The organism is Caulobacter sp. 602-1, from assembly GCF_003931565.1.
Lineage (GTDB): Bacteria > Pseudomonadota > Alphaproteobacteria > Caulobacterales > Caulobacteraceae > Caulobacter.
This window is the reverse complement of sequence record NZ_RRYI01000004.1, coordinates 56,863-168,875: the sequence shown is the minus strand read 5'-3', so window position 1 is coordinate 168,875 and position 112,013 is coordinate 56,863. Positions and strand designations below refer to the sequence as shown.

Below are 112,013 nucleotides of genomic sequence, written 5' to 3'. Positions count from 1 at the left end.
GGCGTCGGGATGGCGACGCCAGGTGCCAGCGCCGGTGCAGGGGGCGTCGACGAACACAACGTCGATCTTGCCTTCCAGGCCCTTCAGCGGCGTGGCTTCGATCGGCGAGCGGATCTGCAGGTTGCGGACCCCTGCCCTCTGGCCCCGCCGGATACAGTCGGCCAGACGGCGAGCGTCGCTGTCATGGGCGAAGATCTGGCCGGTGTTGCCCATGGCGGCGGCGAGCGCGAGCGTCTTGCCGCCCCCGCCAGCGCAAAAGTCCAGCACCTGCTTGCCCTTGACCTCGCCGGCCACGGCGGCGGCGATCTGGGAGCCCAGGTCCTGCACCTCGAACCAGCCCTTGGAGAAGGCCGGCACGGCTTCCACCGATGGCGTGCGGTCTGCGGCGGCCGGAGGCGGGATGCGGAAGGCGTTTGGCAGGATCCCCGCCGGCGTGGCGTGGATGGGGGCCAGAGCCTTGGCGGCGCGCTCGGCGTCGGTCTTCAGCGTGTTGACCCGCAAGTCGACCGGCGCGCGCTCGGACAGCGCCCGCATCTCGACGGCCTGGTCGGCGCCGAAAGCCCGGACCAGGCGCGGCTCCAGCCAGTCGGGATAGTCGCCAGCGACCGGCGCTGGTGCGCCGTCCAGCGAAACCGGGTTCGCGAGGCGTTCTCGCTCGGCGTCAGTCAACGCGCCGAAGCCGTGTTCTTCCGAGGCGGCCTCGGCGATCCGCTCTGGCGTCCAGTTCCAGACGAAGGCCAGCACGCCCAGCACGACGCCGCGTGCGCTCGCATCGGCCATCATCCAGCCCAGCGAGCGCTTGCGGCGCAGGGCGTCCAGCACCAGGCCCGAGACGAAGGCGCGGTCCTTCGAACCGGCGTACCGCGCCGTCTCGCCCCAGCGCTTCAAGGCCATTTTCGAGGGGAAATGCCGTGTCTCGATCTCGGTCAAAACCTCGATCGCCGCCGAAACCCGTCCGCCGTCGCGCATCAGACCACCAGGGCCGCGAGCAGCATCAAGATCCCGACCATCGAGGCGACCCAGGTCAAGCTGCGCACATAGGGCACGCCGAAGGCATAGAGCGGAATATAGACGGCCCGGGCCGCCACATAGATCAGCGCGCCCACCGAGGTGAGCTCGCCCAGGCGGCCGCCCAGATAGTCGACTAACACCAGGGCCGCGAAGAACGGAAACGTCTCGCGGAAATTGGCGAAGGCGCGTTCCAGACGCCCCGCGACGCCGGTCAGCACGACCGGCTCGTCACGGGGACCCGCGTTCCACTTCAAGCCGCGCTGGGGCTGGGCGGCCACGGCCGCCCACAAAAGGTGGACGATCCCGATCAGGACCGCCGCCGCCAGCATCTGCAGCTCGAAGGCCATCCGCATCGCCTAGACCGCGCTCGGATAGTTCGGGGCTTCGCGCGTGATCATCACGTCGTGAACGTGGCTTTCACGCAGGCCCGCGCCCGTGATGCGCACGAACTTGGCGCGCGCCTGCAGCTCGGGGATGGTCGGCGCGCCGACATAGCCCATGGCCGCGCGAAGGCCGCCGACCAGCTGGTGCAGAACCGGCGAGATCGGGCCCTTGAACGGGGTCTGCCCCTCGATGCCTTCCGGCACCAGCTTGAAGCTGTCCGTCACTTCCTTCTGGAAGTAGCGGTCGGCCGAGCCGCGAGCCATGGCGCCCACAGACCCCATGCCGCGATAGCTCTTGTACGAGCGGCCCTGGTACAGGAACACCTCGCCCGGCGCCTCTTCGGTGCCGGCGAACATGGAGCCCATCATGGCGGTCGAGGCCCCGGCCGCGATGGCCTTGGCCAGATCGCCCGAGTACTTGATGCCGCCGTCGGCGATGATCGGGGTGTTGCTCTCGCGACCGGCGCGCACGGCTTCCATGATGGCGGTCAGCTGCGGCACGCCCACGCCCGCGACGATGCGGGTGGTGCAGATCGAGCCGGGGCCGATACCGACCTTCACCGCGTCGGCGCCGGCGTCGATCAGGGCGCGGGCGGCGTCATAGGTAGCGATGTTGCCGGCGACGATCTGGACGCGGTTGGCTTCGCGCTTCAGGCGGCTGACAGCCTGGGCGACCTGGCTGGAATGGCCGTGGGCCGTGTCGATGACGACGACGTCGACGCCAGCGTCCACCAGACCCATCGAGCGCTCGAAACCGGCGTCGCCGACGGTCGAGGCCGCGCCGACCAGCAGGCGGCCCTTGTCGTCCTTCGCGGCCAGGGGGTGAGCCTGGGCCTTCTCGATGTCCTTCACCGTGATCAGGCCGACGGCGCGATAGGCCTCGTCGACGACGATCAGGCGTTCGATCTTGTGCTTGCGAAGCAACTCGCGCGCTTCGATCTGGTCGACGCCCTCGCCCACCGTGATCAGGCCCTCACGGGTCATGATCGCCGAGGCCGGGACATTGGCGTCGCCCTCGAAGCGCATATCGCGATTGGTGACGATGCCGACCAGCTTGCCCGTGCCGCGCTCCACCACGGGGAAACCCGAGATCTTGCGGCGGGCCGTGATCTCGCGGATCTCGGCCAGGGTGGTGTCGGGATGGATGGTCAGCGGATTGATGACCATGCCGCTTTCGTAGCGCTTGACCTCGCGCACCTGATCCGCCTGCTCCTCGTTGGTGAGGTTGCGGTGCAGGATGCCCAGACCGCCGGCCTGCGCCATGGCGATGGCGAGGCGGCTTTCGGTCACCGTGTCCATGGCCGCGGACACAAGCGGAATGTTCAGACTGATTTCACGCGTGAACCGGGTCTCGGTCGTCACCTGGGTGGGCATGACGTCGGACGGGCCGGGTTCGAGCAAAACGTCGTCGAAGGTAAGCCCTTCGCGAATCTCCATCGGAGTCTCCATTTTGCGGCGCGGATATAGCCGTGAGGCCGGGCGTTGTCGACCCGCCGCGAAGGCGAAATGGGGATCATTTTTTCCAAGGTCGGGCGAACCCTCGCGCCAGACCCGCCCAACGGGGCCTCTGGCGCCCCAGGACGTCGTCGATGTCAGGTTTCCATCGTCGGCAGTCCCAGCCGCCCCAGCTTCGAGACGACCGCCACGCCATCGCCAGCGTGAATCACCTCGTCGGGCTTTGGCCCATCGATGACCCGGCCATCGCTTCGATCGAGGCGGACGACGAGCAGGCCTCCCCCCCGTCGTTCGAAATCGCCGACCGTTACGCGGCGCGCCGCGAACGACGCCGGGGCGGTGACCACGCTGAGGTCCAGACCGAGCGCGGCGAGGTCCTCCTCGCGCGCGCGCGTGTCGGACCGTCCCTCGCGCAGGAAATTGGCCAGCCGGGGGTAGAGGATGATCTCGGCGATCCGCTCGGCGCCGATATGGGCCGGCATGACCACCTTGTCCGCGCCCGCCTGGATCAGCTTGCGCTCGGTGCTTGGCCGCTCGCCGCGGGCGATGATCTCCAGCTTGGGATTCAGACTGCGCGCCGACAGGGTGATGTAGACGTTGGCCGCGTCGTCGGGCAGCACGGTCGCCAGGACCTTGGCCCGCTCCACATGCATGGCCCGCAGCACGTCCTCGTCGGTGGCGTCGGCGTGGCGACAGAGGAAGTCCAACGCCCTCGCCTCACGGCAGCGCTCTTCGTCGCGCTCCACGATCACGAAAGTTTCGCCCGCGGCGCTCAGTTCGCTGGCCAGCATCAGCCCAATGCGACCGAAGCCGCAGATGACGATGTGACCCTCCAGCTTGTCGATGTCGCGTTCCACGCGCTTTCCAAAGAAATGTTCGAGTTGCGATTGGGTCAGGGCCTGAACCAGGGCGCCAGTGACGATGATGACTCCGGTGCACCCGAACACCATCGTGGCCATGGTGACGCCGTGCAAGTAATCAGTGTTGATCGGCCTGACCTCGCCATAACCCACCGTGAAGATGGTCAGGGTCACCATGTAGAGGGCTTCATCGAACGACCAGCCCGCTCGCATGTAGGCCATTATCGCGCACGCGGCGACGATCAGGACGAAAACTACCGCCAGACCCAGATTGCGGAAGGGCCGCGCGATCAGCTTCTCAATCACGCCGCTCTGGCCGTTCACCGTCCCTTGAACCCCGTCGCGACCAGGAAGACCTCCGAGCTGTCGGCGCGGCTGGCCTTGGGCTTGAAGTGCTGGACCTTGTCAAAGTGGCGCTTGAGGCGACCAATGACCTCGGCGGTCTCGCCGCCCTGGAAGGCCTTGGCGACGAAAGCGCCGCCCGGCTTCAGCACGTCGATGGCGAACTCCGCCGCGATCTCGATCAGGCCGACGATGCGCAGGTGATCGGTCTCGCGGTGGCCGACGGTGTTGGGCGCCATGTCGGACAGCACGATGTCCGGCGGGCCGTCCAGCAGCTCCAGAAGCTTGCCCGGCGCGTCGTCGGCGGTGAAGTCCATCTCCAGGATGTGGGCCGGCGCCACCGGGTCGACGGGCAGAAGATCGATCCCCGCCAGTTGAGTCACCCCGCGCTCGACGGCGATCTGCAGCCAGCCGCCCGGCGCGCAGCCCAGATCGATGACCTTCGCGCCCTTGTGGAAGAAGCGGAACTTGTCGTCGATCTCGCTGATCTTGAAGGCCGCGCGGCTGCGATAGCCCAAGGCGCGGGCCTTGGCCGAGAACGGATCGTTGATCTGGCGCTCCAGCCAGGCCTGCTGGCTGGGCGTGCGACCATAGGCGGTCTTCAGGCGCGCGGGCTTGGCGCGGCCGCCTTCGGTGCCTCCGGCCGGCGGCTTGACCATGCGCTTGCGGGGAGGCTCTTCATCGCTCATGCGGCTACCGGCTTCTTGGACGATCCGCCGCGACGACGCCGACGCGGGCGCTTCTGCTGGTCGGACATCAGGGACATCAGAAGCCCCTCTCTAAGCCCTCGGTCGGCGACACGCACGCGCGAACATGGCCACAGCTCCTGAACGGCCTGGAGAATGGCCGCGCCGGCGAGGACGAGATCGGCCCGATCCGCGCCGATGCACGGCTCCAGGGCCCGCTCGGCCGCCGTCAGCCCCTGCAGGCGTTCGGACGCCGCGTCGCAGTCGGCGCGATCCATCCAGAGGCCGTCGACGATGTTGCGGTCATAGCGCGGCAGGCCCAGATGCAGACCCGCCAGGCTGGTGATCGCCCCGGACGTGCCGATCAGGTGCGCCCTGCCCTCCGCGAAGATCTCGCGCATCGGCTCGGCGTGCGGGAAGGCCTCGATCCGGGCCTTGACGTCTTCGACCATGGCCCGAAACCAGCCTTCCTCGGCGCGCTCGCCCTCGGGGAAGCGCTCGGCCAGGGTGACGACGCCGACGGGGATCGACAGCCAGGCCTTGATCGGCAGCTTCCAGGCGGCGAACTGGCGCGGCTTGGCGTCGAGACCGCCGCCCTTCAGATCGACCCAGGACAGCTCCGTCGAGCCGCCGCCGACATCGACCACCAGGGCCGCGTCCTGTGCGCGGTCGAACAGGCTCATGCAGCCGGCGACCGAGAGCTGAGCCTCCTCGCGCGGGCTGATGATCTGCAGCTTGAGGCCGGTCTCTTCCTGCACGCGCCGGACGAAGTCGGGGCCATTGGTCGCACCCCGACAGGCCTGGGTGGCCACGGCCTTCACCCGGATCGCCTTGCGACGACGGATCTTCTCGGCGCAGACCTTCAGGGCCGCCAGCGAGCGCTCCATGGCCGCCTCGGACAGCTGGCCGGTCTGCGACAGCCCTTCGCCAAGACGCACGATGCGGGAATAGGCCTCGACGACGCGGAACCCGCGCGGCGTGGGCGTGGCCACCAGAAGGCGGCAGTTGTTGGTCCCCAGGTCGAGCGCCGCGTAGCAAGCGACGGACTCCTCCTGAGACCTCCGGCGCCGGCCGTGTGGCGCGCCGGGCGCGCGCGGCGCCTCCGACATGGTCTCTACTACCTGTCTCGCAGGCCTTCGCGAACGGTCGCGAAGCCTCACTTCGAGTCGACCATAGCACGGCGCTCGCCTCTCGAAAGGCGCCCGCTTGTGTTCCGCGTTCTGACCTCTACGTTCAGGATTCAGTCAGGTCCGCCCGGCTATCCTTAACGCCATGAACTCGAGACTCGCCAAATTCGCGATCGGACAGGTCGTCAGGCACCGCATCTTCCCGTTCCGGGGCGTGGTGTTCGACGTCGACCCTGTGTTCGCCAATACCGAGGAATGGTGGCAGTCCATCCCGGAAGACATCCGGCCGACCAAGGACCAGCCCTTCTATCACCTGCTGGCCGAGAACGAGGACAACAGCTACGTCGCCTATGTGTCCGAGCAGAACTTGCTGCCCGACGATAGCGGCGAGCCCGTGGGGCATCCCCAGACCGCGGTGATCTTCGAGTCCTTCGATCACGGGCTTTACAAGCTTCGTCCCCGGATCTCGCACTGAGAACAAGGTTTCTCCGCCGAACCCCGCTTTCGTCGCAAACTCCGAACAGCACTTGCGAAAATCCGGGCGTAGCGTCCCTCCATGAGCGGAAATGGCTTTAGCAACGGACCGCCCCCGGGCGCCCGCCCCGACTGGACGATCGATCAGGGCTGGGAAACCTATTCCCCGGCCGAGCACGACGTCTGGATCACCCTGTACGAGCGCCAGGCCGACATGTTGCACGGCCGCGCCTGCGACGCGTTCATGCGCGGTCTCGACGCGCTGGACCTGCACCGCACCGGCATTCCCGACTTCAATCGCATCAACGAGGAACTCCAACGCCTGACCGGTTGGAGCGTGGTCGCCGTGCCAGGCCTGGTGCCCGACGACGTGTTCTTCGATCACCTAGCCAATCGGCGCTTCCCGGCCGGCCAATTCATCCGCAAGCCCCACGAGTTGGACTATCTGCAGGAGCCGGACATCTTCCACGATGTCTTCGGCCACGTGCCGATGCTGACCGACCCGGTCTTCGCCGACTACATGCAGGCCTATGGCCAAGGCGGCCAGCGCGCGGTGGGACTGGGGCGCCTGACCAACCTCGCCCGCCTCTACTGGTACACGGTGGAGTTTGGCCTGATGAAGACACCCGCTGGGCTACGGATCTACGGGGCAGGAATCGTCTCGTCGCGCGCGGAGTCGATCTTCGCCCTGGATGACCCTTCGCCCAACCGCATCGGCTTCGACCTGGAACGTGTGATGCGCACCAACTACCGGATCGACGACTTCCAGCAGGCCTATTTCGTGATCGACTCGATCCAGACCCTGCAGGAGGTGACGCTGCGCGACTTCAGCGCCCTTTATGAGCGCCTGGCGGGCGCCAGCGAAATCGGTGTCGCCGAGATCCTTCCCGGCGACACCGTCATCACGCGCGGCACCCAGGCCTATGCGAAGGCCGGCGGGCGCTTGGCCTCTGCTCCAGCCGGCTGACCTTTCAGGCCGAACAGGATCCGCACGCCGGGGATGCGCCGGACGATCTCGTAGGTGGCGAAGCAGCCAGCGAAGGTCGCCACGACCAGGATCGCGCCCTCCAGCCCCTGAGGCAGGCCCAGCTTGGCCAGATGGTAGGCCATGACCACGATCAGGGTCTGGTGCACCAGGTAGAACGGGAAAACGCCCAGGGTCAGGTAGCGCAGCGCCGGTCCGCCCTTGTTGGTCAGGTGCTTGGCGCCGAAGCCCAGGATAGCGACGATGGCGCACCAGGTATCGGCGGCGAAGACGAAACGCATCAGCAGCTTCAGTTGCGGCGGCGGGACGGCCGTGTCGCTGCGATAGGTCCAGACATAGACGCTCCAGCCCGCCCAGGCGGCGACAGCCAGCGCCAGAGCCACCCAGCGCATGGCGGTCAGGCGATCGCGCAGAACCTCGGACTTGGCCAGGCCGAAGCCCAGCAGGAAGGCGCTGAACGAGACGGCGTGGACATAGTGGTCGCCGACCAGGGCGTGGGTCTCGCCATACTTGGCGTAGAGCGTGGCGCGCAGCATCCCCAGGAACAGGATCGGCCAGACGAACAGACCCACGCCCTTCAGCGTCCACTCGGCGGCCTTCTGGATGTGCTGGCCTGCCTTCTTCCAGACCAGCAGCATGACGGCCAGGACCAGGGTGTAGAAGAGCAGATAGGCCACGAACCACATGTGGTTCCAGGTCGGTGTGGTCAGGCACTCGCCGTCGGTCCCGCACCAGTGGCCCGAGGCCGTGGCGTAGCGGATCCAGAAGTTGTCGACCGTCAGACCGCTGTTCGGATGCAGGGCGATGTACTCGACCACCTGATAGTAGGACTGCGGCGGCACGATCACGAACATGGCGAACAGCAGCGGCGGCAGCAGCCGTGCGATCCGCGCCCAGGTCAGTTTCCCGACCGATGTCTTGTCGGCCATGAACCGCGTCGCCGCGCCCGAGACCAGGAACAGCAGGGTCAGCCGCCAGGGATTGGTCAGCAGCATGAAGGGCATCAGGCCCTCGACGATGTGCGGCGACTTCACATGCCATTCCCACGGCACGTAAAACATGCCGGTGTGGTAGAGGATCAGCAGGAAGAACGCGCCGACCCGAATCCAGTCGAGGTCGTAGCGCCGGTCGAGGGGTAGGACTGTCGTGGTCATGAAGAGGCGTCCGGCTTGAAAAGCGATGCCAAGGACCTGACGCAGCGCGCCCCGGCCAGCCAAGCGTCCGGGGATCAGCGGTCGCTGGCTGGGACGACCGGAAAGGCTTCAGGGACCAGCGGCGGGCTTTTCGGGATGATCGGCGAAGAACGCCTGTGGCTAACCCGCGCCTGGATTCTTGGAGCCTGTCTGATCGCGGCGATCACGGTGGTCAACGTCCTAACCATCCAGCACGACGCGCCTAGACTGGGCGTGATCCGGCCGGCGATCTGGGAGGTGAGCAGCGCGCTGGTCACCATGGTCATCTTCGGCATTCCGGCGGCCATGGCCCTCTGGATGGTGCGCAAGCAGCCGCGCTGGTGGCGAGCGGTCCCGGCCCACCTCGTCGCCGTGTTCGTCTATTCGGTCCTGCACGTCTCCAGTTTCGTGGCCCTGCGCAAGCTCGGTCACGCGGTGATCCTGCACGAGGGCTACGACTTCGGGCCGATCTCGACCGAGTTCCCGTACGAGTTCCGCAAGGACATGATGTCGTACGGTCTGGCGACGATCATCTACTGGCTGGCTCTGCGGCGCAGCGCCCAGAGGCCCCCGGAGGCTTATGTCCCCGCCCCGCCCGCCACGTTCGACATACAGGCGGGCGCGCGGCTGATCCGCGTTCCCGTCGCCGAGATCCTGGCCGTGCGTTCGGCGGGCAACTATGTTGAATTCGTCCTCGCCCACGACCGACGACCGCTGATGCGCTCGTCGCTGAGCGCCGTGCTGGAGGAACTGGCCCCGCGGGGCTTCGTGCGCACCCACAAGTCCTGGCTGGTCAACACGGCCCGCGTGACGGGTCTAAAGCCGGAAGGCTCTGGCGACTACGCCGTCGAGCTCGATGGCCTGGAGGCTCCGCTGTCGCGGCGCTTCCCCGAGGCCTTGGCGGCGCTACGGCGCTAAAGCAGCATCCCCATCAGGATGTCATCCTCGAAATGGCCGTCGGGGTAGAGACCGCGCTTGGCCTGACGCCCCTCCTGCTGAAAGCCCAGGCGCTCGTAGAGCCGGATGGCGTCCGGGTTTCCGGCCCCAGCCGCCAGCTCGATGCGCAGCACCGGAGGACTCATGGTGCGCGCCTCGGCGATCAGGGCCATGAAGAGCTTGGAGCCGATGCCCCGTCCTTGGTGATCCGGCTGGACCGCGACCGTCACCCCGCCCAGCACGTGGGCGAAGAGGGCGATATGCTCACGGCGCGCATGGATCTCGCCGCAGATGCTCCCCTCCTGATCGACCGCCACGAGACAAACGCCGCCTGGCGTCTCGATCACGCCGCGAACATAGGCCTCCGTGATTTCCTCGGGCGTGCGCGCCAGCCGCCCCGGCTGAACCGCCGCGGCCTTGTGCGTGGCCAAGATCCCGGAAAGGTCGTCGAGGCTCGCCTGCCGGATAGTGACGCTCATGACGCCCTCTGGAATGGATAGAAGTCTCCGCCAAGGTCCAGGATCTGGCTGAGTTCGTCCAGAGCCTCCCGGCTCTCGATCAGCAGGTCGGGATCGGCCAGGTCCGCCGGCGCCAGGCGGTCGCGATAGCGGCGCCGCACCCAGTCGGCCAAGACGGCGTGCAGACCCGGCGTGAACCGCTGAGCGGAATTCGTCGCCGCCAACTCGGCGTCGGTCAGGACCACCCGCAAACGCAGGCAGGCCGGTCCGCCGCCGTTGCGCATGCTCTGGCGCACATCGACATACTCCACACGCCCGATCGCACCGTTGGAAGAAGCCAGGCTCTCAGCCACCGCGAAAGCGCGCGGGTTGTCGCGCGTCTCGGCCGGGGCCAGCAGCACCAGACGGCCCTCGCCCGGAATCACCAGCAGCTGCGAATTGAACAGATAGCTGGCCACGAGATCGGCCATCGGCAGGTCAGCCTCCGAGACCTCGACGAAGGCCGGCTCGAACAGGCCCTCGGCGGCGGCGCGAACAGCTCGCTCCATCCCGGCGCGGTCCTCGAAGGCGCGTTCGTGGAAGAACAGGCACTCCCGCGTCCCGACGCAGACCACGTCGTTGTGGAACGCCCCGCCCTCGATCGCCGCGCGGCCCTGCCGCGGAAACACCGACCGCGCCGCGCCGTGACGACGCTGGATGGCCTCGAAGGCCTCGCGAGTCTGGCGGGCCGGGAACTTGCCGTCCCAATGGCCCCAGGCCTCGCGCCCCCAGACGAACAGGTTGACGCCCGGCGCGCCATGATCGGCGCAAAGCCGGACATGGTTTGCCGCGCCTTCGTCGGCGAAGTGCGGCTGGGCCGGCAGCGGGTCGTGGACGGCGAAGCGGGCTTCGTCGGGAAACAGCCGACGCAGGGCGCGCGTGGTCTGCGGACCTTCCAGGCTGCGATGCAGGTTGGTCAGCAGATTGGCCGGCGTGAAGTGGACTCGGCCGTCGGCCGTATCGGCGCTGGGGGTCACCGTAGCGGCGTTGGCGGCCCACATCGGCGAGGCCGAACAGGCGGCGGCGGCCAGCGCCGGCGCGTCCTTCCACGCCTGCTCAATCACCGCCGCTTCCGAACCGGAAAAGCCCAGCGACTTCAAGAGGCTTACAGCCGGTCGCTCATGCGGCGGCAACACAAACTGCGGGATGCCCAGATCCGCCAGGCGGCGCATCTTGCCAAGCCCTTCCAGCGCCGCGGCCTGAGGGTTCGATACCTCGCCGGCGTTCTTCTGGCTGGCCAGGTTCCCCGGCGAGAGACCGACGTAGGAGTGGGTCGGCCCGACCAGGCCGTCGCAATTGGCCTCGACCGCACTGCTCATCCGCGCAGCCCCTTGATGTCCTTCAAGGTGTCAGTGATGGACGGCGCCTCGAAACTGGCGACCGGATAGGCGCAGTAGTCGGCGGCGTAATAGGCGCTGGGCCGGTGGTTGCCGGAGGCGCCCAGGCCGCCGAACGGCATCGACCCCGCCGCGCCCGTCGTCGGCCGGTTCCAGTTCACCACCCCGGCGCGAATTCGGTTCAGGAACTGATCCCAACGCTTTGACTCGTTGGAGATAAGCCCCGCCGACAGACCATAGCGTGTGGCGTTGGCGGCTTTCAGCGCCTCGTCGTAGGTGGCCACGCGGCGCACCTGCAGCCACGGCGCGAATAGCTCCTCGTCGGGCGTGTCAACGCCGGTGACGTCGACGATCCCAGGCGTCACGAAGGCCTCGCTGAGCCCCTCGACTGACCTTAGAGAACGGATGCGCTCGCCGCCCATGGTGTCAGCGATGGCGCGAGCGGCCTCGGCGGCGCGAGCCGAGATCAGCGGCCCCATGAACGCTTCGCCTTCCCCGTTCCAGGGTCCGATCGAGAGCCGGTCGGCCAGGACCGCTGTCGCCTCGATCACCTTCCGGCCGAAGGCGTCGTCCGGCAAGATCAGACGCCGGGCGCACGAACAGCGCTGGCCCGTGGTGATGAAGGCCGACTGCACGACCAGCGCCGCGACGGCCTCCGGGTCATCCGCGTCCCAGACCACCAGCGGATTGTTGCCGCCAAGCTCAAGGGCCAGGATCACATCGGGTCGGTCGGCGAAGTGGCGGCGGAAGAAGGTTCCAGCGGCGGCCGAGCCCGTGAACAGCAGGCCATCGATCTCCTGGTTGATCAGCGCCTGGCCGGTCTCCCGCCCCCCTTGAACGAGATTGACGACGCCCGCCGGCGCGCCAGCCGCCTCGAAAGCCTCGACCATCAGCTGACCGGCCAGGGGGGTCTCTTCCGACGGCTTGAACACCACGGTGTCGCCCGCCAGCAGCGCCGGCACGATATGGCCGTTGGGCAGGTGGCCGGGAAAGTTGAACGGTCCCAACACCGCCATGACGCCATGGGCCCGATGGCGCAGCACGGCGCGGCCGAACGGCATGGCGTTCTCGGTGACGCCCGTGCGCTCGTCATAGGCCTTGATCGACAGGTCGACCTTGCCGGCCATCGAGCCCAGTTCGGCCTTGGTTTCCCAAAGAGCCTTGCCAGTCTCGCGGCTCAGGGCCTCGGCGAAGGCGGCGGCGCGCTCGACCAGGATCTCCTTGTAGCGGCGAAGGACAGCTATGCGCGCCTCGCGCGGCTGGTCGGCCCAGGCGGGGAAGGCCCGGTGCGCCGCGGCCACGGCCTCGGCGACGTCGGCCTCATTGGCGGCCGCCTCGCGCCACACCGCCTCGCCGGTCGCCGGGTTGGTCGAGACCAGCTCCGGACCACGTCCCGAACGCCACTTCCCGTCGATGAACAAGCCGCTCATGCCTTCACCCGCACCATGTCGCCTTCATGCACGCCCAAGGCTTGCGCCGTCTCCCGCCCCAGGATCGCGGTCTCGCCGTCGATCAGCGCAGGCGCTCGCACCGCCCGGAACCGGGCAAGCGCGCCGGTGGAGATCAGGGCCTCCTCGCCGAAGGCGTCCTCGCCGATCTTCACCCACAGGCTGCGCGCCTCGCGGACCGTCTTGATGTCGTCGCGCCGCGCGGCGACGGTTGGCCCGGCGTCGAAGATGTCGATCAGGCCCTGATAGCGAAAGCCCTCGGTCTCCAGCATGGCCCGCGCCGCCTCGCCTTCCCGGTGGACGCGGCCCAGCACCTCGCTGGCCTCCTTGGGCAGCAGCTCGGCGTAGATCGGATGACGCGGCGCCAGGTCGAGGATGAACTGGCCGTCGGTCGAGGCGCTCATCATGTCGGCCTCGTCGAACTCCAGGCGGAAGAACTTGCTGGCCACGTGCTCCCAGAACGGGCAACCGCCATCCTCGTCGAACCAGCCGCGCAGCTCGGCCAGCACCATCTCGGCGAAACGCTGGGGCTCCAGGCCGATCAGCATGTAGCGCGACTGGGCCAGCAGGCGCCCCGCCCCGCCCTTGCGGCGCTCGGGCCGCAGGAACAGCGAACCGACCTCCGACCATCCGGCGCATTCATTGACCAGCACCAGGGCCCGGTGATCGAAGCGCTTCTCCAGGGTCGGCGACGACTGGGCCAGGGTGACCACCCGGAACGAAAAGTGCGGCCGCTTCAGCCCCACCCCCGCCTTGACCCCGGCGACGCCGATCACGTCATTGGCCTCCAAGTCCTCCAGCATCAAGGTGTACCAGGCCTCGGGCGGCGCGACCCCGGACTGGAAGCTGGCCTCCGACAGCGCCAGGCGCGCACGCAGGGTCGGCTCATCCTCGGGCAGGCTGGTGAAGCCGCGACCGGACAAGACGGCCAGCTCCATCAGGGCGTCGAAGTCGGCGGGGCCGGCGGGACGGACGACAAGCATTCAGATACTCCCCATGGCCGCGTGGATCGCCCTGGCGTCGATCTCGCCGCTGGCCAATTTCATCAGGATCAGGGCCGAGAGCTGGGCGCGCTCGACGAAGCTCTCGGGAAAGGCATGCTCGGCCTCGCTATGAATGTCGCCGCCCCGCACACCCAGGGTGTCGACGTTCGGCAACCCCGAAGCGAACAGGTTGTTGCCCTCGCAGACGCCGCCGGATGGCTTCCAGACGATGTCCTGTCCGAGCAGCGCGCCGACGTCCTTCACCACCCCGAAGAGCTGCTGCTGGGCGGCGTTGAACGGCTTGGCGCCGCGGGTGATCATGCCATGCAGGTGCGCGTGCAGGTCGTCGCCAATCTCGCCGACGATGCGGGCCACCTCGCCCTCGAACCAGGCGGCGGCCTGCGCTTCAGGGAAGCGGACGTTGAAGCGGACCACCGCCACGTCCGGCACCATGTTCAGCGGCGCGCCACCATCGATGCGTGCGACATTGACCGTGACGCCGTCGCGATGGCCGTTCAGCCTGTGCAGCTTCTCGGCCACGCGCGCCGCGCCGATGATGGCGTTGCGGCCAGCGGCGAAGTCGCGGCCGGCATGGGCCGCGCGGCCGTGGATGACGATGTGGAAGTTGCCCGAGCCCTTGCGAGCCGAGGCCAGGGCCCCGTCGGCGAGAGCCGGCTCATAGGTCAGGCCGACATGACCGCGCCGCGCGAAATCCGCCAGCGCGGGCCCGGAGGCGATCGAGCCAATCTCTTCGTCCGGCGACAGCAGCACGCGGTAGCCGATATTGCGCGAGGCAGGGTGGGCTTCGAACCCTTCCAGCGCCGCCAGCATGACCGAGATGCCGCCCTTCATGTCGGCGATGCCCGGACCGTGCAGCGCGCCATCGGGACGCGTTCGCACGACCTGGAACGGACTCGTCTCGGGGTAGACGGTGTCGTAGTGACCGGTCAGCACGACCTGGACCGGGGCCTCGGGACGCACCACGACAGCCAGGGATGGCGGGTGGTGAAACTCGGTCTCGCGACCGTCGGCGGCGATCTCGCGCGAGGGCGATAGCGGTATCTCGATCGGCGCGGCGGGCAGGCGCGCGGCCGCATCGAGCAGGATTTGCCTCTGGCGCTCCAGCCCGGCCAGATGCCGGCTGCCGGAGTTGATGGCGCACCAGTCCACGGCGCGGTCGACGATCAGACCGCCATCGCGCGCGATGTGATCCAGAACCGCGCGATCTTCTGAATTGAGTCGCATGAAAAGACGGCCCTCCCTCAGTCACGATAACCAAGGGCCGCGGGTAAAACGTTGTCACCTCGACAGAGGAAACCGGTCACCCGCGCAACAGCCTTGCTTGCTTAGTAGTCCTTTCGCCAGCGAACGGAAAGCTTGGCGTCGTTTTGGCCGCCAATGCGCGAAACCAGCGACAGCGTCCGGCGGATACGCCATTCGACCTGAGCGGCGGGTCCCTCCCGGCCGCCGCCGATGATCTCGACATAGACATCGTCGGTCACGTACTTGCCGCCCGACACCGTCATGCCCGTGGCGCTCTCGGCGAACGCCAGTCGATCGAGGCGCGCGAAGCTGCGCAGGTTGCCGATCACGTCGAAGCCGCCGCCGCCCGCCAGCGAGGCGAGCGCGGACGCCAGCTGTGCGGCCTCGATCGGTGACAGCTGCGCGGCCGAGGCGCCGAACAGCACCTGGCTGAGCACCTCGTCGCTGGGGAGCTCGGGCTTGGAGGTCAGGGTGATCTCGGGCTTGGCCGCCGTGCCCTGAATGCGAACCACCGCCGTCAGGGACGTATCCTCGCGGGTCGCCGACAGGTCCAGGCGGATGCGGTCCAACTGGCTGGACAGATAGACCACGCCGTCGTCGTCGAATTCGAACCGCTTGCCGGCGAAGTCGTACTCGCCCCGCACCATGCGCGCCACGCCCGAGAGTTGCGGGGCCAGGGACGTGCCGCCGACGTGGGCGTCCAGCGACAACTCGACATCCAGGCCGCGACCGCGCACGAACACCCGGCGCGGCGCTTTCAGGTCCAGGTCCAGGATCATGCCGCCGGTGGTCGGGCGGCGCTGCAGGCCCTGGTCCAGGTCCTGCGGGCGGTTGCGCTCGATGACGTCCATGGCCACGACGCCGACCGGCGTCTTGCTCTGGGCCGAGACATCGGCGCGATCGAGGGTCACCGCGCCCGTCAGCTTGATCTTGCCGTCGGCCGAGCGGTTCACCGCGGCCTGCCCGCTGGCGACCGCCGAGGCCAGATCGTTGTCGATCAGGCGGAAGCTCTTCATGTCCAGCTTGAAGTTGCCGACGCCGTCGCGCGCCAGGCTGATCCGCCCCTGACCGGAGATCGTACCGCCCTGCCCGTCCTCGCCGATGGCCTGACTGACGTCGATGGCGTTGTCGGCCAGAGCCGTTCGAAGGACGACGTTGCGCAGGCGCAGGCCAGTCTGGCCGTCCTCGAAGCCGCCATTGTCCAGGGTCGCCGAGCCCAGCAGGCGCGGATCGGCGAGCGTGCCGCCGATGCTGCCCTGCAGATTGATGCGCCCCGACAGCGAGCGGTCGGCGCCCATCAGCAGGTTCCACAGCGGCTTGATCTCGCCCTTTGCCGAGAATTGCCCCTGCACGCCGCGCTTCTTGTCGATCACCAGACGCAGCGGCCGGGCCGAGGCCTCGACCGGCAGGACGAGGTTGGCGTCGGCCTTCAGGCCCTGGCTGTTGTCGCCGTCGGCGACAATGGTCAGGTGGCTGTCGGTCAGGTCGCCATGGACCTTGGCGTTGAGCGACTGTTCGATCTTCGCGCCGCGCTCGCGGGCGTTCGACAGCCGCATGGTGAAGTCGCCGCCCAGGGTCTCGCCCTGGCCGCGCAGATTGAAGGAGCCGTCGATGTCGCCGTCGAGATCGGGGTTGAAGGCGGTGATCGCCACGCCGGCCAGTTCCGCCTTCAGCATCGCCGTGGCGCCGCCCAGGTCGGCGTCGATATCGGCGCGTCCCTTGTCGATGGCCAAGCGCAAACGGGCCTGGGTCGGGCCGTCGCCGAAACGCACCTTGGCCGTCTCGCGGGTCTTGACCTCGGTGCGGCCCATGCGGCCGGCGGCGTCGAGGCTGAGGTCGTAGATCTTGCCGTTCTGCGCCAGGTCCCCCGTGCCGCCGATGCGCCAGCGGCCACCGGGAGCCTCGCCGCGCGCATCGATCGACAGCGGCAGGCGCGCCAGCGGGCCGTCTGCCTTGATGCGCGCCGAACGGACCTTCCAGGCTCCGGTCGCGACGTCCTCGGCGGTCAGGTCCAGGGTCGCGCTGGCGCCGCCGCCGCCGGGCGCGTCGACCAGCTTGGCCGCGCCCCTGACCTGGCCCTGAGGCAGGAAGGCGCCCGGGCCAATGGCGACGGTCAGGTCGGCCGTGGCCGGCAGGCCGTCACGCAGGCTCATCGCCCCCTTGGCCTTGGCGCCCCCGGCGTCGACGTCCAGTTCGCTGAGCTCGATGCCGCCCGGCGAGAAGCGGAAGGCCGTGCGGCCGCGAGCCGGACCATAGCCACTGTCGGCTTGCAGCGCCGCGACACCATCGGTGGCGTTGGGGCCACGCGCGAAGGTCAGGGTCAGATGCGCCTTGGTCAGGGGCAACATGGGCAGGTCAATGCGGTCGAAGTCGGCGTTCAGCTCGGCCTTCGGGGCGGCCAGTGTGCCGCCGACGTGGCCGTCCCCCGCCGCCTTGCCGGCGACCTCGACCGGACCGGCGCGGAACGGACCCGTCGCGGTCCAATCCAGCTTGAAGTCGAGTTCCAGGGCCTTGGCGACCGTCATCTTTCCGGAGGACTGCAAGCTGGCGTTGGTCCCCTCCAGCTTGGCGTCCGCGACGGCCAGGACGCCGTCGTTCCAGCTGGCCTTGCCGTTCAGGCGGGGCGTTGCGCCCAGCAGGCGGTCGATCTCGGGATAGCCAGTGGCGAAACCCGCCGCGCGACCGTCGACCGTGAAGCTCCAGGGCCGGTTGGCGAAGCTGTTGGCCGTCCATTTGGCGGTGACCGAACCCTTCGCGCCCGGCCGCACTGGGCCCATGCTGGCCACCTTCATGTCGCCATCAAACGACAGGCCGCCCAGCGGGCCGCGTTCGCCCTTGCCGGTGACGATGAGGTTCGGAGCATCGATGCGGGCCGATTTGATCAGGAAGCGGCCACCCTTGATCCGCGCGCCCTCGAACGTCGCCTTGGGGCTGGGGCCGAGCAGGGCCAGAATGCCCGCGCCGCCGCCGCCCGACGAGGTCGCCGCAGCCTTGATCTCCAGCTCGCCCTTGGCCCAGCGCACCTTGGCTGGCCCCTTGGCGCGCTTGAGATGGTAGCCCAGCAGTTCCAGGTCGGCGACGTCGACATCGCCCTCGACCGAGAAGCCGCCCTCCTCAAGCCGGAAGACGCCGTCGGCCAGACCGCGCCCCATCTGCGGGATGGTGACGATCCGCTTCAGGGCGCCGACCTGGGCACTGAAGGCGACGCCGTCCGGACCGGTCCGCTTCTTGGCGAGGTCCGCCAGGCCATGGCCACGCAGGGTCAGGTTTTGAGCGATGATCGCCAGGTTCAGGTCCGACAGGCCGTCCTGGGCCGTCTTCCTGCCATCGATCGTGAAGTTGGCTTCCGGCCCGAACATCTGGGCCAGACGTTTGGTCAGGGTCGAGGCCGTGAGATCGATGCGGCCTCCCGCCGAACCGCCCTGCTCTGTCCAGGCGCCCTTAGCCTCAAGCGGCGTCGTCTGGCCCGAACGCGCCGTGACGTTGAACGCCGCTCGGCTGGTCGTGCCATCGGCCTTGGCCTTGAGATCGAAGGTTCGATCCGCCGGCAGACCCAGCGCGCCGGCGATCGCGCCCCCATTGGCCTCGGTCGCGTCGGCGACCAGGCGCAGGCTCTTGGAGCGCCCCAGGTCGAAATCGAGGTTCAGGTGATCCCCGACGTGGAGGCGCGAGGCCACGCCCAGCTTGCCCTTCTGTCCCCCTTGTCGCGCCATTTCGTAGGCGCCCGCGACGTCGAAGTCGCCATCCTTGCCGCTGAAGGCCGGGCGGGTGATCAGCCGGAACCGGAAGGCGTCGAGATCGACCGACACCGGCGCGGCGCTGGACTTCGGCCCCTTGGGCTCCATCGTCGGACGACGCAGGACGATGACATCCCGCGCATCGATGCTCTCGGCGTGGAAACGGCGGCCGAAGAGCTCGGGGGGCCGCCAGGCCACGCGCAGGTCGTGCGCCTCCAGCCAGATCCCCTTCTCGTCGGAGATGGTCAGACGGCTGACGCCAAAGCTCTTCCAGATGTCGCCCGACAGGCCTTCGATATGCAGCCTGCCGATGCGGCCCAGCTTGAGTCCCGACGCGCGAGCCTCCAGGAACATCCGGCCCTGCGGCGTGATCGGGGCCAGGCGCAGGCCTCCAGCCATGACGATCAGGATGCCGGCCAGGATCGCCGCGGCGATCAGCACCGCGCCGCCCCAGCCGATCTTCTTAGAGACCTTCACGGCGGCCTCGCCGGTGGCCTCGGCGGCGTTGGCGACGGTCTCCGCCAGGTCAGGCTTGTCGCGCTCCGTGCTCAAAAGCTTTGACCGATGCTGAGATAGACTTGGAAGGCGGGATCGCCCTTGCGGCGCCCCATGGGCACGGCGACGTCGGCGCGAATAGGGCCAAAACCCAGGTCATAGCGGACGCCAAGACCAGCGCCAGCCCGGAAGTCCTCGCGTTGCGGCGTATTGTGCGTGCCGATGGCGCCGGTGTCGATAAAGACCACGCCGCTCCATTTCGAGGTGATCTTCTGGCGCAGCTCGACAGAGGTCTCGACCAGCGAGATGCCGCCCTGCGGGGTGTTGTCGGTCAGGCGTGGCCCGATGGCCTGGTAGGAATAGCCTCGCACCGAGCCGCCGCCGCCGGCATAGAAACGCCGCGAAGCCGGAACGTCCTGGACGCCGCCACCGACAATGGCGCCCAGCTTCACACGGCCGGCGATCACGGTGCTGGCCTGCCGACCGAACGGGATATAGGCCGAGCCCTGGGTGGCCAGCTTCAGGTAGGGAACGGTCGTGTCGCCGACCACGTAGGTCGGCTCGCCCCGGGCCTCCAGACGCCAGCCGCGCTTGGGATCCAGAATGTTGTCCGAGAAGTCCCAGGCATAGGCCGCCAAGCCAGCGAAGGTCGCCAGATTCAGCTTGCGACCCGCCACCAGGCCGTTTCGGTTCACCTGCTCCTTGGTCTGGGAGATATCCAGCGAGACGCCGAAGGTGCGATAGGCGGTCGTCTGCCGTCGCTTGGTCAGGTCCACACCGACCGTGGCGCCGGTTTCGTTGTAGGCGTCGGTGTCGTTGCGGAATATGGCGCTGTTCAGCTTTAGCGTCTGCTGAGGCCGCCGCCAGTGCGGCAACGAGATCTCGGCCCCCAGGCGCTGCTCCAGTTTGGCGAATCTTAGGGCGTAGGTCGTGGTGTCGGCGCGCTTCAACCGGTTGTAACGGATCCAGCGCGCGTCGATGCCCGCGCCTTCGCTGGTCGAATAGCCGGCGCCCAGCTCGATGGTGCGCGACTTGCGATCCGCCAGGGTGACAACGACGGGGCGATAGCCCTCGGCCGTGGCCTTGTCCGTCCCCGCCAGCGAGACTGAGATCGAATCATAGACGCTGGTGTCGCGCAGGCGACGCTCCAGCTCGGCCACGTCCTCTGGATCGTAGACGTCGCCAGACACCCAGGGAGCCAAGCGACCAACCCAGGCGGCGTTGGTGCGCCCCTTGGTCACAAGCTCGATGCCGTCGAGATGGACCAGTTCACCGGCCGCGATCTTGAAGGCCGGCCGGACCGTGTGGTCGGCGTGGTCGACAATGACCTCGCGCGGCTCGGCGGCCGCGTCGGCATAGCCGAGCTTGGCCACCTGGGCGACGACACGCCCCTCGGCGCCCACGACATCCGCGGAACGGCCGGGCTCGCCCTCGGTCAGGCGCATGGCGGCGGCGGCGCGCTGGCGGGTGCCTTCATCCGGCGGCGCACCGGACCAGTCGATCCGCGGGTCGGCGATCAGGAACACGGGACCGGGCGTGATCTTGACCACGGCGCGCGGCGGCTCGCCGTCCAGGACATCGGGCTCGACGGTGTAGCCGTAGTAGCCCTCGGCCCTCAGGACGGCGATGGCGTCCTCGCCAGCCTGGCGGGCGCGTCGACGGGCTTCGGCCCGGCTTTGGGCGGACGTCTTGGATTGGGTGAGGGCGCGCTGGATGGCGTCACGCAGGTATCTGTCTTCGACACCTTGAATCTGGGCCATCGGCTCGTCGGCAAGCGCAGCCGAGGCGATAAGCCAAGTCGCCGCCGTCAACGCGAGGGTAGTCCGCCCAAGCACCAAATCACGTTCCCCGCGCGAAGCGCCCCCGGGCCCTGCTGTAGTCCGGGGTGGCGCCGCTGTCACGACAGGAAATGCAACGAACCTTGCCCGAGCGGCGCTTCTCAAAGCGGGCGAATGGCGCCCAAATGATAAGCAGTCATGCGCATCCACGTGGCGGACGTCGAATCCGGCGCGCATGGTGGTCGCTACACTCTAGAGTCGGGGACGGCGCGGGCTCACCGGTCCGCGCCCAAGGTTATGAGAAACGTGGATAAAAGCGTGGCGGCGAAGACCCAAACCCTCGTGGACGCACCGACCCTGCCGATGACGGAGGCGGCGTACCTGCCGGGGATCGCCTACGACGAGATGTTCACGCCCGAAGGCGAGGTCCGGCCGCACTACGATCCGCTGCATGGCCGCATGTCGACCCTCGGCGCCGAGGAACTGGCGGGGCGTCAGCGGACGCTGGAACGTTCGTTCCTGCTCCAGGGCATCACCTTCACCGTCTATGGAGCCGACAACACCACCGAGCGGGTCATGCCGACCGACCTGTTCCCACGCATCATCCCGGCGGCGGAATGGTCGAAGATCGAGGCGGGCCTGGCCCAGCGGCTGCAGGCGCTGAACCTGTTCCTGGCCGATATCTATGGCGACCAGCAGATCCTGATGGACGGCGTGGTTCCGCGCGAGCTCGTGCTGGGCGCGCCGTCGTATCGCCGCGAGATGCAGCACGTCTATGTGCCGCACAAGGCCTACGCCAATGTCTGCGGCAGCGACCTGATCCGCTGCCAGGACGGCCAGTTCGCGGTGCTGGAGGACAATCTTCGGGTCCCGTCCGGCGTCTCGTACATGCTGGCCAATCGCGACGCGGCCAAGCGGACCTTCCCCGGCACCTATCGGGCCGCTGGCGTGCGGCCGGTCGAGCGCTACCCCGACCTGCTGCTGGCCACGCTGAAGAGCATGGCCGCGGACTGGCGCGGCGACCCGCAGGTCGTGGTGCTGACGCCCGGCGTCTATAACAGCGCCTATTACGAGCACGCCTATCTGGCTCGGCTGATGGGCGTGCCGCTGGTCGAGGGCCGTGACCTCGTGGTGCACGAGAACATGGTCTATATGCGCACCACAACCGGCATCCGCCGGGTGGACGTGATCTATCGTCGGGTCGACGACGACTTCATCGATCCCCTCACCTTCCGGCGCGACAGCTCGCTGGGCGCGGCCGGTCTGTTCAACGCCTATCGCGCCGGCAATGTGGTGATCTGCAACGCGCCGGGCACCGGCGTCGCCGACGACAAGGCCGTCTACGCCTATGTTCCCGACATCATCCGCTACTATCTGGGCGAGGACGCCATCCTGCCCAATATCGAGACCTTCCTCTGCCGCGAACCGCGCCAGCTGGGTCACGTGCTCGACAATCTCGACAAGTACGTGGTCAAGGCGGTGGGCGCCTCGGGCGGCTACGGCATGCTGGTCGGCCCGCACGCCAGCCAGAAGGAGCGCGAGGAGTTCGCCCAGGCGATCAAGGCCGATCCGGACAACTACATCGCCCAGCCGACCATCCAGCTGTCGACCGCGCCGTGCCTGGTGGACGGCCGCATCGAGCCCCGTCACGTCGACCTGCGTCCCTTCATCCTGTCGGGCGAGAAGACCATCGTCACGCCCGGCGCCCTTACCCGCGTGGCGTTGAAGCGAGGCTCGCTGGTGGTCAATTCCAGCCAGGGCGGCGGCTCCAAGGACACCTGGGTTCTGGCCGAGGAGAACAGCCAGACCAATGGCCACGCCAATGGGAGCGCCCGCCCATGATGCTCGCGCGCGTGGCTGACAGCCTCTACTGGCTGGGTCGATACATCGAACGGGCCGAGCACCTTTCGCGCCTCTCCAGCGTCATGTTGAACGCGACCCTGGACCAGACTGACTCCGGCGCCCACGCGGTGCGGATCGCCATGGCCGCGGTGGGCGATCCCGCCGACGGTGTGGACGTCGGCTCTTTCGAGGCCGCCGAGGCCCTGGTCCTGGATCGCAGCGACACCAATTCGGTGGTCTCGTCCCTGGCCCGGGCGCGCGAGAACGCCCGCCAGGTCCGCGACCAGATCACCACCGAGACCTGGGAGCGCCTGAACCTGCTCTATCTGAAGGTCACGGACGACAAGGCCGCCAAGGAATTCTCGGACGGCTCGGCCAACTTCCTGCACGACGTCATCGCCGACCTGCACCTGTTCAAGGGCGCAGCCGACACCACCATGAGCCACGGCGAGAGCTGGCGGTTCATGATGCTGGGCATCTATATGGAGCGCGCGCAGCTGGTCTCGCGCCTGCTCGAAGTGTGCTTCGCCGAGAGCCCCGTGCACGGCCACGTCGACGACCACGTGGCCCTGGTCAGCGTGCTTCGGATGGCCTGCGCGCTGGAGCCCTATCTGCGGGTCTACACCGCCGAGATCGAACCACGACACATCCTCGAATTCCTGGTCTTCGACGAGGACTTCCCGCGCTCGATCCGCTTCGCCACCGCCCAGATCGAACAGCACCTGTCGGCCATGGCCCGCAACGCCTTCATCGGCGAACGCCCGGGTCCCGAGCGCCTCGCGGGCCGCCTCAAGGCCCGCCTGCAGTTCGCCGATGTCGACGAGCTGGAAGCCGTCGGGGCCGGACCGCTGCTGACCACCGTCGTCAACGAATGCGCGCGCATCCACGAAGCGATCTACGAGACCTTCGTGGCTTATCCGCTCGAAACGCGCTTGCCCGCATAGGACCGAACCCGTGCTGCTCGAAATCCGCCACGTCACCCAGTACCATTACGAGAAGCCCGTGCGGGAAAGCCTGATGGAGCTGTGGATGCAGCCTCAGAAGACCGCCCGCCAGCGCCTGGTCAGCTTCGAGCTGGACCTGGAGCCGGCCGCCCAGGTGTTCTCGTACGCCGACAGCTTCGGCAACGCCGTCTACCACTTCGACGTGCCCCAGCCCCACGACAAGCTGACCATCGTCGCCCGCTCGGCCGTCGAGACCGAGCCGACCGGCGAGCGTCCAGACTATCTGGACATGGGCGAGTGGGACCGCCTGCGCAGCGAGTTCGTGCGTGGCGAGTGCTTCGACTTCCTGCGCCCCCATGGCTTTGTCCGGACCACGGAAGCCCTGCGGACCTTCATTTACGAGCACAACCTGGACACCCTAAGGCGCAAGGACCCGCTGACAGCGGTCCGCACGCTGTCCGAAACCATCTACAGGGCGTTCGAATACCAACCGGGCGTCACCGACGCCGACAGCCCGATCGACCTGGCCCTGAGCGCCGGGCGCGGGGTCTGTCAGGACTTCGCGCATATCATGCTGGCCATCTGCCGCGAGTGGGGCATACCGGCTCGCTACGTGTCCGGCTACCTGTTCACCGATCGCGACGCCGGCGACCGTTCCGACCCGGACGCCACCCACGCGTGGGTCGAGGTGTTCCTGCCCAGCCTGCGCTGGGTGGGCCTGGACCCGACGAACAACATGATGACCAGCGAACGCCATGTCGGCGTGGCGGTCGGCCGCGACTATGCCGACGTCACCCCCTCACGCGGGGTCTACAAGGGGGATGCGGAGAGCCAGCTGGCCGTGGGGGTCACGGTCCGCCGCGCGAGGGCCGCCCTTGCCGAGCCGGAATTCCTGCGCATGGCCCGCCCGAGCTTCGCCGGCGGGCGTCGCCGACCCGACGCGGCGTTGAGGGAAGAACTTCACCAACAACAGCAACAGCAGCAATAGCGCCCTACTGAAGGATCTCCGGCGGCAGGTTGGCCGCGAACCGGCGGGCGATATCGAGAGCGCCGGCCGCGCCGCCCGCGCGAGGCCCCATGCGCTCGGTCTGCAGAAACTGCACGCCCACCTCGGCGCCCGAACGCCAGACGACATGCGCCAGATGCACCCGGCGCCCGCCGGCGTCGACGAAGATGAACTTGTCCGGCGGCGAGGCGATGCCGGCCGTCGACAGTCGCGCGCCCTTCTCGGCCACGTCCAGCAGCGAGCATTTCCACGAGCGCGGATCGTCGACGATGTAGATCTTGCGCGCCGCCGGCATCCGAGGATGCGCGCGGCGTTCAGCGCCCGAGGGCTCGACCATGACCATGCGACCTTAGAACTCCCGTCGAGTCGTCGACGACCTTAGCGCGAACGACGGTTCCACGCGCCAACCTTGAACGCCGTTCGTCCGATCCCTGTGTAACGGGTATAAACTTAGGCAGCGTAAACGTGGGCCTTGCGGGCGGCGATCTTCACCGTGCCCTGGAACCGGGGCGCTTCGGCGCGCGAGGCGCTGATCTCGATGGGGCGACCATCGGCGGCGGTGGCGTTGACCGTGGTCAGGGCGCCCTGCACATGGGCGCGGTCGACCCTCACCGCGAAGCCGCCATCGTCCAGCACGAAGTCGTGCGGCCGGACATAGGCCGTGGCCGAGCCGTCGCGAACGCCGCCGGCCGGCAGACGCAGCGCGCCGGCCTTGAATTCACCGCCGCCGACCTGCCCCTCGAAGCAGTTGGCCTCGCCGACGAAGCCGCAGACGAAGGCCGTTTCGGGCTGGTCGTGGACCTGATCGGGCGTGCCGATCTGCTCGATCGAACCCTTGTTCAGGATGGCCACGCGATCGGCCAGCTCCAACGCCTCCTCCTGGTCGTGGGTCACGAAGATGGTGGTGACGCCCGTGGCGTCGTGGACGCGGCGCAGTTCCTTGCGCAGAGACTTGCGGACCGTGGCGTCCAGAGCGCCGAACGGCTCGTCGAGCAATAGCACGCTAGGCTGCACCGCGAGGGCTCGCGACAGGGCCACGCGCTGGCGCTGACCACCCGAAAGCTGCGAGGGGTAGCGCTTCCCCAGGCCGTCCAGCTCGACCAGCTTCAGCAGATCCTCGACCCGTTGAGCGATCTCGGCCTTGGACGGCTTGTCCTTGCCCTTCCGCACGTCCAGGCCGAACGCGATGTTCTTGGCCACGGTCATATGCTTGAACAGCGCGTACTGCTGGAAGACGAAACCCACGCGGCGATCGGCCGCCGAAGCGAAGGTCACGTCCTCGCCATCGAACAGCACTTGGCCGGCGTCGGGGAACTCCAGGCCGGCGATCGTCCGCAGCAGCGTGGTCTTGCCCGAGCCCGAAGGTCCCAGCAGCGCCAGAAGTTCGCCGTCGGCGATCTCGAGATCGACCTTGCTCAGGGCAGGATAACGACCGAACTGCTTGTCGACGGAGCGGATGGAGATGGTCATTTGACTGCTAGGTCCGTTCAGTGTCCGCCGCGCCCGCGCACGCCGGGTTGGACGATTTCCAGCGCCGTCTTCAGCACCAGGGTCACCACGGCCAGCAGGCAAAGCAAGGCCGCGACGGCGAAGGCGCCGACGAAATCGTACTCGTTGTAGAGGATCTCGACGTGCAGCGGCATGGTGTTGGTGAGGCCGCGAATGTGGCCACTGACCACCGATACCGCGCCAAACTCGCCCATGGCGCGGGCGTTGCACAGCAGCACGCCGTACATCAGCCCCCAGCGGACGTTCGGCGCGGTCACCCGCCAGAAGGTCGTCAACCCGCTCGCTCCCATGGACACGGCGGCTTCCTCCTCCGCCGTCCCCTGCTCCTGCATTAGTGGGATCAGCTCGCGGGCTACGAAGGGGAAGGTGACGAAGACGGTCGCCAGCACGATGCCGGGCACGGCGAAGATGATCTTGATGTCGTTGTCGACAAGATAGTCGCCAAACCAGCCCTGCAGACCGAAGATCAGCACGTAGATAAGACCCGCCACCACTGGCGACACCGAGAACGGCAGGTCGATCAGCGTGATCAGCAGCGGCTTGCCCTTGAAGTCGTGCTTGGCGATCGCCCAGCTCGCGCACAGGCCGAAGGCGGCGTTGAACGGCACGGCGATCGCCGCGGTGATCAGGGTCAGCTTCACGGCCGCCAGGGCGTCGGCGTTGTTGATCGCGAGCAGCGCCGCGTCGAGACCCTTACGCAGGGCCTCGGCGAACACGGCGGCCAGCGGCAGGATCAGAACGAGGGCCAGGAAGGCCATGACCGTCCCGATCACCAGGACCTTGGCCCAGAGCGGATCCTCGGTGGCGCGACGGTGGGAAGCGGCCGCCATCAGTCGAACCTCCGCGCCCAGGCCTGAATGGCGTTGATGACCAAGAGCATCGTGAACGAGACCGTCAGCATCACCACCGCGATCGTGGCGGCGCGCGCGTACTCGAACTGCTCCAACTGGATGATGATCAGCAGCGGCGCGATCTCGGACTTGTAGGGCATGTTGCCGGCGATGAAGATCACCGAACCGTACTCCCCGACACCACGCGCGAAGGCCATGGCGAAGCCCGTCAGCCACGCGGGGGCCAAGGCCGGAAGGACGATCCGCAGGATGGTGTCGATCCGGTTGGCGCCCAGGCTGGCGGCGGCCTCTTCCACGTCCTCGGCGGCGTCGCGCAGAACCGGCTCTATGGTTCGGACCACGAACGGCAGGCCGATGAAGATCAGGGCGATGGTCACGCCCACCGGGTTGTAGGCCGCCTTTATGCCCAGGGGCGTCAGGAACTGCCCGACCCAGCCGGTCGGCGCGTAGAGCGTCGCCAGGGCTATGCCGGCCACGGCGGTTGGCAGGGCGAACGGCAGATCGACCAAGGCGTTGACCAGAGTCTTGCCCGGAAAGTCATAGCGCACCAGCGCCCAGGCGGTCAGCACGCCGAACACGCCGTTGATCACCGCCGCTACGAACGCCGCGCCGAAGCTCAGGCGATAGGCGGCCAATGACCGCTGCGACGTCGCCACGGCCCAGAACTCGGCTGGCGACTGTTGCGCGGCCTTCAGCACAACGGCGCTCAACGGAATCAGGACGATCAGAGACAGCACGGTCAACGTCACGCCCATGGTCAGGCCGAAGCCCGGAATGGCGGACCGTCGCCGGAACAATGTCCGCTTGCTCGGCGGCGCGGGCGGCCGGCGGGCGGCGGTCTCGGCGGTCATCGTCTGATCGTCGTCCAGGGTCCGGGCTCGCCACATGGCTCTAGGCAAAGGCTGAACGCGCAGAGCCCCATCCGGGTCCCGCGACGTCGTTGAAACTAGGCCGCTTAAATCTCTACCTCGACAATAGGGCAAACGAGAAAAGCGGGCATGGACGTGGAGAAAAACTGGCGCGCGAACCACAGGTCCGCATGAGCGAAAGGCCGAGATTGTCAGGGATCCGCGCCTTGCGCGCGACGAAAGCTCCAGAACATCAGAAGCTTGAATTGGTAGGCCGGGTGGGGTTCGAACCCACGACCATTCGATTAAAAGTCGAATGCTCTACCACTGAGCTACCGGCCCGCTCACGATCCGGCGGGGACCGGTGGAAGCGGCGCGGACCATAGTCGGGGGTCTTCGCGGTCGCAAGCATGGTTTCGCCGTTTTTCCGGTGGATGACGGCAAAGCTGTGAGCGGGTTAGGGTGAGTCATGCGTGGAACCTTGCTTTTGGCGGTCTTTTGCGGCGCGGCGCTGGCTGGAACGGCCGGCGCGCGCCAGCGACAAGAAACGCCGCCGCTGCTAGGCGCGGCTCCCCCACGGCAGGAAACCCCGGTCGAGCCGGTCGACGACGGACGAATCAAGTCGACCTCCGAGGCGAACCGAGAGGGCATCTCGGGCGCCATGAGCGCGCCGCTGCGCGATGTGAACATCGTCCGCACTAAGATCCCGCGCGTGCTGCTGGAGGCGATGGACGATCCCTATCAGCGCCCCGCCCGCGCCGACTGCGTGAGCCTGATCGCCCTGGTCGCGCCGCTCGACAGCGCCCTGGGCGAGGATATCGATCGTAATCCACCGGTCGACGGCGAGGATCTGATGGATCGCGGACGCAGGGCGGCTGGTCAGGCGGCGCTCGGCGCGCTCGCCAGCACCGCCCAGGACATGATCCCGATGCGCGGCTGGGTGCGGAAGCTGACCGGGGCCGAGCGGCACGACCGTCTGGTGCAGAGCGCCATCACCTCTGGCAATGTCCGCCGGGCCTATCTGAAGGGTCTGGGCGAGGCGCGCGGCTGCAATCCGCCGGCCACGCCGCAGCATAAGCCGCCGGCCGCCCCCGTGGTCGTCGACCCGGGCATGCCGCCGCCACGCGATCCCTACGGCCCGCGCAAGCCCCGTTTCCCGATCGTGAAGGAGGAGGCGCCGACAGTGCCTCAGGGACCGAGGAACTAGCCTTCGTTCAGGTGCCGGGCGCGGAAGTCGCGGCGGAATTGTTCGAACCGCCCCTCGGCGATCGCCGCGCGCATCGCCGCCGTCAGCGCCTGGAAGAAGGCGATGTTGTGCCAGGACAGCAGCACCTGTCCCAGGATCTCCTCGGCCTTGAACAGGTGGCGCAGATACGCCTTCGAGTAGTCGCGGCTGGCCGGGCAATCGCTGTCCGGATCCAGCGGCGTCTCATCCTCGGCGAACTTGGCGTTCTTCAGGTTGATGGCGCCGTCCCAGGTCCAGGCCTGGCCGTGACGGCCCGAGCGGGTCGGTAGCACGCAGTCGAACATGTCGACACCGCGCGCCACGGCCTCGACCAGGTCGATCGGCTTGCCGACGCCCATCAGGTAGCGCGGACGATCCTCGGGCAGCAGGCCTGGCGCGTAGTCCAGCACATCGCACATCGCCTCGTGCCCCTCGCCCACCGCCAGACCACCGATGGCGTAGCCGTCGAAGCCGATCTCCCGCAGGCGATCGGAAGACTCGCGGCGCAGATTCTCGAACGTCGAGCCCTGCTGGATGCCGAACAGCACCTGGCTGTCGCGCGTCCCGAAGGCGTCCTTCGAGCGCTGGGCCCAGCGGGCGGACAGTTCCATGCCCTTGCGCGCCCTCGCCTCCTCGGCCGGCCAGGCGACGCACTCGTCCAACTGCATGACGATGTCGCTGCCGAGCAGATCGGCCTGGATCTCGATCGAGCGTTCGGGGGTCAGCACGTGCTTGGAGCCGTCGACGTGGCTGGAGAAGGTCACCGCCTCCTCGGTCAGCTTGCTGATCCCAGACAGCGACATGACCTGGAAGCCGCCGCTGTCGGTCAGGATCGGCTTGTCCCAGCGCATGAACTTGTGCAGCCCGCCCAGGCGCGCCACCCGCTCGGCCGATGGTCGCAGCATCAGGTGGTAGGTATTGCCCAGGATGATGTCCGCCCCGGTGTCCTTAACCTGGTCAACGGTGAGGGCCTTCACGGTGGCGGCAGTGCCCACGGGCATGAAGGCCGGCGTGCGGATGTCGCCGCGCGGGGTCTTCAGGACGCCGGTGCGGGCCTTGCCTTCGGTGGCTTTGATCTCGAAGGGAAACGCCATGCTCAAGTCTCGTTCCTGAACAATAGGCTGCCATCCCCGTAGGAATAGAAGCGGTAGCCCGTCGATATGGCGTGTTCGTAGGCCGCGCGCATGGTCGCCGATCCGGCGAAGGCGCTGACCAGCATGAACAGGGTCGACTTGGGCAGGTGGAAATTGGTCATCAGCACATCGGCGGCGCGGAAGCGATAGCCCGGCGTAATGAAGATGGCCGTCTCGTCGGCGAACGGCCGCACGATCCCGTCTTCCCCCGTGGCGCTCTCCAGCAGGCGCAGGGACGTGGTGCCGACGCAGACGATGCGGCCGCCAGCGGCGCGGACGGTGTTCAGGGCGTTGGCGACGTCGGCCGTCACCTCGCCGAACTCGGCGTGCATCTTGTGCTCGGAAACGTCGTCGGTCTTGACCGGCAGGAAGGTTCCCGCGCCGACGTGCAGCGTCACGAAGTGCAGGGAGACACCCTTGGCCTTCAGAGCTTCGAGCAACTGCGGCGTGAAGTGCAGGCCGGCGGTCGGGGCGGCCACCGACCCGTCCTCGCGGGCGTAGACGGTCTGGTAGTCGGCGCGATCGCGCTCGTCCTCACCCCGCTTGGCGGCGATATAGGGCGGCAGCGGCATGTCGCCGTGCCTGGCGATGCCGACATCGAGGTCCGGGCCGGAGACGTCGAAGGCCAGTACGACCTCGCCGCCGTCGTGCTTTTCAGCGACGGTGGCGTCGAGCCGATCACCCTCGCAGGCGCGGTCTTCACGAGAACCGAACGCCACACGGTCGCCGACCTTCAGCCGCTTGCCCGGGCGCATGAAGGCGCTCCAGCGGCTGGGCGAGACGCGGCGGTGCAGGGTCGCCTCGACGGCCACGGGCGTGCCGTCCGCCCCGCCGGTCGTGCGGCCCTCGCGCAGGCCGGACAGGCGCGCGGGGATCACGCGCGTATCATTGAACACCAGGGCGTCGCCCGGGCGCAGGAAGTCGGGCAATTCGCGGACAATGTGGTCGGCGAGTTCTTCCCCCGGACGGACCACCAGCAGGCGCGCGGCGTCGCGCGGCTCGGCCGGGCGCAGGGCGATATGATCCTCGGGTAGGTCGAAATCGAAGTCGGAAAGGCGCATGGGCGGGCTTCAAGCGCACGATGGGCCAAGGACGTCAAGACATAGGTCCTCGATCGATGGCAAGCAGGTGACACTCCGCGCCACGACAACCCGCTCAGCGGAGCCGCAACCTCGACTTCTTCCGCCGTCCGGCGCGCAAGGCGACGCATCCTTTACGGAAGGCATGGTATGGGCGGCGCATGCGCCTGATCGTCCAGCTCCTGAGTCTCCTTGTTCGCGGCACGGCCTTGATGCTGGGTCTGGTCGGCGCGGGCCTGGCTATCGCCTGCCTGGGCGGAGCCTGGAGCGATCGGCTGGACGCCTTCACCCACGTCGCCCCGTTGTGGCTGATGATGGGCGTCGGCGCGCTGGCGCTGGGCGGCGTCTTCGCGCGCGGCGGCGAGCGCTGGGTGATGGTCGGGCTGGGCGCGACGACGATCCTGGCCTGCGCCGTTCTGATGCTGCCGGAATACTGGGCCGCCTGGCGCTTTAAGCCGACGACGCCCGCCGCCAGCGACCTGAAGATCATTCAGTTCAACGTCTGGCACGACAACCGCACGCCCGAGAAGAGCCTGGCCTGGATCCTGTCGCAGGACGCCGATGTCGTGCAGATCGAGGAAGGCGGCGGCGACTCCTGGCCAATCGTGAAGGGCCTGCGTGACGCCTATCCGTTCGCCTCCTGTGACAAGATCACCCGCTGCGAGACTTGGATCTTCTCGCGCAAGAAGATGCTCGCGCGCGGCGGCATGCCGACGCCGCAGCCCTATCTGGCCGGCGCCTGGGCGACCCTGGCCGATCCCAAGGGCGCCTTCACCGTCGTCGCCACGCACTATACCTGGCCCCTGCCGGCCGGCCTTCAACAGGCCCAGAGCCGCAAGCTGGCCCAAACCCTGGCGCCGTTCGGGCAGAAGAGCACCATCCTGAGCGGCGATTTCAACTCCACGCCCTGGTCGTGGACCCTCAAGCGCCAGGACAAGGCGCTGGGCCTGCGCCGCTGGACCCGCGCCCTGCCCTCGTGGCCAGCCGGCAAGTTCTCGCGCGTGATGGCCGCCCCCGCCCCTTTCCTGCCGATCGACCACGTCTATGCCGGCAGCGAGTGGCACGCGGTCAGCGTCGAGCGCGGTCCGTCGCTAGGCTCGGACCACCGGCCGATGGTCGTGACGCTGCGCCGCAAATAGAAACGGCCCCGGACCAAGTCCGAGGCCGTTTCCAGATCAATGCGCGCGAACGCTTAGGCGTCGGCGGCGATCTTGGCGCTGATGATCTTGCCCGGCGCGCGCGGCGGCTCGCCCTTCGGCAGGGCGTCGACATGTTCCATGCCCTCGGTCACCTGGCCCCAGACGGTGTATTGCTTGTCCAGGAAGGTGGCGTCGTCGAACACGATGAAGAACTGGCTGTTGGCCGAGTCCGGGTTCGGGGTGCGGGCCATCGACACCACGCCACGCACGTGCGGCTCGTCGTTGAACTCGGCTTTCAGGTCCGGCTTGTCCGAACCGCCACGGCCGGTGCCCGACGGATCGCCGCCTTGGGCCATGAAGCCCGGGATCACGCGGTGGAAGACGACGCCGTCATAGAAACCTTCGCGCACCAGTTCCTTGATCCGCGCCACGTGGCCTGGAGCCAGGTCGGGACGAAGCTTGATCGTGACCGGACCGCTCTCGAGGGTCAGGATCAGGGTGTTTTCGAGATCGGCCGACATGGTCTTCCCTTGGGTGACAAGTGTTGTGAACGCGCTTCTAGCGCGGTTCACGCCCCCGTGTGAACCAAGTTGAGGCCCGAAACCGTTCGGTCTCAGCGAACCTCGACCGGAAGATCGAGATCGCAGACCGAGAAATCGGCGCCTTTCAGCTTACGAAGGCGCTGGGTTTCGGCGGCGAACCAGGCGCCCTTCGGGTCGATTACCCGCACCTTCGGACGCTGGCTTTCGGGAATGTCCGACAGCAGACGAACCTTTTGCATCTGGTCCTGCGGGGCCGGAACGGGCTCGCCGGTCTTGATGGCGCGCACGGCGTCCAGCCCGCTGATCACGCGGCCAAAGGCGGTGTAGCGTTTGTCCAGCGATGGATAGGGCTGGCGCATCAGGAAGAACTGGCTGTTGGCCGAGTTGTTGTCCTCGTCGCGGGCCATACCGATCACGCCGGGGCAGTAGGTTCCCCAGGCCGAGACCTTCTTGTCGGCGGTCATGTCGCTCCAGGTCCAGGCCTGACTGAAGACCGGCAATGATTTCAGGTAGCCGACCTCCAGGCCGGCCGGCGCGGCCATGGCCACGAATGGCGTCTCGGCGCCGCGTCGGAAGGTGAACTCGGCCTTGAGGTTTGGCTTGTCGGAGCCGCCTTCGCCCGTATTGGTCGGATCGCCCGTCTGGGCCATGAACCTGTCGATGACCCGGAAAAAGGTGCGGCCGTCATAAACGCCCGCGCGGGTCAGGTCCTGCAGCCGCGCCACGTGATTGGGCGCGACCTCCGGGATCAGCTCGACCAGCACCCGCCCCTTGTTGGTGTCGATCACCATCACCGTGTCTGGAGCCGGCGTCCGCCAGTCCTGCTCGGCGGGCTTGGCCGGGGTCGAGGGCGTCGCCGCGAGGGCAGGACCGGTGATGACCGCCAGGCAGAGCCCGGCCAGGAGCGCGCGCGAGAAGATCATGTCACTTAATTTGCACGGGGACGTCGACGTCGCAATTGGTGAAGCTGGGGCCCATCTCGGCCTGGCGTTTGGTCACCAGAGCCTTGAAGGCGGCGCCGCGGGTATCCATCACCTGGATCGAGGGACGCTTGTCGGCTGGCAGATCGGCCAGCATCTTCACGCTGATCATCTTGTCCTGCGGATCGGGCACGGGCTCGCCGGTTTTGATGTTGCGCACGACGTCCAGACCCGACAGCACGCGACCGAAGGCGGTGTAGGTCTTGTCCAGCGAGGCATTGGGCTGGCGCATGAAGAAGAACTGGCTGTTGGCGCTGTTGGGATCGCCGGCGCGGGCCATGCCCAGCACGCCCGAGCAGAAATTGCCCCAGCTGGCCACCTTGCGATCCGCGGTCATTACGGCCAAGGCCGAGTTCTGACTGGTCATCGGCATTGCGCCGATCCAGCCGAGCTCGCTGCTGCCGACCTTGAAGCCCGCGCTCAGCGGCAGGTCCATGCCACGGCGGAAGGTGAACTCGGCCGTCAGGTTGGGCAGGTCCGAACCGCCCTCGCCGGTGTTCTTCGGGTCGCCGGTCTGAGCCATGAAGTCGCCGATGACCCGGAAGAAGGTCAGGCCGTCATAGAACCCGCTCTTCACCAGGCCGCGCACGCGCTCGACATGGTTGGGCGCGGCGACAGGATCCAGTTCGGCGATGATCCGGCCCTTGTTGGTCTCGACGACAATGACGTTGTTCGGATCAGGCGTGCGCCAGTCCGAGCCCGCAGGAGAGGCGGTCTGAGCCGTGGCCGTCGTAGCGACAAGCGCCAGGGCGGCGGCGGTCATGGCGAGCTTCATGGAAATCCCCGAACAGAATAGTCGGGCGTCGGCGTAGAACGCCACGGTCGCCCCGACAAGTGCGACGACCTTTCAACCGCACGATTCCGGCTGGAACGGGGCGACGGCTACGCTTCCGATGCGGCCTTGAAGACCGCCAGTTGATCGTCGAAGGCGCGTCGGAAAGCCGGGCGAGCCTCGGCGCGCGCGACATAGGCCGAGAGGCTCGGATAGTCTCCCAAGATCCCGGAGGAACCCAGCCGACGCAACACCACGACCATCATCAGGTCGCCGGCGCTGAAGTCGCCGTCCAGCCAGTCCGCGTCGCCCAGGCGCTCGGCCAGTTGATCCAACCGCGCGCGGACCGACTGCTCCAGCATCGGTTGACGCGCCGCGAACCAGGGCTTGTCACGCTCCAGGATCGTGGCCATGCCGAATTCCACGATCGGCGGCTGAACGGTGCTGACGGCCGCGAACATCCAGGTCAGCGCTCGCGCCCGAGCGTTGGCGTCGTCCGGCAGCAAGCCGGCATGGCGCTCGGCGATGTGGAAAACGATGGCGCCGGACTCGAACAGAACCAGGTCGCCGTGCTCATAGGTCGGGATCTGGCCGAACGGCTGCAACGCCAAGTGCGCGGGGGCCTTCATTTCGGAGAAGGCGACCAGGCGAACGTCGTAGGGCTGACCCACTTCCTCCAGCGCCCAGCGGACGGCCATGTCCCGCGCCAAACCGCGGCCGCGATCGGGCGATTGCTTGAAGGCGGTGATGGTCGGGCTCATGAAGCGGCCTCCGGGCTGTCGCTGTCCCGAAGAACGAACGACCGGGCGGCGTTCCGACGCCGCCCGGTCGAAAAATCTTCGATCAGGCCCTGCCAACCTTGGCCAGCAGTTGCTCGGCGACGCCTGCCGGCACGAACTTGGTGATATCGCCGCCCAGAGCCGCGATCTCCTTGACCAGGCGCGAGGCGATCGCCTGGTGGCGCGGATCGGCCATCAGGAAGACCGTCTCGATCTCGCGATCCAGCTGCTGGTTCATCGCCGTCATCTGGAATTCGTATTCGAAGTCGGCCACGGCCCGCAGGCCGCGCACGATCATCTGAGCATGCACGTCGCGAGCGAAGTGCATCAGCAGGCTCTCGAACGGCCGAACCTCGATCTGGGCGATCTTGGTCAGGTGGGCCGTTTCCTTCTCAAGAATGGCGACCCGCTCATCCAGCGAGAACAGCGGCCCCTTGCCGATGTTCACCGCCACGCCGATCACCAGCTTGTCGACCAGCTTCACGGCCCGACCGATGATGTCGAGATGACCGTTGGTGACCGGATCGAAAGTCCCCGGATAAAGCCCAACCCGCATGCAGCCCCCTTCCTCTAAGGGTTCGAGGGTTTACGGGGTCTCGTCCGCCCCGCTGTCCTCGCCCTGGTTGTCGTCTCCGCCGGAATCGGCGAGGCGTTCGACGCTGACGACATGCTCGTCCTGCGCGGTGCGGAAGATGGTTACGCCCTGAGTATTCCGCGCTGCAACACGAATTTGCGAGACCGGCACCCGGATGAGCTGGCCCTGGTCGGTCACCAGCAGGATCTGGTCGCTATCGTCGACCGGGAACGAACCCACCAGACGGCCGCCACGCTTGCTGAGATCCTGCGCCGCCAGACCCTGGCCGCCACGGCCCGTGCGGCGGAAGTCGTAGGCGCTGGTGCGCTTGCCGAAGCCTTCGGACGACACGGTCAGCAGGATCTCTTCGGCCGCGCCCAGTTCGGCGATGCGTTCCGGCGTCAGGGAGGCTTCCCCGACCTCGTCCTCGCCCTCCTCGACAGGCGCCGAGGCGTCTTCGCCCTCGTCGCCGTCCGTGGCGCGCAGCATGGCGCGCTGGTGCTTGAGATAGGCGGCGCGTTCGGCCGGCGTGGCGTCGACGCTACGCAGGACGGCCATCGAGATGACCGTGTCGCCCTCGGCCAGCCTCACGCCGCGAACGCCGGTCGAATCGCGGCTGGCGAACACCCGCACCTCGTCGACCGAGAAGCGAATGCAGCGGCCGGCCGCCGTGGTCAGCAGCACGTCCTGATCGCTGTTGCAGACGGCGACGCCGACGATGCCGTCGCCTTCGTCCAGCTTCATGGCGATCTTGCCGTTGCGGCGGACATCGACGAAATCGCTGAGCTTGTTGCGACGCACGCTGCCCGAGCGGGTGGCGAACATCACGTCCAGGCCGCCCCAGGTGGCCTCGTCCTCCGGCAGGGTCAGGATCGAGGTGATCGTCTCGCCCGGCTCGATCGGCAGCAGATTGACGAACGCCTTGCCGCGCGAGTTGGCGGCGCCTTGCGGCAGGCGCCACACCTTCATCTTGTAGACCTTGCCGCCCGAGGTGAAGAACAGCAGCGGCGCGTGGGTCGAGGCCGAGAACACGCGGGTGACGGCGTCCTCGGTCTTGGTCGCCATGCCCGACTTGCCTTTGCCGCCCCGATGCTGCGTGCGGTAGTTGGCCAGCGGCGTGCGCTTGACGTAGCCGCTCATGGTGACGGTGATGACCATGTCCTCGCGGACGATCAGGTCCTCGTCTTCCATGTCGGCGTCGCCGTCGACGATCTGGCAGCGGCGCGGAATGGCGAACTTCTCGCGAACCTCGACCAGTTCCTCGCGGACAACGGCCATGATGTTGGCGCGGTCGGACAGCAGATCGAGATAGCCGCGGATGGCGTCGGCCAGGGCGGCCGCTTCGCTGCCGATCTCGTCGCGCCCCAGGCCCGTCAGGCGCGACAGGGTCAGGGCCAGGATGGCGCGGGCCTGCTCGTCGGTCAGGCGGATCAGGCCGCCGTCTTCCTGCAGGGTGCGAGGATCCGCGATCAGTTCGACCAGCGGCAGCATGTCGCCGGCCGGCCAGGACTTGGCCACCAGGCGCTCGCGGGCCTCGGTCGGGTCCTTGGACGAGCGGATGATGTGGATGAACTCGTCGATGTTGGCGACGGCGATGGTCAGGCCGACCAGCACGTGGCCGCGATCGCGGGCCTTGCCCAGTTCGAACTTGGTCCGGCGGACGACGACTTCCTCGCGGAACGTCACGAACAGCTGCAGCAGCTTGTGCAGGCCCATCTGCTCGGGGCGGCCGCGGTTCAGGGCCAGCATGTTGACGCCGAACGAGCTCTGCAGCGCCGTGAAGCGGTACAGCTGGTTCAGGATCACCTCGCCCGAGGCGTCGCGCTTCAGCTCGACCACGATGCGCATGCCGTCGCGGTTCGACTCGTCGCGGATGTCGGCGACGCCCTCGATCTTCTTTTCGCGGACCAGTTCGGCGATGTGCTCGACCAGATTGGCCTTGTTCACCTGATACGGGATCTCGGTGATGATGATGGCTTCGCGACCGGCGCGGATCTCATCGACGGCGGCCACGCCGCGCATGATGACCGAGCCGCGGCCCGTCAGCAGCGCCTGGCGCGGACCCGCGCGGCCGATGATCTCGCCGCCCGTCGGGAAGTCGGGACCGGGCACCAGGTCCAGCAGTTGGTCGGTGGTGACGTCCGGCTCATCGATCAGCAGCAGGCAGGCGTCGATGATTTCGCCGAGGTTGTGCGGCGGGATGTTGGTCGCCATGCCGACGGCGATGCCGCCTGCCCCATTGACCAGCAGGTTCGGGATCCGCGACGGCAGGACGGTCGGTTCCTGCTCCTTGCCGTCGTAGTTGTCGGCGAAATCGACCGTGTCCTTGTCCAGATCGGCCAGCAGCGACATGGCCGGCGGGGCCATGCGGCATTCCGTGTAACGCATGGCGGCCGGCATATCGCCGTCGACCGAGCCGAAGTTGCCCTGACCGTCGATCAGCACCAGGCCCATCGAGAACGACTGGGTCATGCGGACCAGGGTGAAGTAGATCGAGGCGTCGCCGTGCGGGTGATACTTACCCATCACGTCACCGACCACGCGGGCCGACTTGACGTACGGACGCTCAGGCGTCTGCCCCTGCTCGTGCATCGAGAACAGCACCCGCCGGTGCACTGGCTTCAGGCCATCGCGCGCGTCTGGCAAGGCGCGACTGACGATCACGCTCATCGCGTAGTCGAGATACGAACGACGCAGTTCGTCCTCGATGTTGATGGGCGCTACGTCCCCGCCCGGAGCATCAGGGGGGAGAGTGTTTTGATCGTCGCTCAAGGGGATTTTTCGCCGTCAGAATCGGACACGGAACCGTCGAAAACAGTTAGCATTCGGATGGGGAAGGCGCCACCTTTCCGGCCGCTGCATCCCGTCCGTTTGCTTGAATCCGAAGGAAAAACGCATGATCCGCCTCCCCACCGCGACCACGCTCGCCCTCGCCGCTCTGATCGCCGCTTCGTCCGGCGCCGGCGCCGCTTGGGCCCAGACCTCCGCGACCGCCGTGGTGAAGACTGGCGACGGCAAGGACGCCGGCGTGGTCACGCTGACCGAGGCCCCTCATGGGGTGCTGCTGAAGCTGGAACTGAAGGGCCTGACGCCGGGCTGGCACGCGGTGCACTTCCACGAAAAGGGTGACTGCGGCGCGCCGGACTTCAAGTCGGCCGGCGCCCACGTCCACACCGCCGCCACCACCATCCACGGCCTGCTGAACCCCGAGGCCAACGACAGTGGCGACCTGCCCAACGTCTTCGCCGGCGCTGACGGTTCGGCCACGGCCGAGGCCTATTCGACCCTGGTGTCGCTGAAGGGCGCGGGCGGCCGCCCCGCCCTGCTGGACGCCGACGGCTCGTCGATCGTCGTCCACGCCAGCCCCGACGACCACAAGAGCCAGCCGATCGGCGACGCCGGCGCGCGCGCCGCTTGCGGCGTGTTCAAGTAAGGCTCTAGGTTCCCGCCACGGTTCTGTTCGTGGCGGGGATCCCATGCGTACCTGGCGGCTGTCGCTTCTCGCCGTTCTGCTGGCCGCGACGGCCGCCTGCCACGACGCCAAGACGCCTAAGGACGCCAAGCCGCCAGAAAGGCCGGCGGTCAGTCCTCCGTCGACGGAACTCGTCTCGCTCGCCTGGAAGCCGACGAGCGGCGACCAGAACCTTCAGTCCTTCGAGCTGCGCCTGACCGGCGCCGAGATCGTCTCGCTCTGCAACAAGCCGCCCGGCTGGATCGTCGAGGGCGCGGGTGACAAGATCAAAGGCTACGCCACGGTCGGCGCGGGCTTCGTCGGCGTCGAGCATCTGGACGACCTCGACGGCCTCTTCCTGATTCAGACCAAAGCTGGCCAGCCCCTAGGGGTCAGCGGCAAGCTGCTGACGGGCGTCTACGCCGACGACGGCGGTCAAAGCGAACTGGCGGCGACGCCCGCCCTCCTCCGGCGCGAGCCCGCCGTCGAATGTCCGCCGCCTAAGGGTTAGCGGTCTCGGCCACCGCCACGGCGGTCTTGGCGCGCTTTTCGGTCAGGGCCACCAGCGCCACGCCGACCATGGTCGCGCCGCCGCCGATCAGCAACTGAGCCGTCAGCCTGTCGCCCAGGAGCAGCACGCCGATCGTGCACGAGACCAGCGGTGTAAGCAGGAAGTAAGGCGTCACCCGCCCGGCCTCGCGGCGCTGGACCAGCCAGAACAGCAGGGCGCTGGCCCCGATGGTCGAGACCACGCCGGCGAACAGCACGCACAGCCAGGCGATCGGCGGAGCGGCCTGCATCTTCTCGACCTGGTTTGTCTCGAACACGGCCGACATGGTCAGCAGCACCGGCGCGGCGACCAGCGCCGTCATGCCCTGCAGCTTCAGCGGCTTGATGCCGGGCGTCTTGCGCACCAGCACCGTGGCCACGGCCCAACAGGCGCTGGCGAAGACAATCAGCAGGATCGCCGGCAGGTCGCGCGCTCCGTGCGGGTCCAGGCTCATCCACGCCACGCCGACGAAGGCGACCACCAATCCGACAACCGCCGGCGCTCGCATCGTCTCGCCGAGCATCCGCCAGGCGAAGATGGCGGTGAACGGGATCCAAAGCTGACTGGCAACCACGAGCGGGCTCAGAGCATCGGCCATGCTGAAGGCGATATAGATCACGCCGAAATGGATCGGCCCGGTCAGCAGTACGATGGTCAGCAGCTTCCTCGGCTCGGGAAACGGCGGCCTGATGAACGGGAACAGGAAGGCCAGAGCCGAGGCGAACCTCAGCCCGCCCATCAGCATCGGCGGCAGATAGTGCGTCGCCACCTTGGCGGCGGCGTTATTGATCCCCCAGGTCAGGATGATCCCCAATATCGCGAGGTATTCCAGACCGGTCAGTGGAGACGACTTGGAGGACATGAGGGGCTTGGACCAGACCAGGCTCTCCGGGTCAATAAACGCCGACCACCTGGCGGATGGCCGCGGTCAACCGCTCGAGATCCTCGTCCGGCGTGTTGAAGGCCGGCGTGAGATAGACGACCTTGCCCATCGGCCGGATCCAGACGCCCAGCTCGGCGAAGCGCGCGCAAAGCGCGCCCACCGCCACGGGCGCATCGAACTCGACGACGCCGAGCGCCCCAAGGGTTCGGATATCGACGACGCCACGTCCCGCCCGGCAAAGTTCCAGCCCGTCGGCCAGGGCTGCGGAAACCCGCGCTACATTGGCCGCCCAGGACCCATCCTCGAACAGGTCCAGCGAGGCGTTGGCCGCCGCGCAGGCCAGCGGATTGGCCATGTAGGTCGGACCGTGCATCAGGGCCGCGCCCGGATCATCGGACCAGAAGGCCTCGAACACCCTGCGCGAGGCCACGGCCGCCGACAACGGCAGGGTCCCGCCGGTCAGGGCCTTGGACAGGGTGACGATATCGGGCTCGATCCCCGCTGCCTGCATGGCGAACAGGGTTCCGGTGCGACCGAAACCCGTGAAGATCTCGTCGAAAATCAGCAGTACGCCATGCTTGTCCGCGAGACGGCGCAAGGTTCGCAGCACCTCCGGCGAATGCAGCAGCATGCCGCCCGCGCCCTGGACCAGCGGCTCGATCAGGATCGCCGCGATCTCGTGGCCGCGCGCGGTCAGCAACGCGTCGAGCGCCGCCTCGCTCGCCGCATCGCGCGGCAGGTCGGCGATCACCTGTTCGGGCATGACGCCGGCGAACAGGCTGTGCATCCCCTCCTCCGGGTCGCAGACCGTCATCGTCGCCAGGGTGTCGCCATGATAGCCGCCCCGGAAGGCTAGGAACTTCGTGCGTCCTTCGACCCCGCGATTGATCTGGAACTGCAGGGCCATCTTCATGGCGATCTCGACCGAGACCGAGCCGCTCTCGGCGAAAAACACGTGGTCCAGGTCGCCCGGCAGCCTCTTCGCCAGCCGCGCCGCCAGGCGATAGGCCGGCTCATGCGCCAGGCCTCCGAACATCACGTGCGGCATGGTTTCGACCTGCGCCCGCAAGGCGTCGGCGATATGCGGATGGTTGTAGCCGTGGCAGGCCGTCCACCAGGAAGCCAGGCCGTCGACCAGCTCTCGCCCATCGGCCAGGATCAACCGCGAGCCCCGCGTCGCCACGACGGGCAGCGGCGGGCGCGCCGTCTTCATTTGGCAGTAGGGCCGCCAGACATGGGGCGCGCCAGCGGTCAGCCAGGCTGGATCGGACATGACGGTTTCCGTTTGCGGACTCGGGGCGCTCTGCCTATTCCCGCCCACCAGCCACGGCAAAGGGAAACGACATGCAGAGCCTTGACGCCTTCGCTGGCGAGAAGCTGGCGGCCCTGGACGCCAAGAGCCTGCGCCGCCGCCTCAAGCCCACCCGCCGCCATGACGGCGCCGTGGTCGAGCGCGACGGCAAGCGGCTGATCTCGTTCTCTTGCAACGACTATCTGGGCCTGTCGCACCATCACGTCGTTCGCGCGGCGGCCGCCGAGGCGGCGCTGAACTACGGCGCGGGCGCGGCCGCCTCGCGGCTGGTGACGGGCGACCATCCGCTGCTGAGTGACCTTGAAAAGCGCCTGGCCCGCCTGAAGGGAACCGAGGCCGCCTGCGTGTTCGGCTCGGGCTATCTGGCCAATACCGGCACGATCCCGACCCTGGTCGGTCCCGGTGACGCGGTCTTCGTCGACGCCCTGGCCCACGCCTGCATCTGGAGCGGCGCGCAGCTGTCCGGCGCCAGGATCGTCAAGTTCGCCCACAACGACGTCGAGGACCTGACGCGCCTGCTGGAGGCCGAACGTCCCCTCGCCCGCCGCGTCCTGGTCGCCACCGACGGCGTGTTCTCGATGGACGGCGACATCGCGCCGCTCGATCGGCTGTCCGCGCTGTGCGCCGAGCACGACGCCTGGCTGCTGAGCGACGACGCCCACGGGGTGGGCGTGCTGGCGCAAGGCAAGGGTTCGGCCGCCCTCTTCCCGGACGCCGACATCCCCTTGCAGATGGGCACCCTGTCAAAGGCCCTGGGCTCGTACGGCGGCTATGTATGCGGCTCTCAGGCTGCGATCGATCTTCTGAAGACCCGCGCCCGCACACTGGTCTACGCCACCGGCCTGCCGCCGGCCTCGGCCGCCGCGGCCCTGGCGGCGCTGGACATCATCGAAGCCGAGCCCGAACTGACCGAGCGGCCATTGGCCAAGGCGCGCCTATTCACTCAGCGCCTGGGCCTGCCCGACGCCCAGAGCCCCATCGTGCCTGTGATCATGGGTGAGGCCGGCACGGCCCTCGCCGCCTCGGCCGCGCTGGAGGCGCAAGGGTTCCTGGTCGTCGCCATACGTCCGCCGACGGTGCCCGAGGGCACGGCTCGCCTGCGCGTGGCCTTCAGCGCCGAGCACGCCGACGCGGACGTCATGCGCCTGGCCGACGCCGTTGCGGCGCTGCGATGAAGCGTTTCTTCGTCGCCGGAACCGGCACCGATCTGGGCAAGACCCACATCGCCTGCGCCCTGCTCCGCGCCGCCCAGGCGCGCGGCCTGAGCGTCGACGCCTTCAAGCCTGTGGTCAGCGGCTTCGATCCCGACGCGCCGGAAACCAGCGATCCCGCCCGTCTCGCCACCGCCATGGGCCGCCCCGAGGGCTGGGCCGAGATCTCGCCCCGCCGCTATCGCGCGCCCCTGGCCCCGAACCTCGCCGCTCGGCTCGAGGGCCAGACCCTGGCCATGGTTGACCTGGTCGCCGACTGCCGGACCTGGCTCGAGGGCCGCGATGTCGATCTCGCGCTGATCGAAGGCGCCGGCGGCGTGATGTCGCCGATGACCGACGACGCCACCAATCTCGACCTGATGACGGCGCTCGCCCTGCCCGTCCTGCTGGTCGCCGGCAGCTATCTCGGCACGGCCAGCCACCTGCTGACAGCGCTAGAGGTTCTGCGGGCGCGGGGTCTGACGACCGCCGCGATCGTCGTCAGCGAGAGCCTCGACGCCCCCGACCTCGATCAGACCGTCGAGATGCTGCGGACCTTCGAGCACGAGACGCCGATCGTCGTCGCTCCCCGCGATCCGGACTGGAGCGCGGCGGAACTCGCGGCCCTACTTCTCTAGCCGCGCGACCAGGCTGGACGTGTCCCAGCGATTGCCGCCCATGGCCTGCACCTCGGCGTAGAACTGGTCGATCAGGGCCGTGGCGGGCAGCTGGGCGCCGTTCGAGCGGGCCTCGTCCAGGGCGATGCCGAGGTCCTTGCGCATCCAGTCGACCGCGAAACCGAAATCGAACTTGCCCTGCGCCATGGTCGGCCAGCGGTTCTCCATCTGCCAAGACTGGGCCGCGCCCTTGGAGATCGCGGCCAGCACGTCCTCGGTCGGCAGGCCCGAGCGCTTGGCGAAGTGCAGCGCCTCGGCCACGCCCTGGACGACGCCGGCGATGGCGATCTGGTTGCACATCTTGGTCAACTGCCCCGAACCGACCTCGCCCATCCGACGCACGGCCTTGGCGTAGACCTCGATCACCGGCAGCACGTGGTCGTAGGACGCCTGGTCCGCGCCGACCATGATGGTCAGCTGGCCGTTCTCAGCTCCCGCCTGGCCGCCCGACACAGGAGCGTCGACGAAGGCGCAGCCCTGCCGCGCGAGCAGTTCGGCCATCTCGCGGGCGACCTTGGCCGAGGTGGTGGTGTGGTCGACGACCGTCGCGCCCTTCGCCAAGGCCGGCAGGGCCTGCGCCACGACGTCGCGGACGTCGTCGTCATTGCCGACGCACAGCAGCACGATCTCCGCGCCGGCCACGGTTTCGGAAATGGTGTCGAAGGCCACGCCGCCATGCTTTTCGACCCATCTGCGGGCCTTTTCGGCGGTGCGATTGTAGACGGCGACCTCATGGCCGGCGGCCTTCAGGTGACCCGCCATCGGAAAGCCCATCACGCCCAGGCCGATAAACGCCGTCTTCATGCCGCTGCTCCCTTTAGAGAGCCCGGGATTACGCGCCCGGCGACACCTTCGGCAACCCCATCTTAACGTCCTTTGGGCAGGTTGCGGGGCATGGTTAAGCAGGCTTAAGCACGATGGCGGTCAACAGCGAACAGCCGATCATCATCAAGAAGGTCAAGAAGGGCGGCGGTCATGGTCACCATGGCGGCGCCTGGAAGGTCGCCTATGCCGACTTCGTGACGGCCATGATGGCCTTCTTCCTGCTGATGTGGCTGCTGAACACGACCAGCCCGGAGCAGAAGCAGGGCATCGCCGACTATTTCGCGCCGGCCTCGATCTCGTCCACGACCAGCGGGTCGGGCGGCATCCTGGGCGGCACGTCGCTGGGCGACGACGGCGCCAAGGCCGACGGCAAGATGTCGGTCATCCAGCAAATGGCTCCCGAAGCCCCCGACAATGTCAGCAAGGATGGCCAAAGTTCGGAACAGGCCTCCCTCGCCTCCGCCAGCGAACAGGCCCTGCGCGACGCCCTGGCCAAGAAGGAACAGGACGCCTTCGCCTCGGCCGCCCAATCCTTGCGCCAATCGTTGCAGGACATGCCGGAACTGGCTGAGCTGTCGAAACAGATCATGATCGACCAGACCCCGGAAGGCCTGCGTATCCAGCTGGTCGACCAGGAAGGCCGATCGATGTTCAAGGAGAACTCCCGCGAGCCGAATGATCGCGCCAAGATCCTGCTGCGCGCGGTGGCCAAGGTGATCAACCAGCTGCCCAACCGCGTGACCATTTCGGGCCACACCAGCGCCAACGCCTATGGCAAGAAGCAGGACGGCGATTGGGCGCTCTCGGCGGCCCGCGCCGACGCCTCGCGCCAGGTGCTGCGCGGCGCCGGAGTCGACGACGACCGGATCTACCAAGTGTCGGGCAAGGCCAATTCGGAACCGCTGTACGCCGATGACCCGACCTTGGCGGGCAACCGACGGATCTCGATCATCCTGCTGCGTGAAAAGCCGGTGCTACCGGATAACCTGTGACCGTTCGACGCGCGAGCGCTTCGTGAAGCTTGCGCAACTGAACGCTATGCTCCCTAATCCCGTTATGGGCGGCAGACACGCTGAAGGGGACAGGGCCTAACGTGACGCAGCATTTTCCGACGCGACAGCTTCGGTTTTTTCTGACGGCGCCCACGCCTTGCCCGTACCTGCCCGGCCGCGAGGAGCGCAAGGTTTTCGCCCACCTGCCCCTGTCCGACGGCCCGACGGTCAATGACAGCCTGACCCAGGTCGGCTTCCGTCGCTCGCAGAACATCGCCTACCGCCCCGCCTGCGAGACCTGCCGCGCCTGCCAGTCGGCGCGCGCGCCCGCCGCCGACTACGTGCTGTCGCGTTCGGAGCGAAAGGTCCTGAACCGCAACGACGACCTCGAGCGCCACCTGGTCGAGGCCGAGGCGACGCTGGAGCAGTTCGAACTGCTGCGCCGCTATCTGCTGGCTCGCCACGCCGACGGCGGCATGGCCGAGATGACCTGGCCCGACTACGTGGCCATGGTCGAGGACACCGCGGTCCGCACCCACCTGATCGAATATCGTCGCAAGTCCCAGGACCGCGGCCCGGGCGACCTGATCGCCTGCGTGCTGGTTGACGTGCTCGCCGACGGCCTGTCGCTGGTCTACAGCTTCTACAATCCCGATCTCGACCGCCGGAGCCTGGGCTCTTTCGTCATCCTGGACCATATTGTCCAAGCTCAGCAGGGCGGCCTCCCCTATGTCTATCTGGGCTACTGGGTCCCAGGCAGCGAGAAGATGGCCTACAAGGCGCGCTTCTCGCCGCTGGAGATCCTCAAGCCTGGCGGTTGGTCGCTGATGTCGGCCCGCGAGCGCGGGGCTCGTCCGCCTAGCTCGCGACCCAACTCGCAAGACACCTGCGACCTGGACCTCAGCGACGCCGAGCCGGCTTTGCTGGACGACATGCCATGATGGCCTATCTCTAGAACACCTCGAGACGCGCATTCTCCCAAAAGATCAGTAACCTTAGGGCGCGCGGAAGGAGGACCGCGCGAATAGGGCGAACACCCTTAAAAGGTCGCGGTCACAGGAATTGAATCTACACCTTGGTTAACACCCAAGAAACCGTTTCATCCCCAAATCTAGTCACATGCTTCGACGAACGCGGCGACAGTTAGGGGGATGTGGATTATGTTTTTCCCGGAACGCAAGACGGGCGAGATCGATCGTCTCAAAAAGCAACTGGCGGACCTGAAGGAACGATCCGAACTGCTGGATCAGGCCTGTGGCATCGGCCTCTGGGAAGCCGTGCTGCATGACGCCGACGCCCTGCACCCCAACAGCGTCTGGACCTGGTCGCCGGAATTTCGCCGGCTGATCGGCTACACCAGCGAGGCCGACTTTCCGAATGCCTGCCGCTCCTGGTCGGACAAGCTGCACCCCGACGATGTAGAACCCACGTTCGCCGCCTTCGCCGCCCACCTGACCGACAAGACCGGCGCCGCGCGATACAATGTCACCTATCGCCTGATGACTCGGCAGGGCGTCTATCGCTGGTACCGCGCCACCGGTGGGTGCATTCACACAGAAGGCGGTCTGATCCGCGCATGCGGCTCGCTGACCGATATTCACGAGCAGACGCTGATCGAGCAAAAGGCGCGCGACGAAGCCGCCGAGAACCAGATCGCGCTGGACGCCCTGGCGGACGGCCTGAAGGCCCTGGCCGAGGGAGACCTGACCTACAAGATCGATGCGCCCTTCTCGGCCAAGGCCCAGCCGGTCAAGGACAACTTCAATCACTCCGTGAACCGGCTGCGCGACGCGCTCGTCAATATCGCCTCGACCGCCGACTCCATCCGCGGGGGCTCGGCCGAAATCGCCAGCGCCTCTGACGACCTGTCGCATCGCACGGAACAACAGGCCGCCAGCCTGGAGGAGACCGCCGCGGCCCTCGACCAAATCACCTCGACGGTCAATCGCAGCGCGGAGGGCGCCATCCAGGCCTCGAACGCGGCCACCTCGGCTAAAATCGACGCCGAGCGTTCGGGCGAAGTGGTGCGCGACGCGGTCGCGGCCATGGGCGAGATCGAACAGAGCTCGGGCCAGATCACCCAGATCATCGGCGTCATCGACGAGATCGCCTTCCAGACAAACCTTCTGGCCCTGAACGCCGGGGTCGAAGCGGCTCGGGCCGGCGAGGCTGGTCGGGGCTTCGCGGTCGTGGCCCAAGAGGTGCGGGCTCTGGCTCAACGCTCAGCCGACGCCGCCAAGGAGATCAAGACACTGATCGCCAGCAGCACCGCCCAGGTCGAGCGCGGCGTGAAGCTGGTCGGCCAGACCGGCGAGGCCCTCAGCGGCATCGTGGGCAAGGTGAGCGAGATTACCGACCAGATCACCGAAATCGCCCGCTCGTCGCGCGAACAGGCCACCGGTCTCAACCAGGTCAACACCGCGGTCAATCAGATGGACCAAGTCACCCAGCAAAACGCCGCCATGGTCGAGGAAGCCACCGCCGCGGCCAGCAACCTGCGCGGCGAGGCCAATGAACTGACGCGACTGGTCGGCCGTTTCCGTGTTGGAGACGACCAGACCCTGTCAGTCAGCCGGGCGGCCTGACCTCCCGCCAACGCCCCATCCCGGAAGCCTCGCGGAGACTCTCCCGGGACCTGGGAGCCGGCCCGGCTCCCAGGTCCCGTCGCACTGCTTCACCTCGGCAAGGACGACCTGCCTGGAGTGTTTCCGACGGCGGTCTCCTTACCGCGCGAAGCTGACCCCGCCGTCCACCGTGACGGCGCCGCCCATCACATAATCCCCTGCCCGCGAAGCCAGGTAGATGGCCGCGCCGGCCATGTCTTCTTCCGAGCCGATACGGCCGGCCGGGATGGCCTTCGACACCGCGTCGGCGTGGTCTCGGGCGACCTTGTTCATGTCCGAGGCGAAGGCCCCCGGGGCGATGCAGCTGACGGCGATGTTGTCGGCCGCCAGGCGCAGGGCCATGCGCTTGGTCATGTGCAGCAGGCCGGCCTTGGACGCGCCGTAGGGATAGGTCTCGTCCTTGGTCACCGACTGACCGTCGATCGAGGCGATATTGATGACCTTGGCCACCCGATCCTGAGCCGCCGCCCGGAGTTGGCCGATCAAGGCCTGGGTCAGGAAGAACGGCGTCTTCATGTTGAGGTCGACGGTCTTGTCCCAGCCGCTTTCCGGGAATTCGTCGAAGGCCGCGCCCCAGGCCGCGCCGGCGTTGTTGACCAGGATGTCGAGCTTGTCCTCGCGCTCCTTGATCCGATCGGCCAGGCCCTGAATGCCTTCCATGGTCGAGACATCGCCCGGCAACGAGACGCACTCGCCGTACTGGCTCAGCTCTTCGGCGGCGGCGTCGCAGGCGGCGGCCTTGCGGGCGGTGATGTAGACGCGCTTGGCGCCGTAGGTCAGGAAGCCCTTGACGATCATCGCGCCGATGCCGCGCGAACCGCCGGTGACCAGGGCCACGCGGCCTTCGAGGGAAAACAGGTCTTGCATTTTTAGCTCCTAGAAGGCGCGGCTGGCGGCCAAAGCCCCCAGCCGGCCAGTGATGTCGTGGAATTGGGCGACGGTCTCGTCGATGATCTGCTGGGCGGTCTTGACCTCGTCGATCAGACCCACGGTCTGGCCGGCCAAGGCGGGCGCGGCCTCCATGTCGCCGCCGAAATAGACGTCGAGGATGTTCTTCAGCACGTCGGGCGGCATGACGCCGGCCTCATGGATTTCCTTGGTCAGCTCCGATTTGATGGCGCGGATGCAGGGGCTGGCCTTCTTGTTCAGGACCCAGGTGCCGGTCTCCTTGGCCCCGGTAATCGCCGCCTTGTAGTTGGCGTGGACCGGGCTCTCGGCCGAACTGACGAAACGCGTGCCCATCTGGACCGCCTCGGCGCCCAGGGCGAAGGCCGCCGCCATGCCGCGCCCATCGCAGACGCCGCCGGCGGCGACAATGGGCACGTCGACCCGCGCGCGGATCGCTTGCAGCAGGACGAGGGTGGACACCTCCTCCGGGTTCTTGAAGCCGCCGCCCTCGGCGCCCTCGACCACCAGGCCGTCGACGCCCGCCTCGACGCACTTGACCGCCGCGTCAACGGTGGGGACGGCGTGATAGACGACGATGCCGGCGTCCTTCAGCGGGCCGACGAACTTGGCCGGGCTGCCGGCCGAGGTGGTGACGAACTTGACCCCGCTCTCGCAGACAAAGCGCAGCATGGCGTCGTCGCGCAGGAACAGGATCGGCAGGTTCACCCCGAACGGCAGGCCGCTGGCGGCCATCTTGGTGATCTCGGCCTTGCAGTTTTCGGTCTCGCCGGAAGAGGTCTCGATGACGCCAAGCCCGCCGGCCCTGGAGACCGCTGACGCCAGGGGATAGCGGGCGATCCAGCCCATCGGGGCCTGGATGATCGGATACTTCGCGCCCGTGTGGGCCAGGACACGGTTGGTCATTCTGGTCATCAGGGGATCAACAGCACGCGGCCGACAGCCTGGCGGCTTTCGATATAGGCGTGGGCGGCGGCGGCCTCGGACAACGGGAAGGTCCTGTCGATCACGACCTCGAGCTCGCCCTTGGTGGCCCGATCGATCATTTCCTGGATCATGTCGTGGACACGGTCGGTCATGATCTCCGCGCCAAGGAAGACGCCGGTCAGCGAGCGATTTCCGCCCATCAGCGACGACACGTCCACCTTCATCGGCTCGCGCCCGGCATTGCCGACCAGCGAGATCCGGCCGCGATAGCCCAGGGCGCCAAGGCTGCCCTGCAGGGTCGCGCCGCCGACGGGGTCGACCACCAGGTCGACGCCCTTGCCGCCGGTCAGCTTCATCACCTGCTCGACGAGGTCGTCTCGGCGGTAGTTGACGCCGTGATCCATGCCGAAGGCCTTCAGGCGCTCCAGTCGCTCGTCGCTGGAGGCCGAGGCCAGCACCGTCGCGCCGGCCTGTTTGGCCAGCTGGATGGCGGCCAGGCCCACGGCGCCCGCCCCGGCCTGGACCAGGACGGTTTCGCCCGCCTTCAGACGGCCCGCGCCGAACAGGCACTCGTGCGCCGTGCCGAACGGCACCGGAATGGCCGAGGCCTTCTGGATGTCGAAGCCGTCCGGGATCGGCCAGGCGTTGCGGGCCGGAACGGCGCGCAGCTCGGCGTGCGAACCGAAGGCGTTCACGGTGACCACCCTCGTCCCGACCTTCAGGTGAGAGACCTCTGCGCCGACCTCGATGATCTCGCCTGCGGCCTGGTAGCCGACGATGTGCGGGCTGCCCGCCATCTGGCCGCCGCCGCGATTGAGGGTGTCGCCGCCCTCGATGCTGACGGCCTCGACGCGGATCACCACGCCCTGCGGATGGCAGACGGGGTCGGGCACGTCCTCGTAGCGAAAGACGTCCGGCGCTCCGGTCTCGTAGTAGACGGCGGCCTTCATGGCGTTCTCCCTGTTGTTCTTGTCGGCCCGTGTCGGGCGCTATTTCTTGGGATCGATCAGAGCGTCGTAGACCAGCTTGGCGCTGTCGTCGTCGATGTCCTTGATGGCCGGATCGCCGCCCTTGTTGAGGATGTGGATCATGCCCAGAAAGAAGAGGTCGTTGGTCGGGTCGATCCAGAACCAGGTGCCGGCGGCGCCGCCCCAGCTATAGGTCCCCTGCCCGTACGGCCCCGCCTTGGCGCTATCCAGCACCACCGCGAAATCGAGGCCAAAGCCCTTGCCCGCGGCCGTATTGAACGGCGGATCATTGGAATTCATGATCGTGTCGCTGAGCATGTTGGTGCGCATCAGCTTCACGGTCTCCGGCTTGATGATGCGCTTGCCTTCGAGTTCACCGCCGTTCAGCAGCATCTGGGCGAAGCGGGCGTAGTCGGCGTTGGTCGAGACCAGGCCGCCGCCGCCCGAGGCCGCGACCGGCGGCTTGGTGATGTCCAGCACCATGAAGCCGGTCGCCGGAACAAGCTTCTGTTCCTTGGGCCCCCAGAGATAGAGCGAGGCCAGGCGATCCATCTTCTCCGGGGGCAGCCAGAAGGCGGTGTCGACCATCTTCAGGGGCCCGAAGATCCGCTGCTGCATGAAGTCGCCCAGCGACATGCCAGTCAGCTTCTCGATGATCAGGCCCTGGATATCGACCGAAACGCTGTACTTCCAGCGCGCGCCCGGTTGGGCCACCAGCGGCAGGGCGGCGACCTTCTGAACGAACTCCTCGCGCGTCCTGGCGCTCAGGACGCCGGTCGAGACATAGGCCTTGTCGATGGGGTTATCGGGGACCAGGCCGTAGGCGAAGCCGCCCGAATGACTCATCAGCTCGCGCATGGTCGGCGGGCGATCGGCGGGGACGGTGTCGAACGAGCCGTCGGCGTTGACGCCCTTGAAGACGCGCAGGGACGCGAACTCGGGGATGTACTTGCTGACCGGGTCGTCCAGTTTCCACTTGCCCTCTTCGAAGAGGATCATCATGGCCACGCCCGTCACGGGCTTGGACTGCGAATAGATGCGGAAGACCGTGTCCTTGGTCATCGGCGGGCCATCGAAGCCCTTCTTGCCGTGAACCTCGTAGTTCACGACCTTGCCGTGACGGACCAGCATGGTTGTGACGCCCGGCAGGTGGCCGGTGTCGACCAGGCTCTGCATGTGGGCGTCCAGCTTCTTCAGGCCCTCGGCCGAGAAGCCGGCGCTTTCCGGCGTGGCGGGGACGATGGCGGGCGCGCTGGACGCGACCGGAGCAGCCAGCGTCGCGGTGGAGCCGCCGCCGAGCAGCGTCGCGACCAGCGTGGCCGCGATGAACTTCCGAAACGCCAAGGCGCCCTCCCGAACAGATGTTTGACACGACCTTAGAGCGGGCGCCTCCGCGTTGAAACCCGCTTTTTCGACGTCCGGACGACAGGCGCTCCCTCGCGGCCAAGGTTAAGCTTATTTCATGAAGAACCCGGTTGTCCGAACGTCGTTCATGTATATTTTTTACTGCACGAGGGATTACGATATTCAAGGCGACACGGGCCATGGCCACTCTGGACAACCTGATCACGATCTACCGCAACATCCACCGCCTGCCGACGCAGGCAGACCTCCCCGCCTCGGCCTCGACCCAACTGACTCTGATGGCGCAAGGCATCGACGCCGCGCGAGGCGGCATGGTCGGCGACCTGTGGAGCTACGAGTCCGCCGTGCGCTGGATCCAGGACAGCGCCAAGGCGACCACCCAGGTGGCGGTGATGGTCTATGGCTTCCTTACCGACGTGAGCCTGGGCGCGCCGGGGCTGGACTACCTGATCTCGCCGGTCGGCGGGAATCCAAACAACCTGAACAGCGCCTACTACGCCCAGTTCAATCTTGTGAACCGCTACATCAACTTCGCGGTCAACCTGGCCAAGGTCGGCGAAGGTCGCGAGACCTTCATCAAGACCTACGGCGAGAACGGAACGATGTTTTCGACGTTCCAGAAAGCCTATCTGAAGCTTTTCGGCGTCGAGCGCACCTATGATGAGATCCTGACCTATCTCGACGCCGAGGTGCCGAACGGTCGCGGGGGGACCTACACGCGGGGCGAATATTTCGCCGAGTTGGGCGGCGACGGCGGCAACGGCGTCGGGACACGCGCGGCCATGGTCGGCGCGCTGATGGCCGAGGCCATGAACAGCAACCAAGGCCCCTATGCGGACGCCGTCCGCGCTTTCCTTGCCGACGTCGCGTTGGACGGCAAGGTGAACGCCCTGTCGGTCTTCTTCTCGGTCTATGGCGAGGGCGGCGACCACGCGGCCGGCGGCCCCGACGATCCGGGACGCCCCGGCGAAAACGCGCGTTTCGCCCACGACTGGAACGTCGACGCCTACAACCGCGAACCGGACGACAACACCCACCTCCTGGCCAGCGACGGCAATGATGTGATCAAGCCGATCATCACCGATGGGCCGGGCGGCCTCGACGCCGGCCGTCACATCCGGACAGGCGGGGGCAACGACACGATCTTCGTCGACAACGGCGTGATGCGCGGCCTGATCGACGCCGGAACCGGCAACGACACCATCTTCCTCGAGAAATTCGACGGTCGGGTCACTACCGGTGACGGCTACGACAATGTCGACCTCGGCTCATTCGCCGGGCTGCACCTGGCGAACGGCAAGGCCACGGACATCGCCGTGATCGAGGATTTCCAGAAGGGCTTCGATTCCCTGACGTTCGCGGGCTCGGTCGGCGCGGGCGAGAAGAAGCAGCTCTACTTCGTCGCCACCGCCACCTTCGACGACGCGCTGACCGCCTATGCCGGCCTCACGGCCGCCAATAGCAACACCGTCTTCGAGTGGAATGGCGACACCTATGTCTTCCACCAGAACGGCATGGCCGGGGTCGATGCGGGCGACGGCCTGATCAAGCTGGCCGGCGTCACCGGCCTGACCGTCGGCAAGGCCAGCGAGCTCGCCGACATCCTGTTCGCGGCCTAGGAATTCAGCCCCCCAGGTCGTGACGGAGCTCCCCTCGCCGGACGGCGGGGGGAGTTTTCTTTTTTTCCAGGCTACCGCGCCGCGGTTGTCCTGACACCCGGCTTGGCCGGCTGCTGACCGGAGGGCGCGGCCACGAGCGGCGGCCGTTCGATCGCCTGATAGACGAGGGTCCGAGACTGGGCGTCGAGGCCCGGCCCCACCCCGCCCAGACGCTGGATCATGCCGACGAAGAACAGGTCGTTGGCCGGGTCGATCCAGAACCAGGTTCCGGCGCTGCCGCCCCAGCTGACCGTCCCCGGCCCGACCGGCGCGCCCGAGGCGGCCGGATCGACGGCCACGGCCATGTCGATGCCGTAGCCCATGCCGGCGGCGAACGGGAACGGCTTGGGTCCGGGATTGAGCACGCCCGTCGTGCCGTTGGTCGTGACCACGAAGCCGGGCGGCAGATGGTTCTGGGTCATCAGCGCCACGGTCTCCGGCCGCAAGATCCGCACGCCGTCCAGCACGCCCTTGTTCAGGATCATCTGGGCGAAGCGGGCGAAGTCGCCGGCGGTCGAGACGAGGCCGCCCCCGCCCAACGGCGTTGCCGGCGGCTTGCTGACGTCACGCCACGCGCCTTCCATGGCCGGCGCCAGCGCACCCGTCGCCGGATCTCCGTCATAGAGCGCGGCCAGGCGGGGCTGCTTCTGGGCCGGCACGTAGAAGGCGGTGTCCTTCATCTTGAGCGGCGCGAAGATGTGCTCTTCCATGAAGACCGGCAGGGTCTCGCCCGACAGCTTCTCGACGATGTAGCCCTGGATGTCGGCCGCCACGCTGTAGCGCCACAACCGTCCCGGCTCGGAGAACAGCGGCAGGCCCGAGACCTTCTGAACCAGTTCGCTCAGCGAGCCGGACTGCAACACGCCGGCGCGGTAATAGGCCTGGTCGGCCGGACTGCTGGGATCGTCGGCGATACCGTAGGCGAAGCCGGCCGTGTGGGTCATCAGCTCGCGCATGGTCGGCGGGCGGGTGATCGGCGCCAGGATGGGCTCGCCCGCCGCGTCGACGCCCGTGGCGATGCGGAGATTGGCGAACTCCGGCACGAACTTGCTGATCGGGTCGTCGAGGTTCCACAGACCCTGTTCGTACAGGATCATCATCGCCACGCCGGTGACCGGCTTGGTTTCCGAACGGATGCGGAAGATGGCGTTGATCGGCATCGGATCGCCGCCCAGGGCGCGATGGCCGAAGGCCCTGGCGTGGACGACCCGGCCGTGGCGGGCCAGCAGGGTCACGCCGCCGGCGATCTGGCCGCGGTCGACCATGGCCTGCATGTGATCGTCGAGCCTCTTCAGCCGCTCGGCGCTGAAACCCTGCTCTTCCGGCTTGCCCCTGGGCAGGGGCAAGGCCTGGGCCGGGGTCGCGGCGACGGCCGCGCAACCGAAGACGCTGGCCAACAAGCTCAGCGCGCGGCGACGCAGCCGTCCCCTGCTCATTTCGGCCTGAACCGCTTGTTGGTCGCGAAGCCCTTGGGCGCGAGCTTGCCAGCTCCGGCCCGGCGACCGATCCATTCCTTCCATTCCGCCCAGTCGCGGCGCCGGCCGGCGGTGTCGATCCAGTAGGCCCCGGTCTCGGCGTTGAACGACAGGCCGTCGCGCAAGCCGCCCTCGCGGTAGGCCTGCAGCTTCACGCCCTTGCCGCGCGGCATTTCCGGCAGTTCCTCGATCGGGAAAATCAGGATCTTGCCGTTGTCGCCGATCACCGCGAACTGGTCGCCCACGGCTTCCAGGCAGAACGCCGCGCCGGCGGCGTCGACGTTCAGGACCTGCTTGCCGGCCTTGCGATTCGCGAGCGCTTCTTCCTCGGGCATCAGGAAGCCGTAGCCCAGCTTCGAGGCCAGAATGCGTTTGCGACCGGCCTTGAACGGGAAGACGTCGATGATCTTCACCTTGTCGTCCAGCTCGATCATCATCCGCACCGGCTCGCCATGGCCCCGCGCGCTGGGAAGCTTGTCGCAGCCCAGGGTGAAGAAGCGGCCATCGCTGGAGAAGATCAGCAGCTTGTCGGTGGTCTCGGCCGGGACCAGGAAGCCCAGCTTGTCGCCTTCCTTGAACTTCAGCTCGGACGGATCGTCGATCTTGCCCTTGGCGGCGCGGATCCAGCCGCGCTCCGACAGGATGATCGTGATCGGCTCGCGGACGATCATCGCCTCGATGGCGGCGTCGGCGTCGACGACCGGAGCGTCGGCGAAGATCGAGCGGCCCTTCACGCCCGTCGGGCGCGGCTTGTCCAGCGGGTGCTTGATCTTCAACAGGGTGGCGCGGACTTCCGACAGGCCCACGCCGACCAGCTTCCACTGCTTGGTTTCGCTGGCCAGCATGGCCAGGATGCCGTCGCGTTCCTCGACCAGTTCTGCGTGCTCGCGACGGATCTCCATCTCCTCCAGCTTGGCCAGTTGGCGCAGGCGGGTGTTGAGGATGGCGTCGGCCTGGATCTCCGAGAGCCCGAAGGTCTCGATCAGCTTTTCCTTCGGCTTGTCCTCATAGCGGACGATCCGAATGACCTCGTCGAGGTTCAGATAGGCAATCAGCAGACCGTCCAGGATGTGCAGACGGGCTTCGATCTTGGCCAGGCGGTGACGGGCCCGGCGGGTAAGCACCTCGCGGCGGTGGGCCAGGAAGGCCATCAGCGCCTGCTTGATGCCCATCACGCCCGGCGTGCCCCGCGCGTCCAGCACGTTGATGTTGACCGGGAAGCGGGCCTCCAGCGCCGAGAGCTTGAACAGGCTCTCCATCAGCACTTCGGGCTCGACGTTCTTGGACTTGGGCTCGAGGACCAGACGGATGTCCTCGGCGCTCTCGTCGCGGACGTCGCCCAGCAGGGCGGCCTTCTTGCTGTCGATCAGGTCGGCCAGCTGCTCGACCAGATCCGACTTCTTCACCTGGTACGGAATCTCGGTGACGACGATCTGGTAGGTGCCGCGACCCGTGTCTTCCTTTTCCCACTTGGCGCGGATGCGCACGCCGCCGCGACCGGTCTCGTAGGTCTCAAGCAAGGACGCGCGCGGTTCGACGATGACGCCGCCGGTCGGGAAGTCCGGCCCCGGCACCTTTTCCAGGATGTCCTCGGTCGTCGCGTCGGGATTGGCCAGCAGCAGTTGGCAGGCGTCGATCAACTCGGCGGCGTTGTGCGGCGGAATCGAGGTGGCCATGCCGACCGCGATGCCCGACGAGCCGTTGGCCAACAGGTTCGGGAAGCCCGACGGCAGGACCAGAGGCTCCTCGTCCTGGCCGTCATAGGTCGGCTTGAAGTCGACCGCGTCCTCGTCGATGCCGTCCAGCAGAAGCGTCGCCGCTTCCGTCATCTTGCACTCGGTGTAGCGCATGGCCGCGGCGTTATCGCCGTCGATATTGCCGAAATTCCCCTGCCCCTCGACCAGCGGGATGCGCTGGGCGAAGTCCTGGGCCAGACGGACCAGGGCGTCGTAGATCGACTGGTCGCCGTGCGGGTGGAAGTTACCCATGACCTCGCCGACCACCTTGGCGCATTTGCGCGCCGCGGCGTCGGGGTTCAGGCGCATGTTGCTCATCGCGTACAGCACGCGACGGTGCACGGGCTTTAGGCCGTCGCGGACGTCGGGCAGCGCCCGCGAACCGATGGTCGAGAGCGCATAGGCCAGATAGCGGCGCGACAGGGCTTCCGTCAGCGGCTCGTCGAGGATGCGGTCGCCGTCGTCGGGACCGCCGGGAGGAAGGACAGGCTTGTTCATCGAGGGGATTCGTTACTCCGGGCAACGATCCTAGCAGACATCGCCGCGATGATTCGACCGGTTAGGCCTGAACGATCCCCGGTTTTCCGGCTTCCAGGGCGGATGGCGACCGAATGCGCGGAAAGCGTCGGAGCGGCGCTCACAGTCGCCCCGCTTCGGTCAGTCGGTCGATCAGCCACATCCGCGGCGCGGGAAGCGGCCGGTTCAGCGGACCGAAGACGAACTGTTCGAGAAAGTGGCCGGTGATGTCCAGGCCCGCCTTCACGTCGCCCTCGGCCAGGCCGCCCTGCGAGGACAGCATGAACGGCGGCAGCGGCAGCAGCTTGTCATGATACGGCGCGCCGGCCCCTCGGCTGACGGCGCGACCGGTGCGCGGGCTGACATAGACCAGATCGTCGAAGCTTCCGGTGGCCGCGCACTTGGAGAGATCCAGGCCAAAGCCCAGCTCCTGCAAGAGGCCCGCCTCGTAGCGCACATAGACCGCCGGCCAGATGTCGGGGATTTCCAGCACGCGGATCAGGGCTTCCAGCGCGTGAAAGGCGCCGGGATGGGCCTCTCGCTCCGGCAGGGCCGAGGCGGCGACCGAGGCGGCGGCGGACAGGCCCGCCAGCGCCAGGCGGTCGTCGAACAGGCTGGAAGGCCCCTCGCCCATCGGCTCCAGGGTCGCCGAGCCCAGCTGGTCCGCGACCCGGGCGCGATAGCGGGCGATGACCCGGGCGCCGGGCTGCAGGAACGGCTTCATCCGCCGCGAGGCCGCGCCCGCCACGTGGGCGGCGAACTTGCCGCGATCCTGGGTCAGGAGCTCGACGATGGCCCCCGTCTCGCCGTGCGAGCGGGCCGAGAGGACGTAGGCTTCGTCCTCCCATTCCTGGCTCAAGCGGGCGTCCCCCAGGCCACGACCTTTTCCAGCACCGGCGTCCAGTCCGGCGCGACCGGCAGGCCGATCACGTCGCGCAGGACCGCTTCCAGTTCGCCGGCCGAGAGATCCCGCTGCTCGACCACGGCGCCGGTGACGTCGCGATGGGTGAAGCGGTTGTTCTTCAGGGCGTAACGGGCGGTCGGCGTCGAGCGGCCCACCGTCATGCTCCAGGTGAAGTGCGAACTCGGATGCGTATAGGTGTAGAAATTGACCTGCTCGTAGTCGATGTCGGCCCAGGCGCCCTTGGCCACCTGGTAGAGCGGCGCCCACTTGCCCGAGAGATTGGCCTGAACCTGGCGTTCGGCCACCCCGCCGTGCTCGACATCGACAATGCGGAACGCGCCGTGCGGCGTGTCCTGCACGTCGCCCGAGAATAGCCGCAGCGGCCCGGTCAGCACGCAGCCGCCAAAGCCGCTGTCGGCCAGCCAGGTTTCGCCATCGATCGAGACGCCCAGCACCATGTGCGAGCGTGGCCGGGCCGGCGCGCCCTCGGCCTGCATCCACTGCACGCGGGCCATCAGGCCCTCGACCTGGAAGCCTAGCGCGGTCAGCACGCGCTTGAGGAGACCGTTCTGCTCGTAGCAGTAGCCGCCCCGCCCGGCGCCGATCAGCTTGGCGTCGATGTCGGCCGGGACGATGCTGATTCCGCGCCCGAGGAGAACGTCGAGATTCTCGAACGGAATGGCGTCCGGGTGCTTCAGCGTGATGGCGCGCAAGGTCGCCAAGGTCGGCTCGCGCGGACCGTCATAGTCGATGCGCCGGAAATAGGCGTCCAGATCGACGGTCAACGCGGGCGCGTCAAACATCGAAGTCGAGTCCGATATCGCTGAACAGCCCCCGCTCCTCGGCCCAGTTCTCCTTGACCTTCACGTGCAGGAACAGGTGAACCTTGCGATCGAGGATCTCGCACAGCTCCTCGCGCGAAGCCTGGCCGATCCATTTCAGGGTCTGGCCGCCCTTGCCGATCACGATGATCCGCTGGCCCTCGCGCTCGACCAGGATGGTCTGCTCGATGCGGACGCTGCCGTCCTTGCGCTCCTCGAAGGCGGTCGTTTCGACGGTGGCCGCGTAAGGCAGCTCCTCGTGGACGCGCAGATAGACCTTCTCGCGGGTGATCTCGGCGGCCAGCAGGCGGGCCGGCAGATCGGCGGTCTGGTCCTCCGGATAGAGCCAGGGCCCCTCCGGCATCATCGAAACGAGCTTGGCGGTCAGGTCCTCGACGCCCGCGCCGGTCGTGGCGCTGATCATGAAGACGTCCGAATAGACGCCGGTGTCGAAGAAGTCCTTGGCCACGGCCAGCAGGGTGTCGCGCTTGACGCCGTCGATCTTGTTCAGGGCCAGGATGACCTTGCGATTGGCGGCCTTCAGCCCCTCGATGATGGTCTGGACGTCCTGGGCCGAGCGGAACTCGCCCGGCGTGGCCTTGTCGGCGCGGCTGGCCAGCTCGGCCTGCACATCGACCAGGTGGACGGTGGCCTCGGCGTCTTCCGAGCCGGCCCAGGCCGAGCGGACCATGGCGCGGTCCAGGCGGCGGCGCGGGCTGAAGATCCCGGGGGTGTCGACGAGCACGATCTGGGTGTCGCCCTCGATGGCGACGCCGCGTACGGGGAAGCGGGTGGTCTGGACCTTCTGGGTCACGATCGAGACCTTGGCCCCGACCATGTGGTTGACCAGGGTGGACTTGCCGGCGTTCGGCGCGCCGATGATCGCCACGAAACCGGCGCGAGTCTGGGCGGGTGCTTGGGGGGTGGTGTCAGTCATTGCGCGTGCGTGTAGCACCAATGGCCCCCCGGGGGTAGCGAACGGCCGATCAGCGCCCGGCGTTCTCGATCGCCGCGTCGATCTCGGCCAGGGCGTGGTAGCCCGGCTCCATCTTGCGACCGTTGATCTCGAAGGTCGGGGTGGCGTTGATGTCGTGCGCCTTGGCGTTCTTCTCGACCCGCTCGTTCAGGGCCTTGATCGCCGCCTCGTCGGTGACGCACGTGTTGAACTGCTCCTCGTTCATGCCGACCGACTTGGCGATGTCCAACAGGGTCTCGCGCGGCGTCTCGAAGACGCCCGGCTGGCTGGCGAAGATCGCTTCATTGACCTGGAAGTACTTGTCCTTGCCAGCGCAGCGGGCCAGCAGGAACCCGGCCGAAGCCACGGTGACTTCAGAGCCGCCGCCCACCAGCATCTCGCGGAACACGTAGTGGACCTTGCCGCTGTCGATGTACTTGGCCTTGAAGGCCGGGAAGACCTCCTGGTCCCAGCGCGCGCAGATCGGGCAGCCGACCGAGGCGTACTCGACCACCGTCACCTTGGCGTCCTTGTTTCCCAGGCTCATGTCGTCGGGCAACGCCTGATAGGACTGGCCCTTGCCGCAGGCGGCCAGGCCGAGGGTCAGCAGCAAGGCGACGGCGAGATGGCGCATGGGGAAGGTCTCCGGGAATCGCGGACGCGAGACGGCATGAAAGGGGCTCGGCGTGACGGCGGTCAAGGTGCGGGCTTGGAAGGACGCACAGCGCCGCGGCTTCACGCGGCGCGGCCGCTGAAGGCGTGGGGAGGCGACGGAGCGGCCGGGCGAACCCGGAGACCGTAGGGTTTGTTTTTGTTTCGGCTCGCGACTCCGCTCCGCCAGGCTGTTCTTGCCCGTGAGGTCGGGAGGCGTGAGCGTTGTCTGCTCGGGTCCCCGTTTACCCCCGGACGGGCGCGGACCAAGTCGATCGGCTACATCCGTCTCGACCCCGACGATCCACGATAGGCGGCTTGTACGATCACCGCCCTGTCGATCCGCTGAGGGTTTGGCCCCGGAGACTGCCCGTTCGCCTGCCGATCCGCCTAAAGAGTACGGACGGGGCGACTTTCGAGCCTCCGGGAACCGCCAGCGGCCCCGCTCAACCTACCCCCGCCGCCGTTTTGGGCCGGATCCAAACGCCCTCCCCCGCGACGGGGATGGCTTTGATTATCGCGGCGGATTCAACGCGGATCATTCAGCGGCGCGAAAAAGTGGGAAGTGGTTGATTTCACTGGGTTCGATCCCGCGAATTCCGAGGATAGACGCCGCCCAATCCCCTCTAGAGGGGTTCGTTACCCCGCCCCTTCGCGCTCCAGCAACGCCTTGGCGGCGGCCTTCTCGGCCTCCTGCCGGGACTTGCCTTTGGCGATAGCCGGATCCACCCCGACCACCACCGCCTCGACCGTGAACACCGGCGCGTGGTCGGGTCCCGTACGGTCCAGGACGCGGTAGGTCGGCAACGGGCGGCCCTTGCCCTGGGCCCATTCCTGCAGCGCGGTCTTGGGGTCGCGCGGACGGCCCTCGCCGGCCTTGTCGAACTCGTCGGCCCACAGGTCGAGGAACACCTTGCGGGCCGCGTCCAGGCCGCCGTCCTGGTAGAGGGCGGCCATCAGGGCTTCGGTGGCGCCGGCCAGGATCGAGTCGGTCTCGCGGCCGCCGATCTTGCTGGACGAGGCCGACAGACGCAGGGCCGGGCCCAGTTCGGCCAGGCGCGCGACGCGGGCGCAGGTCTCGCGGCTGACCAGGGCGTTCAGGCGCGGAGCCAGCTCGCCCTCCTTGGCCTTCGGGAAGCGATCGGCCAGGGCCTCGGCGGCCAACAGGCCCAGCACCCGGTCGCCGATGAACTCCAGCACCTCGTTGTCGCGGACCTTCTTGGCCCCATCCCCGACGCTGGCGTGCGTCAAGGCGCGTTCGAGCAGTTCGCGGTCGTTGAACCGATGGCCGATCCGGCGCTCGAGGTCGCCGACGGCGGCGACCCGTCTATCCATGGTTCTGCATCACTTCAGCACGTGGAAGAAGCGGCTGGGACGGGCGTTCAGGAACCACGTCCACGGCTTGAACAGGCTGGCCTCGGCGTTCCACGACAGCAGGATGATCTGGGCGCGGCCCACCAGGTTCTCGGCGGGCACGAAGCCGACGCCGATCTCGTCACCGATATACTGGTCCAGCTCGTAGTCCCACTTGCAAGCGCTCTCCGCGTAAGGCGAGACGCCCGGGTCGAAGCGACTGTCGGCCGAGTTGTCGCGGTTGTCGCCCATGAAGAAGTAGCAGCCGGCCGGCACGGTGTAGACGCCGGTGTTGTCGCCGCGGCTGTCGGGGCCGAAGTCCTGGGTGTTGTACTGGCGGCCTTCCGGGTTGGTCTCCTGGAAGCGCTGCACCTGCTGAGTGAAGCCGTAGCCGGTGTCGACCAGGGCCGGGGCCTGTTCCTTGCGCGGCAGGGCCTTGCCGTTGATGAACACCTGGCCGCCGCGGATCTGGACCTTGTCGCCCGGCAGACCGATCAGGCGCTTGATGTAGTCAGTGCGGTTGTCGCGCGGCAGCTTGAAGACGATGATGTCGCCGCGCGTCGGGGCGTGACCCAGGATGCGGCCCTTGATGATCGGCGGACTGAACGGGATCGAGTGCTTGCTCCAGCCGTAGCTGAACTTCGACACGATGATGTAGTCGCCCTGATAGAGGTTGGGCTCCATCGAGGCCGACGGAATGGTGAAGGGCTGGAACAGAAGGACCCGCAGCACGAGGGCGATGCCCAGGGCGTAGGCGACGGTCTTGATGATCTCGATGAACTCGGCGACGACGCCCTTCTCTTCGGGCGGCGTGAGGTCGTCGGCGGCGTCGGTCATGCGGGCGCGGAGCTCTTCGAAGATGATTGGCCGGCGAACCGGTTCGGCTTTGCTAGACGGGCTTGCCCCCATGAGCAAGAGTTGGAGGGGCAAGTGGGCGGGCCGTTAGCCGCACTTCATGGCGACGGTTGGGCCGTCTCGTCAAACGCGCTCGGGCAGGAGGCGAGTGCGTCAGGCCCTGGGCACGGCCTCGATGATCACGAAAGCCTGGGCGTAGGGATGGTCGTCGGTGAGGGAGAGGTGGATCACCGCCTCCATGCCCTCTGGCGTCAGTTCCTTCAGCCTTTCCAGCGCGCCGCCGGTCAGGGCCATGGTCGGCTTGCCCGACGGCAGGTTGACCACGCCCATGCCGGCCAGATGCACGCCGCGCTTGAGCCCCGTGCCCAGGGCCTTGGAGCAGGCCTCCTTGGCCGCGAACCGCTTGGCGTAGCTGGAAGCGCGGTCGGGCTTGCGCTCGGACCGCTTGCGCTCGATCTCGGTGAAGACCTTGTTGGTGAAGCGCTCGCCGAAGCGTTCCAGTGACTTCTCGATGCGGCGGATATCACAGAGGTCCGAGCCGATGCCGATGATCACGCCGCCTGCTCCGCTTCCACCGAGCGCGTTTCGCGCTCGGCATCTTCTAGCTGTCGAGCATCCTTACGCAAAACCGGCCTCCACTTTCACGGGATGCTCGACCCGGGCGGCGTCCATCAGCAGGCGCATCCGCTGGATCGCCTGCGGCAGGCCCACGAAGATCGCCTCGCCGATCAGGAAGTGGCCGATGTTCAGCTCGGCGATCTCCGGGATCGCGGCGATCGGCTTGACGGTGGCGTAGTCGATGCCGTGGCCGGCGTGGACTTCGAGGCCGAGGTTCGCGGCCAGGGCCGCGCCGGCCTTCAGCCGCTCGAGAATGGCTTCGGCGCGTTCAAGGTGGCCCTCGCGATAGGCGTCGCAATAGGCGCCGGTGTGCAGCTCGATGACCTGGGCGCCGGCGGCGGCCGAGGCGCGGATCTGCTCGGGATCGGCTTCGATGAACAGCGACACCCGCGCCCCGACGGTGCGCAGGCGGGCGGTGGCGTCGGCGATGCGGTTCTGGCCCTTGATCACATCCAGGCCGCCCTCGGTGGTGACCTCCTCGCGGCGCTCGGGCACCAGGCAGGCGGCGTGCGGGCGCGCGCCGATGGCGATGCCGACCATCTCGTCGGTCACGGCCATCTCGAAGTTCAGCGGCTTGCCGCGCTTGTGGCAGAGGTCGGTCAGCACGGCGATGTCGGCGTCGCTGATGTGGCGGCGATCCTCGCGCAGGTGGGCGGTGATGCCGTCGGCGCCGGCGGCCAGGGCCAGCTCCGCCGCGCGCACCGGCTCGGGATAGGACGAACCGCGCGCGTTCCGGATCGTGGCCACGTGGTCGATATTGACGCCCAGTCGCAAGCTCATCCGCTCTTCCCGTCGAAACCCAAGGACTCGGCTGGAGTCTATAAGCCCAGCCGCCCGCCTGTGCAGGTGGGAATTTCGCGGGCCGGCGCCAGGGCTGGCGCATGGACAAAGCCGCGCCGGCGCCTAATCGTATACGCTCTACCTTTGGGAGGGGCGTGATGATTTCGAACAAGACCTGGCTGGCCGCGACGGCGGGCGTTCTGGCGATCACCTTGGCGAGTGGGGCGAGCGCCGCCGACATTTCGGCCGGCAAGCTCAAGAGCCTGAAAGCCGAGGCCGTGGCGGGCGTCGAGAGCCGCGCCAAGCTGGCCCAGGTGATGAACGACGAGATCTTCTCGTTCGGCGAGCTGGGTTTCCAGGAGGTCGAGACCTCGGCCTACATCACCAAGGTGCTGGAGCAGAACGGCTTCACCATCAAGCGCGGCGTCTCGGGCATCCCGACGGCCTGGACCGCGACCTGGACGAACGGGAGCGGCGGCCCGACCATCGCCTTCGGCAGCGACATCGACTGCATCCCCAAGGCCTCGCAGAAGCCGGGCGTGCCCTGGCATGATCCGATCGTTCCCGGCGCGCCGGGCCACGGCGAGGGCCACAACTCCGGCCAGGCCCTGAACGTCGTCGCCGCCCTGGCGGTCAAGGACGTGATGACCAAGCAGAACATCGCCGGGACCCTGGTCCTGTGGCCCGGCGTGGCCGAGGAGCTGGTGGCCGGCAAGGCCTACATGGTCCGCGATGGCGTGTTCAACGGCGTCGACGCCACCATCTTCACCCACGTCGGCTCGAACCTGCAGACCGCCTGGGGTCAGCCCTCGGGCACGGGCCTGGTCTCGATCAAGTACAATTTCCATGGCGAGTCCGCCCACTCGGCCGGCGCGCCGTGGCGTGGCCGCAGCGCCCTGGACGCCGTCGAGCTGATGGACATGGGCTGGAACATGCGCCGCGAGCATCTCAAGCCCGAGCAGCGCTCGCACTATGTGATCACCGACGGCGGCGACCAGCCCAACGTCGTGCCGTCCGAAGCCACCGTCTGGTACTATTTCCGCGAACAGACCTTCGACGCGATCAAGAAGAACTGGGACATCGGCAACCGGATCGCCAAGGCGGCGGCCGACATGACCGACACGAAGATGGACTACGCCATCGTCGGCACGGCCGCCCCGCGCCACTTCAACAAACCGATCGCCGAGGCGGCCCAGAAGAACATCGACGCCGTCGGCCTGCCCAAGTGGACCGACGACGAGCAGGCCTTCGCCAAGGCCGTGCAGAAGAACGTCGGCTCGACCAAGCAGGACGGCCTCGACGTCAAGCTGAAGGGCCTCAAGCCCCCGGAGGAAAAGCCCGAAAGCGGCGGCTCGGACGACATCGGCGACATCTCGTGGATCATGCCCACGATCACGATCAACTATCCGTCGAACATCCCCGACCTGCCGGGCCACCACTGGGCCAACGCCATCTCGATGGCCACGCCGATCGCCCACAAGGGCGTGGTGGCCGGCTCGAAGGTGGTGGCGATGACGGCGCTGGACCTCTTGACCCAGCCCAAGCTGCTGGCCGAAGCCAAGACCTACTTCACCGACGTCCAGACCAAGACGCAGAAGTACGTGCCGATGCTGGCCGCGACGGACAAGCCGCAGACCCAGATCAACGCCAATATCATGGCGACCTATCGGCCCGAGATGAAGAAGTACTACTACGACCCCGACAAGTACGGGACCTATCTGGAGCAGTTGGGCATCGCCTGGCCGGTCAAGCAGCTGACGCCGCCGCCGGCCAAGGCGGCCGACTAGACCGCTCTACCGCAGCCGGCGGCTGCCGGGATCCTCGATGGGGATCGCGGCCAGCTCCGGCGGCAGGGCGTCGGCCGGATAGGCGGGGACTTCCAGGCTGCACAGCGAGATGAGCGGCACGCCGACATCGACCTTGCCGCCCGAGCGGTCGACGATGCAGGCGGCGGCCACGACGTCGCCGCCAGCCTCCTGGATGGCCTGGATGCATTCGCGCGACGACAGGCCGGTGGTGACGATGTCCTCGACCATCACGACCTTCTGGCCGGGCTCCAGGTGGAAGCCGCGGCGGAACTTGAAGCTGCCGCCCTCGCGCTCGACATAGATCGACGGCACGTTCAGGTGACGGGCGGTCTCATAGCCGGGGATGATGCCGCCGACGGCCGGCGAGACAGCGACGTCGACCGCGCCGACCGTGGCGAGGATCTTCTCCGCCAGGGCCTTGCAGAGCCGCTCGCAGCGCTCGGGGCGCATGAACACCAGGTTCTTCTGCAGGAAGACCGGGCTGTGCAGGCCGCTGGACAGCACGAAGTGGCCTTCGCGCAGAGCCCCTGCGGCGCGGAATTCGTCGAGGACGTCATCGTTGGTCATGAACGCTGCCTATAGAACCAAGCGGGCGAGTCTTCAAACGCCGGCTTGCCTGACCGCGCCGTTTCAGGCTTTACGGCGCGCATGACCGAAGAAGTGCAACGTCCTCGCGTCGGCTGCGGCGCGGCCATCCTCGACAGCCAAGGCCGGCTGCTGCTGGTCAAGCGGGTCAAGAACCCCGAGGCCGATCACTGGGGCGTGCCCGGCGGCAAGCTGGACTGGGGCGAGGCCGCCCACGTCTGCGCCGAACGCGAGATCCGCGAGGAACTGGGGATCACCATCAAGGCCGGCCGCGTCCTGGCCGTCACCGACATGGTCGCCCCCGACTATCACTGGGTGGCCATCACCTACGCGGTCGAAAGCTTCGCGGGCGAGCCGGCGATCCAGGAGGCCCACGCCATCCACGAATGGGGCTGGTTCGCCCTGGACGCCCTGCCCTCGCCGATGACGGCGGGCACGCGCGACGCGGTGGCGGCGCTGCGGGGGCGCTAAGCCAGCTCCTTGACGATCCGCCACGCCCGCAGCGGCAGCACATAGTCCCGGTTGCCGATCGCCTCGGCGTCCATGCCCGCCAGCACCGCGCCGATATCGAAGGTCATGGCGCGGCTGCGCGCATAGTAGCTGTGCTGGACCAGGGCGTCGGCGTCGCCGGCCACGTTGCGGCAATCGACCAGCACCACCTTCTTGGGCAGCATGTCGATCAGCCGGGGGCCGTCCGACCCGAGGCGGTCAGGATTGCCCTTGGTCTTGTCCGAGATGACCAGCGCCCGATCGGATGGGTTGAAATAGACCGTCACCTGACGCCCGATCCTCGGCAGGGGCTTCAGCTTGCTGTCCTGCTCGAAGGTGTCGTCGTCCTCGTCGGGGGCGGCCAGGAGGATCTGGTCGAAGATGCGGACCAAGCCGTCGGGGTCCTTGGCGAGCGCCGCCTGCAGGCCCTGGCGCAGGACGTAGGCGCCCATGCTGTGGGCCATCAGGTGGATGCTGCGATCACAGCGATCCGCGTTGCGCAGCTGCTCCAGGAAGTCGCGCAGTTTCAGATAGGTCCGCGCCAGGGCGGGGCCGGACGCCCGCGCGTCCTCGCGGTCGCTGTAGTAGGACATGAACGGCACGGCCTCGCCGTCCGAGGGCCAGCTGAACACCACCACGTTCACCGGCCGGCCGTCATCGGTCGCCCCGGCCCGGATCCGCACGTCGCGCGCCAGCCGCGCGCCCGCCTCGATCGCGCCGTTGAAGGTGACGTTGAAGCCGTGGATGAAAACCAGGGTGTCCTGGCCGTCCAGCATCGCCTTGCGAATGTCGTCCAGGAACCGGCCGCCGCCGGTCTTGGCCACGTCGGTCTCGCCTTTCACGTCCGGATAGACGACGACCGACCCGCCCTGCAGCGTCTCGACTCCCTCTGGGAAGTCGACATAGCCGAACCGCAGCGCCGCCACCCCGTCGGGATTGAAGCGCGGTCCGAAGACCAGCTTCTTGTTGTCGGGCTGCTCGTTGCGATTGGTCGCGAAATAGACGCGTACAGCACCCATGATCGCCTCCCCGGTCTTGGCCAGGACGATGCGCCCTTAACGGGAATTCGGCAACCGTTCAGCTTGGAGCTTAGCCGCGCGTCCGATCCACGGTCTCGACCGAAGGACACGCCCGCAGCGCGGCCTGGATGTTGGTCAGGTGCTTGGCGTCGCGGACCTCGACATCGATGTCGGTGTCGAAGAAGTCGCTCTGCCGATGGTGCATCCGCAAATTGACGATGTTGCCGCCGGCCTCGCCGATGATCGTGCAGACCAGGCCCAGCACGCCGGGCGCGTTCTGGATGGTGGCGTGCAGGCGGGTCAGCGAGATGGTCGAGCGCTCGGCCTCGGGCGTCCAGTTCAGGTCGCGCCACAGCTCCTCGCGGTCCTCGTATTCGGCCAGGCGCGGGCAGTCGATGGTGTGGACGTCAAGGCCCTCACCGTCCTCGCGCAGGATGCCGACGATGCGGTCGCCCGGCACAGGGCTGCAGCAGTGGGCGAAGTGCAGGGAAACGCCCGGGGTCAGGCCGCCGCCGCGCACGTAGAGCGTCGCGTCCTGGCCGCCTTCGATCTTGCGGCGGGCCGTGGCGGCCTCCCGATCGGAGTCCTTCATGCCCGGATAGGCCGTCTCCAGCACCTGGCTGGGCGAAACCCGACCCCGCCCGACGGCGTCGAACAGCGCCTCGTCGCTCTCCAGGGCGAAGCGCTCAAGGATCGGCCGCAGCGAGACGTCCTTCAGCTTCTTGCCGGCGCGCTCGAAGACCTGCTCCAGCGACGCCTTGCCCAGGCGCAGGAACTCTTCCTTCTCGGTCTGGCGGATATGACGCCGGATGGCGGATCTCGCCCGGCCCGTGACCGTCAGCGAGCGCCAGTCCGGCGGCACCACGGGCTTGGAGCCCCGCACCACCTCGACCACGTCGCCATTGACCAGCGGCGTGCGCAGCGGCTTCAGCTCGCCGTTGATCTTCACGCCGATGCAGGTGTCGCCGACGCTGGTGTGGACGGCGTAGGCGAAGTCAAGCGGCATCGCGCCCCGCGGCAGGCTGACCAGCTTGCCCTTGGGCGTGAAGACGAACACCTGGTCGAGGAACATCTCGAGCTTGGCGTGCTCGACCAGTTCCTCGGAGTCCCCGCCGTGCTCCAGCACCTGGACCAGCTGGCGCAGGTTGGCCAGCGGGTCGCGGCCGCCGGCGGCTTCCATGCCTTCCAGGTCGAGCCCGTACGAGGCGTCCTTGTAGCGGAAGTGGGCGGCGACGCCCTCTTCGTTGACCCGGTCCATGGCCTCGGTGCGGATCTGCATCTCGATCCGCATCCCGCGCGGGCCCACGACCGTGGTGTGCAGCGAGCGGTAGTTGTTCCGCTTCGGCGTCGAGATGTAGTCCTTGAAGCGGTCGGGCACGCTGGACCAGGCCCGGTGGACCACGCCCAGGGCGCGGTAGCAGTCTTCCTCGCTGTCGACGATCACGCGAAACGCATAGATGTCCGACATCTGCGAGAAGCCGATCGATTTGCGCTGCAGCTTGCGCCAGATCGAATAGGGCGACTTCTCGCGGCCGAAGACGCGGGCCGGCATGTTCGACGATTCCAGGCGCGCGGCGATCTCCTGGCTGACCAGGGCCACCGCCCCGCCCTGCTCTTCGCGCAGCGCGTCCAGGCGGCGGATGATGGCGTCGCGCGCCACCGGATTGGTGTGCTGGAAGGACAGCTCCTCCAGCTCCACGCAGATGCGGTGACAGCCGATGTTGCGGGCCAGCGGCGCGTAGATGTCGCGCGTCTCGCGGGCGATCCGCTCGCGTTTCGCCTGGTTCTTGATGAAGTGCAGCGTCCGCATGTTGTGCAGACGGTCGGCCAGCTTGACCAGTAGGACGCGGACGTCCTTGGAGATGGCCAGGATGAATTTGCGCAGGTTCTCGGCCTGCCGCATGTGCTCGGCCTGCAGTTCGAGCTTGCTGAGCTTGGTGACGCCTTCGACCAGCTCGGCGATCTCGTCGCCGAACAGCTTGGCGATCTCTTCCTTGGTGACCGGGGTGTCCTCGATCACGTCGTGCAGGAGCGCGGTGACGATGGTGGCGGTGTCCAGCCGGTATTCGGTGAGGATGCCCGCCACCTCGATCGGATGGGCGTAGTAGGGGTCGCCGCTGGCCCGGGTCTGCGAGCCGTGCATCCGCATGGCGTAGACATAGGCGCGGTTCAGCAGCGCCTCGTCGGCCGTCGGGTCGTAGGCGTGGACCCGCTCGATCAGCTCGTACTGGCGAAGAAACTTGGGGCGCGGCTTGGGCGCCGGCGGCTCGACCGCCGCGGCCGGAGCTTGAGACGAAGACGCGCCCGATTCGACATCGGGCGCGCGTTCGGACAGAGCGGTCGGCGTGACCGCCTGCAGGGTTAGAGGGTCTGCGCCTTCGGGGCTCAGTACCGCTCCTCCTGACCGCCGTCACGGTCGCTCTGCAGCGCGCGGACCAGTTCCAGTTCGCTCATCTGCATGTGGCTCGGATCGGCCAGCAGGGCCAGGGTCTCGGCCTCTTCCTCGGCCTCGGTGTGCTCATCGACGCGTTGCAGCGTGCTGATGAGGTGCTCCTTCAGGCCTTCGTGATCGATCACGTCGTCGGCGATCTCGCGCAGGGCGACGACCGGGTTCTTGTCGTTGTCGCGGTCGACCATCAGGGCGGCGCCGGCCGAGATGGCGCGGGCGCGGTGCGCGGAGAGCAGAACCAGCGAGAAGCGGTTCGGAACCTTCTCGACGCAATCTTCGACGGTGACGCGGGCCATGAGTTCCTCGGGCTGCCGATTAGCTATCGCAAAATAGGCTTCCGTGCGGCGACAAGCAATGTCGCGCATGAATGTCAGCTTTTGCGAGCGGGCGCTTATGCCCGCTTCGCTCGTCAATGTCCACCCCGTAGGCGCTAGACGGACTTGGTGGAGCGCGCGTCGCGCCCGACGCTGGCGTTGGCCGCCAGGCGGAAGGCCGACTCACCGCTCACCGGATGCACCCAGGCCGAGGCCAGTTCGGCCAGCGGTCCCATCACGAACAGCCGGTCGTGGGCGCGTGGATGCGGCACGACGAGGTCGCCGTCCAGGACCGTCCGGCCGTGGGCGATGAGATCCAGGTCCAGGGTTCGCGGGGCGTTGGCCTTTCCCCTCGTCCTTCCGAAGCGTTCCTCGATCGTGTGCAGCGCCGCCAGGGTGTCGGCCGGGGACAGGTCGGTGGCGACGATGGCCACGCCGTTCAGATAGTCGGGTCCGGCCGGATCGGGCCAGGCCGCCGAAGCCCACCAGGTCGAGCGCGTCACCACGGTCAACCCGACCTCCGGCAAGGCGGCCAGCGCGGCTTCCAACAGCGCCTCGCGACTCGTATAGGGTCCGGGCAGATTGCTGCCGAGCGCCACGATCACGGCCTCGTCCAAGTCATTTCGAGCGACCTGATTTTTCAAGGGATTATCGTGACCTTCTATCCGACCGACCGCCTGGCGCTGTTCATCGACGGGGCCAATCTCTATTCCGCCGCCAGGGCCCTGGGCTTTGACATTGACTACCGCAAGCTGCTCGACGAGTTCAGAAAGCGCGGCGTCCTGATCCGAGCCTACTACTATACCGCGATCGCCGAGAACGACGATTATTCGCCGATCCGCCCCCTCGTGGACTGGCTGGACTACAACGGCTTCACCCTGGTGACCAAGCCGGCCCGCGAGTTCACCGACAGCCAGGGCCGCAAGCGCTGGCGCGGCGACATGGACATCGAGATCGCGGTCGACATGTTGCAGATCGCCGAAACCGCCGACCATCTGGTGCTGTTCTCCGGCGACGGCGATTTCCGCGCCGTGGTCGAGGCCGTCCAGCGCAAGGGCCGCCGGGTCACCGTGGTCTCGACCATGAAGAGCCAGCCGCCGATGACCAGCGACGACCTGCGCCGCCAGGCCGACAACTTCGTCGACCTCGCCGACCTCGGCAGCATCATCGGCCGCCCGCAGCGGGTCCAGCCGCGTCCGGTCTCGGACAACCGCACCCCGGCAGAACGCGAAGCCGACGACGAGTACTGAGATGAGCCAGCGTTCCAACATCGTCGGCGAGACCGTCCCCAACCCCGCCGAGCCGCCGCGCGACTGCCCGCTGTGCCCGCGCCTGGTGGCCTATCGCCGCGAGAACCAGGACCTCTATCCCGACTGGTTCAACGGCCCCGCCCCCTCGTTCGGCGACAAGGACGCGCGCCTGCTGGTCGCGGGCCTGGCCCCCGGCCGCAAGGGCGCCAACCGCACGGGCCGGCCGTTCACCGGCGACTACGCCGGGACCCTGCTCTACGACACGATGATCAAGTTCGGCTTCGCCACCGGCAAGTTCGAGGCGCGCCCCGATGACTCGCTCCAGCTGGTCGGCGCGGCCGTGACCAACGCCGTCCGCTGCGCGCCGCCCGGCAACAAGCCCGAGACCTCGGAAGAGAACAACTGCCGCCCGTTCCTCACCGCGCGGCTGGAGATGTTCCCCAATCTGAAGGCCATCGTCACCCTGGGCGACGTCTCGCGGCGCAATGTGCTGAAGGCCCTGGGCCTCAAGGCTTCGGCCGGCGTTCCCGGCCATGGCTCGGAGTTCCAGGCCGGTCCCTATCGGATCTTCAACAGCTATCACTGCTCACGGCTCAACACGAACACCGGCCGCCTGACGACGCCGATGTTCGAGGACCTGTTCGCGCGGGTTAAGGCCTATCTGGACGAGACCGCCTAGACCTTCACCGTGCGCCCCTCGCGGGCCGCGCGGTAGACGGCCTCGATCAGGCGCATGTCCTTGAGGCCCTCCTCGCCGGGGACGATCGGCTCGCGGCCGGTGAGGATGCATTCCGACAGGTGGTCCAGCTGAGCGGAGAACTGGTTCTTCGGCTGCGCGGCGGGCTCGCGCGGGCCCGTCTGACGGTTCAGTTGCGCCCGCATCGTCTGGCCCTGGTAGCTGGTGGCCGGCTCCAGCTCGACCCAGCCCTTGGGACCGCTGACGCGATAGCGGTTGAAGTTGGTGCTGTAGGTGGAAAAGCAGTTGGCCACCGCGCCCGACGGGAACAGCAGCTGGAAGCTGATGATGTCCTCCACCTCCTTGAAGCGGATGTCGGAACGGTCCGTGGACTCCATGGCGTTGACGGCCACGGGCTCCTCGCCCGTCAGGTAGCGGGCGGCGTTCAGGCTGTAGATTCCGATGTCCATCAGGCTACCGCCGCCGGACAGCGCCCGCTTCAGCCGCCACTGGGTCGGGTCGCCGATCGTGAAGCCGTGGTCGGTCGTCACCGTCCGCACCGGTCCGAAAGCCCCTTCCCGCGCCAGCTTGATGGCCTCGATATTGTGGGCCTGGAACCGGCTGCGATAGCCGATCATCAGCTTGCGGCCGGCCTTCTTGCACGCGGCGATCATAGCCTCGGCGTCAGCTGACGTCGTCGCCATCGGCTTCTCGCACATCACGTGCTTGCCCGCCTTGGCCGCACGCTCGGTGAAAACGCGGTGCAGGCTGTTGGGCGTGATGACGTAGACGATGTCGACGTCGGGATTGTCGGCGATCCTGTCGAAGGTCTCGTAGCTGTAGCGATGGCTTTCGGGAATGCCGTACTGCTCGCCGAACTTGGTCAGCTTCTCCGGCGTGCCGCTGACCAGGGCCACCAGCTTCGAATGCTCGCACTCGGCGAAGCGCGGCATGATGATCTGGGTGGCGTAGTAGCCCAGCCCCAGGATCGCATAGCCCAGCTTGCGGCCGGACTCCGCCGCCCTGGCCTCGAGAGATGGGGCGCTCAGGGGCAGAGTGGCGGCGAGACCAGCCGCCAGGAATGTCCGCTTGCTGATCTCGTCCATGTCGCTCTCTCCTACCAGGCCAGGCCGGAAGTCTTGGTGCGCACGCGCGCCACAATGTGACTAGAGGTCAGGAACAGCGTCTTGCCGTCCTCGCCGAACGCGCAGTTGGCGGCCGGACCGCCGGTCTCGATGACGCCCAGCAGCTTGGCCTCCGGCGTCAGGATCATGATCCCGCCCGGCCCGCTGGCGAACAGGTTGCCCTTGGCGTCGACCTTCATGCCGTCCGGCAGGCCGGGCCCACCGGCCTTCAGCAGCTCGGAAGCGTCGAAGAACACTTTTGACGACTTGGGCAGGCCGTCCCCGCCAAGCTCGTAGGCCATGATCACCGGCCGCTTGGGGTCCGAGATCGAGACGTAAAGCCGCCTGCCGTCGGGCGACAGCCCCACGCCATTCGGGAACGACAGCGTGTCGTCGATCAGCGCCACATCGCCGTTCAGGCGCAGCAGGTAGACGCCGTTGAACGACAGTTCCTTGGCCGGCGAGGCGTCCAGCCCCTCCAGGCCGTAGGGCGGATCGGTGAAGTAGAGCGAACCTTTCAGCGGACCGTCGCGGACCTCGACCAGATCGTTGGGACTGTTGAATTTCTTGCCCTTGTACGTGCTGGCCAGGACCGTCTTCTGCTTGGTCGCCAGATCCACCTTGGCCAGGCCGCGATTGCCGCAGTCGGCGATCACCAGGTCACCGGCCAGGGTGATGATCGCGCCGTTCGAGCCGGCCTCGCGGAAGATCTTGGTTGGCGGACCGTCATAGCCCGAGGGCTTGAGGAACTCGGTCTTTCCGGTCTTGGGGGTCCAGCGATACATGACGTTGCCGGGCACGTCCGAGAACAGCAGGGACTTGCTCTCCCAGTGCCAGGCCGGCCCCTCGGCCCAGGTGACGCCATCGGCGATCTGCTCGATCGGCGCATTGACGTCGAGGATCGCGTCCAGCTCCGGCGAAAGGCGGCGGATCTTGCCGATCTTCGGATAGGCGGGCGAAGCGGCCAGGGCCTGCCCGCCAGCGATCAGGGCGGCTCCTGCGCCCAGCACGGCGCGACGGGTGGTCATGGCGATCTCCGCTTCTTCTTGTCAGATCGTTATGGGGCGACGTCGATGTTACCGCAACCAAGGTTCGACTAAAGTCTCACCCTGGGCACCGCGTCCAGCCAGCGGGCGTAGGCCGCTTCGCGCGCGTGCTCCTTGATCGACGGCGACAGGGTCTCGGCGGCCGGGCTGGCCTCGGCGGCCTCCTCGACCGAGGCGTAGAGCCCCGCCCCCACGCCCGCGAACAGGGCCGCGCCCAGCGCCGTGGTCTCCTGGTAGCTGGCGCGCCGCACCGACATTCCGGTCAGGTCGGCCAGTCGCTGCGAGAACCAGGCGCTCTTGGACATGCCACCGTCGATGCGCATCTGCGCGGCTTCCCCGAAAGCCGAGGGCGCGTCGGCGCGCATGGCCTCGATCAGGTCGCGGCTCTGCAGGGCGCACGCATCGAAGGTCGCCGCGGCGATCTCCGGCAGGCCAGCGTCGCGGGTCAGGCCGAAGATCCCACCGCGCGCCTTGGCGTCCCACCAGGGCGCGCCCAGGCCGGTGAAGGCCGGCACCACCACGACGCCGTGGTCGGCCTTGGCCGCCCGGGCCAGGGCCTCGGCCGCGCGCGGGCCGCCGGTGACGCCCAGCCCCTCGCCCAGCCACTGGATCGCCGCCCCGGCCACGAAGATCGAGCCTTCCAGGGCGTAGGTCGTCTTGCCGCCGACCCGCGCCGCCACGGTGGTCAGCAGGCGCGAACGCGAGATCGGCCGCGCCTCGCCGGTGTTGATCAGCATGAAGCAACCGGTGCCGTAAGTGGCCTTCATCTGGCCCGGCGCGACGCAGCCCTGCCCCATCAGCGCGGCCTGCTGGTCGCCGGCCACGCCGCGGATCGGAACGGGGCGCCCCAGCAGCTCGGCGCTCGTCTCGCCATAGTCGTCGACACAGTCCAGCACCTTGGGCAGCAGCGGCGCGGGGACCTTGAACAGGTCGAGCATCTCGGGCGACCAGTCCTGGGCGCCGATGTCGAACAGCAGGGTGCGCGAGGCGTTGGTGGCGTCGGTCGCGTGGACCGCCCCGCCCGTCAGCCGCCAGATCACCCAGCAGTCCATGGTGCCGCACAGCAAGCCGCCCGCCTCGGCCCGGGCCCGCGCGCCCGGAACCCTGTCGAGGATCCAGGCGATCTTGGTGGCCGAAAAATAGGGATCCAGCAGCAGCCCCGTGACCTCGGTGACGCGCGGTTCGTGGCCCGCCGTCTTCAGCGCGGCGCAGACCTCGGCCGTGCGGCGGTCCTGCCAGACGATCGCCGGATGGATCGGACGGCCGGTGGCGCGATCCCAGACCACCACCGTCTCGCGCTGGTTGGTGATGCCGATGGCGGCGATGGCGTCCGTCCGGCCCGAGGTCTCGGCCACCTCACGCAGCACCGCCAGGCAGGCGGCGTAGATCTCCTCGGCGTCATGCTCGACCCAGCCGTCGCGCGGATAGCTCTGGCGCAGCGGGCGCGAGGCCTCGCCCAGGGACTGGCCCGCGCGGTCGAACAGGATGGCCCGGGTGCTGGTCGTGCCCTGGTCCAGGGCCAGGATCAGGTCTTGAGTCACATATCCTCCGCTCGAGCTTGCGACATCTCGACGCGATGTGGCGCGTCGGCGTCCTTGGCCTGTTTAAGCATGTTTTCATTTGGGGGCCGCAAGGTCATCCTGATCGGGTCTTCCGGATTCGAAGGAGGCGGGCCATCCAAGCCGTCGAGATCGCATCGCTCATGAAGCTGGCCCGCAGTCGCGAGCCTGGCGATCGTGAACGCCTGCTCACCGGGATCATCGACCTCTGCGAGGCCGGTCAGGCCAGCGGCGAGCCGACCCATCCCGACATCCAGGCCCTGCTCAATTCCATCTTCATGACCCTGGTGGTCGAGGCCGAGCGCGACATCCGCCACCGGCTGTCCGAGCGCCTGGCCGACGCCGACTGGGCCCCCTCGGCCCTGATCAACATCATGGCGCTGGACGAGATCGACATCGCCCGCCCGATCATCGCCCGCAGCCCGGTGCTGCAGGATCACGACCTGATCCGGCTGCTGGTTCAGGCGACGCTGGAGCACCAGATCGAGATCGCCCGCCGTCCGCACCTGCAGGCGCAGGTGGTCGAGGCGATCATCAGCCGCGACGAGCCGGCCGTGCTGACCGCCCTGGCCGCGAACGACACCGCCCACATCTCACCGGACGCCATGAGCCGGCTGGTGAACCGCTCGCGCGAGGTCGTCGCCCTGCGCTCGCCCCTGGCCCAACACCCGAAGCTCTCCGCCGATCTGGCCGAGCAGCTCTATCTGCTGGTCGGCCGCGCCCTGCGCGACGCCCTGACGACGCGGTTCCAGCTGGATCCGACCAAGATGCAGGCCGCCGTCGACGAGGCTCTGCACGCGGCCCATCGTGGCGAATCCGCGGGCGAGGACGTCGGCCCGGTCGAGGTCGACGAGGATCGCGAGGAGATGGAGCGCTCGCTGATCGAGAAGCTGGATTCCGCCGGCCAGCTGCGACCCGGCTACCTGCTACGCGTGCTGCGCGAGGGCCGGCTGCAACTGTTCGTCATGGCCTTGGCGCGCCTGGGCAAGTTCGAGCCCCCTCAGATCCGCCGCGCCATCGACAGCGGTCGCCCCGAGCTTCTGGCCCTGGCCTGCTCGGCCGTGGGCATCGACCGCAGCGTTTTCCCGACCATCCTGGAGCACGTCCGCCAACTGAATGGCGGTCGTCCCGGCGGCGGTGAAGAGGGCGTCCGCCGCGCCGCCAGCGCCTTTGGCCCCTTCACGCCGGATATCGCCGGCATGGCCTTCCGCCAGGCCGTCGGCCAGGTCTGACGCGGCGGTCTCATCGGTCGTTTGACAAGCTCGCGGGCTTCCCGCCACTTGGCCGCATGTACCAAGCGCAACCCTTCGTGACTCGCCTGTCTTTCAAGGCCAGCGACCGCCCCGAAGCTCAGGAGGCGCGGGAACGGCTGATGGCCCGCTATGGCGATGTCGGCGACCAGAACGCCCAGGTCATCGTGGCGCTGGGCGGCGACGGCTTCATGCTGGAGACCCTGCACGAGGCGATCGCCACCCAGACGCCGATCTACGGCATGAACCGCGGCTCGGTCGGTTTCCTGATGAACGAGTACAGCGAGGACAGCCTGCTGGAGCGGATCAACGCCGCCGAGCGCGCCGTCATCCATCCGCTGGCCATGGTCGCCATCGATTCGAACCGGAAACAGCACCGCGCCTTGGCCATCAACGAGGTCTCGCTGCTGCGCCAGACGCGCCAGACCGCCAAGCTGCGCATCTCGATCGACGGCAAGGTGCGGATGGGCGAGCTGGTTTGCGACGGCGCTCTGCTGGCCACCCCCGCCGGCTCGACGGCCTACAACCTCTCGGCCCACGGCCCGATCATCCCGATCGACGGTCAGGTCCTGGCCCTGACGCCCATTTCCGCCTTCCGCCCCCGCCGCTGGCGCGGCGCCCTGCTGCCGCAGTCGGCGCGGGTGACGTTCGAAATCCTGGAAGCCGACAAACGGCCGGTCAGCGCCGTGGCCGACAACTTCGAGGTGCGCGACGTCCTGGAGGTGCACATATCCGAGGACCGCGGCACTTCGCTGTCGATGCTCTTCGACGCCGGCCGCAGCCTCGAGGAAAGAGTTCTGGCCGAGCAGTTCTCTGCCTAAGTCTGGCGCGTGGCAGCCGAAAGCGGATGCCGGTTTCGGCGCCCGCCACGCTCCAACTCTAGAGATTGAGCCTGTTCATCCATTTCTGATGTTCATCAGAAAATGGACAGGCTCAAGGGCGTGAGACGTTGGGTCGCAGAAAGTTTCGTCTCATCCAATATTAACGCCTGCTATGTTAGTGGATACCCAACTATCCGCCGCCGGGAGAGGCGCCCGTGACGAATAAGACCGCTGAAGTGATCCAGGTGCCGAACATGCTCAAGCTCAAGGTGGGCGGTCGGGGCGGCATCGACATGGCCGCCATCGCCAAGGCCGAGGCGGCTCTGAAGAGCCTGTCCGGCAACTTCGCCCAATGGCTGAACGACGAGATCGTCAAGCTGGAGGCCGCCCGCCAGGGCGTCCGCACCGAGGGCCTCAACGCCCAGACGGTCGAGACCCTCTATCTGCGCGCTCATGACCTGAAAGGCCTGGGCGCCACCTACGAATTCCCGCTGATCACCCGCCTGGCCGCGTCGCTCTGCAAGCTGATCGACGATCCGGACACCCGCCTGTCGGCGCCGATGTTCCTGGTCGACGCCCATATCGACGCGATCAAGGCCTGCGTGCGCGATGACATCAAGGTCGACACCCACCCGGTCGGCAAGGCCCTGGTGACCGAGCTGGAAGCCCGCGTGGCCGAATATCTCGGGACCGCCGCGGCTTAAGCCCCGTCCGTTTCGGACCCCTGCCCGAAACGGCGAACAGCCCCGCCAGACCAAGACCTAGCTAAGGCCGAACAGGCCCTTGAGATACGGATTGAGCATCCGGCCGTCCGGGTCCAGCTCCCGCCTGACCGCCAGGAAGTCCTTCCAGCGCGGATAGATCGCCTCCAGCTGGCCGCCGTTCAGCGTGTGCAGCTTGCCCCAGTGCGGTCGGCCGTCGTAGCGGCGGAAGATCGGTTCGATCAGCTCGTACAGGAACGTGAAGTCGTCGCGGTAATAGGCGTGCACGGCCACCGAGCCGCGCGCCCCGCCCTGGAACGGCGACAGCCAGGCGTCGTCCGGCGCGATACGACGCGCCTCGATCGGGAAGAAGACGTCCGGACGCTCCTTCTCGATGGTGCGAACCACCTCTTCGAGCGCCTTCAGCTGGTGCTCCACGGGCAGGTGGAACTCCATCTCGTTGAAGCGCACCGGCCGTTCGGTCGACAGCAGCTTCCAGCCCTCGTCGACGGCGGTCTCCGGCTTGGCGGTCGACAGCAGCGCGTGGGCGGCGGCCTTGCGCAGCGGTGTGGCGAAGCCCAGCAGGTTGCGCAGTCCCCGCAGCGCCTGAAGGAACTCGGTGTCCTGGTCCGGACCGCGCGGCAGGGCCGGATCGTCGGTCTCGTCATGGCTGATATTGGCCGCCAGGCCCGTGAACGGTACGGCGTAGAACTCGAAATTGCGGTGCTGGGCCCAGCGCGCCTCGGCCTTGGCGAGCGCATCCTCCAGAGGCTCCAGCCAGACGCGGCGACGCAGGCGGCGGTTGGCGCTGGTCTTGATCCGCACCTGAGTGATGACGCCCAGCGCCCCCAGCGAGACGCGGGCGGCCTGGAACACCTCGGGGTTCCGGGTCGCATCGGCCTCGATGACCTCGCCGGAAGGCGTGACCAGCCGCAGCCCCGTGACGCTGCCGTGCATGGCCTGGATGCCGGCGCCCGTGCCGTGGGTGGCGGTGCTCAGCGCCCCGCCCAGCGACTGCTTGTTGATGTCGGGCAGGTTGGGCAGCGCCCGCCCCTTCTCGGCCAGCATGGGCCCCAGGGCGCCCAGCCGCGTGCCGGCGCGGACGATCGCCTCGTCGCCTTCCCAGCCGATCACGCCCGACAGCGAATCCAGCGAGATCAGCGTGCCGTTGGTCGGGGCCAGGGCGGTGAACGAGTGGCCCGCGCCGACGGGCCGGATCGGCGCCTGGGCGACCTTCAGCGCCGTGGCCAGCTCGCCCTCGTCCTTGGGAGCCAGGCGGGCGGCGGGATAGGCGTGCTGCAGGCCCGACCAATTGCGCCACAGCAGCTTGCCCTGGGCGTCGACCGAGGGCGGCGACGGCGGCTCGGGCTTGTCTCCGGTGGCGACCTTGTAAGCGGCGACACCGCCGCCGGCGACCACCGCCACGCCCGTTCCACCCGCGATCAGGGCTCCGCGCCTCGAGATCATGGCTTCCCCGCCTCTATTTCGCGGAGTCTTCACGCCCCGCCATGAATCGTATGAGGGCCTGGAAATCGGCCGGGGTGCAAGTCGCGCACTGCCCCGTCGCCGGCATGGCGTTGTAGCCCTGGACGGCGTGGTCCAGCAGCGTCGCCTCGCCCTGCTTCCAGCGGACATCCCAGGCGGCGCGGTCGTGGACCAGCGGCGCGCCCGTGCCGGGGACGGCGTGGCAGGCGTGGCAAGACGTCTCGTACAGGCTCGACAGGCGCGCGTCGGCCGGGCGCAGGGCCAGGGCCTGCTCCGGCGGCGGCGGCGGCGGGGTCCTGGCGCCGCAAGCCGCCAAGGTCAGGCCCAGCGCGGCCAGCAGCGCCAGGCGGCGCATCAGGCGATCCCCGACAGGCGCTTGGCCGCCGTCACGGTGTTGGCCAGCAGGCAGGCGATGGTCATGGGCCCCACGCCCCCGGGAACCGGCGTGATCGCGCCGGCGACCGCGCGCACTTCGTCGAAGGCGACGTCGCCGACAAGCCGGGTCTTGCCCGCCGCAGCGGCTTCCGGATCGCGGGCCGGATAGCGGGTGATGCCGACGTCGATCACGGTAGCACCCGGCTTGATCCAGTCGGCCTTGACCATCTCGGCCCGGCCGACGGCGGCGACCACGATGTCGGCCTGGCGGACGATGCCCGGCAGGTCCTTGGAGCGCGAGTGAGCGATGGTCACCGTGCAGTCGGCGGCGAGCAGCATCTGGGCCATCGGCTTGCCCATCAGGTTCGAGCGGCCGATGACCACGGCGTTCTTGCCGGTCAGATCACCGACCACGTCCTTCAGCAGCATCATGCAGCCCAGCGGCGTGCAGGGCGTCAGGGCCGGCAGGCCGCTGGCCAGGCGGCCGGCGTTGGTCACGGTCAGGCCGTCGACATCCTTGTCCGGCGACAGGGCCGCCACGACGTCCATCTGGCTGATGTGGTCCGGCACCGGGAACTGGACCAGCACGCCGTGGATCTTCGGGTCGGCGTTCAGCCTGGCGACCACGGCCAGCAGGTCGTCCTGGCTGACCTCGGCCGGCAGGCGGACGGTCTCGGAATGCATGCCCGCCGCCAGGGTCTGTTCGCCCTTGTTGCGGACATAGACCTGGCTGGCCGGGTCCTCGCCGACCAGCACCACGGCAAGGCCCGGGGTGATCCCGTGCTTGGCCTTCAACTCGGCGACCTCCACGGCGATCTTCGCCCGCAGATCGGCCGCGAACGCCTTGCCGTCGATGAGTTTGCCCTGCGCCATGGTGCTTCTCCTGCCTGGCCCGTCCCTAAACGCTGGAGGCGAGACTCGCAACGCCAAGGGCTTGACCAAGGTTCGGCCGCGGCGTGTGCTCCGGCCATGACCCAGTCTTTTCCAACTCCCGCCGCCCACGCCCGCGAACTGCTGGCCAAGCTGGGCGTTCCCGCGCTTCCCGCCGACGCCGGCCACCCCGTGCGTAGCCCGATCGACGGCCAGGTCATGACCCATGTGGCGTTCGACGACGCCCGCGAGATCGGGAGCAAGGTCTCGGCCGCCTGCCACGCCTTCGCCGCCTGGCGCGTCGTCCCGGCCCCGCGCCGCGGCGAACTGGTGCGGTTGCTGGGCGAGGAACTGCGCGCCGCCAAGGCGGACCTGGCCGCCCTGGTCACGCTGGAAGCCGGCAAGATCGCCTCCGAGGCGGCCGGCGAGGTTCAGGAGATGATCGACATCTGCGACTTCGCCGTCGGCCTGTCGCGCCAGCTGCACGGCCTGACGATCGCCTCCGAACGTCCCGGCCACGCCATGCGCGAGACCTGGCATCCGCTGGGACCGGTGGCGGTGATCAGCGCCTTCAACTTCCCGGTCGCCGTCTGGGCCTGGAACGCGTGCCTGGCCCTGGTCTGCGGCGATCCGGTGATCTGGAAGCCGTCCGAGAAGACGCCCCTGACGGCCCTCGCGACCCATGCCGTCCTGGAGCGCGCCCTGGCCCGGTTCGAGGATGCGCCGGACGGGCTCTGCGCCGTCGTTCTGGGCGGCCGTGACGCCGGCGAGCGCCTGGCCCGCGACCCGCGCATCGCCCTGGTCAGCGCCACCGGCTCGACCCGCATGGGCCGCGCCGTGGCGCCGATGGTCGCCGAACGCTTCGGCCGCTCGATCCTGGAGCTGGGCGGCAACAACGCCATGATCGTCACGCCCTCGGCGGATCTGTCGCTGGCCCTGCGCGCCATCGTTTTCTCGGCGGCGGGCACGGCGGGCCAGCGCTGCACCTCCCTGCGCCGGCTGATCGTCCACGAAAGCCTGGTCGACAAGGTCGCCGACGCGGTCGAGACCGCCTTCCAGCGCCTGCCGGTCGGCGACCCGCGCCAGCCCGCGACACTGCTCGGCCCGCTGATCGACAAGGCCGCCTACGACGCCTTCGTCGAGGCCATGAACCAGGTCCGCGCCGAGGGCGGGAGCGTCGCCGGCGGCGAGCGCCTGCTGATCGACGAGCTTCCGGACGCCTACTATGTCCGCCCTGCGCTGGCCCGCCTGCCGGCCGCGACCGCCTGCATGCAGCGCGAGACCTTCGCACCGCTGCTGCACGTCGCGCCCTATGCGGATTTCGAGGAAGCCATCGCGATCCAGAACGACGTCCCCCAGGGGCTCTCGTCCTGCGTCATGACCAACGACGTCCGCGAGGCCGAGGGCTTCCTGTCGGCCGCGGGCAGCGACTGCGGCATCGCCAACGTCAATATCGGCCCCTCGGGCGCCGAGATCGGCGGCGCGTTCGGCGGTGAGAAGGAGACCGGCGGCGGCCGCGAAAGCGGCTCTGACAGCTGGAAGCAGTACATGCGCCGACAAACGGCGACGGTGAACTATTCCGGCGCCCTGCCGCTGGCCCAGGGGGTGCGGTTCGATCTGTAGCACGCCCTTGCCGTCCGCGCGCGCAGACGGCATAAGCCCTGACCTCGGGTCACGGACCCACGCCGGATTAGCACAGCGGTAGTGCAGCGGTTTTGTAAACCGAAGGTCGCGGGTTCGATCCCTGCATCCGGCACCACTCTTCTCTAGGTCCCCTTTCCGGTAGGCTTCAGGTCGATGACCGCCCTCCTCTTCATCGACGCCGACGCCTGCCCCGTGAAGGACGAGGCCTACAAGGTCGCCGCCCGCCACGGCTTCAAGACCTTCGTGGTGTCCAACAGCTGGATCCGCGTGCCGATGACGCCGGTGATCGAGCAGATCGTGGTCGACGCCGGTCCCGACGTCGCCGACGACTGGATCGCCGAGCGCTGCGGTCCCGGCGACGTGGTGGTGACCAACGACATCCCGCTGGCCGACCGCGTGCTGAAGGCCGGCGGCGCGGCCGTGGCCCCGAACGGCCGGGTGTTCTCGGCCGACATGATCGGCTCGGCCCTGGCCTCGCGCTCGATCGGCGAGCACCTGCGCTCGATGGGCGAGGTCACCAAGGGTCCCGCCGCCTTCGCCAACGCTGACCGCTCGCGGTTCCTCCAGGCGCTGGATCAGCTGGTGGTCAAGGCCAAGAAGGCGGCGCCCCAATGATCCAGCGGCCGCGATGATCGAGATCACGTCCTGGCTGCGGATCGACGAGGACGAGCTGGTCTGGAGGGCTGCCCGCGCCTCCGGTCCGGGCGGCCAGCACGTCAACAAGACCAGCACGGCGATCGAGCTGCGGTTCGACGTCAGGAACTCCCCGTCCCTGCCCGAGGACGTCAAGGCGCGGCTGGAGACCCTGGCCGGCAGCCGCCTGACCCAGGACGGGGTGCTGATCCTGTTCTCGCAGGGCTCGCGCTCGCAGGAGATGAACCGCCAGGACGCCCAGGAGCGCCTCGTCGACCTGATCCGCCGCGCCACCGAGAAGCCCAAGCCCCGCAAGGCGACCAAGCCGACCTATTCCAGCAAGCTCAAGCGGCTGGACGGCAAGGCCAAGCGCGGGACGGTGAAGTCGGGCCGCGGACGGGTGAAGTTCGACGACTAAGCCGTTTCCGGCGGAGCTGGGGTGCTGAACGCGATCACGTCCTGCTTCCAGTCCGGCTCGACGATCAGGCCCGACAGCATCTTCTGCAGGTAGCGGGTCATGGCCGCCTGCTCTTCCGTGGTCAGATTGGCGCAGATGTCGCGGTTCAGCGGACGGATCTCGGCGCGGATTTTCTCGAGCAGCGTGCGACCCGTGTCGGTCAGGCAGATGACCACGATGCGGCGGTCGGCGGACGAAGCCTTGCGCTCCACCAGGCCGTCGGCGATCAGGCCGTCTATAGAACGCGTCAGGGTCGTGCGGTCGGTGGCCGCCAGCTTGGCCAGCCGGGTCATGGAGAGATTACCGAACCGGCGCAGCGAGATCATCGCCACCCACTTGGCGAACGTCAGGCCGTGCCGGGCCAGGAGATCGGTCGCCATGGCGCGGCGATGCTGTTCGGTCTGATAGAGAAGATAGCTCAGATAGCTCGGCAACGGCAGTGCGTGGTCCTGAACCACGTCGGCGCGCTCATCCCCCTCGTACATCTTCGTTTTCCGCCCCACAAAACGGCGCTCTGTGTCTCACAAGGTTAACGGCCACGCAATCCGCGGCCCCATGGGGCAAACGAAAAACCCCGCGAATGGCTTCGCGGGGTCATCTCTTTCAATTTAGACGGGAATTTCACGCCGCGGCGGCGCGATTTCGGCTCACGCCGCGCGTCAGCCAATCGTCGGGATAGGTCTCACGGACGGTGATCGACTTGAACTGGGTGACCGGGATGCTGGCGTGGTCGCCGGGGTTGAGATCGCGCGAGACCGAGTGGCCGGCGAACTCCTCGATGATGGTGATCACTTGGCTGCTGCCGGCGGCGTTCTCGATGAGGACCATGTTCATGGGGTTCTGCTCGGCGATCTCGAGGGAGAAAGAAAAGTCGACGGAAAAAAGGGACCAGACCTGCCCTACACCTGGCTAGGCCGCACGCGCTCCTTGAGACCCTTGAGGGCCCAGGCCTCGACGGCTTGCCCGCCGCCCAGGCGGCGGAAGGCGCCGGCGTTGTGCTGTTCGCAATAGGAGCCTCGGGCGGTCAGCTTGGGACGGCCGCAGAAGCCGAAGTCGTCGCCTTCCGGATTGCCGATCGGCCAGCGGCACGAGTGGGCGCCCAGCTCCAGGATGCCCGAGGTCGGCAGCAGGTCTTCCTCGGTGCGTTCGAAGCGCGGGGCGATGTGGGGGGCGGCCGTGGTCTCGCGGGTCGGGCGACGGACCGCGATCCGCGACGGGGACCGGACGGTCGTCCGCGGACGGACGGGCGTTTCGCGGACGGTGATACCCAGGCGATGCACCTTGCCGATCACCGCGCTGCGGCTGACGCCGCCCAGCTGGCGCGCCACCTGGCTCGCGCTGAGGCCCTCAAGCCAGAGCTTCTTCAGTGTCGCGGTGCGTTCTTCGCTCCAGTCCATGATCTTGTTCCCAGCCCAGCCCGGAGCCAGCCCGCTCCGTGAGGAAATTGGTAGATTTTATGGTTAACGCACGTCAAACGTTTATGTGCAGACCCACGGTTTGCGATTTCACTTTTCCCAAAAAGAATCACGTAGATACCGACAATTGTCGCAGGGGCGTGCTCAAGCTGGCCTTAAGGAACATTGTTCCGTGACAGAGCCACGGCCCTGATTTTATAAGGGTTTGGAATGCGTCGCGCCGTCGCAGGACCTGCGGCGAAACGTCAGTCGGGGATTATCATGCGCATCGAGAAACTGGCCGCTATCGCGGCGCTCTGCATCGCCGTTGCGGCCTGCTCGAAGGACGGCGGCAGTTCCGCCGAGGCGCCGGCCTCGGCGCCCGCGGACGCTCCGGCCGCCGCCGCGCCGCCGACCGACGCGGCCAAGGCCGCGGCTCTGGCCGCCCTCCCCGCGCCCTACAACACCGGCGACCTGTCGAATGGCCAGAGCAAGTTCGCCTTCTGCCGATCCTGCCACACCGCCACCGAGGGCGGCCCGGACCTGACCGGCCCCAACCTTTATGGCGTGTTCGGCCGCAAGGCCGGCTCCAAGCCCGGCTACACCTATTCGGAAGCGGTCAAGAACGCCGGCTTCATCTGGGACGCCGAGCACCTGGACAAATGGCTGACCGACCCGCGCGGCTTCATGCCGGGCACCAAGATGACCTTCGCGGGCCTGCACGACCCCAAGGACCGCATCGACCTGATCGCCTATCTGAAGGTCGAGACGGGCTACAAGCCCGCGCCATAGCGATGCGCCCGGCCCCGCCAGAGGTGGAGGCGTTGATCCAGCGCCTCTACGACGCCAACGGAAGGCGCGACTTCGAGGCCTTCCGCGCCTTGGTCTCGCCTCGGCTGGAGTGGCCGGACGTGACGCGCGGCGGATGGCTGACAAGCCCCGAGCAGGTGCGCGACTATTGGGCCTACAACGACGCCGCGATCCGCGTGGAGATCACCCCGGTCGAGGTGAGCGTCGCCGACGACGGCCGCATCGTGGTCGACGCCAACCAGGTGATCTGGAACCGCACCGGCCAGCTATGGTCGGACCTCTGTGTGCGGCATTGTTACACGCTTCGCGACGGCCTGATCCGGCGCATGGATATCGTTCCCAAAGGGGACACGGATCCAGGTCCATGACGCCGGACGAAAATGGCGTCGCCAAGCCGCACGCGCTTGAAGCGACGCTGAACGAGGCTTTCGAGGCCTTCAACGCGCGCGACCTGTCACGCCTGCGCCCGCTGTTCCACGACGACATCGTCTGGCCCGACACGCTGGACAACGACGAGAAGCCGCTCGTCGGCAAGGAAGCCGTCCTCGGCCACTTCGCCCGCATGTTCGCGACCATCCTGGCGAACGTCCAGCTTATCCGGATCCTCGACGAAACCCCGAACAGCCTGGCGGTCGAGGCTCAGTACTCGGTGGAAAGTCCCGACGGGCGCATCTGGACCGACACGCGCGCGGCCCTGACCTATCACTTCAAGGACGGGCTGCTCAGCGGGATGACGATCGTCGCCGGATTCTAGATCAGCAGGTCCGCGCAGGCGTCGAGGATGGCCTCGGCGTCCAGGCGGTACTTGCTGTAGAGATCCGGCAGGTCGCCGGACTGGCCGAAGGTTTCCAGGCCCAGGGCGCGCACGCGCTGCCCGCGCACCGAGCCCAGCCAGGACAGGGCCAGCGGCGCGCCGTCGGTCAGGGTGACCAGGCCGGCGTCGCGATCCAGCGGCGCCAGCAGGGTCTCGATGGTCGACGTCCGGCGCCGCTCCCCCGTCCAGCGGGCGCGGCCCGAGGCGGTCCAGTCGCGGTGCAGCACATCCGCCGAGGTCACGGCCAGCAAGCCAGCTTCCGGCACGTCGTCGGCCAAGGCCTCGAAGGCCGCCAGGGCCTCGGGCGCCAGGGCGCCGCTATAGACCAGGGCCAGGCGCGCGCCGGGCGCCGGCATTTTCAGCCAATAGGCTCCGTCGACCACGCCCTGGCGCCAGGCGTCGTCCGTCCGCTCGGGCTGGGCGATGGCGCGGGTCGACAGACGCAGATAGGTCGACGCGCCGTCCTTGGCCTGGATGCGGTCGAAGGCGTGAGCCATTAGCACCGCCGTCTCGTCGGCGAAGGCTGGCTCGTAGGTGTCGAGACCTGGCTGGGCCATGCCGATGACCGGGGCGTTAATCGACTGGTGCGCCCCGCCCTCGGGCGCGAGCGTCAGGCCCGAGGGCGTGGCGACTAACAGGAACCGGGCGTCCTGGTAGCAGGCGTAGTTCAGGGCATCGAGGCCGCGGGCGATGAAGGGGTCGTAAAGCGTCCCGACCGGGAACAGACGCTCGCCGAACAGCGGGCCGGTCAGGCCCAGCGCCGCCAGGGCGATGAACAGGTTGTTCTCGGCGATGCCCAGCTCGACGTGCTGACCGGTCTCAGCCTTGGACCAAACCTGGGCCGAAGGAATGCGGCGGCGCTTGAAGACATCCTCGTGGGCGCGGCGCTGGAACACGCCCCGGCGGTTCACGAAGCCGCCGAGATTGGTCGACACCGTCACGTCCGGCGAGGTGGTGACGACGTGTCCGGCGAACTCGTCCTTGCGGGCGGCGATCTCGAACATCACCTTGCCGAAGGCGGCCTGGGTCGACTGCTCGCCATCGGTCTTGCCCCCGGTCACGGCCGCGAGGAGGTCGTCGGCGCTTGGAGTCGGGATGATCGGCGCGACGTGGTTGCGCCCGACCTCGGCGGCGAACGGGGCGCGGGCGACCAGGCCCTTCAGCGCCGTGCGCTCGGCGGCCGAGAGACCCGACAGCGCGTCCCACTCCTCGCCCTCGACGACGCCGAGGCGCTCACGAAGCTCGGCGATCTGGGCCGGGGTCATCAGGCCGGCGTGGTTGTCCTTGTGACCCTGGAACGGCAGGCGCAGGCCCTTGACCGTATAGGCGATGAAGAAGCGTGGCCGGTCGTCCAGCCCGGCCTTCTCGAAGGCCTCCAGCAGGGTCTCCAGGCAGTGACCGCCCAGCTCGGTCATCAGCTCGGCCAGATCGACATCCTTGTAGCCGGCGATCAGGGCCAGGGCATCGGGGCTGTCGGCCAGGTCGGCGTTCAGCCGTTCGCGCCAGGCCGCGCCGCCCTGGTAGGTCAGGGCCGAGAACAGGTCGTTGGGCGCGGTCTCGATCCACGCGCGCAGTCTTTCCCCGCCCGGCTTGGCGAAGGCCTCGCGCTGGCGCCTGGACCATTTCAGCGTCTCGACCGTCCAGCCGGCGGCCTCGAAGATCTCGCCATAGCGGGTGAACATCCGGTCCTGGGTGGTCGCGTCCAGGCTCTGGCGATTGTAGTCGACGATCCACCAGGTGTTGCGGATGTCGTGCTTGCAGGCCTCGATCAGGGCCTCGTAGATATTGCCCTCGTCCAGCTCGGCGTCGCCCAGCAGCGAGATCATCCGCCCCATCTTCTCCGGCTTCACCGAGCCGCGCGCGGCCAGATAGTCCTGGGCCAGCGAGGCGAAGGCGGTCATGGCCACGCCCAGGCCGACCGAACCCGTCGAGAAGTCGACGTTGTCCACGTCCTTGGTGCGCGAGGGGTAGGACTGAGCCCCGCCCAGCGCCCGGAAGCGCTTCAGATTGTCCAGGCTCTGGCGGCCGAACAGGTGCTGGATAGCGTGGAAGACCGGACTGGCGTGCGGCTTGACCGCCACGCGGTCCTGCGGTCGCAGCGCCTTCATGTAGAGGGCGGTCATGATGGTGGCCAACGAAGCGCTGGACGCCTGGTGGCCGCCGACCTTCAGGCCGTCGCGGCTTTCGCGGATGTGGTTGGCGTTGTGGATGGTCCACGCCGCCAACCAGAGAATCCGTTCCTCGAGACGGCGCAGCAGAGCGATTTCCTGCCGCTTCGCCGTCAGAGAGCCGTCAGCCATGCTTCCTCACCGGTTTATGCCGGTGAGGTTTGCCCCTCACCGCTCTTTTCCCGGGCTTCATACTCTTCGATCTGCCGGGCCGTCCACTCCGGCGACTTCGTGAAGCGCGCCAGAAGGTCATAGAAAACCGGGACGATGAACAGCGTCAGCATGGTCGCGAAGATCGAGCCGGTGAAGATCACCGCACCGATCGTCTTGCGACTGCCCGCGCCGGCGCCCGCCCACAGCATCAGCGGCAGGGCGCCCATGGCCGCCGAGATCGAGGTCATGATGATCGGACGCAGGCGCAGGGCCGCCGCCTCGATCACCGCCTCCCGCACGGTCAGGCCCTCGTCGCGCAGCTGGTTGGCGAACTCGACGATCAGGATGCCGTTCTTGGTGGCGATGCCGATCAGGATGATCAGACCGATCTGGCTGTAGGTGTTGATGGTCGAGCCCATGACCAGCAGGCCGAACAGGCCGCCCAGCGCCGCCAGCGGCACGGTCAGCATGATCACCGCCGGGTGGATCCAGCTCTCGAACTGCGCCGCCAGCACCAGGAACACCAGCAGCAGAGCCAAGCCGAAAGCGACGGCGATGCCGCCCGAGCCTTCCAGATAGTCCTTGGCCTGGCCGCCCCACTTGATGCTGATCCCGGGCGTCGGGCGCTGGTCGGCCTCCTCCCGCAGGAAGCGCACGGCGTCCTCGACGGTGTAGCCGGGATTCAGCTGGGTGGTCAGGGTGACGGAGCGCAGCCGGTCGACGCGCGGACGGTCCGGGGTATCGCCACGCAGCTGCGTGGTCACCACGGTCGACAGCGGCACCAGCGCGCCGGAATTGGTGCGCACCTGCAGCTGGTTCAGGTCCGCGACGCTGCGACGCTGATCGAGATTGGTCTGCAGGATGACGTCGTATTCCTGGCCGTTCTTGATGTAGGTGGTGGCCTTGCGCGAGCCGAACATGGTCTCCAGCGCCCGGCCGATCGACTGGGCCGAGACGCCCAGCGTGGCGGCCTTGTCCTGGTCGATCTGCACCGACAGGCGCGGCGAGGTCGGCTCGTAGTCAAGGCGCGGACGCGCGAAGCCTGGATTGCCCTGCGCGTCGGCCAGGATCGGCTTCAGCCACTCGGCCAGCTGGACATAGTCGTTGCCGACGGCGATCAGGTCGACATTGGTGCCGCCGCCCCCGCCACCGCCGCCCCCACGCTGGAAGGGACCGCGCACGCTGGCGATGGCCCGCACGCTGGTCACCTTCGAGAGGTCCTTGTTCAGCTCGGCCGCCACCTGGTCGGCGGTCTTCTGGCGCTCGCCCCAGGGCTTCATGACAATGACGCTGCTGCCGCTGTTGAACGAGGTGCCGCCAAAACGGGGGACGGTCAGCAGCACGCGCTCGGCCACGCCTTCGCGCCGATATCTGTCGACGATCTTCTCGACGTTCAGACCGATCCCCACCGTATAGTCGTAGCCCGCGCCTTCCGGTCCATTGATGGCCACATCGACCCGGCCGCGGTCTTCCGGCGGCACCAGTTCCTTGGGCAGGCTGACGAACAGCAGACCCGCGAAGCCCGCCAGGACGAGCACCATCACGCCGGCGATCGCCGCCGACCAACCGCCCAGTATGCTTTCCAGCGAGGCGCGGTACGAGTTCTTCAGGGCGTCCATGGCCCGGTCGACGCGCTTGGCCAGCCACCCTTCGCCGTGCGCCGGCTTCAGCAGCTTGGAGGCCATCATCGGCGAGAGCGTCAGAGCCAAGAGGGCCGAGAAGGCGACGGCGGCGGCGATGGCCACGGCCAGCTCGACGAACAGGCGGCCGATATAGCCGGGCAGGAACATCAACGGCGCGAACACCGAGATCAGCACGATGGTCGTGGCCACGACCGCGAAGAACACCTGGCGGGTGCCGCGCTCGGCGGCGACCAGGGCGGGCTCGCCCTCGTCCACCCGACGCTGGATGTTCTCGACCACGACGATGGCGTCGTCGACGACCAGGCCGACGGCCAGCACCAGGGCCAACAGGGTCAGCAGGTTCAGCGAGAAGCCCAGCGGCGCCAGCACGATGAAGGTCGACAGGATGCAGATCGGCGCGACGACCGAGGGGATCAGCGCCGAACGCCAGCTGCCCAGGAAGATCAGGTTGACCAGCACGACCAAGCTGATCGACAGGGCCATGGTGATCCACACTTCGTGGATGGCCTCGGCCGTGAACACCGAGTTGTCCACCGCCACGACCATCTTGGTGCCGGGCGGCAGGCTTTCGTTGATCGTGGCGACCTCCTTGCGGACGGCCTCGGAAATGGCGACGTCGTTGGCCTGGGATTGACGGGTCAGGCCGATGCCGACCTGGTCCACGCCGTTGCCGCGGAACAGGCGTCGGCGCTCGTCCGCGCCCTCCTCGATGCGGGCCACGTCGCCCAGGCGCAGCACGAAGCCGGATGCGTCGGCGGGCCGCAACGGCAGGCGGGCGAAGTCCTCGGGCTTGGCGTAGCTGCGGGCCACGCGGATCGTGAAGTCCTTGGACGCGCTCTCCAGCGAGCCGGCGGGCAGCTCCAGGTTCTGGGCGTTCAGGGCGTTCTCGACGTCGTCCACCGACACGCCGCGGGCGGCCATCTGGTTGGCGTCCAGCCAGATCCGCATGGCGTAGATCTTGGCCCCGAACAGGTTGGCCTGGGCCACCCCGTCGATGGTCGACATCCGCTCGACCAGATAGCGGTCGGCATAGTCGGCCAGCTGAAGCGGATCCAGCGTGGTCGAGGTCAGGTTCAGGATGATGATCGGCGAGGCGTCGGCGTTGGCCTTGGCGATCTGCGGCGGGTCGGCCTGGTCGGGCAGGTTGGCGGTCACCCGGCTGACGGCGTCGCGCACGTCGTTGGCGGCCGCGTCGAGGTCGCGGTCGAGGTTGAACGTGATGGTGATCTGCGAGCGGCCGTCGCGGCTGCTGGAGTTCACGCGATCGATGCCCTGGATGCCGGCCACCTGGCGCTCGATCACCTGAGTGATGCGCTCCTCGATGACTTCGGCCGAAGCGCCGCGATAGGTGGTCGAGACCGACACGACGGGCGGATCGACGCTGGGCAGCTCGCGGATCGGCAGCGAGGTATAGGCCGCCAGGCCGATGACGCAGAGGATGATCGCCGCGACGGCGGCGAATACGGGACGACGGACGGAAAGGTCGGACAGCATCAGCCGGCCTTGCGGTCGGCGCCGCCCTTTTCGCCCTTTTTGCCACCCTGGCCGCCGCCGATCGGGGCGCCGTCCTGGATGCGATTGAGGCCGTCGGCGACGATCTTGTCACCCGTCTTCAGGCCCGCGCGGATCTCGATGAAGCCGCCCTCGCTGATGCCGGTGTCGACCTCGGTGCGGCGGGCGATCATGCCCTTCGGGCCCTTGGCGATGCGGTAGACCGAGGCCTGTGTCCCTTCGAACTGCACGGCCGCCTCCGGCACGGCCACGCCGTCGCGCACGCCCTGGTCGATGGAGACCTTGACCAGCATGCCAGGCTTCAGGCGAGCGCCAGCGTTCGGAAACTCGGCGCGGGCCTTGATGGCGCGGGTAGCGGGATCGATGCGGGTGTCGATCTGGGCGATCTTGCCCTGGAAGGTCTCGCCCGGCAGGGCGTCGGGACGCGCGGCGATCGGCAGGCCGACGCGCAGGGTCCGCAGGTAGCGGTCCGGAACCGAGAAATCGACACGAATGACCGAGGCGTCGTCCAGGCTGACGATCGGCGTGCCGGCGGCGATCAGCATGCCCGGCGCGACGTCCGAGATGCCGACGCGACCCGAGAACGGCGCGCGCAGCACGCGGTCCAGCTTCTGGGCCTGGGCGGTGCCGACCGAAGCCCTGGCGACGTCGAGCGCCGACAGGTACTGCTCGGCCGTGGCGCGCGGGGCGATGCCCTTGTCGGCCAGGGTCTTCCAGCGGGTGTAGTCACGCTCGGCCTGGGCCAGGCGAGCCCTGGCTTCCGAAACGCCGGCGTCTTCCTGGTCGGCCTTCAGCTCGACCAGCACCTGGCCCTTGCGCACCGTCTCGCCGTCCGAAAAATGCACGGCGGTGATCAGTTCTGGCGTGTTGGAGGTGATCGTCACCGACTGCCGCCCCTTGGCCACGCCCAGCACCTCGATACGATCGGTGAACGGACGCTCGCCAACCACCATCTGCGAGACGCTGGTGGCACGACCGCCCGCGCCGCCGGCCTGACTGGCGTCCTTGGCGCCGAAGGCCAGCTTCAGCCCCCCGACCACAAGCATCAGGACGACGGCGATCAGGGCCGCCACGAGGAAGAAATGCCTACGGATCAAGAAACGGCTCCAGCACGCCGGGAGGAGTCGGCGAAATTCGGCGAAGATATGACCGCAGCCTAAAGCGGCGTCCAGTGACAGCCGGATGACCGACTGTTGCAATCCTGAAACAACCTATAGCTTCCGCCACACGGCGAGGACGAGCCCGCGATCCCGGGAGGTCTCGCGCCCTAGGGGCGTGTCACGCCAGCCGGCCTGAATACTCCAGTCCCCGAACGCGCGGACGACGGACAGCTCGCTCTTCACCCAGCGTGAACGGACCGGATTGCGATCGGCCTGACCGGCATAGGTCTGGGCCAGGATCAGCCAGTTTTTCGCGGGCCTGACGCCTAGCGTGGCGTCGATGCGCGTTTCGTCGGCAAGGCCCTGGCGCCGCAGCCGCGCGGCCTCCAGGTCGACGAACACTTCCCTGCCCTTCCAAGCGGCCGAACGGCCGTAGAGCACCCGCGCTTCCAGATCCAGACTGCCCTGCCCAGGCGCGGCGTAGCCGGCGTTGCGTCCCGCCCCCGCCTCGCCCGCGCCCACATAGAGGGCCAGGGACGAACGGTCGTCGCGATGGGCCGCCCAGCGCAGACCCAGCTCGATCGGTCCGCGTCCGGAGTAGCCCGCCCACCGGTCATGGCCCCGCGTGACGCCGGCCTTGGCCTGCAGGGTCAGGCGCGGCGTCAGGCCGTGCTCGACGAACACCGACAAGCTCTCGTCGCGGCGAGGGTCGATGTCGACGAGAACAGCGTCCGGGCCGTAACCTTGCTTGGCGTCGGACCGCTCGTACTTGGTGATCGCCTGGGTGCGGCCGGGCGCCATCGGCCAAGCCCCCGCCCGCGTGACGCTGGCCGTCAGGCACGAAAAAGCCGCCGCGATCGCCAGGACCACGGCGGCTCTCGTGAATACGGAATAAGCGCCTAGTCCGCGTAGCCGGGCAGCTCGCGGTCCAGTTTTCGCAGACAACCCGGCCAGGCCAGGCCGCCGATCATGCCCATGCCCATGCCGGTCTGCTTGCGGACCTCCGCCTGGGCCGCTTCGGGCGCCAGAAGGACGTTGTCGCGACCGATCGATAGAGCCATTACCTGCTGCGCGCACGCCCGCTCCAGGAAGAACATCCCCAACCAGCACTCGGCCGCCGAGCTCCCCACCGACAGCGTGCCGTGGTTGCGCAGCATCATCAGCCTCTTGGTCTCGCCCAGATCGGCCACCAGCCGTTCTCGCTCGTCCAAGTTGAGAGCAATGCCTTCATAGTCGTGATAGGCGAGCTGAGGCAAGACGATTAGCGCGTGCTGGCTCAGCGGTAGCAGGCCTTCGGCATGCGCCGACACCGCCACGCCCTGGTCGCTGTGCAGGTGCATGACGAACTGGGCGTCCTCGCGCGCGGCGTGGATGGCCGAGTGGATCGTGAAGCCCGCCGGATTGATGAAGTAGGGCGTCTTGTCGACGACGTTGCCATCCAGGTCGACCTTGACTAGGCACGAGGCGGTCATCTCCCCGAAGAACATGCCATACGGATTGATCAGGAAGTGATGCTCGGGGCCCGGCACCCGGGCGGAGATATGCGTGAAGATCATGTCGTCCCAGCCGTGCAGGGCCACGAGACGATAGAGGGCGGCCAGATCGACGCGCGCTTGCCATTCCGCGTCGCTGACCTTGCCCTTCAAGGATGAAATCGGCAGAGCACCGTCGGCCATCGTGGGCCTCCCATATAGGTTATCATTGTTGAGTTAGAGCGTCGCGCCGGGACGGATGGCCGTCAAGAGCCGCGATCAAACCCTCCTCGCTTGCCAACCGCGCGCCGGCGCCGGACCGTCCCCGCGAACACGGGGGAATCGAGACGGATGCTGACGCTGCTGGGTGTGGCGGTGATCGTGCTGGGCTTCGCCCTGCGCTTCAATCCGCTGATGGTCGTCGTCGTCGCCGCCCTGACCTCGGGGCTGGCGGCCGGTCTCGCGCCGTTGGAGGTGCTGGCCGCCTTCGGCAAGGCCTTCAACACCAACCGCTATGTGACGGTCGCCTGGCTGGTGCTGCCGGCTATCGGCCTGCTGGAACGGGCCGGCCTGCAGGAGAAGGCCCGCGCCACCATCCGTTCGATCCGCGCCGCCAGCGCCGGGCGGATCCTGCTGGTCTACCTGATCCTGCGCCAGCTGAGCGCGGCCCTGGGCCTGGTGTCGATCGCCGGCCAGGCCCAGACCGTCCGCCCGCTGCTCGCCCCGATGGCGGAAGCGGCGTCCGAGCCGCTGTCCGATGACCGCCGCGAGAAGGTCAAGGCGATGAGCGCGGCCACGGACAATGTCGGCCTGTTCTTTGGCGAGGACATCTTCCTGGCCATCGGCTCGATCCTGCTGATCGTCGGCTTCCTGGACCAGAGCGGAATCACGGTCGAACCGCTGCACCTGTCGATGTGGGCCATCCCGACGGCGATCGCCGCCTTCTTCATCCATGGCGCGCGGCTGCTGCTGTTCGACCGCGCGCTGTCCAAGGCGCGTTCCGGGCCGGAGGCCGAGCAATGATCGGCCTGCCGCTCGTCTATCTGCTGGCCGGCCTGATGTTCGGCGCCTTCGCCGTGTTCAGCGCCCTCGACCGCGAGAACCGCAAGCGCTTCGGCAACGCCGCCTTCTGGGGTCTCTTCGCGCTGAGCTTCCTGTTCGGCGATTATTTTGGCGATCTGGGCAACGGCGTGCTGGCGTTGGCCCTGGCCCTGATCGCCGGGACCGGCCAGTTGGGCGTCGGCGCGCCGAGGACCACCTCGCCCGCCGAGCGCGAGACCCTGGCGGAGACCTACGGCGCGCGCCTGTTCATCCCCGCCCTGGTCATCCCCGTGCTGGTGCTGGTCGGGACCCTGGTGTTCAAGCGCCTGACGGTGCAGGGCGCGCCGCTGGTCGATCCCAAGCAGGCGACGCTGGTCTCGCTGGCCCTGGCCGCCCTGGTCGCGGCGGTGCTGGCCCAGGTGATGTTCCGCCAGCCGGCCGCCGCGCCGCTGCAGGAAGGTCGCCGGCTGATGGATCTGGTCGGCTGGGCCGCCCTGCTGCCTCAGATGCTGGCGGCCCTGGGCGCGGTCTTCGCGCTCGCCGGCGTCGGCAAGACCATCGGCGAGCTGGCGGTGATGATCACCCCGGTCGACAGCCGCTTCGCCGCCGTCGCCGCCTACTGTCTGGGCATGGCCGTGTTCACGGTGATGATGGGCAACGCCTTCGCCGCCTTCCCCGTCATGACCGGCGGCATCGCCCTGCCCCTGGTCATCGGCCGTTTTGGCGGCGATCCGGCCGTGGTCTGCGCCATCGGCATGCTGTCGGGCTTCTGCGGCACGCTGCTCACCCCGCTGGCCGCCAATTTCAACCTTGTGCCGGCCGCGCTGCTGCAGTTGAAGGACCGCTACGCCGTGATCCGCGCCCAGGCGCCGACCGCGGTCCTGATGCTGGTCGTCAATGTGGTCCTGATGAACGCCCTGGCCTTTCACAAATGAGCCTCGCCCGCTCCACCGCCTCGCGCTTCGCCAAGATCGCCCTGGGCCACCTCACCCGCGAGTACCCGAACAAGCTGGACCACGTGATGGCCGACGCGGGCGACGTCCGCTCGCCGCGAGACCTGCATCCGATCTTCTACGGCAGCTTCGACTGGCACTCCTGCGTGCACGGCTACTGGCTGCTGGCGACCCTGCTGCGCCTGCGCCCGGAGATGCCCGAGGCCGAAACGATCATCACCCTGTTCGACGACGCCTTCACGCCCGAGAAGGTCGGCGTCGAGACCGCCTATCTGGCCCGCCCCGAAAGCCGGGGCTTCGAACGCCCCTATGGCTGGGCCTGGAGCCTGATGCTGCAGGCCGAACTGCTGCGCCACAAGGATCGCCCATGGGCGGCCGCGCATGCGCCATTGGCCGCCGCGTTCCGCCAGCGGTTCGAGAGCTTCCTGCCGATCGCCGACTATCCGGTTCGCGCCGGCACCCATTTCAACACCGCCTTCGCGCTCGTTCTGGCGACCGAATACGCGGTGATGACCGATGACCAGGGCTTCTTCGACCTGCTGCAGAACCGCGCCCTGCTCTGGTACGGCCAGGACGCCGCCTGCCAGGGCTGGGAGCCGTCCGGCGACGACTTCCTTTCGCCCGCCCTGATCGAGGCGGAGGCCATGCGCCGCCTGCTGCCGCGCGAGAGTTTCGACACCTGGTTCCCACGCTTCCTGCCCAACCTGGCCGACAAGCAACCGGTCACGCTGTTCTCGCCGGCCCGGGTCAGTGACCGCAGCGACGGCAAGATCGCCCATCTGGACGGCCTGAACCTGTCGCGCGCCTGGTGCTGGCGGCTGCTCGCCGCGGCCATGCCTGAAGAGGATCCCGCCAAGCCCCTGGCCATCAACGCGGCCCTCAACCACCTGGCGGCGGCCATCCCCCATATCGCCGGCGACTATATGGGCGAGCACTGGCTGGCGACCTTCGCCCTGCTGGCGTTGGAGAACGGCTGAAGTCGGCGAACGCGACGACACAACCAAGGCGATTATCTCACTTGCACGAATGTCCGCATACGGTTTACAATCCTTGACAATGCAAGGAACCGGGTTCGCGGTAAGGATGTTCGCGCGCTCGTGTTCAGGGGGCGCGATTCTAGTCCGAGGAGCTCGTCGTCATGCCCGACGTCGCGCAGTGCCCGCGTATAGAAATCGCCCATGTCTCCGAAGGTTGGGTCGTTACCGAAGACGGTCGCCTAGCCGGCCACTTTGACAACGTCGAAACCGCCTACAAGCAGGCCCTCGCCATATGCGGGGCCCTGTTCGAACGCGGCGTGCGATCACGGGTCTACGAATTGCCGGCGGTAGCCTGAGCGCGCGACGCAACTTGCCGGATCGTGGCCGGATAGCGCCCGGCCTGTCGATCTCTGGCGAGGAACACGGACAGCGATTGTGCGTGGACGGCTAGCTCAAAGCGCGCTGAGGCTCGTTCCGGCGAGTTTTGTGATCCTGGACAATGTTCAAACCCTGTCAGGGGCTATCACCTTGATCGGGGACTGATTTGTCGCGCCTTCGGCGGCGCGGCCCGCGGAGCCATTCAATGGTCCAGACGACACGCAACCACCTGCGGACAGAGGTCAGGATCTTCCTGATTATCAGCGCGAGCGCCTTCGCGCTGGGCCTCGCCATCGGCTTCGCCGCGATGGGCCTGCCCTAGACCTGCCCCCTTTGGATGAAACCACCTAAAGGCGACAAACAGCCCCTATGATCAAACAGTTAGACGCGATCAGTCGCCCCGGTCGCCCTTCATCAGGCGCGCCTTGTCGCGCGCCCAGTCGCGGGCCGCCTCGGTCTCGCGCTTGTCGTGGTTCTTCTTGCCCTTGGCCAGGCCGATCTCCAGCTTGGCCAGGCCCTTGTCGTTCCAGTAGAGCTTCAGCGGAATCATCGTCCGGCCGTCGCGTTGCACGGCGCCGATCAACTTGTCGATCTGCTTGCGATGCAGCAGCAGCTTCCGGTGCCGGCGCGGCTCGTGGTTGAAGCGATTGGCGTGGCCGTAGGGCGGAATATCGGCGTTGATCAGCTTGATCTCACGCCCTTCCACCGAGGCGTAGGACTCGGCGATATTGGCCCGGCCGACGCGCAGCGACTTGACCTCGGTGCCGGTCAGCATGATGCCGGCCTCGAAGGTCTCTTCGATGAAGTAGTCGTACCGGGCGCGCCGGTTTTCCGCGATCGGCTTGGTCATTACCGCAGACCGGCCTCGCGCATGGCCTCCAGGATCGTCGGACGCACGGCTTCGGCGCAGGCGACGATCGGCAGGCGAACGTCCTCGGCGCACAGGCCCAGTTGGGCCAGGGCGAACTTGGTCGGGGCCGGCGAGGAATCCAGGAACAGGGCCTTGTGCAGGCGCACCAGGCGGTCCTGCCAGTAGAGACCCGTCTCCCACTGACCCTGCATGCAGGCGTTCATGAAGGCGGCGCAGGCTTCGGGCGCGACGTTCGAGGTGACCGAGATCACGCCGTGGCCGCCATGGGCCATGTAGCCGAGGGCCGAGGGGTCGTCGCCGGTCAGCAGCACCCAGTCGGGGCCGCACAGCAGACGCTGCATGCTGATGCGGCTCAGGTCGCCAGTGGCGTCCTTGACGCCGACGATATTGGGCAGCTTGGCGAGGCGGGCCAGGGTCTCGTTGGAGATGTCGACGCCAGTGCGGCCCGGCACGTTGTAGACGAAGATCGGCAGTTCCACGGCGTCGTTGATCGCCTTGTAGTGCTGATACATCCCCTCCTGGCTCGGGCGATTGTAGTAGGGCGTGACCACCAGGGCCGCGTCGGCGCCGACGGTCTTGGCGTGAGCGGCCAGCTCGATGGCCTCGTCGGTCGAGTTGCTGCCCGCGCCCGCGATCACCGGCACGCGGCCGGCGGCGGTCTTCACGCACAGTTCGACGACGCGCTTGTGCTCGTCATGCGACAGGGTCGAGGTCTCGCCCGTGGTGCCGACCGGCACCAAGCCGTGCACGCCGCCGGCGATCTGGCGTTCGACCAGCGACACGAACGCTTTTTCGTCCACCTCACCGTCGCGGAACGGCGTGACGAGGGCCGGAATGACGCCCTTGAAGTGAGACTGGACCATGACTTGCAAATTGCCGTGAGGATGGCGCCGCGTGTGTTGCGGCAGGACGATGGGGGCGGACAATATGTCCCTGCCCCATCGTCCCGCAATGGCGCGCCATGCGGTTCGTTGGGAGCAGGTGCGGATTTGAGGGGCGAAGCCTGCGCGGTCAAGCCCTTGGAACCGGACTTTAAACCCTATTGAGGCCTGAATCGTCGCATAGGGGCAGGCAGAGTATTCGAGTACAAGGCTCTTCGGGGCCGGTTGATGGAGAGCGTCTTGGCTTCAGTGGTGCGTCGGATTCTGCTCGGGGGAGCTTGCATCGTGGCCGTGGTCGGGGCCGCGGACGCCCAGACGACGTCCGGCTATGCGACCTCGTATGCGAGCCAGCCCGGCCTGATCACCACCCCGCCGACCGCCGTCCCCGGCGCGCTGTCCGACACCGATAGCGCCAACCTGCAGAGCGCCCTGGCCGCCGCCAAGCGCGGCGACATCTCCGGCGCGCGCATGGCCATGGACAGCCTGCAGGACCCGATCGCCAAAAAAATCGCTCAGTGGCAGTTGGTCGACAGCAACGCCGAGGCGATGAGCTTCTTCGAGCTGGACGCCGCCCGTCGCGACCTGGCCGGCTGGCCGCGGGGCGCGCGGCGCGACGCCGCCGCCGAGAAGGCCCTGTCGACCTCGGGTCTGGATCCGGCCCGCGTCATCGCCTGGTTCGGCGGCGCCCAGCCGGCGACGGCCGAGGGCGCCATGGCCCTTGCCTCGGCCTATCAAGCGACCGGCAAGAACCAGGACGCCGCCAACCTGATCCGACGAACCTTCCGCGACAAGGTGTTCGAGGCCGACGCCCAGCGCGGCATGATCGCCCGCTTCGGCGCCATGCTGACGCCTGACGACTACAATCGCCGCGCCGATATCATGCTATACGGCCAACAGGGTCCGGCCACGCGCGAGCTGGTCGCCATGCTGTCCGATACGCAGGCGGCCATGGCCCGGGTGCGGATGGCCTATCGCTCGAACGCGGCGAACGCCAACACGCTCTACAACAACCTGACGCCCGACCAGCAGACCTCGCCTGGCGTGGTGTTCGAGCGTGCGGCCTATCTGCGCCGCGCCGGCATGGACGCCCTGGCCCTTCCGATGGTGGTCAACTTCCCGGTCCCGCCGACCGAGGAGGCCTCGACCGCCATCTGGAAGGAACGCAAGCAGCTGATCGTCTCGGCGCTGAAGTCGGGCAACAGCGCCGCTGCCTACGCCGCCGCCGACAACACCCAGGCCCTGGCCCCGGCCGACATCGCCGAGAGCGAGTTCTACGCCGGCTGGATCGCCCTGACCCGCCTGAAGAACCCGGACGCGGCCGCCGCCCACTTCGCCCAGATCGCAGCCGTCGGCGCCTCGCCGATCACGCGCGGCCGCGCCCTCTACTGGCAGGGCCGCGCCGCCGAGGCGCAGGGCGACCCGATCGCCGCACAGGCCTTCTACGCCGAGGGCGCGCGCTACATCACCACCTTCTACGGGCAACTGGCCGCCGAGAAGGCGGGGCTGAAGGAGCTGCGCCTTGACCGCGACCCGGTCATCACCCAGGCCGACCGCGCCCGCTTCTACGGCCGCGAGCAGATCCGCGCCGCCCGGATCCTGGCCGACATCGGCGCGCGCGATCAGTTCCGCAGCCTCGTGCTCTACATCGACGACACCCTGCCCAACGCCGAGGAAAGCGCCCTGCTGGTCGACTTCGCCCGCGGCTATGGCGACCAGGACCTGGCCATGCGCGCCGTGCGCACGGCCGCCCAGCGCGGCTTCATCCTGACCGAGCGCGGCTATCCGCTGCTGGACCACCATTTCACGCCGGGTCCGGGCGCGGCCGAAACGGCTTTTGTCTATTCAATCTCGCGCCAGGAAAGCAATTTCGACCCGTCGGCCCGTTCGGGCGTCGGCGCGCGCGGCATGATGCAGCTGATGCCGGCCACCGCCTCGATCGTCGCGCGCAAGCTGGGCGAGGCCCACAGCCTCGATCGCCTGTCGGACGCGCCGTACAACATGCGCCTGGGCTCGGTGTATCTGGGCGACATGGTCCGCAGCTTCAGCGGCTCGTACATCATGGCCGCGGCGGCCTATAACGCCGGTCCCGGCCGTCCGGCCCAGTGGGCGGGCCTGTGCGGCGACCCGCGCGGCGCCAGCACCGACCCGCTCGACTTCATCGAGTGCATCCCGTTCTCCGAGACCCGCAATTACGTGATGCGGACCCTGGAGACGACCATGGTCTACCGCGCCCGCCTGAATGGCGGCGTCAGCCCGCTGACCCTGTCGTCTGACCTGAAGCGCGGCGGCTATGTCTATTCACCGTCGGTGGCTTCGGCGGATACCGCGGTCACCCAGCCTTAGAGCCTGTCCGTTTCTGATGGAACCATCAGAAACGGATAAATAGGCTCTATCTCAAACACTTAGAGCGTGACAGCCGAAACCGCTCGCACTTTCGGCTGTCACGCTCTAGGCGCGCCGGGCCGCCAGAACCGGCCCGGCCTGGGTCTCGATCAGTTCGCCGTCCAGCCGGAACACCCGGCTAAGAATGGCCCGCGACAGCGCCTCGCGCGGCGGCCCGTCGGCGACGAGCCGGCCATGATCGACGACGACGATGCGATCGCACGACCGGGCGGCCAGCCCCAGGTCGTGCAGCGTCACCACCACCCCAGCGCCTTTCGACGCTTCGACGCGCAGCAGATCGAGCGTCAGCAGTTGGGCGTCGGGATCCAGGCCCGCCACCGGTTCGTCGGCGATCAGCAGCGGCGCGCGGGTGGCCAGAAGGCGCGCCAGCAGCACCCTGGCCCGTTCGCCGCCGGACATGTCCAGCACGCCGCGATCGGCCAGGTCGGCCGCACCGACGCGGGCCAGGCAATCGATCGCCAAGGCGTCGGCGGCCTCGTCGGCGAGGTCGGTCGCGCCCAGGGCCGCGACCATCCGCGCAGGCAGGTTCCAGGCCACGCGCCGATCCTGCGGCAGGTAGCCGACCAGTCTGGCGCGCGCGTCAGGCTTCAGTTCGGCCAGGATGCGCCCCGAAAGTCGCGCCTCGCCGATCGTCAGCGGCAGCAGACCCAGGCCCGCGCGCAGCAGGCTGGTCTTGCCCGCGCCGTTGGGGCCGACAACGCCGACCACCTCGCCAGCCGTGACGGTCAGGGACGCGGCCTCCAGCACCGTCTTGCGGCCTTGCCGGGCGGTGACCGCGCTCAGGGTCCAGAGCGCGCTCACGACCGCCAGCTCCGCGAGGCCCGCCAGGCCAGCAGGGCGAAAGCCGGCGCGCCGAACAGGGCGGTGACGACGCCCAGCTTCAATTCCTGCTCGGTCGGGATCAGACGGGCGGCCAGATCGGCCAGCACCAGCAGCAGCGCCCCGGCCAGGGCCGAGGGCCACAGGATGCGCCTGGGGTCGTCCTTGACCAGGGCCCGCACCAGGTGCGGCGCGGCCAGACCGACAAAGCCGATCACCCCCGCCGCCGCCACGCCCGCGCCCGTCAGCAAGGCCGAGCCGGCCACGGCATGGATTCGCAAGCGCGCCATCGGCAGGCCCGACATCCGCGCGGCCTCCTCGCCCAGGGTCAGCATCCGCAGCCCCTTGCCGGCCCGGATGCAGAGCGCGGCGCCGATCATCATCGGGATCAGCGCCCGCAAGGCGTCATGCCAGTCCCGGTTCTCGACCGAGCCCATCAACCAGGCCAGGATCTCCGCCGTCGCCACCGGCGAGGGCGAGAGGTTGAACACCAGCGCCGTCAGGGCGCCGCCGAACGCCGACAGAGCGACACCGAACAGGATCAACGCCTCGGGCTCGCGGAACCGCGCGGCCAGCGCCACGACCATGGCGCCGGCGACCAGGGCCCCGGCCAGGGCCGAGAGCTCGATCGCGCCCGGCAGCACGGCCAGGCCCGCCGAGATGGCGACGGCCGCGCCCAGGCCCGACACCGCCGACACGCCCAGCACGCCCGGATCGGCCAGCGGATTGCGCAGCAGACCCTGCATGGTCGCGCCCGACAGGCCCAGAGCCGCGCCGATCAGGGCGGCGACGGCCACGCGCGGCGCGCGGACGGTCCACAGCACCTCGCCCGGCGGCGAAGCAGGATGGCCCAGCGCCTGGGCGTATTGCGCCAGCGAGAACGGCGTCTCGCCCAGCGACACGGCCAGGACCGCCGCGAGCGCCAGGACCAGCAGCATCAGGAGACAGAGGCGCACCAGGCTCATCGCGCCGCCTCGGCCAGGGCGAGCGAGCCGTCGGCCGCGAACCAGGCGCCGCAGCCGACCACCGCCGCCGGCAGCGACGCCACCGTCCGGGTCCTGATCGCGCCCTGCAGCGCCGCATGGCGCCCCGGTCCCCAGCGGTCGGAGCCGGCGCGGGCCATGTCGAACAGGCCCAGCACCACGGCGGCCGGCGGGGTCATGACTATCCGCTCCAGCGACACCGGCGCGAAGTAGGGAGAGGTCGTGGCGTTCGAATAGCCGGCGGCCTTCAGCATGGCGTCGATCAGGGTGCTGGACCCCGCCGTGTAGCCGCCGGGAGTCAGGTAAAGCGCCGAGCGCCCCCGTCCCGCCTCGGCCGCGCGGGCCAGCTTGGCGTCCATCGTCGCGACCAGCGCCTCGCCCTGCGGCCGACGCTCCAAGGCGACCGCGACCTTGCGGATATTGGCGCGCACGCCGGCGAAGTCGGACGCGTCCTCGAGCGCCACGGTCGTCACGCCCTTGCCCAGCAAGGCCTTGGAGAGGCGCGCGTCGCCGCCCCACAGGCGCACCACGACATCGGGCTTGGCGGCCACCAGGCTCTCGAAAGTCGCCCGCCTCAGCGGAAGGCCTTTGGCTGAAGCGCGCATGTAGCTGTCGGGCGAGACGGCGCGATGCGAGAGGCCGACGATGGTCTCGCGCGGCGCCAAGGCCAGCACGTACTGATCGGCGCAGGAGTCCAGCGACATCACGCGCGGAGCCGCGGTCGCCGCCTCTGGGACAAGCGCCATCGCCGCCAGAAGCGCGCACAGGGCCTTGGCGGCGTTCATGAACTCAGTCCGTGACCAGGCCGTACAGCAGACCGTCCAGCATGATCTTCATCAGCTGATCAGCATCGGACCAGTTACGCGAAGGCTTGGTGATCAGCAGCGACACCAGGCCATGGCAGCCGCTCCACAGTACTTCGGCGGCCTGCACCGCCGAGCCCGCGCGCAGGCGGCCCTGGGCGGCGATCTGGTGCACCGGCTCGCTGAACTTCTCGAAGCAGCGGTCGCCCAGCGCCAGCACGTCGGTGATCTTGTCCTGAGAGACGAGATCGCCACTGCTGCAGAACACCAGCTGGTACGTATTGGGATTGTCGAGGGCGAACTTCATGTACGCCTCCATCATCACCCGCACGCGCGAGACCGGGTCGATCGGTTGGGCCGCGATTTCCGTGTTGAGTTCCAGCAGACGCTCGATGGCGTCATTGCTGATCTCCAACAGAATCTGGTCCTTGTCGCGGAAGTGCATATAGAGCGCGGTGGACGACACCCCCACGGCGTCAGCGATCTTGCGGATCGTCGCGCCCGAATACCCTTCGGCGATGAAGATCGTCTCGGCCGCCGCCAGGATCTCGCCCCGACGCAAGTGCCCGTCGCCCTTGGGCTTTCGGGCGGACTTGTGAGGCTTCTTCAGAACGACCGTCACGGACTTGGCTTTCCCTGCGTTTCCTCCGACCGACACTAAACGGGAATCACCCAGTCGTCGCAAGAACGTGCGTGGAAGGAGAAACCGGCCTCGCGCGCGCGAAACAACATCCCAAAACGAGCATTTTTACCATTTGACACTTTAAGGTTGAGATTCGTTTATCTGCGTCGTTGGGGCGACAAGCGTATCCAGGGGCATCCATGGCGCGCGAAGACAGACGGCTTGAACCGGCGCTCGCGCCGGCATGCGGACCTGTGTCCGTTGAGTGGATCGAGCGAGTAGACGCCTCGATCGGGCGCGACGGCGCGCACCAGACACTGTCCCGGGGCCAGGCGGCCTGCATTGGCCTGGCCGGCCTGCTGACGGCGATCGGCGTGGCGCTGAGCCCGCATGCCGCATTGATAGTAGCGCACCATCTGTTCTTCGCCGTCTTCCTGCTCGGCGCGTTGACCCGTCTGGCCGCGGCCTGCACGCCATTGCCGCCGACCGTCGCCCCGCCGCTGGCCGACGCGGACCTGCCGACCTACACGATCATCTGCCCACTCTATCGCGAGGCCGAGGTGGTCGTCGAACTGGTCCAGAGTCTTCAGGCGCTGGACTATCCGCGCGAGCGCCTGCAGGCCCTGATCGTGCTGGAGGCTGACGACGACCTGACCCTGGCCGCGGTCCGGTCCCTGTCGCTCCCCGCGTTCATCCAGGTGCTGGTCGTCCCGCGCGGAACGCCCCAGACCAAGCCGCGCGCCTGCAACCACGCCCTCGAACGGGCGCGCGGCGAGCTGGTGGTGATCTACGACGCCGAGGACATGCCCGACGCCGGCCAACTTCGGGAAGCCGCCGCCCGCTTCGCCGCGTCGGACATGAACCTGGCCTGCCTGCAGGCCCCCTTGAGGATCGAGGACCCCGGCTTTTCGCTGTTCCTGCCCTCGCAGTTCCGGTTGGAATACGCCGCCCATTTCGAGGTGCTGCTGCCGGCCCTGGTCCGATGGGGCCTGCCCTTTCCGCTGGGCGGCACCAGCAACCACTTCAGGACCGCCATCCTGCGCGACCAGGGCGGGTGGGACCCGTACAACGTGACCGAGGACGCCGACATCGGCTTTCGCCTGGCCGCCGCCGGCTACCGGCTCGGCGTGATCGACCGGCCCACCTGGGAGACGGCTCCGACCACCTGGGGACAATGGCTCCCGCAGCGGGCGCGCTGGATCAAGGGACACATGCAGACCATCGCCGTCTGCCTGCGCGGCCCCGTCCCCGGCCAACCGCGCAACGCCGTGGCCCTGGCGCTGACCCTGGCTCAGTCGGTCGCCTCCTCGCACCTGCACGGCCCGATCATGGCGGCGATGGTCGTGCTGGCCGCGATCGACTTCTGGCCGGACGCCCGCCTCACCATAGCGTCGGCGGACCTGACGCTCTACGCCCTGGGCTGGGGCGCGTCCGCCATCGCCGGCGCGCGCGGAGTCATGCGGACGCGGGCGAGGCCCAAGTCGCTGCATCTGTTCGGCATGGTGTTCTATTGGCCGCTGCAGAGCCTGGCGGGAATGAAAGCGCTCTACCAGTTCGTCACGGCGCCGCATCGCTGGGACAAGACCCTGCACGCCCCGCGTTCCGGCGGCCACTCCGCCCCCCACCACACTGGACCTTTGGGGCCGTAAGGCGGTATGGGCGGGCGATGGCTCCGAAGATTGCTCCCGCCCCCATCGTCATGCGCACCACCGGCTGGGCCGACTACGCCCTGCTGGACAGCGGTCACGGCAAGAAGCTGGAGCGCTATGGCCGCTACACGGTCGTGCGTCCCGAGCCGCAGTGCTTCTGGGAGCCGCGCCTGCCGGCCAGGGTCTGGGAAAACGCAGACGCCGTCTTCGACCCCACCGACGAGGACGAGGCCGGTCGCTGGCGCTTCAAGGGCAAGCCGATCGAGAAGTTCGACCTGGCCTGGGGCGAAGCGAAGTTCCACGGCCAGTTCACGCCCTTCCGGCACCTGGCCTTCTTTCCCGAACAGGCCGCCAACTGGGCCTGGCAGGACGAACGCGTCCGCGCGCTCTCAAAAGGCTCGGGACCTCAGCCCAAGGTGCTGAATCTGTTCGGCTATACCGGCGTGGCCTCGCTGGTCTGCGCCGCCGCCGGCGCGGCCGTCACCCATGTCGACGCTTCCAAGAAGTCGGTCGGCTTCGCCCGCGAGAACGCCGCCTTCGCCGGCCTCGCCGACAAGCCGATCCGCTGGATCGTCGAGGACGCCCGCAAGTTCGTGGCCCGCGAGGTCAGACGCGGCAACAAGTACGACGGCATCATCCTGGACCCGCCCAAGTTCGGGCGTGGCGCCGATGGCGAAGTCTGGCGGCTGTTCGAGGACCTGGCCGCCCTGACCAGGGACTGCGCACAGCTGCTCAGCGAGGACGCCTCGTTCCTGTTGATGAACGCCTATGCCGCCCGCGTGTCGGGCGCGGCCATGTCGGGCCTGCTGGCCCAGGAGTTGGAGGGGCGCGGCGGCGTCATCGACTGGGGCGAGCTGTCCCTGGTCGAGGAGAAGGGCGACCGCCAGATCGGCCTGTCGTTCTTCGCCCGCTGGTCGTCCGAGGGATAAGGGACATGAACGCCAAGACCGTCACCTCCCTGACCAACAACACCGTCAAGGCCGTCCGCGCCCTGCACATGCGCAAGGAGCGGGAAGAGAGCGGCCTGTTCCTGGCCGAGGGTCTGAAGATCGTCATCGAGGCGATCGACTGCGGCCACGCGCCCAAGATCGTCATGTACGGCCCGGACGCCGCAGACCATCCGATGCTGAAGAAGGCGGTCGCCGCGTGCCTGAAGGCTGGCGGCGAAGTCATTGAGGTCAATCGCGAAATCCTTGAGAAGGTCTCGCGCCGCGACAATCCCCAAGCGGTCGTCGCCGTCTTCCGCCAAGTCTTCACCTCGCTATCGGCAATCGTGCCCGAAAGCGCCCCCTGCTGGGTGGCCATGCAGGCCGTCCGCGATCCCGGCAATCTGGGCACCGTCATCCGCACCGCCGACGCGGCCGGCTGCGGCGGTGTGATTCTGGTCGGCGACTGCGTCGACCCCTATTCGGTCGAGGGCGTGCGGGCGACCATGGGCTCGATCTTCGCCGTGAAGATCGCCAAGGCCACCATCCCCGAGTTCCTGGCCTGGCGCGAAACCTGGCCCGGCAGCGTGGTCGGCACCCTGCTGACCGCCACCGTCGACCACAAGTCAGCCGACTATGTGAAGCCGTCGCTGATCCTGATGGGCAACGAACAACAGGGCCTGCCGCCCGAACTGGCCGCCGCCTGCGACGTCAACGTCAAGATCCCCATGCGCGGCCGCGCCGACAGCCTGAACCTGTCGGTGGCGACGGGGATCATGATCTACACGGTCACGGGATAGGTCTTGCGGCCTCGCCTCCGATTCCGATCTATGCTACCCATAGAACAAAGTCGGAACTGGAGAGTCGATGAACGCCTTCGCGACGAACCCATCGATCGCTGGCCCCGCGACGTCCGCGGCGGCCGTCGCTAACGAATTCCTTGATCTAGCCGCCAGCGAAGCGACAGCTATTGATCAGATGAAGCTGCAGAAGCTTCTTTTCTACGCCCACGCTTGGCATCTGGCGATGAACGATCGCCCGCTGTTCGAGGACGACTTCGAGGCTTGGCCCTGGGGTCCAGTTGTCCGAGACATATACTCGCAAACCCGAGGCTATGGCCGCGCACCTATAACTGGCCGCCTATCGGAACTGCAGAAAGTAGGCGGCAACCTTCTGGATTGGAGATTCTCAACTCCAAAGGGTGTCGAAGACAAAGAATTGAAGGAGTTCGTCCGACAGGTTTGGGACAGCCACAAGAACTACTCAGGCGTTCAGCTGTCTAACTCCACGCACGCTGCCGGAGAACCCTGGACGATAATCAAAGATCGGTATGGAAGCTTGGATTCGAAACCCAAGATTCCAAACGATGTCATCGCGACCATCTTCAAGAAGAAATTGGATGGTGGCCGTGAAAATCCCGCCGCCTGAGAACCTGTCTCCCACACCCGACGAAGCGACGAAAACTGGTCTGTCGGACTACACGGGCGGCTCCGCGAATAAGCGGGTGCTGCACATAAATCTGGGTATTTTCAAATACGGCACAGACGACAAGTCGCACGCTGCGGCCCTTGTCTTCGCGCTAATCCTATTGATTGCACTGCTAGGTATCGTCGTCGCTGGCTTCCACGTGGAAAACGCCGCCTGGGCAGACAAGTGTTTTGGTTGGCTCGGAAGCGCCTTCCTTTTTGTCGCCGGAGTGGCGCTCGGTAAAAGTTCCAGCAAGAGATCCGACGATTAAGTCCCGCGCGGCTTGGCCCGCGTCGTCGGGGCGGCGGCCGCCGGATCGTCTGGCCAGACGTGGCGAGGGTAGCGCCCCTTCATCTCGACCTTCACCTCGCGCCAAGAGCCCTTCCAGAAGCCGGGCAGGTCGCGGGTGATCTGGATCGGCTTGTGGCCGGGAGA

At 67.8% G+C, this 112,013-nt stretch carries 108 protein-coding genes, 2 tRNA genes and 1 pseudogene (2 of these 111 only partly in view); 41 read left to right on the top strand and 70 right to left on the bottom strand.

Annotated elements, in window-relative coordinates:
* The 6 genes from EIK80_RS13400 to EIK80_RS13375 all read right to left on the bottom strand — a co-directional run.
* Positions 1-969 carry the 5' portion of an RsmB/NOP family class I SAM-dependent RNA methyltransferase gene (locus EIK80_RS13400; protein ID WP_125157507.1) on the bottom strand. It extends 309 nt beyond the left edge of the window, so 969 of the gene's 1,278 nt are visible here — the first part of the coding sequence; the start codon lies at positions 967-969; its stop codon lies beyond the left edge, outside the window.
* Entirely contained in the window at positions 969-1,364 is a 396-nt protein-coding gene (locus tag EIK80_RS13395) for an MAPEG family protein (protein WP_125157506.1), read from the bottom strand. The genes EIK80_RS13400 and EIK80_RS13395 overlap by 1 nt, the downstream gene beginning before the upstream one ends.
* 3 nt (positions 1,365-1,367) lie before the next feature.
* A complete protein-coding gene (gene guaB / locus EIK80_RS13390) occupies positions 1,368-2,831 on the bottom strand; it encodes an IMP dehydrogenase (RefSeq protein WP_125157505.1) in 1,464 nt (487 codons plus the stop codon).
* Between the two features lie 155 nt (positions 2,832-2,986).
* Complete coding sequence (locus tag EIK80_RS13385; protein ID WP_125157504.1) at positions 2,987-4,033, bottom strand: TrkA family potassium uptake protein; 1,047 nt, start codon at positions 4,031-4,033, stop codon at positions 2,987-2,989.
* Positions 4,030-4,740, bottom strand: a complete 711-nt coding sequence (locus tag EIK80_RS13380; RefSeq protein WP_125157503.1) for an RlmE family RNA methyltransferase — start codon at positions 4,738-4,740, stop codon at positions 4,030-4,032. Before EIK80_RS13380 ends, EIK80_RS13385 begins: the two co-directional genes overlap by 4 nt.
* Positions 4,737-5,846 (bottom strand): Ppx/GppA phosphatase family protein, encoded by a 1,110-nt coding sequence (locus EIK80_RS13375; RefSeq protein ID WP_125157502.1) that lies wholly within the window; start codon positions 5,844-5,846, stop codon positions 4,737-4,739. The genes EIK80_RS13380 and EIK80_RS13375 overlap by 4 nt, the downstream gene beginning before the upstream one ends.
* Before the next feature lie 163 nt (positions 5,847-6,009).
* Between EIK80_RS13375 and hspQ the strand changes: the two genes are divergently transcribed.
* Both hspQ and phhA read left to right on the top strand, forming a co-directional pair.
* On the top strand, positions 6,010-6,339 hold the full coding sequence (hspQ, locus tag EIK80_RS13370) for a heat shock protein HspQ (protein ID WP_125157501.1): 330 nt from the start codon (positions 6,010-6,012) through the stop codon (positions 6,337-6,339).
* A gap of 81 nt (positions 6,340-6,420) precedes the next feature.
* Positions 6,421-7,305: a phenylalanine 4-monooxygenase gene (gene phhA / locus EIK80_RS13365; protein ID WP_125157500.1), complete on the top strand. Its 885-nt coding sequence runs from the start codon at positions 6,421-6,423 to the stop codon at positions 7,303-7,305.
* Here phhA and EIK80_RS13360 read toward each other — a convergent pair.
* Positions 7,260-8,477, bottom strand: coding sequence for an acyltransferase family protein (locus EIK80_RS13360; protein ID WP_125157499.1), 1,218 nt, complete (start codon positions 8,475-8,477; stop codon positions 7,260-7,262). The genes phhA and EIK80_RS13360 overlap by 46 nt on opposite strands.
* 15 nt (positions 8,478-8,492) lie before the next feature.
* Here EIK80_RS13360 and EIK80_RS13355 point away from each other — a divergent pair, with 15 nt between their 5' ends.
* On the top strand, positions 8,493-9,413 hold the full coding sequence (locus EIK80_RS13355) for a LytTR family DNA-binding domain-containing protein (protein WP_125157498.1): 921 nt from the start codon (positions 8,493-8,495) through the stop codon (positions 9,411-9,413).
* On the opposite strand, the gene EIK80_RS13350 is transcribed toward EIK80_RS13355, so the two are convergent.
* From EIK80_RS13350 to EIK80_RS13320, 7 genes are all read right to left on the bottom strand, one after another.
* Complete coding sequence (locus EIK80_RS13350; RefSeq protein WP_125157497.1) at positions 9,410-9,910, bottom strand: GNAT family N-acetyltransferase; 501 nt, start codon at positions 9,908-9,910, stop codon at positions 9,410-9,412. The genes EIK80_RS13355 and EIK80_RS13350 overlap by 4 nt on opposite strands.
* Positions 9,907-11,247 (bottom strand): N-succinylarginine dihydrolase, encoded by a 1,341-nt coding sequence (gene astB, locus EIK80_RS13345; RefSeq protein ID WP_125157496.1) that lies wholly within the window; start codon positions 11,245-11,247, stop codon positions 9,907-9,909. Before astB ends, EIK80_RS13350 begins: the two co-directional genes overlap by 4 nt.
* Positions 11,244-12,695, bottom strand: coding sequence for a succinylglutamate-semialdehyde dehydrogenase (gene astD / locus EIK80_RS13340; RefSeq protein WP_125157495.1), 1,452 nt, complete (start codon positions 12,693-12,695; stop codon positions 11,244-11,246). The genes astB and astD overlap by 4 nt, the downstream gene beginning before the upstream one ends.
* Positions 12,692-13,696 (bottom strand): arginine N-succinyltransferase, encoded by a 1,005-nt coding sequence (locus tag EIK80_RS13335; RefSeq protein ID WP_125157494.1) that lies wholly within the window; start codon positions 13,694-13,696, stop codon positions 12,692-12,694. The genes astD and EIK80_RS13335 overlap by 4 nt, the downstream gene beginning before the upstream one ends.
* Complete coding sequence (locus EIK80_RS13330; protein WP_125157493.1) at positions 13,697-14,941, bottom strand: hydrolase; 1,245 nt, start codon at positions 14,939-14,941, stop codon at positions 13,697-13,699.
* A gap of 101 nt (positions 14,942-15,042) precedes the next feature.
* Positions 15,043-19,173 (bottom strand): translocation/assembly module TamB domain-containing protein, encoded by a 4,131-nt coding sequence (locus tag EIK80_RS13325; protein ID WP_199743499.1) that lies wholly within the window; start codon positions 19,171-19,173, stop codon positions 15,043-15,045.
* A 71-nt stretch (positions 19,174-19,244) separates the two neighbouring features.
* A complete protein-coding gene (locus tag EIK80_RS13320) occupies positions 19,245-21,029 on the bottom strand; it encodes an autotransporter assembly complex family protein (RefSeq protein ID WP_125157491.1) in 1,785 nt (594 codons plus the stop codon).
* A 258-nt stretch (positions 21,030-21,287) separates the two neighbouring features.
* Here EIK80_RS13320 and EIK80_RS13315 point away from each other — a divergent pair, with 258 nt between their 5' ends.
* From EIK80_RS13315 to EIK80_RS13305, 3 genes are read left to right on the top strand one after another with little or no spacing between them, the layout of a single operon-like run.
* Complete coding sequence (locus EIK80_RS13315; protein WP_125157490.1) at positions 21,288-22,811, top strand: circularly permuted type 2 ATP-grasp protein; 1,524 nt, start codon at positions 21,288-21,290, stop codon at positions 22,809-22,811.
* Positions 22,808-23,755 (top strand): alpha-E domain-containing protein, encoded by a 948-nt coding sequence (locus EIK80_RS13310; protein WP_125157489.1) that lies wholly within the window; start codon positions 22,808-22,810, stop codon positions 23,753-23,755. The genes EIK80_RS13315 and EIK80_RS13310 overlap by 4 nt, the downstream gene beginning before the upstream one ends.
* Positions 23,756-23,765: 10 nt before the next feature.
* Positions 23,766-24,743 (top strand): transglutaminase family protein, encoded by a 978-nt coding sequence (locus EIK80_RS13305; protein ID WP_125157488.1) that lies wholly within the window; start codon positions 23,766-23,768, stop codon positions 24,741-24,743.
* A 4-nt stretch (positions 24,744-24,747) separates the two neighbouring features.
* Here EIK80_RS13305 and EIK80_RS13300 read toward each other — a convergent pair whose 3' ends face one another.
* The 5 genes from EIK80_RS13300 to EIK80_RS13280 form a co-directional block, all read right to left on the bottom strand.
* Positions 24,748-25,104: a PilZ domain-containing protein gene (locus EIK80_RS13300; RefSeq protein ID WP_125157487.1), complete on the bottom strand. Its 357-nt coding sequence runs from the start codon at positions 25,102-25,104 to the stop codon at positions 24,748-24,750.
* A 107-nt stretch (positions 25,105-25,211) separates the two neighbouring features.
* Positions 25,212-26,231 (bottom strand): sulfate/molybdate ABC transporter ATP-binding protein, encoded by a 1,020-nt coding sequence (locus tag EIK80_RS13295; protein ID WP_125157486.1) that lies wholly within the window; start codon positions 26,229-26,231, stop codon positions 25,212-25,214.
* Positions 26,232-26,248: 17 nt separating this feature from the next.
* A complete protein-coding gene (cysW, locus tag EIK80_RS13290; RefSeq protein WP_125157485.1) occupies positions 26,249-27,100 on the bottom strand; it encodes a sulfate ABC transporter permease subunit CysW in 852 nt (283 codons plus the stop codon).
* Entirely contained in the window at positions 27,100-27,972 is an 873-nt protein-coding gene (gene cysT / locus EIK80_RS13285; RefSeq protein ID WP_125157901.1) for a sulfate ABC transporter permease subunit CysT, read from the bottom strand. Before cysT ends, cysW begins: the two co-directional genes overlap by 1 nt.
* 264 nt (positions 27,973-28,236) lie before the next feature.
* Positions 28,237-28,311: transfer RNA gene (locus EIK80_RS13280), tRNA-Lys, on the bottom strand.
* 127 nt (positions 28,312-28,438) lie between these two features.
* Here EIK80_RS13280 and EIK80_RS13275 point away from each other — a divergent pair.
* A complete protein-coding gene (locus EIK80_RS13275) occupies positions 28,439-29,176 on the top strand; it encodes a hypothetical protein (RefSeq protein ID WP_125157484.1) in 738 nt (245 codons plus the stop codon).
* Here EIK80_RS13275 and tgt read toward each other — a convergent pair.
* Both tgt and queA read right to left on the bottom strand, forming a co-directional pair.
* Complete coding sequence (gene tgt / locus EIK80_RS13270) at positions 29,173-30,288, bottom strand: tRNA guanosine(34) transglycosylase Tgt (protein ID WP_125157483.1); 1,116 nt, start codon at positions 30,286-30,288, stop codon at positions 29,173-29,175. The genes EIK80_RS13275 and tgt overlap by 4 nt on opposite strands.
* Before the next feature lie 2 nt (positions 30,289-30,290).
* A complete protein-coding gene (gene queA, locus EIK80_RS13265; protein WP_125157482.1) occupies positions 30,291-31,388 on the bottom strand; it encodes a tRNA preQ1(34) S-adenosylmethionine ribosyltransferase-isomerase QueA in 1,098 nt (365 codons plus the stop codon).
* 179 nt (positions 31,389-31,567) lie between these two features.
* Here queA and EIK80_RS13260 point away from each other — a divergent pair, with 179 nt between their 5' ends.
* On the top strand, positions 31,568-32,545 hold the full coding sequence (locus EIK80_RS13260) for an endonuclease/exonuclease/phosphatase family protein (protein WP_125157481.1): 978 nt from the start codon (positions 31,568-31,570) through the stop codon (positions 32,543-32,545).
* 53 nt (positions 32,546-32,598) lie between these two features.
* On the opposite strand, the gene EIK80_RS13255 is transcribed toward EIK80_RS13260, so the two are convergent.
* From EIK80_RS13255 to gyrA, 6 genes are all read right to left on the bottom strand, one after another.
* On the bottom strand, positions 32,599-33,066 hold the full coding sequence (locus EIK80_RS13255) for a peptidylprolyl isomerase (protein ID WP_125157480.1): 468 nt from the start codon (positions 33,064-33,066) through the stop codon (positions 32,599-32,601).
* Between the two features lie 92 nt (positions 33,067-33,158).
* Positions 33,159-34,010, bottom strand: coding sequence for a peptidylprolyl isomerase (locus tag EIK80_RS13250; protein WP_125157479.1), 852 nt, complete (start codon positions 34,008-34,010; stop codon positions 33,159-33,161).
* A 1-nt stretch (position 34,011) separates the two neighbouring features.
* Positions 34,012-34,842 (bottom strand): peptidylprolyl isomerase, encoded by an 831-nt coding sequence (locus tag EIK80_RS13245; RefSeq protein WP_125157478.1) that lies wholly within the window; start codon positions 34,840-34,842, stop codon positions 34,012-34,014.
* A gap of 107 nt (positions 34,843-34,949) precedes the next feature.
* Complete coding sequence (locus tag EIK80_RS13240; RefSeq protein WP_125157477.1) at positions 34,950-35,600, bottom strand: glutathione S-transferase family protein; 651 nt, start codon at positions 35,598-35,600, stop codon at positions 34,950-34,952.
* A gap of 82 nt (positions 35,601-35,682) precedes the next feature.
* Positions 35,683-36,174 (bottom strand): pantetheine-phosphate adenylyltransferase, encoded by a 492-nt coding sequence (gene coaD / locus EIK80_RS13235; RefSeq protein ID WP_125157476.1) that lies wholly within the window; start codon positions 36,172-36,174, stop codon positions 35,683-35,685.
* A gap of 30 nt (positions 36,175-36,204) precedes the next feature.
* Entirely contained in the window at positions 36,205-38,964 is a 2,760-nt protein-coding gene (gyrA, locus tag EIK80_RS13230; RefSeq protein ID WP_125157475.1) for a DNA gyrase subunit A, read from the bottom strand.
* Positions 38,965-39,088: 124 nt separating this feature from the next.
* Here gyrA and EIK80_RS13225 point away from each other — a divergent pair, with 124 nt between their 5' ends.
* Both EIK80_RS13225 and EIK80_RS13220 read left to right on the top strand, forming a co-directional pair.
* Entirely contained in the window at positions 39,089-39,625 is a 537-nt protein-coding gene (locus EIK80_RS13225; protein ID WP_125157474.1) for a superoxide dismutase family protein, read from the top strand.
* 43 nt (positions 39,626-39,668) lie between these two features.
* Complete coding sequence (locus EIK80_RS13220; RefSeq protein WP_125157473.1) at positions 39,669-40,154, top strand: hypothetical protein; 486 nt, start codon at positions 39,669-39,671, stop codon at positions 40,152-40,154.
* Here the strand turns inward: EIK80_RS13220 and EIK80_RS13215 are convergent.
* Both EIK80_RS13215 and EIK80_RS13210 read right to left on the bottom strand, forming a co-directional pair.
* Positions 40,144-41,090 (bottom strand): annotated as a pseudogene (locus EIK80_RS13215) (DMT family transporter). The gene EIK80_RS13220 and the pseudogene EIK80_RS13215 sit on opposite strands and share 11 nt — an antisense overlap.
* Positions 41,087-42,349 (bottom strand): adenosylmethionine--8-amino-7-oxononanoate transaminase, encoded by a 1,263-nt coding sequence (locus tag EIK80_RS13210; RefSeq protein ID WP_125157471.1) that lies wholly within the window; start codon positions 42,347-42,349, stop codon positions 41,087-41,089. Before EIK80_RS13210 ends, EIK80_RS13215 begins: the two are co-directional and overlap by 4 nt.
* 71 nt (positions 42,350-42,420) lie before the next feature.
* Between EIK80_RS13210 and bioF the strand changes: the two genes are divergently transcribed.
* Positions 42,421-43,563: an 8-amino-7-oxononanoate synthase gene (gene bioF, locus EIK80_RS13205; protein WP_125157470.1), complete on the top strand. Its 1,143-nt coding sequence runs from the start codon at positions 42,421-42,423 to the stop codon at positions 43,561-43,563.
* Positions 43,560-44,216, top strand: coding sequence for a dethiobiotin synthase (gene bioD, locus EIK80_RS13200; RefSeq protein ID WP_125157469.1), 657 nt, complete (start codon positions 43,560-43,562; stop codon positions 44,214-44,216). The genes bioF and bioD overlap by 4 nt, the downstream gene beginning before the upstream one ends.
* Here the strand turns inward: bioD and EIK80_RS13195 are convergent.
* Positions 44,205-45,161, bottom strand: a complete 957-nt coding sequence (locus EIK80_RS13195) for an NAD(P)-dependent oxidoreductase (RefSeq protein ID WP_233586671.1) — start codon at positions 45,159-45,161, stop codon at positions 44,205-44,207. The two genes, bioD and EIK80_RS13195, sit on opposite strands and share 12 nt — an antisense overlap.
* Before the next feature lie 11 nt (positions 45,162-45,172).
* Here EIK80_RS13195 and EIK80_RS13190 point away from each other — a divergent pair, with 11 nt between their 5' ends.
* The 3 genes from EIK80_RS13190 to EIK80_RS13180 all read left to right on the top strand — a co-directional run bounded on the left by EIK80_RS13190 (position 45,173) and on the right by EIK80_RS13180 (position 48,657).
* Positions 45,173-46,072, top strand: coding sequence for a flagellar motor protein MotB (locus EIK80_RS13190; protein WP_125157467.1), 900 nt, complete (start codon positions 45,173-45,175; stop codon positions 46,070-46,072).
* Positions 46,073-46,173: 101 nt separating this feature from the next.
* The gene (locus EIK80_RS13185; protein WP_125157466.1) at positions 46,174-47,013 is read left to right on the top strand and encodes an arginyltransferase; all 840 of its coding nucleotides are present in this window, start codon (positions 46,174-46,176) and stop codon (positions 47,011-47,013) included.
* A gap of 210 nt (positions 47,014-47,223) precedes the next feature.
* Positions 47,224-48,657: a PAS domain-containing methyl-accepting chemotaxis protein gene (locus tag EIK80_RS13180; protein ID WP_370450220.1), complete on the top strand. Its 1,434-nt coding sequence runs from the start codon at positions 47,224-47,226 to the stop codon at positions 48,655-48,657.
* Between the two features lie 138 nt (positions 48,658-48,795).
* On the opposite strand, the gene EIK80_RS13175 is transcribed toward EIK80_RS13180, so the two are convergent.
* The 4 genes from EIK80_RS13175 to EIK80_RS13160 are packed head-to-tail and all read right to left on the bottom strand — an operon-like array spanning position 48,796 to position 52,841.
* Positions 48,796-49,563, bottom strand: a complete 768-nt coding sequence (locus tag EIK80_RS13175; protein WP_125157465.1) for an SDR family NAD(P)-dependent oxidoreductase — start codon at positions 49,561-49,563, stop codon at positions 48,796-48,798.
* A 9-nt stretch (positions 49,564-49,572) separates the two neighbouring features.
* Positions 49,573-50,508 carry a nitronate monooxygenase family protein gene (locus EIK80_RS13170; protein ID WP_125157464.1) on the bottom strand — a complete coding sequence of 312 codons (936 nt, stop codon included), beginning with the start codon at positions 50,506-50,508 and terminating at the stop codon, positions 49,573-49,575.
* 8 nt (positions 50,509-50,516) lie between these two features.
* A complete protein-coding gene (locus tag EIK80_RS13165) occupies positions 50,517-51,479 on the bottom strand; it encodes a zinc-binding alcohol dehydrogenase family protein (protein ID WP_125157463.1) in 963 nt (320 codons plus the stop codon).
* A 39-nt stretch (positions 51,480-51,518) separates the two neighbouring features.
* Positions 51,519-52,841, bottom strand: a complete 1,323-nt coding sequence (locus EIK80_RS13160; protein WP_125157462.1) for a serine hydrolase — start codon at positions 52,839-52,841, stop codon at positions 51,519-51,521.
* 200 nt (positions 52,842-53,041) lie between these two features.
* Here EIK80_RS13160 and EIK80_RS13155 point away from each other — a divergent pair, with 200 nt between their 5' ends.
* Positions 53,042-54,481, top strand: coding sequence for a hypothetical protein (locus EIK80_RS13155; RefSeq protein ID WP_125157461.1), 1,440 nt, complete (start codon positions 53,042-53,044; stop codon positions 54,479-54,481).
* 71 nt (positions 54,482-54,552) lie between these two features.
* Here the strand turns inward: EIK80_RS13155 and EIK80_RS13150 are convergent, their stop codons facing one another.
* The 10 genes from EIK80_RS13150 to EIK80_RS13100 form a co-directional block, all read right to left on the bottom strand.
* Complete coding sequence (locus EIK80_RS13150; protein ID WP_199743469.1) at positions 54,553-55,956, bottom strand: serine hydrolase; 1,404 nt, start codon at positions 55,954-55,956, stop codon at positions 54,553-54,555.
* Complete coding sequence (parC, locus tag EIK80_RS13145; protein ID WP_125157459.1) at positions 55,953-58,229, bottom strand: DNA topoisomerase IV subunit A; 2,277 nt, start codon at positions 58,227-58,229, stop codon at positions 55,953-55,955. The genes EIK80_RS13150 and parC overlap by 4 nt, the downstream gene beginning before the upstream one ends.
* A gap of 139 nt (positions 58,230-58,368) precedes the next feature.
* Positions 58,369-59,106, bottom strand: coding sequence for a DNA repair protein RecO (recO, locus tag EIK80_RS13140; RefSeq protein WP_199743468.1), 738 nt, complete (start codon positions 59,104-59,106; stop codon positions 58,369-58,371).
* The gene (locus EIK80_RS13135) at positions 59,103-59,954 is read right to left on the bottom strand and encodes an arylamine N-acetyltransferase (RefSeq protein WP_125157458.1); all 852 of its coding nucleotides are present in this window, start codon (positions 59,952-59,954) and stop codon (positions 59,103-59,105) included. Before EIK80_RS13135 ends, recO begins: the two co-directional genes overlap by 4 nt.
* On the bottom strand, positions 59,947-60,909 hold the full coding sequence (gene era / locus EIK80_RS13130) for a GTPase Era (protein WP_125157457.1): 963 nt from the start codon (positions 60,907-60,909) through the stop codon (positions 59,947-59,949). Before era ends, EIK80_RS13135 begins: the two co-directional genes overlap by 8 nt.
* Positions 60,910-60,958: 49 nt before the next feature.
* Positions 60,959-61,561 carry a DsbA family protein gene (locus tag EIK80_RS13125; RefSeq protein WP_125157456.1) on the bottom strand — a complete coding sequence of 201 codons (603 nt, stop codon included), beginning with the start codon at positions 61,559-61,561 and terminating at the stop codon, positions 60,959-60,961.
* A gap of 656 nt (positions 61,562-62,217) precedes the next feature.
* Complete coding sequence (rnc, locus tag EIK80_RS13115) at positions 62,218-62,913, bottom strand: ribonuclease III (RefSeq protein ID WP_125157455.1); 696 nt, start codon at positions 62,911-62,913, stop codon at positions 62,218-62,220.
* A gap of 9 nt (positions 62,914-62,922) precedes the next feature.
* Positions 62,923-63,768 (bottom strand): signal peptidase I, encoded by an 846-nt coding sequence (lepB, locus tag EIK80_RS13110; protein WP_125157454.1) that lies wholly within the window; start codon positions 63,766-63,768, stop codon positions 62,923-62,925.
* 171 nt (positions 63,769-63,939) lie between these two features.
* Positions 63,940-64,341 carry a holo-ACP synthase gene (acpS, locus tag EIK80_RS13105; RefSeq protein WP_125157453.1) on the bottom strand — a complete coding sequence of 134 codons (402 nt, stop codon included), beginning with the start codon at positions 64,339-64,341 and terminating at the stop codon, positions 63,940-63,942.
* Positions 64,342-64,404: 63 nt separating this feature from the next.
* A complete protein-coding gene (locus EIK80_RS13100) occupies positions 64,405-65,184 on the bottom strand; it encodes a pyridoxine 5'-phosphate synthase (RefSeq protein WP_125157452.1) in 780 nt (259 codons plus the stop codon).
* A 161-nt stretch (positions 65,185-65,345) separates the two neighbouring features.
* Here EIK80_RS13100 and EIK80_RS13095 point away from each other — a divergent pair, with 161 nt between their 5' ends.
* Positions 65,346-66,971: a M20 family metallopeptidase gene (locus tag EIK80_RS13095; RefSeq protein WP_199743498.1), complete on the top strand. Its 1,626-nt coding sequence runs from the start codon at positions 65,346-65,348 to the stop codon at positions 66,969-66,971.
* Between the two features lie 6 nt (positions 66,972-66,977).
* Here EIK80_RS13095 and pyrE read toward each other — a convergent pair whose 3' ends face one another.
* The gene (gene pyrE / locus EIK80_RS13090) at positions 66,978-67,559 is read right to left on the bottom strand and encodes an orotate phosphoribosyltransferase (protein ID WP_125157450.1); all 582 of its coding nucleotides are present in this window, start codon (positions 67,557-67,559) and stop codon (positions 66,978-66,980) included.
* Between the two features lie 81 nt (positions 67,560-67,640).
* On the opposite strand from pyrE, the gene EIK80_RS13085 reads away from it, so the two are divergent.
* Positions 67,641-68,048 carry an NUDIX domain-containing protein gene (locus EIK80_RS13085; protein WP_125157449.1) on the top strand — a complete coding sequence of 136 codons (408 nt, stop codon included), beginning with the start codon at positions 67,641-67,643 and terminating at the stop codon, positions 68,046-68,048.
* On the opposite strand, the gene EIK80_RS13080 is transcribed toward EIK80_RS13085, so the two are convergent.
* The 4 genes from EIK80_RS13080 to folK form a co-directional block, all read right to left on the bottom strand.
* Positions 68,045-69,085 (bottom strand): alpha/beta hydrolase, encoded by a 1,041-nt coding sequence (locus EIK80_RS13080; protein WP_125157448.1) that lies wholly within the window; start codon positions 69,083-69,085, stop codon positions 68,045-68,047. The genes EIK80_RS13085 and EIK80_RS13080 overlap by 4 nt on opposite strands.
* 70 nt (positions 69,086-69,155) lie before the next feature.
* Positions 69,156-71,234: a bifunctional (p)ppGpp synthetase/guanosine-3',5'-bis(diphosphate) 3'-pyrophosphohydrolase gene (locus EIK80_RS13075; protein ID WP_233586610.1), complete on the bottom strand. Its 2,079-nt coding sequence runs from the start codon at positions 71,232-71,234 to the stop codon at positions 69,156-69,158.
* A gap of 236 nt (positions 71,235-71,470) precedes the next feature.
* Positions 71,471-71,830 (bottom strand): DNA-directed RNA polymerase subunit omega, encoded by a 360-nt coding sequence (rpoZ, locus tag EIK80_RS13070; RefSeq protein ID WP_099577049.1) that lies wholly within the window; start codon positions 71,828-71,830, stop codon positions 71,471-71,473.
* A gap of 134 nt (positions 71,831-71,964) precedes the next feature.
* Complete coding sequence (gene folK, locus EIK80_RS13065) at positions 71,965-72,453, bottom strand: 2-amino-4-hydroxy-6-hydroxymethyldihydropteridine diphosphokinase (RefSeq protein ID WP_199743496.1); 489 nt, start codon at positions 72,451-72,453, stop codon at positions 71,965-71,967.
* A 48-nt stretch (positions 72,454-72,501) separates the two neighbouring features.
* On the opposite strand from folK, the gene EIK80_RS13060 reads away from it, so the two are divergent.
* Positions 72,502-73,098: an NYN domain-containing protein gene (locus tag EIK80_RS13060; protein ID WP_125157445.1), complete on the top strand. Its 597-nt coding sequence runs from the start codon at positions 72,502-72,504 to the stop codon at positions 73,096-73,098.
* 1 nt (position 73,099) lies between these two features.
* On the top strand, positions 73,100-73,777 hold the full coding sequence (locus EIK80_RS13055) for a uracil-DNA glycosylase (protein WP_125157444.1): 678 nt from the start codon (positions 73,100-73,102) through the stop codon (positions 73,775-73,777).
* Here EIK80_RS13055 and EIK80_RS13050 read toward each other — a convergent pair.
* The 3 genes from EIK80_RS13050 to glpK all read right to left on the bottom strand — a co-directional run bounded on the left by EIK80_RS13050 (position 73,774) and on the right by glpK (position 77,485).
* Complete coding sequence (locus tag EIK80_RS13050) at positions 73,774-74,880, bottom strand: Gfo/Idh/MocA family protein (RefSeq protein WP_125157443.1); 1,107 nt, start codon at positions 74,878-74,880, stop codon at positions 73,774-73,776. The genes EIK80_RS13055 and EIK80_RS13050 overlap by 4 nt on opposite strands.
* 11 nt (positions 74,881-74,891) lie before the next feature.
* Positions 74,892-75,926, bottom strand: a complete 1,035-nt coding sequence (locus EIK80_RS13045; RefSeq protein ID WP_125157442.1) for an SMP-30/gluconolactonase/LRE family protein — start codon at positions 75,924-75,926, stop codon at positions 74,892-74,894.
* 68 nt (positions 75,927-75,994) lie between these two features.
* Complete coding sequence (gene glpK / locus EIK80_RS13040; RefSeq protein WP_125157441.1) at positions 75,995-77,485, bottom strand: glycerol kinase GlpK; 1,491 nt, start codon at positions 77,483-77,485, stop codon at positions 75,995-75,997.
* A 161-nt stretch (positions 77,486-77,646) separates the two neighbouring features.
* On the opposite strand from glpK, the gene EIK80_RS13035 reads away from it, so the two are divergent.
* The 3 genes from EIK80_RS13035 (at position 77,647) to EIK80_RS13025 (ending at position 80,278) form a co-directional block, all read left to right on the top strand.
* The gene (locus EIK80_RS13035; RefSeq protein ID WP_125157440.1) at positions 77,647-78,735 is read left to right on the top strand and encodes a DUF2336 domain-containing protein; all 1,089 of its coding nucleotides are present in this window, start codon (positions 77,647-77,649) and stop codon (positions 78,733-78,735) included.
* Between the two features lie 56 nt (positions 78,736-78,791).
* Positions 78,792-79,574, top strand: a complete 783-nt coding sequence (locus tag EIK80_RS13030) for an NAD kinase (protein ID WP_125157439.1) — start codon at positions 78,792-78,794, stop codon at positions 79,572-79,574.
* A 215-nt stretch (positions 79,575-79,789) separates the two neighbouring features.
* A complete protein-coding gene (locus EIK80_RS13025) occupies positions 79,790-80,278 on the top strand; it encodes an Hpt domain-containing protein (protein ID WP_125157438.1) in 489 nt (162 codons plus the stop codon).
* A 57-nt stretch (positions 80,279-80,335) separates the two neighbouring features.
* Here the strand turns inward: EIK80_RS13025 and EIK80_RS13020 are convergent, their stop codons facing one another.
* Genes EIK80_RS13020 through EIK80_RS13010 form a run of 3 tightly spaced genes read right to left on the bottom strand, consistent with a single transcriptional unit; the run spans position 80,336 to position 83,008 of the window.
* Entirely contained in the window at positions 80,336-81,742 is a 1,407-nt protein-coding gene (locus EIK80_RS13020) for a D-arabinono-1,4-lactone oxidase (RefSeq protein ID WP_125157437.1), read from the bottom strand.
* Between the two features lie 13 nt (positions 81,743-81,755).
* Positions 81,756-82,115: a cytochrome c5 family protein gene (locus EIK80_RS13015; RefSeq protein WP_125157436.1), complete on the bottom strand. Its 360-nt coding sequence runs from the start codon at positions 82,113-82,115 to the stop codon at positions 81,756-81,758.
* A complete protein-coding gene (locus EIK80_RS13010) occupies positions 82,115-83,008 on the bottom strand; it encodes a bifunctional methylenetetrahydrofolate dehydrogenase/methenyltetrahydrofolate cyclohydrolase (RefSeq protein WP_125157435.1) in 894 nt (297 codons plus the stop codon). Before EIK80_RS13010 ends, EIK80_RS13015 begins: the two co-directional genes overlap by 1 nt.
* Before the next feature lie 96 nt (positions 83,009-83,104).
* On the opposite strand from EIK80_RS13010, the gene EIK80_RS13005 reads away from it, so the two are divergent.
* The 4 genes from EIK80_RS13005 (at position 83,105) to arfB (ending at position 85,700) form a co-directional block, all read left to right on the top strand.
* Positions 83,105-84,628: an aldehyde dehydrogenase family protein gene (locus tag EIK80_RS13005; RefSeq protein WP_125157434.1), complete on the top strand. Its 1,524-nt coding sequence runs from the start codon at positions 83,105-83,107 to the stop codon at positions 84,626-84,628.
* A 61-nt stretch (positions 84,629-84,689) separates the two neighbouring features.
* Positions 84,690-84,764 (top strand) — tRNA-Thr (locus EIK80_RS13000).
* 38 nt (positions 84,765-84,802) lie between these two features.
* A complete protein-coding gene (locus tag EIK80_RS12995) occupies positions 84,803-85,264 on the top strand; it encodes a YaiI/YqxD family protein (protein WP_125157433.1) in 462 nt (153 codons plus the stop codon).
* A gap of 13 nt (positions 85,265-85,277) precedes the next feature.
* A complete protein-coding gene (arfB, locus tag EIK80_RS12990) occupies positions 85,278-85,700 on the top strand; it encodes an alternative ribosome rescue aminoacyl-tRNA hydrolase ArfB (RefSeq protein WP_125157432.1) in 423 nt (140 codons plus the stop codon).
* Here arfB and EIK80_RS12985 read toward each other — a convergent pair.
* The 3 genes from EIK80_RS12985 to EIK80_RS12975 form a co-directional block, all read right to left on the bottom strand.
* Positions 85,697-86,224: a MarR family winged helix-turn-helix transcriptional regulator gene (locus EIK80_RS12985; protein ID WP_125157431.1), complete on the bottom strand. Its 528-nt coding sequence runs from the start codon at positions 86,222-86,224 to the stop codon at positions 85,697-85,699. The genes arfB and EIK80_RS12985 overlap by 4 nt on opposite strands.
* Before the next feature lie 136 nt (positions 86,225-86,360).
* Positions 86,361-86,573, bottom strand: a complete 213-nt coding sequence (locus EIK80_RS12980) for a hypothetical protein (RefSeq protein ID WP_125157430.1) — start codon at positions 86,571-86,573, stop codon at positions 86,361-86,363.
* A 65-nt stretch (positions 86,574-86,638) separates the two neighbouring features.
* On the bottom strand, positions 86,639-87,136 hold the full coding sequence (locus EIK80_RS12975; protein WP_125157429.1) for a GcrA family cell cycle regulator: 498 nt from the start codon (positions 87,134-87,136) through the stop codon (positions 86,639-86,641).
* Positions 87,137-87,415: 279 nt separating this feature from the next.
* On the opposite strand from EIK80_RS12975, the gene EIK80_RS12970 reads away from it, so the two are divergent.
* Genes EIK80_RS12970 through EIK80_RS12960 form a run of 3 tightly spaced genes read left to right on the top strand, consistent with a single transcriptional unit; the run spans position 87,416 to position 88,697 of the window.
* Positions 87,416-87,925, top strand: a complete 510-nt coding sequence (locus EIK80_RS12970) for a cytochrome c family protein (protein WP_125157428.1) — start codon at positions 87,416-87,418, stop codon at positions 87,923-87,925.
* Positions 87,926-87,957: 32 nt separating this feature from the next.
* Entirely contained in the window at positions 87,958-88,311 is a 354-nt protein-coding gene (locus EIK80_RS12965) for a nuclear transport factor 2 family protein (protein ID WP_158624677.1), read from the top strand.
* On the top strand, positions 88,308-88,697 hold the full coding sequence (locus tag EIK80_RS12960; RefSeq protein ID WP_125157426.1) for a nuclear transport factor 2 family protein: 390 nt from the start codon (positions 88,308-88,310) through the stop codon (positions 88,695-88,697). The genes EIK80_RS12965 and EIK80_RS12960 overlap by 4 nt, the downstream gene beginning before the upstream one ends.
* Here the strand turns inward: EIK80_RS12960 and EIK80_RS12955 are convergent.
* The 5 genes from EIK80_RS12955 to EIK80_RS12935 all read right to left on the bottom strand — a co-directional run bounded on the left by EIK80_RS12955 (position 88,694) and on the right by EIK80_RS12935 (position 97,009).
* On the bottom strand, positions 88,694-91,057 hold the full coding sequence (locus tag EIK80_RS12955) for a transketolase (protein ID WP_125157425.1): 2,364 nt from the start codon (positions 91,055-91,057) through the stop codon (positions 88,694-88,696). The genes EIK80_RS12960 and EIK80_RS12955 overlap by 4 nt on opposite strands.
* A 14-nt stretch (positions 91,058-91,071) precedes the next feature.
* Positions 91,072-94,215, bottom strand: coding sequence for an efflux RND transporter permease subunit (locus tag EIK80_RS12950; protein ID WP_125157424.1), 3,144 nt, complete (start codon positions 94,213-94,215; stop codon positions 91,072-91,074).
* Entirely contained in the window at positions 94,215-95,330 is a 1,116-nt protein-coding gene (locus tag EIK80_RS12945; RefSeq protein WP_148099116.1) for an efflux RND transporter periplasmic adaptor subunit, read from the bottom strand. The genes EIK80_RS12950 and EIK80_RS12945 overlap by 1 nt, the downstream gene beginning before the upstream one ends.
* A 114-nt stretch (positions 95,331-95,444) precedes the next feature.
* A complete protein-coding gene (locus EIK80_RS12940) occupies positions 95,445-96,134 on the bottom strand; it encodes a hypothetical protein (RefSeq protein WP_125157897.1) in 690 nt (229 codons plus the stop codon).
* Positions 96,135-96,232: 98 nt separating this feature from the next.
* Entirely contained in the window at positions 96,233-97,009 is a 777-nt protein-coding gene (locus tag EIK80_RS12935; RefSeq protein WP_125157423.1) for a class II aldolase/adducin family protein, read from the bottom strand.
* 147 nt (positions 97,010-97,156) lie between these two features.
* Here EIK80_RS12935 and EIK80_RS12930 point away from each other — a divergent pair, with 147 nt between their 5' ends.
* The 5 genes from EIK80_RS12930 to EIK80_RS12910 all read left to right on the top strand — a co-directional run bounded on the left by EIK80_RS12930 (position 97,157) and on the right by EIK80_RS12910 (position 100,476).
* Entirely contained in the window at positions 97,157-97,828 is a 672-nt protein-coding gene (locus EIK80_RS12930; RefSeq protein ID WP_125157422.1) for a DUF969 domain-containing protein, read from the top strand.
* Complete coding sequence (locus tag EIK80_RS12925) at positions 97,825-98,781, top strand: DUF979 domain-containing protein (RefSeq protein ID WP_125157421.1); 957 nt, start codon at positions 97,825-97,827, stop codon at positions 98,779-98,781. Before EIK80_RS12930 ends, EIK80_RS12925 begins: the two co-directional genes overlap by 4 nt.
* On the top strand, positions 98,778-99,776 hold the full coding sequence (locus EIK80_RS12920) for a DUF2891 domain-containing protein (protein ID WP_125157420.1): 999 nt from the start codon (positions 98,778-98,780) through the stop codon (positions 99,774-99,776). The genes EIK80_RS12925 and EIK80_RS12920 overlap by 4 nt, the downstream gene beginning before the upstream one ends.
* Before the next feature lie 161 nt (positions 99,777-99,937).
* Positions 99,938-100,132: a hypothetical protein gene (locus EIK80_RS12915; protein WP_125157419.1), complete on the top strand. Its 195-nt coding sequence runs from the start codon at positions 99,938-99,940 to the stop codon at positions 100,130-100,132.
* 227 nt (positions 100,133-100,359) lie between these two features.
* Positions 100,360-100,476 carry a hypothetical protein gene (locus EIK80_RS12910; protein ID WP_125157418.1) on the top strand — a complete coding sequence of 39 codons (117 nt, stop codon included), beginning with the start codon at positions 100,360-100,362 and terminating at the stop codon, positions 100,474-100,476.
* A gap of 69 nt (positions 100,477-100,545) precedes the next feature.
* Here the strand turns inward: EIK80_RS12910 and smpB are convergent, their stop codons facing one another.
* Positions 100,546-101,004, bottom strand: coding sequence for an SsrA-binding protein SmpB (smpB, locus tag EIK80_RS12905; RefSeq protein WP_125157417.1), 459 nt, complete (start codon positions 101,002-101,004; stop codon positions 100,546-100,548).
* Entirely contained in the window at positions 101,004-101,888 is an 885-nt protein-coding gene (gene dapA, locus EIK80_RS12900; RefSeq protein WP_125157416.1) for a 4-hydroxy-tetrahydrodipicolinate synthase, read from the bottom strand. The genes smpB and dapA overlap by 1 nt, the downstream gene beginning before the upstream one ends.
* Positions 101,889-102,146: 258 nt before the next feature.
* Between dapA and EIK80_RS12895 the strand changes: the two genes are divergently transcribed.
* Positions 102,147-104,249, top strand: a complete 2,103-nt coding sequence (locus EIK80_RS12895; protein ID WP_199743467.1) for a lytic transglycosylase domain-containing protein — start codon at positions 102,147-102,149, stop codon at positions 104,247-104,249.
* 105 nt (positions 104,250-104,354) lie between these two features.
* Here EIK80_RS12895 and EIK80_RS12890 read toward each other — a convergent pair whose 3' ends face one another.
* The 4 genes from EIK80_RS12890 to EIK80_RS12875 are packed head-to-tail and all read right to left on the bottom strand — an operon-like array spanning position 104,355 to position 107,536.
* A complete protein-coding gene (locus EIK80_RS12890) occupies positions 104,355-105,110 on the bottom strand; it encodes an ABC transporter ATP-binding protein (RefSeq protein WP_125157415.1) in 756 nt (251 codons plus the stop codon).
* On the bottom strand, positions 105,107-106,147 hold the full coding sequence (locus tag EIK80_RS12885; RefSeq protein WP_125157895.1) for an iron ABC transporter permease: 1,041 nt from the start codon (positions 106,145-106,147) through the stop codon (positions 105,107-105,109). The genes EIK80_RS12890 and EIK80_RS12885 overlap by 4 nt, the downstream gene beginning before the upstream one ends.
* Positions 106,090-106,896 carry an ABC transporter substrate-binding protein gene (locus tag EIK80_RS12880; protein WP_125157414.1) on the bottom strand — a complete coding sequence of 269 codons (807 nt, stop codon included), beginning with the start codon at positions 106,894-106,896 and terminating at the stop codon, positions 106,090-106,092. The genes EIK80_RS12885 and EIK80_RS12880 overlap by 58 nt, the downstream gene beginning before the upstream one ends.
* 4 nt (positions 106,897-106,900) lie before the next feature.
* On the bottom strand, positions 106,901-107,536 hold the full coding sequence (locus EIK80_RS12875; protein WP_125157413.1) for a TetR/AcrR family transcriptional regulator: 636 nt from the start codon (positions 107,534-107,536) through the stop codon (positions 106,901-106,903).
* Between the two features lie 200 nt (positions 107,537-107,736).
* Between EIK80_RS12875 and EIK80_RS12870 the strand changes: the two genes are divergently transcribed.
* The 5 genes from EIK80_RS12870 to EIK80_RS12850 all read left to right on the top strand — a co-directional run bounded on the left by EIK80_RS12870 (position 107,737) and on the right by EIK80_RS12850 (position 111,849).
* The gene (locus EIK80_RS12870) at positions 107,737-109,185 is read left to right on the top strand and encodes a glycosyltransferase (RefSeq protein WP_125157412.1); all 1,449 of its coding nucleotides are present in this window, start codon (positions 107,737-107,739) and stop codon (positions 109,183-109,185) included.
* A gap of 17 nt (positions 109,186-109,202) precedes the next feature.
* Positions 109,203-110,114 (top strand): class I SAM-dependent methyltransferase, encoded by a 912-nt coding sequence (locus EIK80_RS12865; RefSeq protein WP_125157411.1) that lies wholly within the window; start codon positions 109,203-109,205, stop codon positions 110,112-110,114.
* A 5-nt stretch (positions 110,115-110,119) separates the two neighbouring features.
* Complete coding sequence (locus EIK80_RS12860) at positions 110,120-110,911, top strand: RNA methyltransferase (RefSeq protein ID WP_125157410.1); 792 nt, start codon at positions 110,120-110,122, stop codon at positions 110,909-110,911.
* Between the two features lie 67 nt (positions 110,912-110,978).
* Positions 110,979-111,539: a Panacea domain-containing protein gene (locus EIK80_RS12855; RefSeq protein ID WP_125157409.1), complete on the top strand. Its 561-nt coding sequence runs from the start codon at positions 110,979-110,981 to the stop codon at positions 111,537-111,539.
* Positions 111,511-111,849 (top strand): hypothetical protein, encoded by a 339-nt coding sequence (locus EIK80_RS12850; protein ID WP_125157408.1) that lies wholly within the window; start codon positions 111,511-111,513, stop codon positions 111,847-111,849. The genes EIK80_RS12855 and EIK80_RS12850 overlap by 29 nt, the downstream gene beginning before the upstream one ends.
* Here the strand turns inward: EIK80_RS12850 and hrpB are convergent.
* A protein-coding gene (hrpB, locus tag EIK80_RS12845; RefSeq protein ID WP_125157407.1) for an ATP-dependent helicase HrpB crosses the window boundary here: on the bottom strand, positions 111,846-112,013 show its 3' end. 2,274 nt of this gene lie beyond the right edge of the window; the window shows 168 of its 2,442 coding nt (coding positions 2,275-2,442); the start codon falls outside the window, past its right edge — the gene reads right to left on this strand; the stop codon is at positions 111,846-111,848. The two genes, EIK80_RS12850 and hrpB, sit on opposite strands and share 4 nt — an antisense overlap.

Coding starts and splice junctions, on each gene's coding strand:
- EIK80_RS13380 (WP_125157503.1), bottom strand. CDS start 4,740: ATGAGCGATGAAGAGCCTCCCCGCAAGCGCATGGTCAAGCCGCCGGCC.
- queA (WP_125157482.1), bottom strand. CDS start 31,388: ATGCGCCTTTCCGACTTCGATTTCGACCTACCCGAGGATCATATCGCC.
- EIK80_RS13350 (WP_125157497.1), bottom strand. CDS start 9,910: ATGAGCGTCACTATCCGGCAGGCGAGCCTCGACGACCTTTCCGGGATC.
- cysT (WP_125157901.1), bottom strand. CDS start 27,972: ATGACCGCCGAGACCGCCGCCCGCCGGCCGCCCGCGCCGCCGAGCAAG.
- EIK80_RS13080 (WP_125157448.1), bottom strand. CDS start 69,085: ATGGGTGCTGTACGCGTCTATTTCGCGACCAATCGCAACGAGCAGCCC.
- EIK80_RS13275 (WP_125157484.1), top strand. CDS start 28,439: ATGCGTGGAACCTTGCTTTTGGCGGTCTTTTGCGGCGCGGCGCTGGCT.
- EIK80_RS13155 (WP_125157461.1), top strand. CDS start 53,042: ATGGCCACTCTGGACAACCTGATCACGATCTACCGCAACATCCACCGC.
- EIK80_RS12850 (WP_125157408.1), top strand. CDS start 111,511: ATGGTGGCCGTGAAAATCCCGCCGCCTGAGAACCTGTCTCCCACACCC.
- EIK80_RS13225 (WP_125157474.1), top strand. CDS start 39,089: ATGATCCGCCTCCCCACCGCGACCACGCTCGCCCTCGCCGCTCTGATC.
- EIK80_RS12865 (WP_125157411.1), top strand. CDS start 109,203: ATGGCTCCGAAGATTGCTCCCGCCCCCATCGTCATGCGCACCACCGGC.
- guaB (WP_125157505.1), bottom strand. CDS start 2,831: ATGGAGATTCGCGAAGGGCTTACCTTCGACGACGTTTTGCTCGAACCC.
- tgt (WP_125157483.1), bottom strand. CDS start 30,288: ATGGCGTTTCCCTTCGAGATCAAAGCCACCGAAGGCAAGGCCCGCACC.
- EIK80_RS13375 (WP_125157502.1), bottom strand. CDS start 5,846: ATGTCGGAGGCGCCGCGCGCGCCCGGCGCGCCACACGGCCGGCGCCGG.
- arfB (WP_125157432.1), top strand. CDS start 85,278: ATGATCGAGATCACGTCCTGGCTGCGGATCGACGAGGACGAGCTGGTC.
- hspQ (WP_125157501.1), top strand. CDS start 6,010: ATGAACTCGAGACTCGCCAAATTCGCGATCGGACAGGTCGTCAGGCAC.
- EIK80_RS13175 (WP_125157465.1), bottom strand. CDS start 49,563: ATGCAAGACCTGTTTTCCCTCGAAGGCCGCGTGGCCCTGGTCACCGGC.
- EIK80_RS13295 (WP_125157486.1), bottom strand. CDS start 26,231: ATGACCATCTCCATCCGCTCCGTCGACAAGCAGTTCGGTCGTTATCCT.
- EIK80_RS12880 (WP_125157414.1), bottom strand. CDS start 106,896: ATGAACGCCGCCAAGGCCCTGTGCGCGCTTCTGGCGGCGATGGCGCTT.
- EIK80_RS13335 (WP_125157494.1), bottom strand. CDS start 13,696: ATGCTTGTCGTCCGTCCCGCCGGCCCCGCCGACTTCGACGCCCTGATG.
- astB (WP_125157496.1), bottom strand. CDS start 11,247: ATGAGCAGTGCGGTCGAGGCCAATTGCGACGGCCTGGTCGGGCCGACC.
- EIK80_RS13330 (WP_125157493.1), bottom strand. CDS start 14,941: ATGCGACTCAATTCAGAAGATCGCGCGGTTCTGGATCACATCGCGCGC.
- EIK80_RS13255 (WP_125157480.1), bottom strand. CDS start 33,066: ATGTCGGCCGATCTCGAAAACACCCTGATCCTGACCCTCGAGAGCGGT.
- EIK80_RS13050 (WP_125157443.1), bottom strand. CDS start 74,880: ATGGACGAGATCAGCAAGCGGACATTCCTGGCGGCTGGTCTCGCCGCC.
- EIK80_RS12935 (WP_125157423.1), bottom strand. CDS start 97,009: ATGGCCGACGGTGCTCTGCCGATTTCATCCTTGAAGGGCAAGGTCAGC.
- EIK80_RS12915 (WP_125157419.1), top strand. CDS start 99,938: ATGCCCGACGTCGCGCAGTGCCCGCGTATAGAAATCGCCCATGTCTCC.
- era (WP_125157457.1), bottom strand. CDS start 60,909: ATGACTGACACCACCCCCCAAGCACCCGCCCAGACTCGCGCCGGTTTC.
- EIK80_RS13055 (WP_125157444.1), top strand. CDS start 73,100: ATGAGCCAGCGTTCCAACATCGTCGGCGAGACCGTCCCCAACCCCGCC.
- EIK80_RS12950 (WP_125157424.1), bottom strand. CDS start 94,215: ATGCTGTCCGACCTTTCCGTCCGTCGTCCCGTATTCGCCGCCGTCGCG.
- EIK80_RS12860 (WP_125157410.1), top strand. CDS start 110,120: ATGAACGCCAAGACCGTCACCTCCCTGACCAACAACACCGTCAAGGCC.
- EIK80_RS13210 (WP_125157471.1), bottom strand. CDS start 42,349: ATGTCCGATCCAGCCTGGCTGACCGCTGGCGCGCCCCATGTCTGGCGG.
- lepB (WP_125157454.1), bottom strand. CDS start 63,768: ATGACCGACGCCGCCGACGACCTCACGCCGCCCGAAGAGAAGGGCGTC.
- EIK80_RS13395 (WP_125157506.1), bottom strand. CDS start 1,364: ATGCGGATGGCCTTCGAGCTGCAGATGCTGGCGGCGGCGGTCCTGATC.
- EIK80_RS13045 (WP_125157442.1), bottom strand. CDS start 75,926: ATGACCACCCGTCGCGCCGTGCTGGGCGCAGGAGCCGCCCTGATCGCT.
- EIK80_RS13170 (WP_125157464.1), bottom strand. CDS start 50,508: ATGACCAACCGTGTCCTGGCCCACACGGGCGCGAAGTATCCGATCATC.
- dapA (WP_125157416.1), bottom strand. CDS start 101,888: ATGGTCCAGTCTCACTTCAAGGGCGTCATTCCGGCCCTCGTCACGCCG.
- EIK80_RS13125 (WP_125157456.1), bottom strand. CDS start 61,561: ATGCGCCATCTCGCCGTCGCCTTGCTGCTGACCCTCGGCCTGGCCGCC.
- rpoZ (WP_099577049.1), bottom strand. CDS start 71,830: ATGGCCCGCGTCACCGTCGAAGATTGCGTCGAGAAGGTTCCGAACCGC.
- EIK80_RS12870 (WP_125157412.1), top strand. CDS start 107,737: ATGGCGCGCGAAGACAGACGGCTTGAACCGGCGCTCGCGCCGGCATGC.
- EIK80_RS13075 (WP_233586610.1), bottom strand. CDS start 71,234: ATGCGGATGCACGGCTCGCAGACCCGGGCCAGCGGCGACCCCTACTAC.
- EIK80_RS13020 (WP_125157437.1), bottom strand. CDS start 81,742: ATGATCTCGAGGCGCGGAGCCCTGATCGCGGGTGGAACGGGCGTGGCG.
- EIK80_RS13360 (WP_125157499.1), bottom strand. CDS start 8,477: ATGACCACGACAGTCCTACCCCTCGACCGGCGCTACGACCTCGACTGG.
- astD (WP_125157495.1), bottom strand. CDS start 12,695: ATGAGCGGCTTGTTCATCGACGGGAAGTGGCGTTCGGGACGTGGTCCG.
- EIK80_RS13100 (WP_125157452.1), bottom strand. CDS start 65,184: ATGAGCTTGCGACTGGGCGTCAATATCGACCACGTGGCCACGATCCGG.
- EIK80_RS12995 (WP_125157433.1), top strand. CDS start 84,803: ATGACCGCCCTCCTCTTCATCGACGCCGACGCCTGCCCCGTGAAGGAC.
- EIK80_RS12910 (WP_125157418.1), top strand. CDS start 100,360: ATGGTCCAGACGACACGCAACCACCTGCGGACAGAGGTCAGGATCTTC.
- bioF (WP_125157470.1), top strand. CDS start 42,421: ATGCAGAGCCTTGACGCCTTCGCTGGCGAGAAGCTGGCGGCCCTGGAC.
- EIK80_RS13015 (WP_125157436.1), bottom strand. CDS start 82,115: ATGCGCCGCCTGGCGCTGCTGGCCGCGCTGGGCCTGACCTTGGCGGCT.
- coaD (WP_125157476.1), bottom strand. CDS start 36,174: ATGCGGGTTGGGCTTTATCCGGGGACTTTCGATCCGGTCACCAACGGT.
- EIK80_RS13310 (WP_125157489.1), top strand. CDS start 22,808: ATGATGCTCGCGCGCGTGGCTGACAGCCTCTACTGGCTGGGTCGATAC.
- EIK80_RS12925 (WP_125157421.1), top strand. CDS start 97,825: ATGATCGGCCTGCCGCTCGTCTATCTGCTGGCCGGCCTGATGTTCGGC.
- EIK80_RS12985 (WP_125157431.1), bottom strand. CDS start 86,224: ATGTACGAGGGGGATGAGCGCGCCGACGTGGTTCAGGACCACGCACTG.
- EIK80_RS12970 (WP_125157428.1), top strand. CDS start 87,416: ATGCGCATCGAGAAACTGGCCGCTATCGCGGCGCTCTGCATCGCCGTT.
- EIK80_RS13260 (WP_125157481.1), top strand. CDS start 31,568: ATGCGCCTGATCGTCCAGCTCCTGAGTCTCCTTGTTCGCGGCACGGCC.
- EIK80_RS13085 (WP_125157449.1), top strand. CDS start 67,641: ATGACCGAAGAAGTGCAACGTCCTCGCGTCGGCTGCGGCGCGGCCATC.
- parC (WP_125157459.1), bottom strand. CDS start 58,229: ATGAACAAGCCTGTCCTTCCTCCCGGCGGTCCCGACGACGGCGACCGC.
- EIK80_RS12940 (WP_125157897.1), bottom strand. CDS start 96,134: ATGGCGCCCGGCCGCACCCAGGCGATCACCAAGTACGAGCGGTCCGAC.
- EIK80_RS12920 (WP_125157420.1), top strand. CDS start 98,778: ATGAGCCTCGCCCGCTCCACCGCCTCGCGCTTCGCCAAGATCGCCCTG.
- EIK80_RS13245 (WP_125157478.1), bottom strand. CDS start 34,842: ATGAAGCTCGCCATGACCGCCGCCGCCCTGGCGCTTGTCGCTACGACG.
- EIK80_RS12855 (WP_125157409.1), top strand. CDS start 110,979: ATGAACGCCTTCGCGACGAACCCATCGATCGCTGGCCCCGCGACGTCC.
- EIK80_RS13240 (WP_125157477.1), bottom strand. CDS start 35,600: ATGAGCCCGACCATCACCGCCTTCAAGCAATCGCCCGATCGCGGCCGC.
- EIK80_RS12930 (WP_125157422.1), top strand. CDS start 97,157: ATGCTGACGCTGCTGGGTGTGGCGGTGATCGTGCTGGGCTTCGCCCTG.
- EIK80_RS13165 (WP_125157463.1), bottom strand. CDS start 51,479: ATGAAGGCCGCCGTCTACTACGAGACCGGAGCGCCGGACGTCTTTCGC.
- EIK80_RS13250 (WP_125157479.1), bottom strand. CDS start 34,010: ATGATCTTCTCGCGCGCGCTCCTGGCCGGGCTCTGCCTGGCGGTCATC.
- EIK80_RS12980 (WP_125157430.1), bottom strand. CDS start 86,573: ATGAACATGGTCCTCATCGAGAACGCCGCCGGCAGCAGCCAAGTGATC.
- EIK80_RS13190 (WP_125157467.1), top strand. CDS start 45,173: ATGGCGGTCAACAGCGAACAGCCGATCATCATCAAGAAGGTCAAGAAG.
- EIK80_RS13035 (WP_125157440.1), top strand. CDS start 77,647: ATGAAGCTGGCCCGCAGTCGCGAGCCTGGCGATCGTGAACGCCTGCTC.
- EIK80_RS12975 (WP_125157429.1), bottom strand. CDS start 87,136: ATGGACTGGAGCGAAGAACGCACCGCGACACTGAAGAAGCTCTGGCTT.
- bioD (WP_125157469.1), top strand. CDS start 43,560: ATGAAGCGTTTCTTCGTCGCCGGAACCGGCACCGATCTGGGCAAGACC.
- EIK80_RS12960 (WP_125157426.1), top strand. CDS start 88,308: ATGACGCCGGACGAAAATGGCGTCGCCAAGCCGCACGCGCTTGAAGCG.
- EIK80_RS13030 (WP_125157439.1), top strand. CDS start 78,792: ATGTACCAAGCGCAACCCTTCGTGACTCGCCTGTCTTTCAAGGCCAGC.
- EIK80_RS13300 (WP_125157487.1), bottom strand. CDS start 25,104: ATGGTCATGGTCGAGCCCTCGGGCGCTGAACGCCGCGCGCATCCTCGG.
- EIK80_RS12955 (WP_125157425.1), bottom strand. CDS start 91,057: ATGGCTGACGGCTCTCTGACGGCGAAGCGGCAGGAAATCGCTCTGCTG.
- rnc (WP_125157455.1), bottom strand. CDS start 62,913: ATGGATAGACGGGTCGCCGCCGTCGGCGACCTCGAGCGCCGGATCGGC.
- smpB (WP_125157417.1), bottom strand. CDS start 101,004: ATGACCAAGCCGATCGCGGAAAACCGGCGCGCCCGGTACGACTACTTC.
- EIK80_RS13150 (WP_199743469.1), bottom strand. CDS start 55,956: ATGAGCAGGGGACGGCTGCGTCGCCGCGCGCTGAGCTTGTTGGCCAGC.
- pyrE (WP_125157450.1), bottom strand. CDS start 67,559: ATGACCAACGATGACGTCCTCGACGAATTCCGCGCCGCAGGGGCTCTG.
- EIK80_RS13180 (WP_370450220.1), top strand. CDS start 47,224: ATGTGGATTATGTTTTTCCCGGAACGCAAGACGGGCGAGATCGATCGT.
- phhA (WP_125157500.1), top strand. CDS start 6,421: ATGAGCGGAAATGGCTTTAGCAACGGACCGCCCCCGGGCGCCCGCCCC.
- EIK80_RS13220 (WP_125157473.1), top strand. CDS start 39,669: ATGCGTACCTGGCGGCTGTCGCTTCTCGCCGTTCTGCTGGCCGCGACG.
- cysW (WP_125157485.1), bottom strand. CDS start 27,100: ATGGCGGCCGCTTCCCACCGTCGCGCCACCGAGGATCCGCTCTGGGCC.
- EIK80_RS13010 (WP_125157435.1), bottom strand. CDS start 83,008: ATGGCGCAGGGCAAACTCATCGACGGCAAGGCGTTCGCGGCCGATCTG.
- EIK80_RS13005 (WP_125157434.1), top strand. CDS start 83,105: ATGACCCAGTCTTTTCCAACTCCCGCCGCCCACGCCCGCGAACTGCTG.
- EIK80_RS13135 (WP_125157458.1), bottom strand. CDS start 59,954: ATGTTTGACGCGCCCGCGTTGACCGTCGATCTGGACGCCTATTTCCGG.